65 protein-coding genes and 1 pseudogene are annotated in these 86874 nt (G+C 72.4%); 31 read left to right on the forward strand and 35 right to left on the reverse strand.

From position 1 onward, the window contains the following. Positions 1–122: 122 nt before the first annotated feature. From ACWCP6_RS29310 to ACWCP6_RS29325, 4 genes are all read right to left on the reverse strand, one after another. Positions 123–2843 (reverse strand): cation-translocating P-type ATPase, encoded by a 2721-nt coding sequence (locus ACWCP6_RS29310; protein ID WP_450935583.1) that lies wholly within the window; start codon positions 2841–2843, stop codon positions 123–125. Positions 2844–2979: 136 nt separating this feature from the next. After that, the gene (locus ACWCP6_RS29315; RefSeq protein WP_450935584.1) at positions 2980–3975 is read right to left on the reverse strand and encodes a polyphosphate kinase 2 family protein; all 996 of its coding nucleotides are present in this window, start codon (positions 3973–3975) and stop codon (positions 2980–2982) included. A gap of 518 nt (positions 3976–4493) precedes the next feature. Next, positions 4494–4676: a hypothetical protein gene (locus ACWCP6_RS29320; protein ID WP_450935585.1), complete on the reverse strand. Its 183-nt coding sequence runs from the start codon at positions 4674–4676 to the stop codon at positions 4494–4496. 70 nt (positions 4677–4746) lie between these two features. Beyond that, positions 4747–5304 carry a CBS domain-containing protein gene (locus ACWCP6_RS29325; RefSeq protein WP_450935586.1) on the reverse strand — a complete coding sequence of 186 codons (558 nt, stop codon included), beginning with the start codon at positions 5302–5304 and terminating at the stop codon, positions 4747–4749. Between the two features lie 268 nt (positions 5305–5572). On the opposite strand from ACWCP6_RS29325, the gene acsA reads away from it, so the two are divergent. Together acsA and ACWCP6_RS29335 are read left to right on the forward strand one after the other, a co-directional pair. Further along, positions 5573–7393: an acetate--CoA ligase gene (acsA, locus tag ACWCP6_RS29330; RefSeq protein ID WP_450935587.1), complete on the forward strand. Its 1821-nt coding sequence runs from the start codon at positions 5573–5575 to the stop codon at positions 7391–7393. Positions 7394–7519: 126 nt separating this feature from the next. Then, positions 7520–7765 carry an acyl carrier protein gene (locus ACWCP6_RS29335; RefSeq protein WP_450935588.1) on the forward strand — a complete coding sequence of 82 codons (246 nt, stop codon included), beginning with the start codon at positions 7520–7522 and terminating at the stop codon, positions 7763–7765. A 49-nt stretch (positions 7766–7814) separates the two neighbouring features. On the opposite strand, the gene ACWCP6_RS29340 is transcribed toward ACWCP6_RS29335, so the two are convergent. Then, the gene (locus ACWCP6_RS29340; RefSeq protein ID WP_450935589.1) at positions 7815–8138 is read right to left on the reverse strand and encodes a hypothetical protein; all 324 of its coding nucleotides are present in this window, start codon (positions 8136–8138) and stop codon (positions 7815–7817) included. Between the two features lie 745 nt (positions 8139–8883). On the opposite strand from ACWCP6_RS29340, the gene dnaK reads away from it, so the two are divergent. The 9 genes from dnaK to ACWCP6_RS29385 all read left to right on the forward strand — a co-directional run bounded on the left by dnaK (position 8884) and on the right by ACWCP6_RS29385 (position 19071). Further along, a complete protein-coding gene (gene dnaK, locus ACWCP6_RS29345; protein WP_450935590.1) occupies positions 8884–10794 on the forward strand; it encodes a molecular chaperone DnaK in 1911 nt (636 codons plus the stop codon). A gap of 9 nt (positions 10795–10803) precedes the next feature. Continuing rightward, positions 10804–11319, forward strand: coding sequence for a nucleotide exchange factor GrpE (locus ACWCP6_RS29350; RefSeq protein ID WP_450935591.1), 516 nt, complete (start codon positions 10804–10806; stop codon positions 11317–11319). A gap of 6 nt (positions 11320–11325) precedes the next feature. Next, entirely contained in the window at positions 11326–12288 is a 963-nt protein-coding gene (locus ACWCP6_RS29355) for a DnaJ C-terminal domain-containing protein (RefSeq protein ID WP_450935592.1), read from the forward strand. Then, positions 12285–12692, forward strand: coding sequence for a chaperone modulator CbpM (locus tag ACWCP6_RS29360; RefSeq protein WP_450935593.1), 408 nt, complete (start codon positions 12285–12287; stop codon positions 12690–12692). The genes ACWCP6_RS29355 and ACWCP6_RS29360 overlap by 4 nt, the downstream gene beginning before the upstream one ends. Further along, complete coding sequence (clpB, locus tag ACWCP6_RS29365; protein ID WP_450935594.1) at positions 12683–15325, forward strand: ATP-dependent chaperone ClpB; 2643 nt, start codon at positions 12683–12685, stop codon at positions 15323–15325. Before ACWCP6_RS29360 ends, clpB begins: the two co-directional genes overlap by 10 nt. A gap of 5 nt (positions 15326–15330) precedes the next feature. Beyond that, positions 15331–15777: a thioredoxin gene (trxA, locus tag ACWCP6_RS29370; protein ID WP_450935595.1), complete on the forward strand. Its 447-nt coding sequence runs from the start codon at positions 15331–15333 to the stop codon at positions 15775–15777. A gap of 28 nt (positions 15778–15805) precedes the next feature. Continuing rightward, entirely contained in the window at positions 15806–16066 is a 261-nt protein-coding gene (locus ACWCP6_RS29375; RefSeq protein WP_450935596.1) for a UBP-type zinc finger domain-containing protein, read from the forward strand. Then, positions 16066–17817, forward strand: a complete 1752-nt coding sequence (locus ACWCP6_RS29380; RefSeq protein ID WP_450935597.1) for an FAD-dependent oxidoreductase — start codon at positions 16066–16068, stop codon at positions 17815–17817. Before ACWCP6_RS29375 ends, ACWCP6_RS29380 begins: the two co-directional genes overlap by 1 nt. Before the next feature lie 177 nt (positions 17818–17994). Then, the gene (locus ACWCP6_RS29385) at positions 17995–19071 is read left to right on the forward strand and encodes an NAD(+)/NADH kinase (protein WP_450935598.1); all 1077 of its coding nucleotides are present in this window, start codon (positions 17995–17997) and stop codon (positions 19069–19071) included. Between the two features lie 75 nt (positions 19072–19146). Here ACWCP6_RS29385 and ACWCP6_RS29390 read toward each other — a convergent pair whose 3' ends face one another. After that, a complete protein-coding gene (locus tag ACWCP6_RS29390) occupies positions 19147–20040 on the reverse strand; it encodes a hypothetical protein (RefSeq protein WP_450935599.1) in 894 nt (297 codons plus the stop codon). Between the two features lie 266 nt (positions 20041–20306). Beyond that, positions 20307–20945, reverse strand: coding sequence for a CBS domain-containing protein (locus tag ACWCP6_RS29395; protein WP_450935600.1), 639 nt, complete (start codon positions 20943–20945; stop codon positions 20307–20309). A 276-nt stretch (positions 20946–21221) separates the two neighbouring features. On the opposite strand from ACWCP6_RS29395, the gene ACWCP6_RS29400 reads away from it, so the two are divergent. Further along, the gene (locus tag ACWCP6_RS29400) at positions 21222–22103 is read left to right on the forward strand and encodes a universal stress protein (RefSeq protein WP_450935601.1); all 882 of its coding nucleotides are present in this window, start codon (positions 21222–21224) and stop codon (positions 22101–22103) included. A 151-nt stretch (positions 22104–22254) separates the two neighbouring features. Beyond that, entirely contained in the window at positions 22255–24060 is a 1806-nt protein-coding gene (locus ACWCP6_RS29405) for a GAF domain-containing protein (RefSeq protein WP_450935602.1), read from the forward strand. Here ACWCP6_RS29405 and ACWCP6_RS29410 read toward each other — a convergent pair. Next, positions 23987–24712 carry a response regulator gene (locus tag ACWCP6_RS29410; RefSeq protein WP_450935603.1) on the reverse strand — a complete coding sequence of 242 codons (726 nt, stop codon included), beginning with the start codon at positions 24710–24712 and terminating at the stop codon, positions 23987–23989. The two genes, ACWCP6_RS29405 and ACWCP6_RS29410, sit on opposite strands and share 74 nt — an antisense overlap. A gap of 377 nt (positions 24713–25089) precedes the next feature. Here ACWCP6_RS29410 and ACWCP6_RS29415 point away from each other — a divergent pair, with 377 nt between their 5' ends. From ACWCP6_RS29415 to ACWCP6_RS29430, 4 genes are all read left to right on the forward strand, one after another. Next, on the forward strand, positions 25090–25692 hold the full coding sequence (locus tag ACWCP6_RS29415; protein ID WP_450935604.1) for an Rv1733c family protein: 603 nt from the start codon (positions 25090–25092) through the stop codon (positions 25690–25692). A gap of 126 nt (positions 25693–25818) precedes the next feature. Beyond that, positions 25819–26283 (forward strand): Crp/Fnr family transcriptional regulator, encoded by a 465-nt coding sequence (locus tag ACWCP6_RS29420; protein WP_450935605.1) that lies wholly within the window; start codon positions 25819–25821, stop codon positions 26281–26283. 387 nt (positions 26284–26670) lie between these two features. Beyond that, entirely contained in the window at positions 26671–28017 is a 1347-nt protein-coding gene (locus ACWCP6_RS29425) for an acyl-CoA dehydrogenase family protein (RefSeq protein WP_450935606.1), read from the forward strand. A 49-nt stretch (positions 28018–28066) separates the two neighbouring features. Next, positions 28067–28525, forward strand: coding sequence for an RrF2 family transcriptional regulator (locus ACWCP6_RS29430; protein WP_450935607.1), 459 nt, complete (start codon positions 28067–28069; stop codon positions 28523–28525). Between the two features lie 48 nt (positions 28526–28573). On the opposite strand, the gene ACWCP6_RS29435 is transcribed toward ACWCP6_RS29430, so the two are convergent. After that, positions 28574–29548, reverse strand: a complete 975-nt coding sequence (locus tag ACWCP6_RS29435; RefSeq protein WP_450935608.1) for an alpha/beta hydrolase — start codon at positions 29546–29548, stop codon at positions 28574–28576. Between the two features lie 271 nt (positions 29549–29819). Next, the gene (locus ACWCP6_RS29440) at positions 29820–31052 is read right to left on the reverse strand and encodes a helix-turn-helix domain-containing protein (RefSeq protein ID WP_450935609.1); all 1233 of its coding nucleotides are present in this window, start codon (positions 31050–31052) and stop codon (positions 29820–29822) included. Between the two features lie 473 nt (positions 31053–31525). Here ACWCP6_RS29440 and ACWCP6_RS29445 point away from each other — a divergent pair, with 473 nt between their 5' ends. Further along, on the forward strand, positions 31526–32470 hold the full coding sequence (locus ACWCP6_RS29445; protein WP_450935610.1) for an esterase/lipase family protein: 945 nt from the start codon (positions 31526–31528) through the stop codon (positions 32468–32470). Positions 32471–32513: 43 nt separating this feature from the next. On the opposite strand, the gene ACWCP6_RS29450 is transcribed toward ACWCP6_RS29445, so the two are convergent. From ACWCP6_RS29450 to ACWCP6_RS29480, 7 genes are all read right to left on the reverse strand, one after another. Continuing rightward, positions 32514–33845 (reverse strand): cytochrome P450, encoded by a 1332-nt coding sequence (locus tag ACWCP6_RS29450; protein ID WP_450935611.1) that lies wholly within the window; start codon positions 33843–33845, stop codon positions 32514–32516. 91 nt (positions 33846–33936) lie between these two features. Then, positions 33937–34878, reverse strand: coding sequence for a hypothetical protein (locus ACWCP6_RS29455; protein ID WP_450935612.1), 942 nt, complete (start codon positions 34876–34878; stop codon positions 33937–33939). A gap of 4 nt (positions 34879–34882) precedes the next feature. Beyond that, on the reverse strand, positions 34883–35908 hold the full coding sequence (locus tag ACWCP6_RS29460; protein WP_450935613.1) for a ScbA/BarX family gamma-butyrolactone biosynthesis protein: 1026 nt from the start codon (positions 35906–35908) through the stop codon (positions 34883–34885). After that, a complete protein-coding gene (locus ACWCP6_RS29465) occupies positions 35871–36929 on the reverse strand; it encodes a nucleoside-diphosphate kinase (RefSeq protein ID WP_450935614.1) in 1059 nt (352 codons plus the stop codon). The genes ACWCP6_RS29460 and ACWCP6_RS29465 overlap by 38 nt, the downstream gene beginning before the upstream one ends. After that, positions 36926–38032 carry an SDR family oxidoreductase gene (locus tag ACWCP6_RS29470; RefSeq protein ID WP_450935615.1) on the reverse strand — a complete coding sequence of 369 codons (1107 nt, stop codon included), beginning with the start codon at positions 38030–38032 and terminating at the stop codon, positions 36926–36928. The genes ACWCP6_RS29465 and ACWCP6_RS29470 overlap by 4 nt, the downstream gene beginning before the upstream one ends. Positions 38033–38120: 88 nt before the next feature. After that, a complete protein-coding gene (locus ACWCP6_RS29475) occupies positions 38121–39914 on the reverse strand; it encodes a DUF6001 family protein (protein WP_450935616.1) in 1794 nt (597 codons plus the stop codon). Beyond that, entirely contained in the window at positions 39911–42625 is a 2715-nt protein-coding gene (locus ACWCP6_RS29480; protein WP_450935617.1) for a phosphoenolpyruvate synthase, read from the reverse strand. Before ACWCP6_RS29480 ends, ACWCP6_RS29475 begins: the two co-directional genes overlap by 4 nt. Before the next feature lie 1008 nt (positions 42626–43633). Between ACWCP6_RS29480 and ACWCP6_RS29485 the strand changes: the two genes are divergently transcribed. Then, complete coding sequence (locus tag ACWCP6_RS29485) at positions 43634–45202, forward strand: phosphodiester glycosidase family protein (RefSeq protein ID WP_450935618.1); 1569 nt, start codon at positions 43634–43636, stop codon at positions 45200–45202. Positions 45203–45776: 574 nt separating this feature from the next. Here ACWCP6_RS29485 and sbnA read toward each other — a convergent pair. From sbnA to ACWCP6_RS29510, 5 genes are all read right to left on the reverse strand, one after another. Next, the gene (gene sbnA, locus ACWCP6_RS29490; RefSeq protein ID WP_450935619.1) at positions 45777–46883 is read right to left on the reverse strand and encodes a 2,3-diaminopropionate biosynthesis protein SbnA; all 1107 of its coding nucleotides are present in this window, start codon (positions 46881–46883) and stop codon (positions 45777–45779) included. Between the two features lie 113 nt (positions 46884–46996). After that, positions 46997–48067 carry a 2,3-diaminopropionate biosynthesis protein SbnB gene (gene sbnB / locus ACWCP6_RS29495; RefSeq protein ID WP_450935620.1) on the reverse strand — a complete coding sequence of 357 codons (1071 nt, stop codon included), beginning with the start codon at positions 48065–48067 and terminating at the stop codon, positions 46997–46999. Beyond that, complete coding sequence (locus tag ACWCP6_RS29500) at positions 48064–49068, reverse strand: TauD/TfdA family dioxygenase (protein ID WP_450935621.1); 1005 nt, start codon at positions 49066–49068, stop codon at positions 48064–48066. The genes sbnB and ACWCP6_RS29500 overlap by 4 nt, the downstream gene beginning before the upstream one ends. 56 nt (positions 49069–49124) lie before the next feature. Continuing rightward, complete coding sequence (locus ACWCP6_RS29505) at positions 49125–52415, reverse strand: non-ribosomal peptide synthetase (protein ID WP_450935622.1); 3291 nt, start codon at positions 52413–52415, stop codon at positions 49125–49127. 67 nt (positions 52416–52482) lie between these two features. Further along, positions 52483–55029 (reverse strand): Pls/PosA family non-ribosomal peptide synthetase, encoded by a 2547-nt coding sequence (locus tag ACWCP6_RS29510; RefSeq protein WP_450935623.1) that lies wholly within the window; start codon positions 55027–55029, stop codon positions 52483–52485. A 1104-nt stretch (positions 55030–56133) separates the two neighbouring features. Between ACWCP6_RS29510 and ACWCP6_RS29515 the strand changes: the two genes are divergently transcribed. After that, complete coding sequence (locus ACWCP6_RS29515) at positions 56134–57198, forward strand: alcohol dehydrogenase catalytic domain-containing protein (protein ID WP_450935624.1); 1065 nt, start codon at positions 56134–56136, stop codon at positions 57196–57198. 13 nt (positions 57199–57211) lie between these two features. Then, positions 57212–57982 carry a helix-turn-helix domain-containing protein gene (locus ACWCP6_RS29520; RefSeq protein ID WP_450935625.1) on the forward strand — a complete coding sequence of 257 codons (771 nt, stop codon included), beginning with the start codon at positions 57212–57214 and terminating at the stop codon, positions 57980–57982. A gap of 179 nt (positions 57983–58161) precedes the next feature. On the opposite strand, the gene ACWCP6_RS29525 is transcribed toward ACWCP6_RS29520, so the two are convergent. Beyond that, on the reverse strand, positions 58162–60168 hold the full coding sequence (locus ACWCP6_RS29525; protein WP_450935626.1) for a putative Ig domain-containing protein: 2007 nt from the start codon (positions 60166–60168) through the stop codon (positions 58162–58164). Between the two features lie 330 nt (positions 60169–60498). On the opposite strand from ACWCP6_RS29525, the gene ACWCP6_RS29530 reads away from it, so the two are divergent. Further along, a complete protein-coding gene (locus tag ACWCP6_RS29530; protein ID WP_450935627.1) occupies positions 60499–61347 on the forward strand; it encodes a TrmB family transcriptional regulator in 849 nt (282 codons plus the stop codon). A gap of 107 nt (positions 61348–61454) precedes the next feature. On the opposite strand, the gene ACWCP6_RS29535 is transcribed toward ACWCP6_RS29530, so the two are convergent. From ACWCP6_RS29535 to ACWCP6_RS29550, 4 genes are all read right to left on the reverse strand, one after another. Beyond that, a complete protein-coding gene (locus ACWCP6_RS29535) occupies positions 61455–62135 on the reverse strand; it encodes a DUF6445 family protein (protein ID WP_450935628.1) in 681 nt (226 codons plus the stop codon). Between the two features lie 173 nt (positions 62136–62308). Then, positions 62309–63442 carry a PP2C family protein-serine/threonine phosphatase gene (locus tag ACWCP6_RS29540; protein WP_450935645.1) on the reverse strand — a complete coding sequence of 378 codons (1134 nt, stop codon included), beginning with the start codon at positions 63440–63442 and terminating at the stop codon, positions 62309–62311. Positions 63443–63511: 69 nt separating this feature from the next. Continuing rightward, complete coding sequence (locus ACWCP6_RS29545; RefSeq protein ID WP_450935629.1) at positions 63512–64039, reverse strand: universal stress protein; 528 nt, start codon at positions 64037–64039, stop codon at positions 63512–63514. A 3-nt stretch (positions 64040–64042) separates the two neighbouring features. Further along, a complete protein-coding gene (locus ACWCP6_RS29550) occupies positions 64043–65299 on the reverse strand; it encodes an SLC13 family permease (RefSeq protein ID WP_450935646.1) in 1257 nt (418 codons plus the stop codon). Between the two features lie 173 nt (positions 65300–65472). On the opposite strand from ACWCP6_RS29550, the gene ACWCP6_RS29555 reads away from it, so the two are divergent. Then, positions 65473–66303, forward strand: a complete 831-nt coding sequence (locus ACWCP6_RS29555) for a DUF72 domain-containing protein (protein WP_450935630.1) — start codon at positions 65473–65475, stop codon at positions 66301–66303. 160 nt (positions 66304–66463) lie between these two features. Here ACWCP6_RS29555 and ACWCP6_RS29560 read toward each other — a convergent pair whose 3' ends face one another. Together ACWCP6_RS29560 and ACWCP6_RS29565 are read right to left on the reverse strand one after the other, a co-directional pair. Next, the gene (locus ACWCP6_RS29560) at positions 66464–67075 is read right to left on the reverse strand and encodes a class I SAM-dependent methyltransferase (RefSeq protein WP_450935631.1); all 612 of its coding nucleotides are present in this window, start codon (positions 67073–67075) and stop codon (positions 66464–66466) included. Positions 67076–67186: 111 nt separating this feature from the next. Continuing rightward, positions 67187–68455, reverse strand: coding sequence for a serine hydrolase domain-containing protein (locus ACWCP6_RS29565; protein ID WP_450935632.1), 1269 nt, complete (start codon positions 68453–68455; stop codon positions 67187–67189). A 267-nt stretch (positions 68456–68722) separates the two neighbouring features. Between ACWCP6_RS29565 and ACWCP6_RS29570 the strand changes: the two genes are divergently transcribed. After that, a complete protein-coding gene (locus ACWCP6_RS29570) occupies positions 68723–71080 on the forward strand; it encodes an FHA domain-containing protein (RefSeq protein ID WP_450935633.1) in 2358 nt (785 codons plus the stop codon). Between the two features lie 17 nt (positions 71081–71097). After that, a complete protein-coding gene (locus ACWCP6_RS29575) occupies positions 71098–71763 on the forward strand; it encodes a hypothetical protein (RefSeq protein WP_450935634.1) in 666 nt (221 codons plus the stop codon). An 18-nt stretch (positions 71764–71781) separates the two neighbouring features. On the opposite strand, the gene ACWCP6_RS29580 is transcribed toward ACWCP6_RS29575, so the two are convergent. Continuing rightward, the gene (locus ACWCP6_RS29580) at positions 71782–73104 is read right to left on the reverse strand and encodes a streptophobe family protein (protein WP_450935635.1); all 1323 of its coding nucleotides are present in this window, start codon (positions 73102–73104) and stop codon (positions 71782–71784) included. Between the two features lie 191 nt (positions 73105–73295). On the opposite strand from ACWCP6_RS29580, the pseudogene ACWCP6_RS29585 reads away from it, so the two are divergent. Next, positions 73296–74603 (forward strand): annotated as a pseudogene (locus ACWCP6_RS29585) (DUF6777 domain-containing protein); the annotation flags it as partial. Between the two features lie 227 nt (positions 74604–74830). Here the strand turns inward: ACWCP6_RS29585 and ACWCP6_RS29590 are convergent. Then, on the reverse strand, positions 74831–76270 hold the full coding sequence (locus ACWCP6_RS29590) for a hydrolase (RefSeq protein ID WP_450935636.1): 1440 nt from the start codon (positions 76268–76270) through the stop codon (positions 74831–74833). A 283-nt stretch (positions 76271–76553) separates the two neighbouring features. Here ACWCP6_RS29590 and ACWCP6_RS29595 point away from each other — a divergent pair, with 283 nt between their 5' ends. Continuing rightward, positions 76554–77321: a helix-turn-helix domain-containing protein gene (locus ACWCP6_RS29595; protein ID WP_450935637.1), complete on the forward strand. Its 768-nt coding sequence runs from the start codon at positions 76554–76556 to the stop codon at positions 77319–77321. Between the two features lie 97 nt (positions 77322–77418). Continuing rightward, positions 77419–77718 (forward strand): DUF1876 domain-containing protein, encoded by a 300-nt coding sequence (locus tag ACWCP6_RS29600; protein ID WP_450935638.1) that lies wholly within the window; start codon positions 77419–77421, stop codon positions 77716–77718. A 167-nt stretch (positions 77719–77885) separates the two neighbouring features. Here ACWCP6_RS29600 and ACWCP6_RS29605 read toward each other — a convergent pair whose 3' ends face one another. The 3 genes from ACWCP6_RS29605 to ACWCP6_RS29615 all read right to left on the reverse strand — a co-directional run bounded on the left by ACWCP6_RS29605 (position 77886) and on the right by ACWCP6_RS29615 (position 82230). Then, on the reverse strand, positions 77886–78347 hold the full coding sequence (locus tag ACWCP6_RS29605; RefSeq protein ID WP_450935639.1) for a cyclic nucleotide-binding domain-containing protein: 462 nt from the start codon (positions 78345–78347) through the stop codon (positions 77886–77888). Between the two features lie 267 nt (positions 78348–78614). Next, positions 78615–80591, reverse strand: coding sequence for an amino acid transporter (locus ACWCP6_RS29610; protein WP_450935640.1), 1977 nt, complete (start codon positions 80589–80591; stop codon positions 78615–78617). Between the two features lie 463 nt (positions 80592–81054). Then, positions 81055–82230, reverse strand: coding sequence for a serine hydrolase domain-containing protein (locus ACWCP6_RS29615; protein WP_450935641.1), 1176 nt, complete (start codon positions 82228–82230; stop codon positions 81055–81057). A gap of 276 nt (positions 82231–82506) precedes the next feature. On the opposite strand from ACWCP6_RS29615, the gene ACWCP6_RS29620 reads away from it, so the two are divergent. Then, complete coding sequence (locus ACWCP6_RS29620) at positions 82507–83367, forward strand: SAM-dependent methyltransferase (RefSeq protein WP_450935642.1); 861 nt, start codon at positions 82507–82509, stop codon at positions 83365–83367. A gap of 152 nt (positions 83368–83519) precedes the next feature. Here the strand turns inward: ACWCP6_RS29620 and ACWCP6_RS29625 are convergent, their stop codons facing one another. Continuing rightward, complete coding sequence (locus tag ACWCP6_RS29625) at positions 83520–83909, reverse strand: MarR family winged helix-turn-helix transcriptional regulator (protein WP_450935647.1); 390 nt, start codon at positions 83907–83909, stop codon at positions 83520–83522. A gap of 302 nt (positions 83910–84211) precedes the next feature. On the opposite strand from ACWCP6_RS29625, the gene ACWCP6_RS29630 reads away from it, so the two are divergent. Continuing rightward, positions 84212–86233 carry an FAD-dependent oxidoreductase gene (locus tag ACWCP6_RS29630; protein WP_450935643.1) on the forward strand — a complete coding sequence of 674 codons (2022 nt, stop codon included), beginning with the start codon at positions 84212–84214 and terminating at the stop codon, positions 86231–86233. A 50-nt stretch (positions 86234–86283) separates the two neighbouring features. Further along, on the forward strand, positions 86284–86835 hold the full coding sequence (locus tag ACWCP6_RS29635) for a PadR family transcriptional regulator (protein ID WP_450935644.1): 552 nt from the start codon (positions 86284–86286) through the stop codon (positions 86833–86835). Positions 86836–86874 lie beyond the last annotated feature (39 nt).

The raw sequence follows: 86874 nt of genomic DNA on the forward strand, positions 1-86874 counted from the left end.
GGCGCGCAGGCGCTCGATGTCGGCCGGGGTGCGGCCCAGGGCCGTCAGGATCCGTTCGGTGTGCTCTCCGGCGGCCGGGCCCGGTCCTCGTCACGGGCCTCCCACCGCACCCCGGGGTGTCCTCAGCCGGCGCCCCTCGCCCGCCGGGCCACGAACTTGCCCAGTTCCCACACGAGCAGCAGCGCGACGGCGGAGAGCAACACCCAGCCGAACTGCCGCATACCGATCTCGGTGGTGCCGAGGATGCGCCGGAACCCGTCCATCTGGGTCACCAGCACCGCGAGCACGAACTGCGCCAGCGCCACCCAGTTCATCTGCCTGCTGTCGAACGTGGCCGTCGTCAGCACCGAATCCGTCTCGCTGCGGCACTCGAACGCGGCGACGATCAGACAGAGCGCGAAGGCGGTGAACGCCATGGAACTGCCCGTCTCGACGCTGCCGTACAGCGACTCGCCCAGTTTGATCAGTCCGAGCAGCACGACGGTGATCGCCAGACCGCTCAGCCCCACCGTGACCATCACGGACCGGGTCAGTACCGACTCCCCACGGGGGCGCGGCCTGCGCCGCATGAGTCCGGGGCTCTCCTGGTCGAAGCCGAGCGCGAAGCCGAACGACGCGTTGACGACGAAGTGGATCCACAGCACCTGCGGCGGGGTGAAGGGTTCTCCGGCCGCGATGTTGAAGAGGGTCGCGCCGAGGAACGTCAGCACGAAGGTGACGAGCAGCAGAAGCACGAACCGTATGTACTTGGTGAGGTTGTCGTAGATCTTCCGGCCCTGTTCCACCGCGTAGACGATCGTGGCGAAGTTGTCGTCGGACAGGATCATGCGCCCGGCGTTCTTCGCCACGTCCGTGCCGCTGCCCATGGCGATGCCGATGTCGGCCGCCTTGATGGCCGGTGCGTCGTTGACGCCGTCGCCGGTCATCGCCACGACGTCGCCCTTCTTCTTGAGCGTCGCGGCCAGGAGCACCTTGTGCTCCGGTGCGACGCGCCCGACCACGCCGATGTCGTCGATACGGGCGAGTTGCTCGTCCTCGGACATGGCGGCGAACTCCGCGCCGAGCAGGGCCTCACCGGGGATTCCCAGCTGCCGGGCGATCGCGGCCCCGGTCGTGACGTCGTCCCCGGTCACCATGCGGACACGGATGTGCGCCTCCTGTGCGCTCGCCACGGCGGCCCTGGACTCCTCGCGCGGCGGATCGACCATGCCGACCAGACTCGTCATGCACAGCCCGGTGACCAGGGCGAGCAGGTCGCCGTCCGGGTCGAAGACCGACGGTTCCAGATCCCGCGTGGCCGCGGCCATCACCCGGCGCCCCTCACCGCCCATCCGCGCGATCTGCTGTTCCGCGCGCCGGTTCAGCTCCGCGTCCCACGGGATGCTCCCGCCGGCCGAGAGCGCGGTGGCGGCCCGCGCCATCACCGCCGGAGCGGCGCCCTTGACGAAGCACCGGACGACCGGCCGCCCCGAGTCGTCGACGGCCGGGTGGAAGGTCGCCATCAGCTTGTACGCCGGGTCGAACGGCAGTGTGGCGAGCCGGGGGAACCGCTCCCGGGTGCCGTCGATGTCCAGTCCGGCCTTGTGGCCGAGGACGAGCAGCGCGCCCTCGGTGGGATCGCCCACCACGGTGCCGTCCGCCAGCTGTGCGTCGTTGGCGACCAGGTACGGAAGGATCGCGTCCTCGATGCCGGGGGACGAGCCCGCCGCATGGTGGACCCTGCCCTCCAGGGCGTAGCCCGTACCCGAGACGGTGTACCGGTCGGCGGGGCCGACCACCTCGACGACGGTCATCTGGTTCTTCGTCAGGGTCCCCGTCTTGTCGGAGTTGATGCCGGAGGTGAACGCCAGGGTCTCGACCGACGGCAGCTCCTTCACGATGGCGTTGCGCCGGGCCAGATTGACGCTGCCGACCGAGAGGATCGCCTGGGTGACCGTCGGCAGGGCCTCCGGGATGGCGGCGATGGCGAGGGAGACCGCGCTGACGAACAGCACGTCCCAGGCCTGGCCGCGGGTGCGCCCGAGGGCGAACATCACGACCATGGTCAGACCCGCCGCGGTGATGATCCACAGCGTCAGGGCGTTGAGCTCCTTGGTGAGCGGGGGCTCCTCCTTCTCGGTGGCCGACAACATCCCGGAGATCCTGCCCAGTTCCGTGCCCGCCCCCGTCGCGGTGACGACGAGAACGCCGCTGCCGTGCGTGACGGGGGTGTTCATGAACGCCATGTTGCTCTGGTCGCCGGGGCCGAGCCCACGGCCGGACAGCGCTCCGGTGTCCTTCGCCGCAGGGACGCTCTCGCCGGTGAGCGCCGACTCGTCGATCTGCAGGGCGCTTGCCTCGACGATCCGTCCGTCCGCCGGGACCTGGTCGCCCGCGGCGACGAGCACGACGTCGCCCACGACGAGCTCCTCCGCCGGTATCTCCGACTCGGCTCCGTCCCGCCGCACCCGTGCCGTGGCCTTCAGCATCGACTTGAGCGCGTTCATGGCGCTCTCGGCCTTGCCCTCCTGGCGCAGGCCGACGACCGCGTTCAGCAGGGTCAGCAGGAGGAGCAGGATCGCGGTGCTCCACTGCCGGATGCCGAAGGAGACGCCCGCGGCGGCCAGCAGGACGATCTGCATGTAGCTGCGGTACTGGTCGAGGAACCGCCGCCAGGCCGGGCGCGGCTCCTCCTCGGGCAGCGCGTTGGGGCCGTTGGCGGCCAGGAGCTCGGCCGCCCTCGCCGTACGGAGCCCGACGGCGGGGTCCACGGCGAGGGCCGCCGCCACGTCCTGCGGGGAGCGCGCGTACCAGTGCGCCGACGCGACGGATGGCTGCCCCGGAGGATTCGGCTGCACTGCCATGGTCGGTCTCCGATCCGGATCGGTTCCGCTGCGGACCGCCGCGCGCAAGAGCGCCCGGCCCGTCCACCGGGGCACGGCGGGACGAGCCCTCGCACCGCCGGAGTACGGACCCGTCACGTCGCCGGCGGACGAGCCCTCATCCGGCCGCGCGTCCCTTCCCGCCCTTCCCGCCCTTCCCGCCGGACCCGTCGCCGGGCGAGTGGCGGCCCGCGAACGGATCCGGGGGAGCGCCTTCGGGTGCCTCGGCCTCCAGCTCCCGCTTGGCGGTGAGCAGCTCCTCCCGGGTCTCCTCGCTCACCGTGGGGTAGTGGGGGTCGATGTCGATCAGCGTGTGGGCGAGCACCGCCGCCGTGCAGATGCGCGCGAACCACTTGCGGTCCGCGGGGACCACGTACCAGGGCGCCCACTTGGTGCTGGTGGCCGACAGCATCTCGGAGAACGCGCGTTGGTAGTCGTCCCACCGCCTGCGCTCACGGACGTCGGCGGCGGAGAACTTCCAGTTCTTCTCCGGCAGGTCGATCCGCCTCATGAACCGGGTCCGCTGTTCCTCCTTGGAGAGGTTCAGGAAGACCTTCACGACCCTGAATCCGTTGTCGGTCAGGTAGCGCTCCCAGTTGTTGATCTCCCGGTAGCGATGCTCCCAGAAGTCCGCCCTGCGCACCGAGGCGGGCAGACGCTGACGATCGAGCAGCTCCGGGTGCACCCGTACGACGAGGACCTCCTCGTAGTGCGAGCGGTTGAAGATCGCGATGTCCCCGCGTGCCGGGAGCCTGCGGGCATAGCGCCACAGGTAGTCGTGGTCGAGCTCCTCGGCGGAGGGCACCTTGAAGCTGCTGACCTTCACACCCTGAGGGTTCACCCCGCTCATCACATGACGGATCGTGCCGTCCTTGCCCCCGGCGTCGAGCGCCTGGAGGCAGAGCAGCACCCCGTACGTGTCCTGGGCGGCCAGGCGTTGCTGGTACTCGGAGAGCAGTGCCACGCCGCTGCGCAGCACGTCGGCGCCTCTGCTCTTCTTGAGGTGGGCCTTGTAGCGGGGGTCGTAGTCCTCCGCGAGGTTCACCTTCGATCCCGGCTTCACGCGCAGTGGTTCCACGAGCCGCGCGATGTGTTCGGCCCTGGTGTCCGCCATACCCGACCAGCCCTTCTCCCGGGTCACGGCGAGCGGCGCGCACTCCCGCGCGCCCGCCGCGGTTCACGAGGGGGCAGGCGACGGCCGCCGTACGAGAACCGACGGCGGCGCTGTCCTGCTCCCGCGGCACGTCCCGCGCCCCAAGGACCGGTCCGGGCCACCGGCCGCGCGCCGACTGCGCCGCTGCCGCGGACTGTCACCGCCCACGGCCCGCACGTCCCGGGGGCCCGGGGCAGCCGGTCGTCCGACAGCGGGTTCGCCACGCCCATTCTCCGGCCGACCGGTCAAGATCGCCCCCCGGTCGGCCCGCAGCCCCAGCGCCCGCGCCCGTGCCGACTCGCCCGCCCCAGCGCCCGCGCCCGTGCCGACTTGCCCGCGCCCGTGGCGGCTCGCCCGCGCCGTGCCGCGCCCGCGCCGCCCTCGGCGTTGCGGGCAACGGGCCCCGGCGACGGCGGACCGCGCAGGGCGTCCGTCCCGCATCTGCCGGTGCTCCGGCAGGAGTCATGGCGCCCCCGCCGTCAGCCGAACAGTTCGCGCACCCGGATGGTCCGCACGGCCCGGCCCCGGTGCACGGTGCCGGGCTGCGCCGCCGGGGGCCTCAGGGGCAGGGCGCGCGGAGGCAGCTGACCGCCCGGCCGGTCGTCGTCCGATTCCGGACGCCTCTTCGACGGTTCCGTCCCCGTGTGCGTGCGTTCGGTCATGCTCGCCGTCCTGTCCGGCGCTCCCGCCTCCTCGCGGAGGTCCGGCGGCGCGCCCCGGAATGTGTACCCCTCAGGGGACGGGACTCGTACGCTCGTCGTGCCGCGGTTCGCGTCCCGGGGTCATGCTGAGCGGCGTCACCGGCTGTTCGCCGATGTCCCGCGGGGCGAGAGCCGGAGGATGCCGTACGAACGCGGCCACGACATCGGACGCCGTCAGCAGTCCGACCAGCCGGCCGCTCTCCCCGAGCACGGGAACGGCGTCGCACTCGTTGTCCGTCATGGTGGCCGCGGCCTTGCGGACGCTCATGTCGACCCTGACGGCCGCGGTCCGCCGGCCGGACAGCAGGGTGTGCACGTCCTGCGTCGAGAGCACGGCGGCCGGCGCACAACAGGCGACCGCGACGTCCGACCTGGTCAACAGGCCCGAACAGCGACCGTCCGGCAGCACGACGGGAAGATGCGACACACCGGTTCTCTCCAGCAGCTCCCACGCCACCAGGACGGTCTCCTCTGCGGCGACCGCAGCCACACCGGTCCGCATCACCTCGCCGACGGGCAGCGCCATGACGGCGCGTTCCGTCGCCGGCGGCACACCTCGTGACGGCGCCTGCGTGATCGTCGGTTCCATGGCGGCCTCCCTCGCGCCGCGTCGCGACGCTCTTCCAGGATGGCCCCGTCCGGCACGTCGCGCAGAGGGCCGGTCGGGCACTGCACGGGTCCGTGCGGGCCCGGTCGGCCATCGGACCGCCCCCCGTCCCCCGGTCCCGTCCGCGTGTGCCCCGCCGGGCCGGGGCCGTACGTCCTCGGTGAGGGACCTTCGGCCCCTTAGCCGCCCGGTGACATGCGCTGATCATGAGAAGAAGCGACAGTGGGGAGTCGTCCAGGAGGGAGTCGCCATGACGCAGGACGCCATCGTCAAGCCGGCCCGGCCGCGGGTGGCCCCCGTCCTCACGGACTACGAGCGGGCCCGCGCAGAGTTCAGCTGGTCCGCCGCGCGCGACCGGCTGGCCGGGCTGCCCGGTGGCGGCCTGAACATCGCGTACGAGGCCGTGGACCGCCATGTGGCCGAGGGCTGCGGGAGGCGCGTCGCGCTGCGGTGCGTGCGTGCTGACGGGTCCACCGAGACCGTGTCGTACGCGCGCCTCGCGACGCTGGCGAACCGGTTCGCCCAGGTGCTGGGTTCGCTCGGTGCCGACCGTGGTGACCGGGTGTTCACGCTGCTGGGCCGCTGCCCGGAGCTGTTCGTGGTGGTGCTGGGGGCGCTCAAGCACGCAGGGGTGCTCTGCCCGCTCATCCCCGCCTTCGGGCCGGACCCGGTGGCTCAGCGGATGCGGCTCGGCAACGCCCGCGTCCTGGTCACCACCGAGGAGCTGTACCGGAAGAAGGTCGCCCCGATCAGACCGGGCCTGCCCGAACTCGAACACGTCCTGATCGTCGGTGAACCGCTGCCCGAGGGGACGCTCTCCTACGACGCGCTGATGGCGGACGCCGACGGGGCCTTCACCCAGGCGGCCACCGAGCCCCGCGACACCGCGCTGCTGCACTTCACCAGCGGCACCACGGGCTCACCCAAGGGGGCGGTGCACGTCCACGAGGCCGTCGTCGCGCACCATCTCACCGCGGCGTACGCGCTGGACCTCCACCCGGAGGACGTGTACTGGTGCACCGCCGATCCCGGCTGGGTGACCGGCATGTCGTACGGCATCATCGCCCCGCTCACCCACGGCGTCACGATCGTCGTGGACGAAGGCGACTTCGACGCGAGCCGCTGGTACCGCATCCTCGCCGACGAGCGCGTCTCGGTCTGGTACACGTCCCCCACCGCCCTGCGGATGCTGATGCAGGCCACGGCCCGAGCGGGCCCCGACGGCCTGCCGGGCTCCCACGACCTGTCGGCGCTGCGGTTCATCGCCACCGTCGGCGAGCCGTTGAGCCCCGATGTGGTGCTGTGGGGCCGGGACGTACTGGGACAGCCCGTGCACGACAACTGGTGGCAGACCGAGACCGGGTGCATCGTGATCGCCAATCTCGCGGCCTGTCCGGTCAAGCCCGGATCGATGGGCCGCCCCCTGCCCGGCATGGAGGCGACGGTCCTGGTCCGGGCACCCGACGGCCGGGTCTGGCGCTCGCCGGAAGGGCGCGTCCGTGAGGTCGAGCAGCCGGGCCAGGAGGGCGAGCTGGCCCTGCGGCCGGGCTGGCCGTCGATGTTCCGTGGGTATCTGCACGCCGAGAACCGCTACGAGGCCTGCTTCGTCGACGGCTGGTTCCTGACCGGCGACGTGGTGCGCAGGGACGCCGACGGCTACTACTGGTTCGTGGGGCGCTCGGACGACGTGATCACCTCCGCGGGGCACCTGATCAGCCCGTTCGAGGTGGAGAGCGCCCTGCTGGAGCACCCGCAGGTCGCGGAGGCGGGGGTGATCGGACGTCCCGACCCGACCGTGGGCGCCGTGGTCAAGGCCTATGTCTCCCTGCGCCCGGGTGCCGTCGGGGACGACGCGCTGCGTCGCGAGCTGATCGCCTTCGCCCGCCGCAAGCTCGGCACGGCGCTTGCGCCCGAGGAGATCGCCTTCGACGCGCACCTGCCGCACACCCGGAGCGGAAAGGTGATGCGCCGCCTGTTGCGGGCCCGTGAACTCGGCCTGCCGGAGGGCGACATCTCCACCCTGGACACACCGCATACGCCCAGGTCCCTGCACACCGGGCACACCGACTGACCGCGGAGCGCGCGCCATGAGCACCTGCCGAGGGAAGGCCGCCGGGCTCGAAGGCCGCTGCATGTCCGGCATCGACCCGGCGAGGTGCACGCTGCGGGCGGACCGGCCGCCGCGGGAGGACCGGTGATGGACCACAGCGAGGCGATCGCCGTCGTCAAGGAGGCCCTCACCCGGATCGCCCCCGATGCCGACTTCACCGAGGTGGGTCCGCACGACAGGTTCAGCGACGCGCTGGACCTCGACTCGGTGGACTTCCTCGCTCTGATGGAGATCCTCTCCGCGCGTGCGGGCGTCCGCATCGGGGAGCAGGAGTTCGCGGAGCTGACGACGTTGGCCGACGCCGCCGAGTTCCTGGTCGGACACACGCCGTAGCACCGGCACGGGTCGCGCCCGGCACCGGGCCGGCCGCCGTCCGCCCCGGTCAGGGGGCCGAGGAGCGACGCCGGGTGCCCGGGTGCCGCACCCAGTGCTGGCGCTGCGGCACCGTGGCGCCGCCACCGGCCCGTACGGCCTCGACCACCGCCTGGTGCAGTTCCCGGCTCTCCTGCTCGGAGGGGCACGCCACGGGGCTCCCGGCGAGGGTGAACCACTCGGACGCGCCGCTGTACTGCACCGTGACATCGGCTTCGCTGCCGTCCCAGGTGGTGTGCACGCTCAGGTCGCCGGTCATGATCCCCGCCTCTTCGGTGCGGGCGCCTCCCCGGCCGGCGTAGACCCCCGTTGTCGTCCATGATGCCCAGTGCATGACCATCAGCCTTTCTCCCGCAGACCGGCACCGTCCCTGAGGCTTCCGGATGCCCGCTACTGGACATGGTCCGTCGACCGGGCCCGATCCGCACGGGGCGAACGTCCCCTCCGGCGGGCCGGGAGTCCCCGTCCACCGGAGAGACCGCCGTCCGGGCCGTGCCGCCGGATCCGGTCCCGACGTCCGCAGCCGCACCGGCCACGCCCCGCCGGAACGGCTCCGGCGGCCAACCCGCAGTCGTGGCAGACCGGTTCCGGGTCCGGGCAGGGTGCGGCGCGGACACGGAGTCCGTACTCCGCGGGCGCGGCCCCGGGCAGCCCCGTGTCGGCGCCTGCCGGGCCCCATCTGCACCGCCGCTCCGCCCGGGGGTGTGGGGGCGCCCGACGGGAGCCGCGGAAGCGCATATCCGAAATATCGGTAACCTGGTTACAGAGGACAAGGGGACGGTTCACCGGGAAAGAGCCTGGACGCCCATGGTGTCGGAGTGCTCCTCGGACTGTTCCACAGGGCTCGACCCTGCGCTCCCGTCCTCAGGGGTCATCCGCGCAGCCACGGCCGGCGCACCGCCCGGGCCCCATGAGGCCCGCAGGTGCCCGAGGCGCTGCGACCTTCCGGCCGATGCACACCGGCCTGCGCACGCGGGGCGCAGGGCGCGACGGCACACGGTGCCGCCCCCGCCCGGGCGCCGCCGCCGAGTGGAGCGCGCACACGGGCAGGAGCTTCGACCAGGGAGCGGGAGTACCTCATGGCTAAGGCAGTCGGAATCGACCTCGGGACCACCAACTCGGTGATCGCCGCATGGGAGGGCGGGGAGGCGACGGTCCTGCCCAACTCGGAAGGCAGTCGTACGACCCCGTCGGTCGTCGCGTTCACGGACACCGGCGAGCGGCTCGTGGGCCAGCTCGCCCGCCGCCAGGCGATCCTCAATCCCAAGGGCACCATCTACTCGGCCAAGCGTTTCATCGGCCGCCGCTTCGACGAGATACCCGAAGAGGCCAAGGCCGTCGGCTTCGACGTCGTCCCGGACGAACACGGCAACGCGCGCTTCAAGGTGCGCGACAAGCTCTACGCGCCGGAGGAGATCAGCGCACTCGTCCTGCGCAAGCTCGCCGACGACGCCGCGAAGCAGCTGGGGGAGCGGGTGACGGAGGCGGTCATCACGGTGCCCGCCTACTTCAACGACGCCCAGCGCCAGGCGACCAAGGACGCCGGACGCATCGCGGGCCTGGAAGTCCTGCGCATCATCAACGAGCCGACCGCGGCCGCACTCGCCTACGGCCTGGAGAAGAAGGAACACGAAACGGTTCTCGTGTTCGACCTGGGCGGCGGTACCTTCGACGTCAGCCTGCTCGACGTCGGTGACGGCGTGGTCGAAGTGCGCTCCACCGCGGGTGACAGCCATCTCGGCGGCGACGACTTCGACCGGCGTCTGGTCGACTACCTCGCGGACCGGTTCCAGCAGGAGAACGGAATAGACCTCCGCAAGGACCCGCAGGCGCTGCAACGCCTCTTCGAGGCCGCTGAGAAGGCCAAGACCGAACTGAGCTCCGTGACGCAGACCCAGGTGAGCCTGCCGTTCATCACCGCGGACGCCTCGGGTCCCAAGCATCTGACCGAGACGGTCATGCGCTCCACGTTCGAGCAGATCACCGCTGATCTCGTCGAACGCACCATGGAGCCGGTCAAGCAGGCCATGGCCGATGCGAAGATCAGTGCGAACGACATCGACGAGGTCATCCTGGTGGGCGGCTCCACCCGCATCCCGGCCGTGCAGAACCTCGTCCGCCGGCTCACCGGCGGCAAGGACCCGAACATGAGCGTCAACCCCGACGAGGTCGTCGCGCTGGGCGCCGCGATCCAGGCGGGCGTGCTCAAGGGCGAGGTCAAGGACGTCCTGCTGCTCGACGTCATCCCGCTGTCACTGGGAGTCGAGACCCGTGGCGGCGTCATGACCCGGATCATCGAGCGCAACACCACGATCCCGGTCCGCCGCGCGGAGGTCTTCTCCACCGCGGAGGACAACCAGTCCGCCGTCGACATCGTCGTGCTCCAGGGCGAACGTGAACTGGCGGCCGACAACCGCGTCCTCGGCCGCTTCCAGCTCAAGGACATCCGCCCCGCGCCGCGCGGCGAACCCCAGGTCGAGGTCACCTTCGACGTCGACGCCAACGGCATCCTGAACGTCACCGCACGCGACAAGGACACCGGCGCCGAACAGGGCATCACCATCAGCGAGGGCTCCAACCTCGACCAGGGCGAGGTCGACCGGATGATCCAGGAGGCCGAGCGCCACCGCGGCGAGGACAAGGCGCTGCGCGAGGCCGTGGACGCCCGCAACGAGCTGGACGCCGTGGCCTACCAGGTCGAACGCCGGCTGGACGAGCTGGGCGACGCCGCACCGGCGCACGAGAAGGCGCGGGCCGAGATGCTGGTCACGGACGCCCGGGAGGCCGTGAAGCAGGACGCGCCGCTGGAGCGGGTCAGGCCGCTGATCTCGGACCTCCAGCAGCTCCACGCCTCACTGGCCTCGCACCGTGCGGAGGCGGGTCGGGCCGCACCGGGCGGGCCCGGGGCCGGCGCCGACGCGCACGCCAGGTCGGGAGCCCCCGGAGGGCCCGACGACGATGTGATCGATGCCGAGTTCGACAAGGGCTGATGTGCCGTCATGTCCGGTGTGGAGAAACCGACGACCCCGCAGGACGAGCCGAACGAGTCCCCGCCTCCCGCACTCCCGGTGGTGGACCAGGAGGCCGCCGCGCTCGTCGAGATGGAGGATCGGTGGCGCCGTGCGCTCGCCGACCTCGACAACGTCCGCAAGCGCCATGCGAAGGAGCTGGAGCGGGTGCGCAGCACCGAGCGCGCCCGCACGGCGGCGGCCTTCCTGCCGGTGATCGACAATCTGGAACTCGCCCTGGCCCACGCCGGATCCGACCCGTCCGCCGTCCTGGAAGGCGTCAAGGCCGTCCGCGACCAGGCCGTCGATGTGCTCCGCATGCTCGGCTACCCCCGGTACGAGGACACGGGAGTCCCCTTCGACCCCAGCCGGCACGAGGTCGTCGGCGTGGTCGAGGATCCCGGGGCGGAGCCGAACGCCGTGGTCCAGGTGGTGCGGCCCGGCTACGGCGAGGGCGAGGACCAGCTGCGCCCCGCCTCCGTCATGGTCAGCAAGCGGCAGGAGTGACACTCCATGGCACGGGACTACTACGAGGTGCTCGGGGTGTCGCGCGGCGCGAGCTCCGAGGAGATCCAACAGGCGTTCCGCAAGCTGGCGCGCAAGCACCACCCCGACATCAACAGCAGCCCGGACGCAGAGGAGCGCTTCAAGGAGCTCAACGACGCGTACAGCGTGCTGTCCGACCCCGGGACGCGCCGGCGCTACGACCGTTACGGCGAGAACTTCCGGCAGATCCCGGAGGACTACGACGAGCGGGTGGCCGCCGGTGCGGGTGCCCGTGGCGGCGGTTTCCGGGGATGGCGCAGCGCCGCCCGTGGGGGCGACGACGGCAGTGTCCGCTTCGGGCCGGACTACGGCGAGGGATTCGGGGCCTCCGGCGTCGACTTCGACGACCTGTTCGGCGGCATGTTCGGCCGTGGCTCCGGCAGGGGCCCGATTCCCGGCGCCGACCAGGAGGCCGAGATCGAGCTCGGCGTGCAGGAGGCGTACCACGGAGGCCGGCGCAGCATCACGCTCGCCGGGCCCGAGGGACAGCGCACCTACGAGGTCACCGTCCCCCGCGGGGTGACCGACGGCCAGCGCATCCGGCTGGCCGGACAGGGCGGTCGGGGCAGCGGTGACGCCCCGGCCGGTGACCTGTACCTGCGGGTGAAGATCAAACCCGACCTGCGGTTCCGCCTGGAGGGGCGGAACATCCATGTCGTGCTTCCGGTGACGCCCTGGGAGGCGGCGCTCGGAGCCACGGTGCCGGTGGCCACCCCCGGTGGCACCGCCAAGGTCACCGTGCCGGGTGGCTCCTCCAGCGGCCGGCGGCTGCGGCTGCGCGGTGAGGGCATGCCCAACCCCCGCGGCCCCGACGGGGACCTGTATGCCGAGATCCGCATCATGGTGCCGCCCCAGCTCGGCGACCGGGAGCGCGAGCTGTTCGAGAAGCTCTCCGCCGCTTCCTCCTTCGACCCGCGGAGGCCAGGATGACCACCGACCCACGGCCCGCCGACGGCCCGGCGCCCCGGGGCCGCAGCGCTGCACCGAAGGCGCCCCAGCACGCCCTGAACATCGTCGTGCGCAGCCACTCCCTCGCGCCGGTGCGCGGGCTCGGCCTGGACGCCGTCGCCCGTCGCTCCGGCCTGCACCCCGACCTCGTGCGGCGGCTCGTCGCCCTCGGCCTGGTCGAGGCGACCCGCGACAGCCACGGCCGGCTGCGGTTCGAGCCGAGCGCACCCGCAACCCTCGCCCGTATCCAGCGACTACGGGCCGGACTCTCCCTCAACTACGCCTCCATCGGTGTGGTGCTCGACCTGCTCGACCGGATCAGCGAACTCGAGACCGCCCTGCGGAAGGCGAACGCCGGCTCCAGGAGTGATGAATCGTGGATATGAACCGGCTCACCCAGAAGTCGCAGGAGGCCGTGCAGGAAGCCCAGACCATCGCCGGCCGGCTGCACCACACCGAGGTCGACGGCGAGCATCTGCTGCTCGCCCTCCTCGACCAGCCGGACGGACTCGTCCCGCGACTGTTCGGCCAAGCGGGCGCCGACACCGGGGCGCTGCGTTCCGAGCTGTCGGCCGAGCTGGCGCGCAGGCCGAGGGCGACCGGTCCCGGCGCCGCACCGGGGCAGGTGTACGTCACCCAGCGGCTGGCGAGGCTGCTGGACACGGCCGAGCAGGAGGCCAAGCGGCTCAAGGACGAGTACGTCTCCGTCGAGCACCTCGTCCTCGCCCTGGCAGACGAGGGATCGAGGACCGCATCGGGGCGCGTGCTCAAGGAACACGGAATCACCCGGGAGGCGTTCCTCTCCGCGCTGACCGGGATCCGCGGGCACCAGCGCGTCACGTCGGCGACGCCCGAAGCCGCGTACGAGGCACTGGAGAAGTACGGCCGCGACCTGGTCGCCGAGGCGCGCAGCGGCAGGATGGACCCGGTGATCGGCAGGGACGCGGAGATCCGCCGCGTCATCCAGATCCTGAGCCGCAAGACGAAGAACAACCCGGTCCTGATCGGTGATCCGGGCGTCGGCAAGACCGCCATCGTCGAAGGCCTGGCCCAACGGATCGTCCGGGGCGACGTCCCCGACGGGCTGCGCGACAAGACGATCTTCGGCCTCGACCTGAGCCTGCTGGTGGCGGGCGCCAAGTACCGGGGTGAGTTCGAGGAGCGGCTGCAGGCCGTGCTGAGCGAGGTCAAGGGCGCCGAGGGGCGCATCCTGCTCTTCGTCGACGAGCTGCACACCGTGGTCGGTGCGGGCGGCGCCGAGGGCGCGATGGACGCCGGCAACATGCTCAAGCCGATGCTGGCACGCGGCGAGCTCCATATGATCGGCGCCACCACGCTGGAGGAGTACCGCAAGTACGTGGAGTCCGACGCCGCCCTCGAACGCCGCTTCCAGCAGGTCATGGTGGACGAGCCGAGCGTGGAGGACACCGTGTCCATTCTCCGCGGCCTGCGGGAACGCCTGGAGGTCTACCACGGTGTGAAGATCCAGGACACCGCCCTGGTCGCGGCGGCGACGCTCAGCCACCGCTACATCTCCGACCGGTACCTGCCGGACAAGGCCATCGACCTCGTCGACGAGGCATGCGCACGGCTGCGGACCGAGATCGACTCGATGCCCGCCGAACTCGACGAGACGACCCGCCGGGTGACCCGCCTGGAGATCGAGGAGGCGGCGCTCGCGAAGGAGACCGACCCCGCGAGCCTGCAGCGTCTGGAGGAACTGCGCAGGGAACTGGCCGACCTGCGCACCGAGGCCGATGCCATGAACGCCCAGTGGGAGGCCGAACGCCAGGCCATCCGGCGGGTGCAGGAACTGCGCCAGGAGCTGGAACAGGTCCGGCAGGAGGCCGAGGAGGCCGAACGCAGCTACGACCTCAACCGGGCCGCCGAACTGCGCTACGGCAGGCTCACCGAGCTCGAACGCCGTCTGGAGGCGCAGGAGGAGGCGCTGACCGCCAAGCAGGGCGACAACCGGCTGCTGCGCGAGGTGGTGACGGAGGAGGAGATCGCCGAGATCGTCGCCGCGTGGACGGGCATCCCCGTCGCCCGCCTGCAGGAGGGGGAGCGGGAGAAACTCCTGCGCCTGGACGAGATCCTCACGGAGCGGGTGATCGGCCAGGACGAGGCGGTCGGGCTCGTCACCGACGCCATCATCCGGGCCCGCTCCGGCATCCGCGACCCGCGCCGGCCCATCGGCTCGTTCATCTTCCTCGGCCCCACCGGCGTCGGCAAGACCGAGCTGGCCAAGGCGCTCGCCTCCGCGCTCTTCGACAGCGAGGAGAACATCATCCGCCTCGACATGAGCGAGTACCAGGAGCGGCACACCGTGAGCAGGCTGGTCGGAGCGCCTCCCGGGTACGTCGGCTACGAGGAGGGCGGCCAGCTCACCGAGGCGGTGCGCCGCAAGCCGTACTCCGTGGTCCTCTTCGACGAGATCGAGAAGGCCCACCCCGATGTCTTCAACACGCTGCTGCAGGTGCTGGACGACGGCCGTATCACCGATGCCCAGGGCCGTACCGTCGACTTCCGCAACACCGTCATCATCATGACCTCCAACATCGGCTCCACCTATCTGCTCGACGGCGTGAGCGCCGACGGTGAGATCGAGCCCGAGGCGCGGTCCCTGGTGATGAACGACCTGCAGAGCCACTTCCGCCCCGAGTTCCTGAACCGGGTCGACGACGTGGTCCTGTTCAGGCCGCTGGGCATCCAGCAGATCGAACGCATCGTCGACCTCCAGTTCGACGACCTGCGTCGGCGGCTCGGCGAACGCCGTATCACCGTCGAGCTCACCGACGACGCCCGCGAGCTGATCGCCCAGCACGGCTTCGACCCCGTGTACGGGGCCCGGCCGCTGCGCCGTTACATCTCGCACGAGGTCGAGACCCTCGTCGGCCGGGCCCTGATCCGCGGCGACGTGCAGGACGGCGCGACGATCCGGGTCGGCGCCCGCAACGGTGAACTGGTCGTGACCTACGACGACGCGACCCGGCCGGACGTCTCCCCGCAGGCCGCGTGAGTCCGATGGCCGACACCACCACGGGCATGACGGTCGCCTGCGCGACCTGCGGCCGCAGGAACCGGGTACCGGCCGCCGCGGACGGAAGCCCCCGCTGCGGCAACTGCCGCTCCCCGCTGCCCTGGATCGCGGACGCCTCCGACACCGACTTCGCGGAGGTGGCCGAGGGGGCCGCGCCCGTCGTCCTCGTCGATCTGTGGGCCACCTGGTGCGGCCCGTGCCGCACGGTCGGCCCGGCCTTGGAGCAGGTCGCCCACGACCTCGCGGGGAAGGTCAAGCTGGTCAAGGTCGACGTCGACCGGTCGCCCGCCCTGTCCCAGCGGTTCCAGGTGCAGGCCGTCCCCACCCTGCTGCTGCTCGACAAGGGGAAGGTGATCGACCGGAGGGCCGGCGCGGCACCTGCCCCCGTGCTGCGGCAGTGGGTCGAGGACACCATCGCCGCCCGCACGTGACCCGTCCTCGTAGGAAGGGAGGCCCGCCATGCCGCAGGCCGATCCACACCTCTCCCTCGTCCGCCCGGTGACGCCGCGCACTCCGCAGGGCTGCGAGGAGTGTCTGCTCGCGGGATCACCCTGGGTGCACCTCAGGCTGTGCCTGACCTGCGGGCACGTGGGCTGCTGCGACTCCTCGCCGAACAAGCACGCACGCGGGCACGCGGCGTCCGTCGCCCACCCCATCGTGCAGTCCTTCGAGCCCGGCGAGGACTGGCGCTGGTGCTACGTCCACGAGGCCATGGTCTGATGAACGCCGGCCCTGCGGACCCACGAGGGGCGGCCGTCGAGTCGCCCGACCAGTACGGCGCCTTTTCGCGGCTGGCGCCGACGCAGATCGAGCAGCTGGCTCCGCACGGCGAGCGGCGCCCCATTCGCAGCGGCGAGGTGCTCTTCCGCGAGGGCGAGCCCATCGACGAGTTCGTTGTGGTCATCGGCGGCCTGGTCGAGCTCCTGTACGACCACGGCGGCCCCGACGAGACCACGGTGGCCGTGCACGGCCCAGGCCGTTTCCTCGGGGAACTGGGCCTGCTCGAGGGGCAGACCGCCTTCTACACCGCGGTGGCCCGGGAGCCCGGCGAGATCCTCGCCGTTCCCGTCGAACGCCAACGCGCCCTGGTGGCCCGCGACCCGGTGCTCGGCGATCTGATCCTGCGCGACTACTGGGGCCGTCGCCATCTGCTCATCGGCCTCGGTACGGGCTTTCGGATCCTCGGCTCGCGCTACTCGCCCGACACACGGCGCCTGCGTGAGTTCGCCGCCCGGAACCGGCTGCCGCACCGGTGGATCGACCTGGAGCAGGACCGGAAGGCCGAGGCCGTACTGCGCCGTTTCGGCATCCGCCCGGAGGAAACCCCGGTCGTCGTCTGGAAGGGGCGGCAGGTACTGCGCAACCCGGGAAACGCGGAACTCGCGCGCCTCATCGGGCTGCCCGCCCCCACCCGCGACGTCGCCGCATGCGATCTGCTGGTGATCGGCGCGGGCCCGGCCGGCCTCGCCGGCGCCGTGTACGGCGCGTCCGACGGTCTCGCCACCCTCCTCGTCGACGCGATGGCCACGGGAGGCCAGGCGGGTACCTCGTCGTGTATCGAGAACTACCTGGGCTTCCCCTCGGGAATCTCGGGCGGGGAGTTCATCGAACGATCGGTGCTCCAGGCGAAGAAGTTCGGCGCAGGCATCAACGTGCCCGCGGAGGCCACCTCGATCGTGCCGCGCGACGGCCACTACGTGGTCGGCTTCGCGGACGGCACCGAGACCGAGGCCGGCGCGGTCCTGCTCGCCTCCGGAGTGCACTACCGCCGGCTGGAGGTCCCCGGCGCGGACCGGCTGGAGGGCACCAGCGTCTTCTACGCCGCCACGACGCACGAGGCGAGCCAGTGCCGCACGGACCCGGTGGCGGTGGTCGGCGGGGGCAACTCGGCCGGGCAGAGCGCGCTGTTCCTCGCGGGCACCGTCGCCAGGGTGTACCTGCTCGTTCGCGGCGACGACCTCGGCAAGGACATGTCGCGCTATCTGGTGGACCAGCTGGAACGCCACCCGAGGGTCGAGGTGTTCCTCAACACCGAGGTGCGCGAGGCACGCGGAGAGGGCGTCCTCCAGTCGCTGCTGGCCGAGAACAACGTCACCGGAAAAGTCCGCGAACTCCCGGCACGGGCCCTGTTCGTGTTCATCGGAGCGCGGCCGCACACCGCGTGGCTCAGGGACGTGGTGGGGCTCGACGAGCGGGGATTCGTCCTCACGGGTGCCGATGCCTGGGCCGTGGCCGACCGGGAGCTGTGGGCGCCGCTCGGGCGCGTGCCGCTGCTGCTGGAGACCACGCTGCCGGGCGTCTTCGCTGCGGGCGACGTGCGGAGCGGATCGGTCAAGCGGGTGGCCTCCGCGGCGGGTGAGGGAGCCATCTGCGTCCGGCTGGTGCACGAGCACCGGGCACAGGAGGGCAGTCTCGTCCGCGTGCCGGAACCGGACGATCGTCGGCCGATGCCGGGCCGGTCGGAGTCCTGACACAGGATGTCGAGTCGTCCGCGAGGCGCAGGAAGCGGAAGAATCGGACACGACGGTGGAGGGAGCGGCGGAGGAGGCGGGGAAGCGGCTCGTCGGCACCCACACGGCGAGCGGCGGGCCCGCCGCCGGACCGAGGAATCCGAACGGATGCGCACCCCTGACGACGGGAGACAGAACATGGCCGTGCAACGCGTCGGACTCGTCGTCCACGAGGGGCGGCCCCAGGCCGTCGACGCCGCGCGGGTCGTCCACTCCTGGTGCGACGACCACGGCGTCCGCTGCACGGAGATCGACGTGTGGCACGAGGGCGAACGACGGCACAGCTCGCAGGAGGAGCTCGACGCCGCGGGCGACCCCGACCTCATCGTCACGCTGGGCGGAGACGGCACCTTCCTGCGCGGTGCCAGGCTCGCCGCCGAGAACGACGCCCTCGTACTCGGTGTCGACCTCGGGCGGGTCGGCTTCCTGACCGAGGTGCCCGTGGCGGACGTGCGTCTGGCCCTGGACGCCGTCCACGAGGAGAGCGTCACGATCGAGACCCGCATGCTGCTCACGATGCGCGCATCGCGCCCCCTCGAACTCCCGCAGGGCATGGAGACCCTGCTGCACTACGGCCGTGGTCCGATGCTGCCACCACCCCGGGTGCGCGCCGAGTGCGAAAAGGGCGGCGGCTGGGGCATCGCCCTGCACGCGACCGCCCTCAACGACGTCGTCGTGGAGAAGCTGGCCCGGGACCGTCAGGTCTCGGTGGGGGTCTATCTCGCCGGACGGCTGCTGGCCTCGTACTCCGCCGACGCGCTGATGGTCGCGACCCCCACCGGCTCCACGGCCTACAGCTTCGCCGCCGGCGGACCGGTGATCTCCCCGCGAGCCGAAGCGCTCATCTTCACGCCCGTCGCGCCCCATATGACGTTCAACCGCTCGGTGGTCGCAGCCCCGGACGAACCCGTGGCACTGCGTCTCCTCGAACGATCGGGCCGCGCCGCGGTCAGCGTCGACGGCCAGCTGCGCGGCGTCCTCGACCCCGGGGACTGGATCGGGGTCTACGCCGCACCACGGCCGCTGCGCGCCGTCCGGCTCGGACCGACCGACTTCTACGGCCGGCTGCGTGAGCGGATGAGGCTGACCGACGCCCCCGCGGCCGCCGCGGACGGGGAAGCCGCCCCGCTCTGGCCGCTGACGACCCCGGCGCCCGGCGACCTGGCGCATCTGAGCCTGCCGCCCCTGCAGAGCGACGCCTATCCGCTCAAGTGAGGCGGGGCGCGGGTCCGCCGAGGACGTGCGCGGGCGTCTGCGCCGCCCGGAGCCCGTACTCCGTGGCGACAGGTCCTAGGGGGTGCTTCGGTCACGGGTGAACGACGTGCCGGGCGTCGGGCCGGGACCGGGGCCGACGACGTCGCCCTGACGCTCCACGGCGGCGTCGAGGGTGGCGCCGGCGGCGTGAGCGTCGCCGGGTTCGGCCGGAGCGGCGGTGGATTCGGCGGGAGTGACGGCAGGTTCGGCGGGCGTAACGGCGGAATCGGCGGGGGTGACGGAGGGTTCGGAGGGGGCGACGGCGGAATCGGCAGGCATGACGGTGGATTCGGCGGGGGCGTCCGCAGTGTCCTGGTCACCCTCCGCTTCGGGCGGGGCTTCGGGGGTGCCGCGGGCCTTGTGCCGGCGGCGGTACCGCACGGCCAGCCACCCGAGCAGGGCGCACACCGCGAGCCCCCCGATGAGCATGCCCACGCTGGCCCAGTCGTGGTGACCCGTGCTCACCCTGCCGGCGCCGTACGCCGCCGGCGCCACCGACAGGACGAACGCCAGGCCGGCGAAGAAGTTCCACACCACGAACTGCCGGAACTCCATCCGCAGCGTGCCCGACACGAGGGACGGCGTGAAGAACACCGCAGCGCGGCCCCATTTCCGGTACAGCGCCTCGCCCTTGGTGACGGCCTTCGTGCGCCAGGCCAGGGCGGGACCGGGACGCTCGAGGATCTGGTGCCCCCAACGGTTTCCGATCTTGTATCCCAGGACCCCGCCGATCTCGTTGCCGATGGCCGCGACGATCAGCACCGCGGCGATGTTGAGCCGGCCCTGGGACGCGAAGACGGCGGCAGAGGTGAGCGCGAGGGTGCCGATCAGCGGGACCCCCATGTACCCGGCGGCCGTGCCGGCCAGTACCACCACATAGGCCCAGAATCCGGCCTCACCGGCCGAGCCGGCGGCAGCGAGTGCATCCATGGTCGTCTCTCCCTCGGGCGCGGGCGCGCTTCGGAAGAACAGCAGGGTGCCCAACCGCGCCCTGCACGTGGGCATCCAGTGTAGTGCCGGGAAGATCGAACGGCCCGCGCGAGCAGCATGACCTGGGCCTTTCCCGCCCGGGCGCGCCGGAACGACTCCTCGGCGGGCACCCACCCCCGACCGGGCACCAACAGGACGGGACACGGCAGGCGTTCCCGCAAGGCGGCCGGCCCGGCCGTACCCGGCCCGGCTCCGCCGCGGCCACCTCACGGCAACGGATCGCCGGTCTCCGACGGTGTCGCCTGCGGCGTCGTGTCGTCATCGTCGAAGCCGAGCCGGTCGACCACGTCCACGACGCCGTCGACGCTCTCGCACAGCCGGACCGCGACCGTGACGAGGCTCCTGCGCGGCACGCTGCCGCTCAGCGTGACCCTGCCGTCGGCGACCTCAACGGTCAGGGCCGAGGGCGACAGGCCGAGCGTCCGGGTGAGGACGTCCTCGACGATCTCCTCCTGGATCGCGTGGTCCCTGCGCAGGAACAGCTGGACCAGGTCGCTTCGGCTGATCACCCCGATCAGCCGGCCCGTGTCGTCGACCACGGGCAGGCGCTTGATCCTGCGGTCCTCCATCGTGCGCGCCGCCCGGATCACGCTCCATCCGGGTTCGGCGACGACGGCGGGGCTCGACATCAGCTCCTCGGCGGTGTTCGCACCGGCCCCCGAGGTGTGCCTGCGCAGCAGGTCCGCCTCGGAGACCACGCCCACGGGGTGTCCCGTCCCGTCGACGACCGGCACGGCGGTGATGTCGTACTCGTCGAGCAGACGCGCGATCTCCTTGAACGTGGTGCCCCGCTGGACGCTCACGGCGGTCGGTGTCATCAAGTCGCCGACGCTGCGGTACTTCATCGCCGAACAGCCCCTTCAGGACGGGAGAGGGTGGTCACGGGCGTGTCCGCCGGGACCCTCGCACGGTTGCCGACACGTCCAGTCCACCGCGTCCGGGCCCGCCCCGCGCGGCCAGTGTGCGTCCCCGTCACCGGGCCCCGGACAGCGCCGGTCCGCAGCCTTGGGCTCCCGGGCCGATCGGGCTGCGGACCGGGGACCTTCGGCCCTCTTGCGCCCCGCGCCGGAGTGACACCGTGAGGGTGGTTCCCGCGGGAGGCCGCGGCGAGGGAGGAAGCCATGGAGACCAGCGGACCCGGCGGCCCGCAGCCCGGGCCGGTCGTCGCCGGTGTCGACGGCTCGCGGTACGCGGACGTGGCGGCCCTGTGGGCGGCGGCCGAGGCCGAGCGGCGCCGGGCACCCCTCCGTCTGGTGCACGCCGCGGACACCGACGCCCGCCGTCTGTACCTGCCGCCCGACAGCGTGGCGCGGGCGCGGGCCGAGGGCCACGACCTGCTGCGGCGTACGGCGGACCTGATCGCCGGCCGTCATCCGGAGCTGCCGGTCGCCACGGAGCTGCGCACCGGGGAACCGGTGGCCGCGCTGCTGGCGGCGGCCGGACGGGGCGCGACGCTCGTCGTCGGAGGGCGCGGCGCCGGCGGACTCGGCTGGTTCGGTGCGCGGCTGCTGGGCTCGGTCGGCCCGCGTCTGGCGGCCGAGGCGGGCGGGCCCGTCGTCGTGGTCCGGGAAGTCGGCGACGTCGAGACGGGCATCGTCCTGGCCGCCCTGCGCGACCGGGCGGACCTCGGCGCCGTCCGCGACGCCGCGCGGGAGGCGAAGCTGCGCAAGGCCTCCCTGCGCCTGATGAACGTGTGGCACGTCTTCCGGCGGACGGACGGCGCAGCCGGAGGTCCCGGCACCGCCGGGACGGTGCACGCGCGGGCGCGGAGGATCACCGCCATCGCCGACCGGGTGCGCGAGGAGTTCCCCGAACTCACCGTCACCGAGGAGGTGGACCCGGGTACGTCGGTCGCGGCGCTGCTCGTCGACGCCTCCCGCCACGCCGACCTCGTCGTCATGGGAGGCCGCCGTCCCGAGTCCGCGTTCGCGCCGGCCCTCGGCCGCACCACCCAGGCGGTGCTGCACCACGCGTACTGCCCGGTGCACCTCGTCCCGCACTGACCACGCGTCCCGCACGGGCTCCGGGGCAACCGGGCCTGCCGTGCCGTCCACGGCCCCCGCCACGCCGCCCATCCCGGGACAGGTTCAGGTCCACGCGCTACGGTGAAATCGCCGCAAGGCGCCATGACGGTTCGAACCGCGCGGAGGGCTCATGCGGGAGGACGAGCCAACCGGAGGCCGTGCCCCGAGACTGCGGCTGGACGAGCTGCTCGACGAGTTCCAGGCGCGCATCGAGGAGGTGCGCGGCACCCGGGACCGTCTGAACCGCCTCCTGGAGGCCGTGCTGTCGGTGGGGCGCGGGCTGGACCTGCCGACGGTGCTCCGGGGCATCGTGGAGGCGGCCGTCGTCCTGGTGGACGCCGAATACGGGGCGCTCGGGGTCATCGGCGAGGACGCCGCGCTCGCCCAGTTCGAGCCGGTGGGCATCAACGACGAGGTCCGCGCGCGGATCGGCGACCTCCCGACCGGTCACGGACTGCTCGGCGAGCTGATCCGTCACCCCGAGACACTGCGGCTCCGGGAGCTCTCCGAGCACCCGGCCTCGTCGGGCTTCCCGCAGCACCATCCGCCCATGCACAGCTTCCTCGGCGCCCCCGTCCGGATCCGGGAGGAGGTCTTCGGCAACCTCTATCTGACCGAGAAGCGCGGCGGCGGGGAGTTCGACGCGGAGGACGAGACGGTGCTGTCCACGCTCGCCGTGGCCGCCGGGGTCGCCATCGACAACGCACGGCTCTTCGAGGAGGTCCGCCTCCACGGCCGCTGGCTCGAACTGAGCGCGGACTTCACCGAGGCGCTGCTCTCCGGAGCCTCGGAACGCGAAGTGCTGGACGACATGATCCAGCGGGCCCGGGAGATCAGCTCCTCCGAGACGGGCGTCGTGTACCTCCTCCAGCGGGACGGCACGATGCGCGGGGCCCTGGCGTCGGGCGAGAACGCCGATCGGCACCGCGGCACGCTGCTGCCGCCCAAGGGCACCATGTTCGCGGCCGCCCTGCACACGGGGGGCCTCGTGACCGCGACCGACATCGCGAACGACCCGCGCGTGACCTACGAGCCGGGCCGCTGGAAGGGCTTCGGCCCCGCCGTGGCCATCCCGGTCGGCACCGGGGCGCAGGTGCGGGGCGTGCTGCTGCTGGCCCGCCGTACGGGACGCCCTCCGTTCAGCCCGCCGGAGACCTCCCCGCTGTCCGGGTTCGCCGCGCAGGCGGCACTGGCCCTGGAGCTCGCCGACCACCGCCGGGACACGGAGCAGATGAGTCTGCTCGCGGACCGCGATCGGATCGCCCGTGACCTGCACGACCTCGCCATTCAACGGCTCTTCGCGACCGGTATGACCCTGCAGAGCGCACAGCGCTTCGTGGAACACCCGGAGGCGGCCGAGCGGCTCGGCCGGGCGATCGACGACCTCGACATCACCATCAAGATCATCCGGTCGACCATCTTCGGGCTGCGCGAGCACGAGACCCCGCATCTGCCCGGACTCAGGGTCCGCGCCGTGCGGACCGTCGACGATGCCGCCGGACCGCTCGGTTTCGCGCCCGCACTGCGCATGGAGGGTCTCGTCGAGACCGATGTGTCCCCCGAACTCGCGGACGAGGTGGTCGCCGTGCTGAACGAGGCGCTGAGCAACGTGGCGCGGCACGCCCGCGCCGCACGGGCCGACGTCTCGCTCGTGGCCCGCGACGGCCTGCTGACACTGACCGTGACCGACGACGGCACCGGCACCGACTTCGGCGCGGGCGACCGGGGCACCGGACTGCGCAATCTGGCCGAACGCGCCGAGCGGCAGGGCGGCACACTGAGCGTGGAACGCCGGCCGTCCGGAGGCACGTGCCTGGTATGGCGGGTGCCGCTGGACCGGGGTACGCCGGGCGGCCCCCGGCTCAGCCCTGGCGGATCCGGTCCTGCTCCTGGGGAGGGTGGGGCGCCTCCTGCTCGTGCACCTGCGCCGCGATGACGGCCGCCTGGACGCGCCGCTCGACCCCCAGTTTCGCCAGCAGCCGTGAGATGTGGTTCTTGACGGTCTTCTCCGACAGGTAGAGCTTGCGGCCGATCTCACGGTTGGTCAGCCCGTCGCCGATCAGATCGAGTACGGCGCGTTCCCGCTCGGACAGGGTGGCGAGTCGCTCGTCCTCCGTACGGGCCTCCGGACCGCGCAGCGACCGCATGAGCCGGGCGGTCGTCGCCGGGTCGAGCATGGACTGCCCGGTCGCCACCGTGCGTACGGCGGACAGCAGATCGGAGCCCTTGATCTGCTTGAGCACATAGCCCGAGGCGCCGGCCATGATCGCGTCCAGGAGGGCATCCTCGTCGTCGAAGGACGTCAGCATCAGACAGGCGAGTCCCGGGATGTGCGAGCGCAGTTCCCGGCAGACCGTGATGCCGTCGCCGTCGGGCAGCCGCACATCGAGGACCGCGACGTCGGGGCGCAGCGCCGGTCCGCGGGCCAGGGCCTGTTCGGCCGTACCGGCCTCACCGACCACCTCGATGTCGGGCTCCGCGTCGAGCAGGTCGTGCAGCCCCCGGCGCACCACCTCGTGGTCGTCCAGGACGAAGACCCGGATCGGTGCACCGGACGCGCCGGCCGGAGTCGTGGGTGTCGCTGCCATGTCCACCCCTGAAGGTCGCTGGTACGCACACGACGGTGCGGCCGCCTCTTCCGATGGTGTCCGCCCACCGGACCACCGCAACAGGGCCGAATGGGTCCTCTCGCCCCGCCCGCGCCCGCCGGCGCGTCTGCGCACTCGCGGTCCGGCCCGCCTCCTGCCCGGGGCACGCTCTGCGGCCGGTGTCCGTGGCGGTTCCGCTGAGTGCCCCGCGGCCGGTGTCCGTACCGGAGGGCGACAAGACCGAGGAGGCAGGGGATGAAGCACAGAAGGGGCGGCCCGGTGACGCCCGACGACGGCGCCGGGACGCGGTCGTCGGCACCGTCCGTGAGCGGCTCCGCCGAGGGCGGGTTGCGCCGGCTCCACGGAGGGGACGCCTCATGACGGGGATGACATGGCCTGTGCGCACGCCGGGACGCCGGTGGCGCCGGCGCCACAGCCCGCTGCGACGGCGCTGCGACCGGATTCAGGCGTGGACGGCGCTGTGCGCGGGCGTCGTGCTCCTGCTCGGAGTGCCCCTCGCCGCGTTCGCGGCCGGGCGGGCGGCCGCCGACGACGCCCGTTCGACGGCCAACGCCCAGCGGGCCTCGCGGCACCTTACGGCGGCGCGGCTGACCCGCAACGCGCCGGCCCGCAGCTCCTCGGACTACGGCACCGGCCGGCGATACCCCGTGAAGGTGCGGTGGACCGCGCCCGAGGGCGCCGTCCGCACGGGGGCCGCCCTCGTGCCCGCGGGTGCACGGCGTGGCGAGACCACCCACATCTGGCTGGACGCACGGGGCCGGGTCGCGGCGGCGCCCCTCACGTCCGACCGGATCGTCGCGCGGGTGACGTCCGCCGTCGTCGGCACGGCGGCCGCGATCGCCCTGCCGACGGGGCTGCTGCACCTTCTCGTACGCCGTGCGACCGAGCGCCATCGCATGGCGCGCTGGGAGCGGGAGTGGGAGCGGATCGGGCCCGAGTGGAGCAGCCGTACGGCCTGACCGGCCCACGGCCGGGGTCGAAAGGCCCTGTCGCGGTGACCCGGACTGATCGACGCTGGAGCTGAGGCGAAGGGCGCTGGTGCGAAAGCGGCACCCCATCCCGCGCTCGCAACCGGAGGTGCAGCGATGACCACCACAGCCACTCCCCGCATCGCGCAGGCGCTGCCCACCGAACACCGGGGCAGACTGATGAGCTGCGCCAAGGAGGTCAGCGTCCCGCAGGGCACGCGCCTGTTCGCAGAGGGTGGCCGTGCGGACCGTTTCTGGATCATCCGCACCGGAACCGTCGTTCTCGACATGCACGTCCCCGGCCGCCGCTCACCCGTCATCGAGGCCCTGGGCTTCGGTGAACTCGTCGGCCTGTCGTGGCTCTTCCCGCCGCATGTGTGGCGTCTGGGCGCCGAGGCGATGACCCCGGTGCGGGCCTACGAGTTCGACGCCGCCGCGGTGCGTGAGCTGTGTGCGAGGGACACGGGCTTCGGCCAGTCGGTCGCCCTGTGGGTGGGGCAGGTCCTGGCCCACCGTCTCGACGCGTCCCGCGCCCGCCTCCTCGACCTCTTCGGGCCCTACGGCAGCGGTCGCGCGCTCTGACCCGGCCGGGCTCGGCCCGGGCGCCCGGTGCGCGGCGCCGGGTCCCCGCGAACTCCCCGAGACACTTCGGGCGGGGCCCGAGCTCTGCGCAGGAGCGGGCGAGCGCGGGTCTCCATGAGGGGGGATGCCCCTCCTGCCGGTGCAGGCCGGAGGCGCGCAACGGCCCGCTGTCCTCGGGCGGCAGGGACCGGCCGCGGCCGGATCCGCATGCTCCACGGCCGAATTCCCTATCTTCCCTACCGATTTACTAGGAAAGCATTGACGCCGGTCGACGGGGTGCGTGAGCATGGCAAAAAAGAGCGAGGGCCGCATGCCCCGGGACGGCTCCGCGCCGCGAAGGGCATCCGGCGCCTCGTCCTCGCTTCGACAGCTGGAGGACGACCGCGCATGACCACCGCACTGACGGCCCCGGTCCCCCCGACGACCGTCCGGGAGCGCTGTCCGGGAGAGTCGGGAGCGGTGGCCGGGGAGCGGGAGGAGCCGGCCGACGGCGAGGCCCTGGACGGCGCGGCCGGTCGCGCGCACTGGCTGCAGATAGCCCGCGAGGTGGCCGACGACCTGGCCACGGACGCGGTCGCGCGCGACCGGGCCGGCGCAGTGCCGTCCGACGAGGTCGCCCGGCTCCGTGAAGCGGGCCTGCTGACGCTGCTGGTGCCCGCCGGACACGGCGGCGGGGGCGCCGACTGGCGTACGGGCTACGCCGTCGTGCGGACGGTCGCCGCGGCCGACGGCGCGATCGGCCAACTCCTCGGCAGTCACTACTTCCTGTCGACCAGTGCGCGTTTCTTCGCACGGCCCGCCCTCGCCACGCGCATCGAACGACAGTTCGCAGCGGAGCAGTGGTGCTGGGGAGGCGGGGTCGCAGGGCACGAACCGTCGCTCACCCTGACCCCGGCCAGGGACGGCTACGTGCTGAAGGGCCACCAGGGCCGTGCCGTGGGCGCCGGGGTGGCCGACCGGCTGGTCGTCCGCGCCGCCAGGTCCGGCACCGGAGAGCCCCTGGCCGTCCTGGTCGACCCGGCCCACCCCGGCGTCGTCCGCGGCGGCGACGGGGACACCTTCGGCCAGCGGCTCGTGGCCGGGGACAGCGTGGGTTTCGACTCCGTGCCGGTCGCCGCCGACGACGTGTTCGGATCCCTTTCGCCGGACGTGGGCGTCCTCTCGCCGTTCGCCACCCTGGCAGCCCCGGTGGGCCGCCTCGTCTCCGTGCAGCTCTGCCTCGGTATCGCGGAGGGCGTACTCGCGGAGGCCCGCGAGTACGCGCGGGCGGTGACCCCGCCGTGGGAGCGGTCCTTGCAGCCGTCCTGGCAGCACGGCACGCTCCCGACACAGCCGCCGCTGCAGGGCGGTCCCCGGCAGGACCCGTACGCTCTGACCGCCTACGGGGAGCTCGCCGTGGCCGCACGCTCCGCGTCGGCCCTCGCCGAGCAGGCGCTGGAGGCACTGGAGCGGGGGCTGGCACGCGGGGAGGACCTCGACGACGAGCAGTGCGCCGAGATCGCCGTCCTCGCGGGCGCGGCCGAGGCCGCCGCCTCCCGTGCCGCCCAGGAGATCACCGCGCGCGCCCTGGAGGTCGTCGGCGCCCGTTCCGCCGCCACCCGGTACGGGTTCGACCGCTTCTGGCGCAACGTACGGACCCACACCCTGCTCGAGCCGCCCGTGGCCCACCGGCTGCGCGAGGTCGGGGACTACTTCCTCAACGGTGCCCACCCGCCGTTCGTGCTCCCCTCCTGACGGTCCGGCCGTCGGTGACCGGCGCACGGACGTGACGGATAATCACCCCATGCGGATCTCGGCGAGGGCGGACTATGCGGTGCGGGCGATGCTGGAGCTCGCCGCGGCAGGCGACGACGCGTCCGTCAAGGCGGAGGCGATCGCCGCGGCGCAGGGCATCCCGCACAAGTTCCTCGAGGGCATCCTGGGCGACCTGCGCAGGGGCGGACTGGTGGTCAGCCGGCGCGGCGGGACGGGCGGCTACCGGCTGGCCCGCCCGGCCGCCGAGATCGCCGTCGCCACGGTGATCCGTGTGGCGGACGGACCGCTCGTGTCGGTGCGGGGCATGCGCCCGCCCGAACTCTCCTACGCCGGTCCCGCCCAGTCGCTGCTGCCGCTGTGGATCGCGGTACGCGCCAACGTCCGCAAGATCCTCGACCAGGTCACCCTGGCCGATGTGGCCGCGGCCGCGCTGCCCGACGAGGTCGTGAGCCTCGCCGACGACCCCGCGGCGTGGACCAACCCCTGACGCACCGGACCACGCCGGCCCGGCGTGGTCCGGCGGGCACGTGGGTGCTCAGTCGGTGGGATGCAGCGCGGCCTTCAGCGTCGTCGCCGCCAGCGTGATGGCCGCCTCCGCGGCATGGGTGTCGCGCAGGGCGTCGAGCATGACGAAGTCGTGGATGATGCCCTGGTAGCGCACCGCCGTCACCGGCACCCCGGCCAGGCGCAGTTTGTTCGCGTAGGCCTCGCCCTCGTCGCGCAGCACATCGGCCTCACCGGTGATGACGAGGGCCGGCGGCAGCCCGGACAGCTGCTCGGTGGTGGCGCGCAACGGCGAGGCGGTGATCTCCGCCCGCTGGTCGAGGTCGGTCGTGTACTGGTCCCAGAACCACTGCATGGCGTCGCGGCGCAGGAAGTAGCCCTCGGCGAACCGATGGTAGGAGCCCGTGTCGAAGGAGGCGTCGGTCACCGGGTAGAACAGCACCTGCTGGACGAGCGGAACGTCGCCGCGCTCCTTGGCCATGAGCGTCAGAGCTGCGGCCATGTTCCCGCCGACCGAGTCGCCGGCCACGGCGAGGCGGCTGCCGTCGAGGCCCTGGCCGGCGCCCTGGCCGACGACCCACCGGGCCACCGCGTAGTTCTGCTCGATCGCGGTCGGGTAGGGGGCCTCGGGGGAGAGGCCGTACTCGGGGAAGACCACCGCTGCCTGTGCCCCGACCGCCAGTTCGCGCACGAGCCGGTCATGGGTGCGGGCGTTGCCGAACACCCAGCCCGCGCCGTGGATGTAGAGCACCACGGGCAGTGTTCCGGTGGCTCCCCGTGGGCGCACTATCCGGGCCCGTACCTCCCCGGTCGGAGCGTCCGGGACGGTGATCCACTCCTCGTCCACCGCGGGTCTGTCCACGTCGCCCGACTGCACCTCGTCGACGGCCCTGCGGCCTTCGGTCGGGCCCAGGTCGAACAGGAACGGCGGCTTGGCGGTGGCCGCTGCGAACTCTGCGGCGGCGGGTTCCAGCACGGGCGCCTCGGGGGTGTATTCGTCGGACATGCACTCTCCCTTGAACGGCCGGTCCGTCCGGGCCGGCTCTGTGCTCTCGCTGCCGAGTCTGGGCCCCGGTCGATGCGGGGGCACATCAGAGGCGCCGGTTCCCGCCGTCGCGCCCGCACTCCCCGGCGGGCCCCGGGTGCCGCTCGCCCGCTCCGGGACGGGGCGCCCCGGCCGGGGCCTGCACTCATGGACCCGGTCACCCGAACGGCCCTGGTGCACCTGCTCTCCGGGACCGTCGAGGACGTCCTTCGTGCTCCACTGGAAGGGTGGCTCAGCGTGCGTGACCCACGGCCGGCGGTGCGTCACGCCGCAACGCCCGTGTGCGCAGCGCGAGGAGCGCTTCGAAACGGAAGGACGGGTCGGACAGCCGCTCGCCGAACAGCTCCTCCAGGCGCCGTAATCGGGCGCGTGCCGTCTGGGGGTGGATGCCGAGGGCGTCGGCGACCTCGGGAGCCGTCCGCCCCCAGGACATCAGCAGCGCGTCGAGCGTCTCCGCCAGGCGTGCCGCCTTGCCGTCGGGCAGGTCCCGCAGCGTGTCGAGCACCCGCTCGGCCATCAGGGCGCCGATGTGGGCGCCGTTCAGCAGGTGCACCTCCAGCAGGTGGTCGGTGGCGATCACCAACTGCCGCGCGGACGCGGCGGACGGACGGACGTGGTTGAGGGCGAGACGCGCGCAGTACAGCGACAGCCATCCGTCGTCGACCGGGACGGCCGGGCCCAGCGCGCCGAGGTGGCCGCGGACGGCCCGCCGCAGCCGCGCGGCCCGGGCCCCGTTCTCCGGTTCGGGGACCACCAGATGCACCTCGCCGCCGCGGGGCAGTACCAGGATGTCGTCCTCGAGGCCGGCCACGGCGTGTCCCGCGCCATCGGCGGGGCGCAGCACCAGACACGCCACTGTCGCCGGAAGCGCCCACTTCGCGCGCCCGGCGAGCGTGGCCAGCGATTCCCCCGCCGGGGTGGGCGCCTGCTCCAGGATCCGTGCGGCCAGGGCGCGGCGGCTGCGCTGCACATGCCCCTCGGCCCGGGCCTTGGCCGCGGCGTACCCCTTCACGGACTGCTCGGACAGGGCGTTGATCTGCGCCAGCACGGCCTCGTTCAGGGAGAGGACCACGTCGGTGGGGAGCGAGGCGGCCTGGGCCACCTCGACATAGCGGCGCGAGGCGACGCGTGCGCCGACGCGATAGGCGGCCTGCAGTCCGTCCGTGCTGCGGCCGTTGAGGAACTCGATCCGGCCCAGGCGCCGGAAGTGGTGTTCGTGGTGCCCCTGGGGGCCGTCCGGATCCTCGGTGAGTTCGATGAACTGCTGAACGGCGTGGTGCACCGAGGTGACCAGGTCGCGGCCGACCGGGGAGTCGAGGGGGCGGCGGTAGACCAGCACGTCCTGCTGGATCGCGTGCACCATCTCGGAGGCGATGTCCTCGATCCGGGGTTTCAGCAACTGCGCGACCACCGGGGGCACTTCGCGCCACGCCGAGCGCGGGAAGGTGTCGCCTGTCGGGTGCATCCCGGGCCCCTCCGCGCACGAGAGGGGCTCACCCGCACCAAGCCCCTACTGAACGGTTCTACTTGTCAGTAAGCGTGTGGTGCGACGACGTGTCCGTCCAGTCCTGTGACACGAATTCCCGGGCCGGGCAACCGGAATCAGCGGGAATACGCGGTTTGCTGCACCGTCCTGTCCTGTGCTCCGGCTGTCGTGCCGCGCGGTCCGCCCCGTGCCCCGGCCGCCGCGCGCCGTGACCGGTCCCGTGCCCTCAGCCCTGCCGAGCAACCCGGGTCCGGGGAAGGGGCGTTGGCGCCCGCACCGGACGGGCGTCCGGTTCCGGGCCCCGGACGTATCGGCGGATGAGCGGCGTCCTCGGAGAACTGTCATCGCCGTGACAGTTTTCCCCCGGAGCCGGCACACCCGTCTGGCCGTCCCCGCATCGCCGCTCCCACCTTGTTCTCCGACGGGCACGACCAAGGAGAAGGGTGAAGCGGATGCGCGAAAGAGTGCCTCAGCACAGGGCGGGGCGGCAGCGGCGGTCGTTGGCCACCGTGATGGCCGGGACGGCCGCGGCGATCGGTCTCGCGGTCTCCGGGACGGCCGCGACCAGTGCCTCGGCCGCCGAGGAGACACAGGGACCCCCGCAGCAGGACATCGTCCCCGCGGTCCTGTACTCCGTCGCCCACCCCAACGCGGTGCCGCCGGGCGCCGACGACTGGTCGTGCACCCCCTCAGCCGCCCACCCGCGGCCGGTGATCCTGGTGCACGGGACCTTCGAGAACCGCTACGACAACTGGGCCGGTCTCTCCCCGAAGCTCAAGGACGCCGGCTACTGCGTCTACGCGCTCAACTACGGCGGACAGGACGGTGTGTTCATCCAGGGCAGCGGCGACATGGCCGCATCCGCCCGGCAGCTCGCGGACTTCGTGGACAAGGTGCGGACCGCCACCGGCTCCGCCAAGGTCGACCTGGTCGGGCACTCGCAGGGCGGCACGATGCCGCGGTACTACATCAAGAACCTCGGCGGCGCCGCCAAGGTCGACCACTTCGTCGCCCTCACTCCGATCAACCACGGCACCACTCTGGACGGCCTGGCCCTCCTCGCCAAGTTCATCCCGGGAGCCGAACAGCTCATCGGCAGCGCCTGCCCCTCCTGCCGGCAGCAGATCGTCGGCTCCGACTTCCTCGAGCAGCTCAACGCCGGGGGCGAGACCGACCCCGGCGTCACCTACACCGTCGTCGCCACCACCAGGGACGAGGTGGTGACCCCGTACACCTCGGCCTTCCTGGCCGCCGCGCCGAACGTCACCAACGAGACGCTGCAGGACTACTGCCCGTCCGCCGGTACCGAGCACACGGAGATCAGCTACAGCCGTCCCGCGACCCGGCTCGTCCTCAACGCACTCGATCCGGACCACGCCCGGCAGCCCGACTGCTGACCGCACGACGGACACCGGGCGCCCCGGGCGAGCCGCGCGGCGCCTACCGTGCCCGGACGACCATCGGCAGCCGGTCCGGATGCACGACGACGCTCCTCGTCGCAGGGCGCACGGCGACCCCGGGCACCGGTTCGAGACGCCAGCGCCGTACGACGGTTGCGACCTGGACCGTCATCTCGGTGAGCGCGTACGCGTCGCCCGGACACCTGCGCCCGCCGATCCCGAACGGGATGGCGGGACCGGCGCGCCCAGGCCCGGACCGCTCCTGCGACCAGCGGTCCGGGTCGAACCGCCCGGGCTCCGGGAACAGTCTCGGGTCGTGGTGCAGCATGTGCAGGCTCACGGCCACCGTGCTCCCCGGCGGCAAACGGACCGCACCGAGGTCGACCGGGGTGCGGGCCTGCAGCAGATTGATCCAGGGGGCGTACCGGCGCAGCGTCTCCTGGATCACCTGCCGGGTGTACGTCAGTGCGCGGACATGCCCGGGTGTCACCGGGCCGTCGCCGATCCGCTCCACGACCTCGGCGTGGACCCGCGCGTCGATCCCGGGGGCGCGGCCCAGCTCGTGGAAGACCCAGGCGACGGCCGCCGCCGGGGTGTCGGTGCCCGCCACCAGCAGCCCCATCAGCTCGTCCTCGACGACGTCGTCGGAGAGGGACCGGCCGGTGTCCTGGTCGGTGTGCAGCAGCAGGGCCGACAGCAGGTCGCCCCGGTCGGTCCCGTCACTGCGGTACTCCTCGATCACGTGCCGCAGCAGGGAGCGCATCCGCAGGGCGGAGGCCTCGAACCGGCGGTTGGCCGGCGTCGGCAGCCGCAGGAGGAACGGGGGCTGGAGCACCCGCCGCGGGATCTGCCGCAGGGCGAAGGGCAGCGACCGGCGGATCTCGGCCGCGGCCGCCTCGCCGATCCCACCCGTGAACAGCGTGGCCCAGAGGGTCGCGAGGGCGAGGTCGAAGGCGGCGGAGCCGAAGTCCAGGCGCAGCCCGTCCCGCCAGCTGCGGGTGCGTTCGGCGGCCACCTCCGCCATCAGGGGCACGTGCTCCGCGATCCGCTCGCGCCGGAACGCGGGCGCGAGCAGCCGGCGGCGCTCGCGGTGCTCCGTGCCGCCGAGCGTCGCGACGGCCTGCCCGAACATGATGCCGACCGAACCGGCGACGTCCTCGCGATGGAACGCGCCGGCCTCGCCGAGCAGAACCCTCCGCGCGAGATCCGCACGGGTGACGGCATACGCGGGTGTGCGGCCCATGTGGAAGGCGACGACGTCGCCGTGCCGGCGCAGCGACTCCATGAACGGCAGTGGTCTGTGCAGCAGTTGCAGGCCATGGCCCACGACGGGCAGCCGGTGCGGTGCGGTGACGACCGTGGAAGGAGCCACGACCAGATCCTCTCCCTGTCCTCCGGAATGCGGCCCACCTGCCGGACCTGCCGGACCTGCCGGACCCGCCGGGCCCGCAGGGCTCCGCGGCCTAGGCGATGACGGCCGCCTGCACGACCAGCGCGCCGTAACAGCCCACGACGAATCCCATCGCCGGCACGAGGGGCCAGGACCGCCGGCGCAGCGCCAGGAACTGCCACGCCCCCAGCGCCGGAAGCAGCACCGTGAGGACCGGCAGCACGGTGACCACCGCCGCGCCGCCCGTGTAACGCCACGGCCGTATCAGCACCACGTCGATCGACACGGCGGCGACGCCGCAGGCGAGCGACGTCAGTGCGGCACCCGTACCTCCCAGCACACGGGAGTAGAGACGTTCGTCGGCGCCGGCGTCCCACCGGGTCTTCCGCGCGAACTCCACATGCAGAAAGGCACCGGCGAAGAGGGCCAGCAGCGGCACCACACGCCAGTCGGCGCGCAGCACCCCCGTCGTCGCCGCCGAGACGTAGAGATGGATCCCGATCAGGATCTGCACGGGGTAGCTGACGCACAGGTTCAGCAGGATCCCGTCACGGACCCGCGGAGAAGCCTTCTCCCACCGGGCGAGGAGCAGTCCGTACCCGAGCGCGAGGAAGGCGGGTATCAGCGAAGGGGGCGAGACCACGGCGCCGATCGCCCCGATCACACACACGATGACCGCCATCCCGGCGCGCAGCTCGGTGGCCGTGATCGCGCCCGTGACAAGGGGGCGGTCCGGGTGGTGCACGCGGTCGTAGTCGAGGTCCTTCTGCTCGTCGACCATCCTGAGGTACAGAAGCACCAGGACGACCGTGACCACACGTCCTGCGGTGGCCCAGGACACGGACCAGCCGTGACCGGTCCCGGACAGCACCGCCCCGGTGCCCTCCAGCGCCAGCGCCCACAACACCCCGTACGTGACGTAGACGCGGGGGCGGAACATCACCTTCGTGAACCGTGCGAGCCGGACCGCGCTGTGTCCGGCCGCCCTCACCCGCCCGGGCACCGGGGTCGCCATGGCGTCAACCCCCCAGCGGCAGCACGGAGACGACCGGCCGGGGCGCGGTGACCGACAGGTCCACGGCGGCCTCGGCGGCCGTCTGCCCGCGTTGCAGCAGGGTGCCCGCGCAGCGCATCCGTCGCCGTTCCCCGGAGGGTCCGACGGGCTCGGCACGCACGACGCACTCGGACGGCACATCGAGCTCCACGACGTCGACGAAGCGCGCCGACAGCGCATGGAGGGACACCTGCCCGGCGGCGCCGGCCGCCGCGGTGGACAGCTGTCGGAACGCCTCCAGTTGCAGTACCGCCGGGACGTGGTCGAGCGCATGGTCGAAGAGCGACGGGTGGCCGGTGTCGACGACCAGCCGTGCCCGCGTGCGCCTCTCGCCGTTCGCCGAGGGCGGGCCGATCACGACGTTGAACGGATGCCGTCGGCGCACGACGTCGGGCTCGGCGCGAGGACCCGGGGGAAGCGGCGACGCCCGGGCGTCCAGGCCCAGGCGCGCGCGTCCGGCGTCCCGGCCCCGGGCCCACGCCTCCGGTGCCGTCCACGAGTAGGAGACGTCCGCGCAGACGGCGGCGACCCGCCCGGCCTGGACGACGAACTGCAGTTCGGCGCCGCGCAGGGTGCCCCCGCGGACGTAGCGGCGGGTGATGTCGCAGATGACGCGCACATCGGCCGGCGCGGGCTGCATCGCGAGCGCGGCGTGGTGCAGCACGGTCAGCCGCATCGCGCGCAGCACGAAGCACCGGTCGAACGGGACCGCGAGGTACTGGTGAGCCAGCAGGACGGAGGCTTGTCTGCACACCTCGAACACCAGCAGCGGGTCATGGCCGGGCCGGGAACGGGCCTGCGACCCGGTGCGGGCGGAGAACGGCGAGTGCTCGAAGGAGTCGGAGTGGAATGCGTGGAACCGGGGCAGCTGCGCCCCGAACTCGTAGCGGTCCCTGGTGAGCCGGGCATGGGACGTCACGAACACCTCGGCGACCGATGCGCGGTGCACGAGCTCACGCGGGACGGTGCGGGAGAACTCCGGTCGCTGCATGGTTCACCTCGGCGGGTCGGCGGGACATGGCTGGGGTCGGGCCCGTGCGGTGTGCGGCCTCGGTGTGGCGGCGCCAGCGCTCGGGTGGGACGCCCTCCAGCAGCGCGGTTCCCCCCGGCCGCCTCATCGGCAGCACCCACGCCCCGGCGACCACGACGCTCCAGTCGTCCAGCGGCAGCCGGTGGCGCCAGGCGGTCCGCAGCAGCGCGGCCACGCCGTCGTCGCCCTCGTCGTGGATGCGCCCTCTCGCCTCGGCCAGCGCACGGCGCGCCTCGGCGGGCAGGCCGCCCCGGTCCAGCAGGGCGCCGGCGTCCTGGTCCAGCCGTACGACGGCGTCGCCGAGCGCGAGACTGCGGGCTCCGGCGCCACGGCAGATCCGGTCGGCCAGGGCCCGGGCATCCCCGCCGCGGTCCCGGCCGTCGAGCGCCTCGGCGAAGACGTCGGCACGCTCGTCCTCGGCGAAGTAGACGCCGAGTTCGCGCAGCACATCGGCGGGCTCGTCCGCCGTGTGGACCAGATTGAGCAGATAGGTGTACCGGCCGAGGACGTACCGCAGCTGTCCGGGGGCGCGCCTGCCGGGATCGGTGGGCCCCTTGCGGTGCGTGAGGTCCACCGGGACCGGCACGTCCGGCCGCGCGGCTCCTCGTACGACGAGCACCAGGGAGGGGCAGGAGGTGGTCAGCAGATCCGCGACCCTGCGGCGCTCCGGCGAGGCGATGTTCCACTGGAAGTACCACAGCGCGCGCACCATGTGGCGGTCGAGCAGCACCCGCCGGGCGCACACGATCCGGTAGCCGCCCTGCTCCAGCCAGTCGATCGCGGCCGTGAGCCGCCGGGCGCGCACCGCGTCGGGCTTGAGCAGCAGTACCCCGTGGTCGCGGGCGAAGCCGTCGACGTCACCGGTGAGCCCGGCGAGTTGGCCGGTGCTCTCCTGCACATACGTGTCCTCCGCGTACCGGGTGCGCTTGTCGCGGTCGGCGCTGAGCGACGCGGACAGGGACCGTTCGGTGCCGGGTGTCATGGGGTCCCCCCGACGCCGAGTCCCGCCAGGACCGCGTCGGGCGGCGGCAGCGGGATGCCGAGGAACCCCCGGCGCACCGCGTGGTCCAGCACCCTGCGCAGATAGGCGGGTCCGGTGCGGGCGGGACGGCGGTCCAGGAAGTCGCGGGTCGCCGTCGCGTCGAAGTGCACCCGCCGCTGGAAGTAGCTGGCGTACAGCGCCCCCACCCGGTCGTAGTAGCGGCGCTCCGTCCCCGGCAGGGCGTCGCGGTCGAAGACGGAGGGCGGCACGTACGTGGCCACCCGGAAGGACGGGTACTCCGCCAGGACGTCGGAGATGGTCCGCAGATCGAGCTCGCGGTCGCCCACCGCGTGGAACGTCCCGCCCTCGGCCTCGTCGAAACGCGCCGCGACCTCCGTGACGACATCGGCGACGTAGTCGGCCGGCACCAGGTTCGGGGTGGCGTCGTAGCGGCCGGGAAGGGTGCGCAGCTTGCCCTCCGTCGTCAGCTTCAGCACCACGTAGATGCTCCTGAAGTCGCGGACGACACCGGCGTGTTCGGTGCCGGTGACGATGCCCGGCCGCACGATGGCGGCTGGCAGGCCTGCGGCGCGGGCCCGGTGCACGAGCTGCTCAGCGGCGAACTTGCTGCGCTCGTAGGCGTTCGCGAACCGCTGCCCGGTGTCCAGTTCGTCCTCGAGGACGACACCGGCGCGCCGTCCGCACACATAGGCGGTGCTGACGTGCACGACGGGGGTGCCGGCGCGCCCGGCCAGGTCGAGCACCTGGCCGGTGCCCGCGACGTTGATGCGCTCGTACGCCTCGTCCGCCCTGCCGAAGTCGGTGAGCGCCGCGGTGTGCACGATCAGGTCGAGTCCTTCGGTCACGGCGGCGTCGAGACCGAGGCCGTCCGCGGTGACGTCGCCGTGGACCGTGACGACGTCCCCCGGCCCCGGGGGCCGGTCGTGCGGCCGGGTGGGCAGCGGCCTGCCGTTGTTGCGCACGAGTCGCCCGTTGCGGTGGACGAGGGCGAGCACGGCCCAGCCCGCGGCGGCCAGCCGTGCGGTGACCTCGGCCCCGACGAGCCCCGCCGCGCCGGTGACGAGAACGGTGCGCGTACTCATCGGCCGCCCTCCGTTCGGGGCCGCAGGCTCGTGCGCCGGTCTCCGCCCGTGCCGTCGGCACGGGCCGCTGCGTGCGGTGCGGGGTCGTTCATGGGACCTCCAGGGGTGCGACGTGCGGCTGGTGTCCGCCGCTGGCGAGCAGGTCGCCGGCCTCCTCGATCGGCAGGTCGCAGCCCAGGTGGGAACCGAGCCGGAGCCAGTCGTAGCCGATGGCCAGCGTGCGCCGCCAGGCGGCGCCGGAGTCGAAGGACGCCGGGAAGGTGTCCGAGCCGGTGAAGGCCCGGACGTCCGTCACGAACGCGTCGAGCTCGTCCAGGACGCGGACGCCGGAAGCGTGGGAGTCGATCGCCGGACCGCTCAGGCGCCGCGCCGAGCCACGGAGGGCGGGGGTGCCGAGCCCGTACGCGTCCAGGAACCGTACGAGGTCGGTGTCCGGCGGCAACGGGTGCACCCCGTGCGCGGACAGCACACCCCGGAGCGCGACGAGCAGCATCCGGCGTGCGGCCGACTCGGCCACCTGCCACTGCTGCCCGGCCAGGGCTCCGGTCAGGTCCTCGCGGGCGTTCTCGGTCACCACGTTCGACCACACCAGGGCCAGGGCGGCCTCCGTGAACCGGCGGGCGGGCAGCGGGCTCAGACAGACGGCCCGCCCCTCCGCCGCGACGGCGCCGCCGATCCCGAGCAGCGGCGCGGAGACGGCCGGTGGCGGGGTGACCGGACGCGGCGGCGGGCACAGCGGCAGCACCGGTGCCACCGGGCCGCCGCCGCGCCAGGTCAGCCGGAGCAGTCCCAGACGCAGGAACTCGGCGAGCAGCGTCCCGGCGTGCGGTGACGACGCGGACCGCAGCACGTCCGGCAGCGCACGGCCGAACACCACCGACCGCCAGACGACGGCGGCCTCGGGGGAGAGGACGAACACGTCGGTGTCGCCGCGGACGATGTGCAGGCGTTCGCCCATGGTCCAGTTGGTGACCCGGCGGACCCGGCGCACGACCAGCCTCCCGGGGTCGTCACCGGCCTTGTCCACACCGAGCGCCGCGGCAGTCGCAAGGACGTCGGACACATACGCCTCGGGCCCCTCGCCGGACCGGGCGAGCGTCTCCAGGGACCGGTGGCGGGCGGCCGTCGCGGTGTCGCCGATGCGGCCCAGCTGGAGCGAGAGCCACTTGGTCTCCAGGTAGCACTCGCCGTGGGCCGCTGCCCAGGCCTTCACCGCCTGGAGGAGTCCGTTCTCCGCCCATCCGGCGGCCTCCTCGTGCCTGCCGAGCACCCGCAGCGCGACCGCCTGCCGCAGCGACTGCCGGGCGTGTCCGGTCCACCAGCGGGTCATCAGCTCGGCGAACCGCGGATACGGCAGCAGGCGGCGCAGCCCGTCCACGAGGCCGCCGCCCCGCACCACCCGCGCCCGCAGGAAGCGCTGGCACCGGTTGAGCAGGTCCTCGTCGACGGCCCGCAGCCCGGCCGGGCCTCTGTCCAGCGCGGCGGCGGCCCGTTCCAGCTGCCCGGCGAGCCGGGCCGCGGACCGGGTGCGGATCTCCACCCGCCTGCCGTCCAGGAACAGCACGGACGGCATGGTCGGAAGGTCGTCGGACCCGGGGACGACGACCAGGAAGTCGACGTCCGACGAGGCGTTGCCGAAGCCCTCGGCGAGTGATCCCTCCAGCACCACGGCGGCGTCGTCGGGCAGTTCGACCGCCCCGCGGGCCCGGTCGAACAGGTCGCGCAGGCGGTGTTCCTCCGGCAGGGGAGCGGGAAGTCCGGTGTCCGGGGCGGGCACCCGGGGCCGTTCGCGGCCGACGGCGGGGCGGCCGGGCAGCGGTACACCGTGGTCCGTGCGCCATGGGGACGGCCGGTCGCCTGCCGCGGGCCGGGCCGCGCTCATCGGGCGACCGCCTCCGACCGCGTCGCCGTGTCCGGTTCGCCGGGTCCTGCGAGGACGGTGACCACACCGGTGCCGCCATCGACGCGCACCGTCGAGCCGGCCGGTACCCGCCGGATCAGGTCCTTGATCTGCACCACCGTGGGAATGCCCAACTCCCGTGCCACGACCGCCACATGGGTGAGCGGGCTGCCGCGCTCGATCAGCAGGGCCGACGCGGAGGGCAGCACCGGCACCCAGCCCGGATCGGTGCGGTACGCCAGCAGGATCCCGCCCGCCGCGTCGGCGGGTCCGTCCACCACCACCGCACGGCCCTCGACCACGCCGGGGCAGGAAGGAGTGCCGTGCAGCTCGGTGCCGGCCGCGGCCGCATCGGGACCGCCCTCCTCGCCCCAGCCGCCGCGCCCGAGCGCACCCTGCCAGTAGACGGAGCCCCGGGTGGTGAACCGGGCCGGAGCGGTGAGCCGTTCGTCGGCCGCGCGCAGCGTCTTGCGCAGGGCGACCAGGGGCTTCACCTCGGTGTGCCCGATGGTCCCTTCGTAGCAGCCGCGCAGTTCCTCCAGGCGCAGCTGGAACACGTCGGCGAACTCCTCGATCGCGCCGACGCGTTCGAGGTCCCGCCCCATGGCCCGCAGCATCCGCTTGGCCATGCCGAACGCCCGGGTGCGGCACAACCGCAGCCGCTCCCGGTGGGCGAGCCCGCGGCTCGTCCTGCGCCGCACCTGCTCGTACAGGAAACGCCTCGGGCCGTGCAGCCGGGTGTCCAGGTAGGCGTCGGCGTCGGCGCGCCGGCCCGCGGGCGCCTGCGGCAGCGCGCTGCGCACCATGGCGAACAGGCCCGAGGGGTCCTCGTGCAGATCCGGCACCTCGAGCTTCAACTCGTCCATGCTGCGGTAGCCGTAGCGGGCGAGGTAGTCGTCGACCGCGGCGAGCAGCACGGCGCAGCCGGCCTCCCGGAGCTCCTGGTACACCCGGTCCGGCGGGATCTCGGTGACGATCCTGGTGAGCTCAGCGTCGGAACGTACGAGCGCGGCCAGCTCCGCGAGGGCTCGTGCGGGCTCGGCGGACTCCACGTCCTCGCCGGGGCCGGCGACGGCGGGGGTGAACCACGCGGGCGCGTCCGGCAGCCAGCGCCGCGTCAGCAGGTGCAGCAGGCCGATCTCGGTGAGCAGGATCGCGTCGAGGACCATCATCGGGCCCCAGATCTCGATCAGTTCGTGTTCCATGCGCTGGAAGCGCCGGTACACCTCGTCGCCGGGCAGCGCGTCGTGGTCCACGCCGTCGTACGCCTCGTACGCCGCCGAGAACCGCCGGACGAACCGGTCGGTCAGCGCGTCGATGCGGACGGCCCGCCACAGGAACGCGGCGGCCGACACCGTCCGTGCTGCCCGGCCGCGCAGCACGGACCTGAGCACGTACGGGTGCAGAGCGTCGGCAGTGGCGTCGTCGAGCGGTTCGTCGACGCCGAGGGACGCCTCGAGGACCCTGCGGTTGAGCCGGTAGCCGGGGGCGAGCCGGACCATGCGGTACCAGTGCAGGAGGTTGTAGTACACGCGCCCGTGGAAGTACCCGAGCATCACCGGTAACCAGTCGTCCATCTGCCGTAGCCCCGCGGCGGGCACACGCAGCGAGCGCGCGTAGCCGCGGTAGACACGGCCGTAGACGTCGGCCGCGACGGTGAAGGTCAGCGGGGAGCAGATTCCGCTGAAGCTCTCGACGATGTTGGAGTTGTCCCAGATCCGCAGCTCTCCGCCGGGCGGTGCGTCGGGGCTCGCGGCGGCCCGGCGCGTGGTGACGGGCCTGCTCTGGAGGATCCACAACTGCCGGTCGTCGAAGGCCCATTCGATGTCCTGGGGTCCGCCGAGCGCCGTCGCGATCCGCATGCCGGTCGCGCGCAGTTCCTCGGTCCTGCCGGGGTCGAGGGCGGGGCGCGCCCGGTCCGTGGCGTCGACGGCGTCGACCGTGCAGCCCGCTCCTTCACCGGCGTGGAACCGCTCCTGCTTCTCTCCCACGACGGTCCGCAGCACATCGCCGGTGTGTGCGTCCACGACCATCGTGTCCGCGTCCACCGCCCCCGACACCAGACCCTCGCCGAGCCCGTACACCGCGCTGATCACACACTCGTCGCGGGGTCCGCCGGCCGGGTTCGTGGTGAACAGGACGCCACTGGTCCGCGCGTCCACCAGTGTCTGGACGACCACCGCCATGCCCGTCACCCGCAGGGGGAGTCCGTGCCGGATGCGGTAGTGCAGGGAGCGTTCGGAGAACGCCGAGGCCCAGCAGCGGCGCACCGCGTCGACGACCCGGTCCACTCCGGCCACGTTCAGGCAGGAGTCGAACTGGCCCGCGAAGGAGAACGCCGCCGCGTCCTCCTCGACGCCCGACGACCGCACGGCGACCCTTCCGGCCCCGACGTGCTCGTACGCCTGGGCGACCACCGACCGCACCTGCGCGGGTACCTCCGCCGACTCGATCAGCGCACGTGCCTGCCGCGCCGCCCCGGCGGCCGTGGCCGGCGTGGCCGTGCCGACGATCCCGGCGAGCGTCCCCCGCAGGCCGTGGGCGTCCAGGAACGCGTCGAACGCGTCGACCCCCACGACGGCCCACGCCGGTACGGGAAAGCCGTGCGAGGTCAGCCGGCCCAGTGCTCTTCCCTTGCCGCCGGCGGCAGCGGTGCTGTGCGTCTGCGGATCCGTGCTCGTCAAGGCATGCATGCATTCACCTGTGAAGTCGCCTGCTCGGCCGCGCGGAACGCCGGCTGGGCCCGGTACTGCGGTCGGTCGTCGACCGCCACGTCCGAGCCGGCTGGTGCGCTGCGCCGGGGAAGGGTGGAAGTGCCTGGAAACGCGCGTGACCGGTCGCCGCAGCGCAGGTCGCACGGAGGTGTCGTCGAACGGGAAGCACCGGAAAGCGGCACCACGGTGTGCCGACCGGCCGAGTGCGCGAGGCACTCGCGGCTGCGGACCGCGGGGGATGCCCTGCGATCCGATCGGGCTCACCGGATCCGGTGGCCCTGTCGATGCACGAGATCTTGGTTCCACGTTACCGCCGGGTCAACCTCGCCCGGGTGCGGGTAGCGCTCCTTTCGGCCAGCCGTCCGGCGTCATCCGCGCAGTCCCCGGCCGGCGGCCTGCCCGGGCGGACATCTGACCAGCGGCGCCGTGGCTCCCGGGCGGGACGGGGGATGACCGATTCGATACGTACCGAACGTGATGAGCCGCTCACGGAGAGAGCCGGTCGTGGGGGCGGTGGAGGGCGGCCGGGTCGACCGGGCGGGGGTGCGGCGCGCGACGGGGCGTTCTGCACCTGGTCCGTGCCGGGACGGGGCGGCGGAGCCCGCCGTGTCCGCGAACCGGCGGCGGACGGTGAGGTGTTGGCCGTCGGAGCGTGGCCCGGCAGGGCGGGCGCCGTCGGTGACGGGCCGCGCGTGACGGTTTCGGCCCCGGAGGTGCGCCTTGTCCGCGGTGAGGAGCGGGGGAGTCGGTTGTCGGATCCCGGGCGCGCCCCGGCTCGTGGCCGGGCTTTCCGGGCCAACCGGTGGTCGTGAGCCGACGGTCCGGCATCCGCGGGGCGCGTACGGCCCGTCATGGCCGTGCGGCGGGTGGGTGGTTCCGGAGCCCGGGCGGTTAGCACCCGTCATATTCGGTATGAATAGCAGAAAATAGTACTAATTACGACGAGGTCCCCGGCCCACGACCGGGGCGACACCCGCGAGGAGCGCCATGACCCAGAGCGGGAGGGACGAGGAAGGGCCGACCGGCGCCCGTGGCTCCGGCCCGACCGGACGCAGCGGAAACGGACGGCCCGTCAGAGGACTGCCGCCGACGTGGCGCACCCGGCGCCCGGCGGGCCTCCCGGCCCGGCACGGCCGGCACCTCCGGGATCTGCCGACGCGATACGGGCCGTACTTCGGGGATCTGCCGGCGCACGGCCGTCGCCTGGGAGGCCTGGTGGCGCGGCACGGCCATCACATCGGAGTCCTCGTGGCGCGGCACGGCCATCGCATCGCAGGCCGGACGGCGCAGCACGGCCGGCATCTCGGAGGACTGCCGACGGCACGGCACGGACGACACCCCGGGCGTCTGCTGCCCTCCCAGCAGAGGCGGCGTCCGGGCCCCGTCCGGCGCCGCCCCCTGCTCGTGCGCAGCCTCCTCGGTGTCGCCGCGCTCCTGGTCGGCACCCTCGGCTGGTCCGTCGGAGAGGCGCTGACGTACCCCGGCAAGGACAGCAATCTGGCCCGGCTCGCCGAATGGGCCCGGGACCACGAACTGGGCTTCGCTGTGGACCAGCTGGAGAACCTGGAGTACAGCCTCGATCCGCCGAAGGTGGGCGGCACCCTGTCCGCGAAGGACCTGGCCCGGATAAGGGGCGCCGCGCCCGCGCCTGCAGCGGGTCCGGCGCCCGCCACCGCGTCCGGCCACGGCCGGACGACCTCGGCACACCGGCACACCGCCCCGCGGCAACTGATTCCGCTGCACGCCCCGCTGCGCCCCTTCGTCGGCCCCGCACTTCCCGGGGAGGGCGTCTTCCGCCCCCTCGCGAGCGCCCACGGGGAGCCCGTCGTCCAGGGCACCTATGTGCGCCCGGACAGCGATCACACCTCGTACGCCGCCGCGGTCGCCTGGATCAGTCAGAAGTACGCACGCTTCGAACTGCACCCGGGGTCCCGCGAGCCGGGCGGCAGCTTCTCCGTGCCGCCGACCATCCCCGAGGGGCAGCGCACCGGCCTGCTCGCCACCTGGAACGGTGGCTTCCGGGTTACCGACGGTGACTCCCGGGGCGGCTTCTACCTCGACGGCAAGCAGGTGGGCGAGTTGCGCGACGGCGCCGCTTCCGAGGTCTTCCACCGCGACGGCTCCATTGCCATCGGGGTATGGGGCCGGGACGTGTCGATGACGCCCGACGTCGTCGGGGTCCGCCAGTGCCTGGAGCTGATGGTCGACCACGGAAGCGTCGTCCCCGACATCGACGACGACTCCAAGTGGGGCGCCACCGACCAGAGCCGAATGTACGTGCCGCGCTCCGGGGTCGGCGTCACCGCGGACGGCGACGTCGTCATGGTGGTCGGCCAGGCGCTGTCCGCACACTCCCTCGCCGAGCTGATGCAGCGCGCCGGAGCGGTCCGTGCGATGCCGCTCGACATGAACCGCGCCTGGCCGTCGTTCATGTACTACGACGGCGACCGCCACCCGTCCGACCCGGTCCCCACCAACATCCTCGACTTCGACGACCCGCCGGACCGCTACTACTCACAGGCCACCCGCGACTTCGTGGCGGTCTACGCCCGCTGAGCGGGACCGTCGCGGCCGGGTGGGTCCGCCGGGACGGACGGCATATGCACCGGCTCCGCCCGGCGGAGATCCGGTGCCCCCGCTCCGCCCGGCGGAGTACCGCCCACGGGGGACCACCCGCCCTCACGGGGCGTGGTTGAGCATCGACAGGAGGTTGCCATGACCCTGGTCGTACCGTCACACACGGAGACGGACCGGATGGTGACCGTGCACGTCCGGGCACGCCGGAGGACCCGTGCGGCCCCGTCCCGCCCGCAGAACGGGCCGTCCCGCCGCCCGTCCGCGGCAGGGGTGGTGCTCCCCCCGGGTGCGGGTGCACTCTGGAAGGGCGAGTTGCGTCCTGCGCCGCACAGCATCGCTGGGCGAAGGTCCCCCCGCTCGTCCGGCTTCCTCGGCGTGAGGGTAAGACCCGCGCCCGCCGCCCGACGCCTTCCCCCCCAGGAAGGATCTCCCGGGCGCCTGACGGTGGGGCACGGCCCCCGTTTCGTGCTTGTGACGGGGGCCGTGTACTGCCGATCGTGCGGAACTGCAGGGCGGGGGCGAGCGCGGGCAGACGGCGCCGCGCTGAGACGACCTAGCTCCTGCGGCCCTGCCCCTGATGGCGGCGCTCGAGGTCACGTCCGCCCGTCTCCAGACGCGGACGGCCGTCGGGAGGCCGGGAGGGGCCGTCGGGAGGCCGGGAGGGCTGCGTGGCCGAGGCCGGCCAGGCGTCCATCGCCGGCTCGTCGATGTCCAGCAGCTCCTCGCCGTACAGGTCGAGCAGCCAGTTGGTCTGGTAGATGGTGTCGAGGTAGCGCTCGCCCAGGTCGGGGGCGATGGCCACCGCGGTGAGGCCCTCCGTGTCGTGCGCGGCGAGCCAGCTGCTCGCCCCGCTCACCACGGTGCCGGTGGAGCCGCCGAACAGGAAGCCCCGCCGCGCCAGACGGTGGCACACGCGGATGGTGTCCGCCTCCTCGACGCGTACGACCTCGTCGACGAAGGACTCGTCGAGCAGCGGTGGGCGCATGCTCATCCCGAGTCCCGGGATCATGCGGCGTCCGGGGGCACCACCGAAGATCACGGAGCCGATGGTGTCCACGGCGACGATCCGCACCGGCCGGTGCCATTCGCGGAACCAGCGCGCGCAGCCCATCAGCGTGCCGGTCGTGCCGGCTCCGACGAACAGCACGTCGAGCCGTGGGAACTGACTGGCGATCTCCGGCGCCGTACGCCGGTAGTGCGCCGCCCAGTTGCCCGGGTTGGTGTACTGGCTCAGCCAGACGTACCGGTCGTCGGAGTCGCACAGCGCACGGACGTACTCCAGCCGTGCCCCGAGGAAACCTCCGTTGCCGTCCAGCTCGGAGATCACGTGCACCTGGCTGCCCAGCGCCTCCATGAGCAGTCGGGTGGACAGATTGCAGCGGGCGTCCGTCACGCACAGGAACCGGTAACCCTTGCTCGCCGCGATCATGCTCAGCGCGACGCCGAGGTTGCCGGACGAGGACTCGACCAGTACCGACTCCGGCTTGAGGACTCCGTCCCGCTCGGCGGACTCCACCATCTCGACCGCGGCCTTGAGCTTGATCGAGCCGGCGAAGTTGAAGCCCTCGCACTTCAGGAAGAGCGGATGCCCGATGATCGGCCGGAGGTCGACGAAGAGCTGCTCTTCGTTGAAGGCGTAGGGAGCGGATATGACTGGCACGATGGCCTCCTCATCTGCAGCAGGACTTTTGCAGCGTCCGTCCGACCGTGGCGGAGGGCTTCACCTTCTCCGGTGACGCCCCGCGCCACGGACTTCGAGAGGATGTCGGGCGTTCATCCGTACCGGCGCAGTTCGTGGAAGAAGTCGTCGACGACCTGGAGCTGTCCGGAGCGGACCACTTCGTCGTAGACGTACTTGCCGACGGCGAGGTCGAGCACCCCGAGACCGAAGGGCGAGAACACCACGGGCCGGTCCGACGGAACCGTCACCCGCCCGCTCATCACGTCGTCCAGCGTGCCGAGCAGGAAGTCACGGCTGCCGGTGAGCTGCTCGGCCAGATGCGGCGAGGTGTTGGCCTTCAGACAGTGCTCCACGTCGTCGACGATGTTGGCCGAGGCGAGCAGGATCTCCGGTGCGAGGTCGCGCAGCGACACGTGCAGCACCAGCGGGTTGTGCGTGAACCAGTCCGGGTCGGCGACATGAGGCTCGGCGGCCACCGTCGCAAAGACCACCAGGTCGCTGCAGCGGATCAGTTCCTCTGCGCTCTCGTGCACGGTGACCTGGCCCGAGGTGCCCGACTGCTCCAGGTAGCACCGGAAGCCGGCGGCACTGTCCGCGGACAGGTCGTGCACACCGACACTGTCGAACGACCAGCCGGTGCCCGTCAGGAACGAGTGGATGTACCGGGCGATCAGACCCGTCCCCACGAAGCCGACCCGCGCGGGGCGCCGGCGGTCCCGGCTGAGCCAGTCCGCCGCCAGGGCCGCCGACGCGGCGGTCCGGGTGGCGCTGATGATCGAGCTCTCCATACAGGCGAACGGATAGCCCGTCGTGCGGTCGTTGAGGATCAGCACGGCCGACGCCCGGGGGATTCCGGCCGCCACGTTCTCCGGGAAGCTGGAGATCCACTTCAGTCCGTCCACACCCACCTGACCGCCGACCGAGGCGGGCAGCGCGATGATCCGGGCCGACGGACGGTCCGGGAACCGCAGGAAGTACGACGGCGGGTTCACCGAGTCGCCCGCGCCGTGCAGCCGGTAGGTGCTCTCGACCAGTTCGACGATCTGTTTCTCGCGCCCCTGGAGCACCTGCTTCACCTGGGCGCCGGGGATCACTGCGAACGGAGGTACGGCGACGGACGCGCCCTGCTCGGACGCCGTCGCACCGGAACGGGGTGCACTCATCGGGAGGTCACCTCCACGGTCGGGGAGCAGTCGGCCAGCCGCACCGGGTCGGCCATGGCGACGAGCACCTCGCGCGGACCCTCGTAGGGCTCCCTGCTGTGCGCGGTGCGCAGGTTGTCGACGAGCATCAGATCGCCGGCCTGCCACGGTTCGCGGACGGTGTGGTCCTGGTAGACCTTGTTGAGCAGATCCACGACGTCCTCGCCGATCGGGTCACCGCCGCCGAAGCGCGTGTTGAACGGCAGTCCGTCGGCGCCGTAGACCTCGATGAGGTACTCGCGGACCTCCGGCGCCATCGTCCACTCGTTGAGGAACGCGATCTGGTTGAACCAGCAGCGCCGGCCGGTGACCGGATGACGCACCACGGCGCTGCGGCGCTGCCGGGTGTGGAGGGTCCCGTCGGGCTGCCAGGCGAACTCGATGGCGTTGGCGCGGCAGTAGTTCTCGACGGCGGCACGGTCATCGGTGCCGAACGCCTCGGCGAAGGACGCACCGATCTCGTCGTTGTAGCTGCGGGTGAGCAGCCAGCCCTCCCGCTCGAACCGCTGCACCAGCTCGGGCGGCAGCGCCTCCAGCACGGTGGGTGCGTCGGCGAGCGCGGTGGCCCCGCCGTCGGCGGGCGCGGACAGGCACGCGAACATCATCATGCCGGGGAACTCGAGCGTGTAGCTCAGCTCGTGGTGCATGCACATGGGCTGGTTCGGCGGCCACTTCGTCGAGGAGTACACGCCGTCGGCGTGGACCTCCCGCGGCGCGAAGGCCTCCCGCTCCGTCATCAGACCACCGGCCAGCCCGGAGAAGACGGCACCGACCTGGGCCACGTCGCGCAGCCCGAGGCCGCGGACCAGCACCGAACCGTGCTCGGCGACCACGGCCCGCAGCGCGTCCCTGTGCTCGGCCGCCCAGCCCGGCGCGTCGCCGGTGGCCTCGGCCCGCAGCGTCGGAGGGCTGCCCGGCCGCAGATCCACGTCGAGAAGCGACGTCGGCGATGTGGACGACATCTCAGTTCCTTTCCGTTGTCAGCTGCTCGGCCGTGAGGCCGGTCCAGCTGCTTTCGCTACTCGGCCACTCGGGAGGAGGCCAGCAGTTCGGCGGCGCGCAGCACGGCCGCCGCCGCCTCGTTCGGACGGGTACGAAGGAAGTAGTGGCCGCCCTCGGCGAGCTCGTGCAGTTCGACGTGCTCGGCGAACACGCGCCAGTCCTGGTGCCGGTGCGGGTACTCGGCCGTGTGCGGATCGTCGGCGGCGACGACCACGGTGACCGGCGCGGCCAGCTTCGCCACGGGCGGGTCCTCCAGGGCCGCGGCGACATGGTCGTGGGCGGACACGCAGTCGTGCCGGTAGGCGGCCCCGACATGGGCGGCGCGCTGCGCGTCCAGCTCACCGAGCTCGGTGTAGCCGCTGTCCGCGCTCAGCCCTGCGGCGATCTCGGTGTCGCTGCGTCCGGTCAGTTCGGCGACGGCGGCGCGCCGGTTCGCCGCGTCACCGGCCAGCTGGGCCCCGAGGAACACGCGCCGGACGTCCGTCCCGCGCTCCTCGAGCCGGCGGGCGGTCTCCAGCGCGTAGGCAGCGCCGGAGGAGTGGCCCCACAACAGGACCTGTCCCACGCCGCGCCGGGCGAGCTCCGCCACGACCTGCTCGACCACCTGGTCGAGGGGCGCGAACGGCTCCCGCTCGGCGGCCACGTCATGGCCGGGGAACTCCACGGCGTACACCGCGAGCCCGCTGCCGCGCAGCGCTCTGGCCATCGGCTGGAAGTTCACCGCGTTGCCGCCCGCGTAGGGGAAGCACACCAGGGCGGTGCCCGGTGCGCCGTCCGGTTCCGGCAGCAGCGGCTGGAGCAGTCCGGGGCGCTGCTCGGACCTGCCGTCGACCATGGCCGCGAGGTCGGCCAGCACGGGGTGGCGGGTGATGTCCTTCAGGGACACCGCGCGGTCCAGGGCGATGGCGAGCTTCACGGCCGACAGGGACGTGCCACCGCGGTCGAAGAAGTGGTCGTGTCGGCCGATCCGGTCCGCCTCGATGCCGAGCACCGTCGCCCATGCCGCCGCGAGGCGCTGTTCGGTGGGGGTGCCGGGGGCGTCCCGGGCCGGTTCCTGCCCGGCGCCGTCGAGCTCCGTGGCGAGCGCCGTGAGGGTCTTCTTGTCGGTCTTGCTGTTCGCGGTCAGCGGCAGGCTCTCGCGCCAGTGGAATGCCGAGGGGACCATGTACCCGGGCAGCGACCGGGTGAGGCGCTCCCGCAGCAGGTCGGGCGACAGGGGCCGGGCGCCGGCGTAGAAGGCCACGAGGTGGGCTCCGCGGCCGGCGTGTTCGGCGACCACGACCGCGGCGTCCTGGACACCGGGCACCTTCAGCAGCGTGCTCTCGATCTCGCCGGTCTCGATCCGGAAGCCGCGGATCTTGACCTGGGTGTCGGCGCGGCCGAGGAACTCCAGCTCGCCGCCGGGGCGCCAGCGCCCGCGGTCGCCGCTGCGGTAGAGCCGCTCTCCCGGACGGTGCGGATCGGGGAGGAAGGCCAGGCGGGTGCGGTCCGGGTCGTTGACGTAGCCGCGCCCGACGCAGACACCGGAGAAGACGATCTCCCCGGGGGCGCCCAGCGGCACCGGCGCGAGGTCCTCGTCGACGATGTACACGCGCACGTTGTTGACGGGACGCCCCAGCAGAACCCGATCGGGTGCCCGGTCCATGACCTCGTGGTTGGTGTCGTCGGAGGTCTCCGTCAGGCCGTACGCGTTCACCAGCTTGATGTGCGGCTGCGCGGCGAACCAGCGCTGGGCGAGCTCCGTCTTCAGCGCCTCCCCGGTGACCGACACACAGCGCAGGTCGGGCAGTTCGCGCGGGTGCTGCTCCAGGTACGTGAGCACGGCGTCGAGATACGACGGGACGACCTGGAGGACGGCGACCCGGCCGCGGGCGATGGTGTCGACGAACCGCTCGACGTCCAGGATCACGTCCTGCTCGACCAGCAGGGTCCGCCCTCCGGCCAGCAGCGCGGAGACCAGTTGCCACAGGGAGATGTCGAAGCACTGGGGTGCGGTCTGGGCGACCACGAGTCCCTCGCCGATCCCCAGGTCGTCGATCTTGGCGTGGAGGTGGTTGAGCATTCCGGCGTGCTCGCACATCGCGCCCTTGGGCTCACCCGTGGAGCCCGAGGTGAAGTAGATGTACGCGAGCCGGTCCGCCTCGACGCGGATGCCGGGGTCGTCGTCGCCGTGGTCCTCCCGCAGGGCCTCGGCGACCAGCAGCCGCTGTGCACCGGGCAGCGCGGACAGTGCCTCGTCGAGGGAGTCCGTGCTGCCGGACTCGCTGAGCACGAGGGCGCACTCGGCGCGGGAGAGCATCGTGGCGATCCGGTCCGCGGGGAAGTGCGGCTCGATCGGCAGGTAGACCCCGCCGGCCTTGAAGATGGCCAGGACCGCGGTCATCCAGTCCAGATTGCGTTCGCACGCCACCGCGACGACGCCCTCGGGGCGCAGCCCCCGGGCCAGCAGGGCCCGCGCCAGCCGGTTGGCCCGGGAGTTGAGCTCCCCGTACGTCAGCTGCCGCTCACCGTGCACGGCGGCGACGGTGTCGGGGTGCATCCGGACCCGGTGTTCGAACAGTTCGTGCACCCGGCTGTCCGGCAGCTCGCGGTGCGGTCCGGCCATCCCCTCGAGCTGCAGCCGGACCTCCTCGGCGGACAGCAGGCTCTGCCGCTCGTGCGCGGCGTCGGGAGCCGCGGCGATCAGGGCGAGCGCGGTGAGGTGGTAACCGCCGATCCGGGCGGCGCACTCCGCGTCGACGACGTCGGTGCGGTGGTGCAGCCGCAGGACGAGGCGGCCGGCGGGGCGCGCACAGCCCACCCGCAGCACCGCGTCGCCGGACAGGCTCCGGGCGGCGGCCGGGCCGGGCCGCTCCGGCTCGGCCGGATCGAACAGGGTCTCGAACAATGGACCGCTCAGGCCGAGTTCGCCGCGCAGCTCGCCGATCGGTGCGTGCGGATGCGCGAGCAGCTCCGAGACGGCGCGGTGGGCGTCCGACAGCAGGGCCCGCCAGGGCCCGGGGCCGGTATGCACCCGGCAGGGCAGCGGCTCGTCGGCACCGTCGGCGACGTAGCCGGTCACGACCTCGTGCTCACCCGACAGCGCGGCGAGCGCCTTCAGGTGTGCGGCCAGCACCACCGACTCCAGGGGTACCGACAGCTCGTCGGCCAGCCGGGACAGAGCTTCTGTCACCTCGCCGGGCACCGTCGCCTCGTAGGTGCTCGTACCCGGCATCGGATCGAGCGTCCACCGGGGGACGGCGGTCGGCCCGCCCGCGGTGAGCACACCGCGCCAGAAGTCCCGGTCGGCCTGCACTTGCGTTCCCATCTGTTCGTCCTTCTCCCGTCAGGGTTGCCACGGTGCTGTTCGGTTCCGGCGAGGGCGGTGCTGCCGCCTACCCGCCGCGTCTGGTCAGGGCTGCGGTCTCACGGGGGATCCCCTCCGGCATGTCCACGGCCGGGTTTCCGCCCCACTGTGCGCCGGGCGGCATTTCCTCGCCCTTCATGAGGAAGGAGTCGGGGGCGAGGACCGCCTCGTCGCCCATCGTCACGCCGTAGTGGACATGCGCGGCGACGCCCAGGGTGCAGCCCCTTCCGACCGTGCTGTGGTCGGACTTGAAGGTGCCGTCCTCCTGCGAGTGGCACTGGATCTTGCTGCCCGCGTTGAGCGTGCAGTCGTCCCCGATGGCGCTGAGCGTCCGCTCCGTCATGTAGACGCCGTCGTCGAAGACCCGCTTGCCCAGCCGCACGCCCAGCAGCCGCCAGATCACGTTCTTGAACGGCGTGCCGTTGAAGACGTTGAGGTAGTGGTCGGGCACCTTCCACAGACGCTCGTGCCACCAGAAGTACGGCTCGTAGATCGAGCACAACTGCGGCTTCAGCCTGCCGAACCGCACGATGCACCGTTCGACGAGGACGAAGTAGAGCGCGCTGAACGCGAGGGTGAACGCCGGGTACGCGGCGAGCAGCAGCAGTCCGTAGATGTCGTAGAAGTCCAGCGTCGCCAGGGCCAGGACCGTGAGCACGAAGACGTGCACCCACCGCAGCAGCAGGAACAGTGCCATCGAGCGGAGGTTGTAGCGGTTCTTCGCGGAGAGGTGCTGGTGCAGCTCGTTGCCGGACCGCAGATGGTCGAAGCGGGAGTCGCGCTCCACGGACCGCGGGATCTCGAAGCTGGGCGAGCCCAGCAGTCCTACGCCTTCGCGGACCTCGCCGTCGAGCGGGACCATCACCTTGGTCGCGAGAAGGCAGTTCTCGCCGGTTCTGGCTCCCGCGGGGAAGGCGATGTTGTTGCCGAGGAAATTATGTGCACCGATCACCGCTCGGGACACGCGGAAAGAAGATCCGGAGAAATCGGCATTGATGATCGAGAGGCCGTCGGCGACCATCGTGCCGCTTCCCACGGAGCACTGGAGCGGGGTTTCGTGCTGTACTTCCGTGCCGAAATTCGACCCTGTCTGCTCTACATGGGACAGGTCGTATCCGATGCCGCGCAGGTAATGGACGACATAGGAGCTGTCGCCGAAGAGCCAGGCGAAGAACTTGATGTTGGTCATCCGTGCCACGCCCCGGTGCAGGGAGTACTGCAGCCCGTACAGCGGGTACACCTTGTCCGGCTTGACCAGCAGACTCATCAGGCGCGGAACCGTGCACAGGGCGGCGAGACCCAGGACCAGGAAACCGACGAACAGCACGACGGACAGGTACAGCGAGTCGACGTAGAGACGCGGCGCCGTGAATCCCAGCGAGCCCGGGGCCAGCCGGTCGTGCAGTTCGGGAACCACGGTGAGCAGCATGTAGGCACCACCGACCGTCAACGGCACATAGACCAGGAACACCTGGAGCAGCGTGACCACGGCGTAGCCGGTCCTGCGCAGCGTGCTGCAGGCGGCCGGCGGGACTCTCATGTAGTCGACGTCCGTGGGCTGTGCCGGCGATCCGTGCCAGTGCTCGCCGTCCGGGACCGACTGGCCGCTGTGCAGCGAGGACGTGTGGCCCAGCTGGGTCCCGTCGCCCATCGACGTGTCGATGTCCAGCACGGTCTTCTCGCCGACGTAGGCGTTCCTGCCCAGGGTGACCCGCCCCGTGCGGATCCACCCGGCCTGCGCCCGGTAGCACTGGAAGAACGAGTCCTTGCGGATCACCGTGCCGTCACCGACCGTCAGCAGATCGGTGCAGGCCGGGATGTGGCGCGACAGGATCGTCACGCCCTCCCCGATCCGTGCTCCGAGGGCGCGCAGGTACAGCACGTACAGCGGATTGCCGACGAAGAAGAACATCGGGTTGGCGTGGATCAGCACCTTCACGGTCCAGAACCGCAGATACGTCAGGCCCCAGACCGGGAACTCGCGGGGCTTCCAGCGGCCGACCAGGATCCACTTCGCCGCGATCGGGAAGGCGCACAGGGCGATGAACGCGAGGCCGCCGAAGACCAGCGAGCGCAGATAGATGCCGCCCGGGCCGGAGCCCGCGTTGACCCATGAGTAGCCCCGTGCCGCGACGGCCCCGGATACCGCGGAGTACACCAGGAAGACGAGCACCTGGAGTACTCCGCAGAGCACGAACCGCAGTGTCCGCGCCCGCGGCACCGCCACGGCCCCGGTCATGAGCGGCGTCGGAGCCGGTGCCGCCGTCGGCGCCGCGTCCGCGACGGCGGCGGCCAGGCTGCGGATGGTCGGGTACCGGTAGATGTCCTTCATGGACACCGACGGCAGGTCCTCCCGCTTCCTCACCCGCGCGCAGAACTGCGCCATCACCAAGGAATTGGCTCCGAGGTCGTCGAAATAGTGGCTGTCGACCGACACCTGATCGACGCAAACGACGGCGGCGAGGATTTCGGCGAAGTTCCTCTCGGTGCCCGCTGTCGGGCCGGAGTGCCCATGCTTCGCGAGCGAGGATTCGTCCGGCCCGGAAGTCAGGACCTCGGCAGACTTTTCCACCATGCAAGCTCCTAGAGGAAATTTCGATCGGCATCGACGCGCTGCGGTCGGTGCGCTGCGTCCTCGCGCTCGGCGACATTCGGATCAAGCAATCCGGAAGCCACGAGGTCGTGAGCTTTCTTGCCTGGTCACGAAACCATTGCGCTCCAGTCTCCGTCGTCCGCCGTGGCGTTGCCACTCGACGTGGAGCGCAGCGCCGGGGTGCCGGCGCGCGACGGAAGGGGCGTTCGCAGTGCCGGACAGCCTCGCTGTGGAGCGGAAAACCGGGCGCGCCGAGCAATGCCGCAGACGGATCGCGGAGCGCTCGCCATCGATTCATTTCTCATCCGTAAACCCGCCGAACGGGTTAAATGTTCGACGATTCTGCAATTCGCATTCCGAGGGTGGGATGTCTCCTCGCGGGTGGATGCGGTGAATCCATGAAGGCCGCATCCATTGACCCGTTCGAGGGATATTCACTCGCATGGAGGAATGCCTCTTCTATAGGGGATACGACCGACCGCGCCCCATGGTTTTTTCCTCGATCAGGCGTTCGATGTGACGGTGTGTGGCGGAAAGGGCTGCATCGGTGGCGGGCGGTCCCTGTGCGCGGCGAGGTGTCGGCAGCGGCCCCGGGGCGTCGGAAGGGGTGAGCCGAAGCCCGTGAAAGGCGAACGGGCACGTTCTCCGCCCGGGGCGTCCGGGTGTCGCGATCGGCCCTTATCCATGCCGCAGCAGGATGTGGTCAGTTGAAAAAGAGACAAACGGCACGGGTGGTTGCCCGAAGGTGGCGGGGTACGACCGGCGCCAACATCTTGAAACATCCACACGAGTCGTCAGCCGATCGCTGCTCCGAGCCGTGTGGTGGGTGGACCGCGTCCTGACCTGCGGCCCGCGCCCCACCGGTGAATGGCGACGCGCACACGGAGAGTTGGGCGAGCGGTGACTGCCGCCCCTTCCGCCGGTGCTGCGGGCGCCCGTGACGTTCGTGCCGTGGGGCCCGTGGCCGGCCCGTGGGCGGCGGAGCGGGCGACCCCGCTCCGTGACCGGGCCGCGCCGGCTCCGCCGGTTGCGTTGCGACGGACCGGCGCGACCCTGGTAAGTGTCACGCGGGAGGAGGGCCTCGACATGAAGGCGCTGGTTTTCCACGGTCCGGGAGAGATCTCCTGGAAGGACGTGCCGGATCCGGCCATCAAGGACGCCGCGGATGCGATCATCCGCGTCGACACCGTCACGATCTGCGGCACCGACCTCCATATCGTCGACGGCGACATCCCCGAGGTGAACCCGGGAACGGTCCTGGGGCACGAGGCCGTCGGCGAAGTGGTCGACGTCGGGGGCGACGTCCGCACCGTACGGCCCGGCGACCGCGTCCTGGTGTCCTGCATCAGTGCCTGCGGCCGCTGCCGGTTCTGCCGAGAGAACCGCTACGGCCAGTGCCGGGAGGGCGGCGGATGGGTCCTCGGCCATGCGATCGACGGCACCCAGGCCGAGTATGTCCGCGTGCCCTACGCGGACCTCTCCGTGCACCCGCTGCCCGCATCGATCGACGGCGGCGAGGCCGTCCTCTTCGCCGACGTCTTCCCCACGGCGTACGAAGTGGGTGTCCTGAACGGCCGGGTGAGCCCCGGCGACACCGTCGTCGTGGTCGGCGCGGGCCCCATCGGGCTGGCCGCCATCGCCACGGCGCAGCTGTACAGCCCGAGCCGGATCGTGGCGATCGACCTGGCGGAGTCCCGGCTCCAGGCGGCCCGGGCCATGGGCGCCGCCGCCACGGTGGGTGCCAGGGAAGGTCCGGAGCGCCTCGTCGAGGACCTGACGGACGGCCTCGGCGCCGATGTCGTCATCGAAGCCGTCGGCCAGCCCGCGGCCTTCGAGCTGTGCACCCGCATGGTGCGCCCGGGCGGCCGGGTCGCCAACATCGGCGTCCACGGCAAGCCTGCCGCACTGCATCTGGAGGACCTGTGGATCAAGGACGTGACGATCACGACGGGCCTCGTCGACACGTACTCGACGCCGATGCTGCTGCGCATGATGACCTCCGGACGGCTCCCGGCGCGGTCCCTCGTGACGCACCGCTTCGAGATGGGGCAGATGGAGGAGGCGTACGAGGTCTTCTCGGGCGCGGCCGAGACGGGCGCGGTCAAGGTGGTGCTCGGCGGCCCCCTGCACTCCGAAGTGCTCCCCACGTAGGGGCGTGAGTGCCATGGCCAAGTCGAGACCCGGCCCCGGCCCCGCGGCCCTGCACGGCCCGGCGACCGACCTGGGACGGCGTGCGGCGGCCCGCCGTGAGGAACTGGGGCTGACCCGCGAGGAGGTCGCCGAGCGCTGCGGCGCCGCGCCCTCGTACATCCAGTACATCGAGGAGCACGCGGCGATGCCGGGCATCGGGGTGATCCTGCGGCTCGCGGAGGCGCTGGAGACGACGGTCGGCGAGCTCACCGGGCATGCCGCCGATCTGCCGCCGGGCCGCAGCAGCGCGCCGCGCACCATGGAACTCAGGACGCTCGACGCCGAGGAATGCCGTGCGCTGCTGTCGACGCACGGCGTGGGCAGGGTGGGCGTCACCACGGAGGAGGGGCCGGCCATCGTGCCCGTCAACTACGTGGTGGCGGAAGGGGAGATCGCCTTCCGCACCGCTCCCGACGCCCTGCCGTCCGCGGCCGCGGACGCCCGTGGAGACGTCGCGTTCGAGGTCGACCACATCGACGACGCGTGCAGCCAGGGCTGGAGCGTCCTCGTCGTGGGCCCGGCCCGCGCCGTCACGGACGATGCGACCGTAGGCCGTCTGGAGGCCGAGGCGCCCTCCCTCCCCTGGGCGGGCGGCCGGCGGGGCAGGTGGCTCGCGATCACCCCGGTCCGCATCACGGGCCGGCGCGTCGTCAACCCGCAGAGCGGGCTGTATCCGGACCCCGGGACCACACCGGGCTCGTCCACGCGGCCGGATCCGGGGAGCCGTCACGTGGCCGGTACCTAGGGTCTGTCGTCACCTTCCCGTCGCGGGGCAGACGGGAATGTGACGACAGGCCCCAGTGCTGCGACCTGAGAGGTCCACCGGCTCGCGACGGGTAAGGACCGTTCACGTCGGCCGTGGGACGGCGAGCGGGCCCGGGGCGGGTGCCCCGGGCCCGTGTCACGCGGGTGTTGCGCCGTGCGTCAGCCGGTGGTCAGTGCCGTGTCGTCGACGACGAACGACGTCTGGAGGCTGGAGTCCTCGGTGCCGGAGAAGGTGAGGGTCACCGACTTCCCGGCGAAGGAGGAGAGGTCGAAGGACTTCTTCGCGTAGCCGGACGCGGCGTTGAGGTTGGAGTAGGTGGCCAGGGTCGTCGAACCGGCCTTCACCGTCATCTTGTCGTAGGCGGTGGAGGTGGTGGTCTCGTCGGTGTCGATGTGCAGGTAGAAGGTCAGGGTCGCGGAGCAGCCGGAGGGGACGGTCACCGTCTGGGACAGCGAATCGGTGTGCGTGCTGCCGTAGCCGTCGAGCCATGCCTTCCAGGAGCCGCCGTGCGCGGCCTCGCCGCTGCTGTTGTCGACCACGCCGGAACTTGCCGACCACGGGGCGGCGCTGCCGGACTCGAAGCCGGGGTTGCCGAGCAGCTGGGTTGCGGTGCAGCCCCCACCCGTGGTGGTGACGGTCCAGCCGAAGGAGGCACTGCCGCTCGCGCCGGTGGAGTCCTTGGCGGTCACGGTCACGTTCGAGGTGCCGGCGGTGGTGGGCGTGCCGGAGATCAGGCCGGAGGAGCTGATCGACAGGCCCGCCGGGAGACCGGTCGCGCTGTACGTCAGTGACTGGCTGCTGTCCGAGTCCGTGGCGTGGATCTGCAGCGAAACGGCCGTGCCGACCGCGGTGCTCTGGTTGCCGGGGCTCGTGACCGAGACGGTGTTGCCGCCGGTGGTGCCGCCTGCGAAGGCCGCGGTGCCGTTCGGGGTGCCGAGGCCGGTCGGGCCGTCGTACCCGGAACGCGCGGTGCACAGGTAGGACCCGCCGCAGGAGCCGTTGGCGCCGGAGGTCACGTCGTTGAGGGCCGAGGTGTGGGAGTAGGGGAAGGACGCCGGGTAGCTGGACGAGCCCGGTGTTCCTGCCAGGGCGTAGACGCTCGCGATGATGGGCGCGGACGCGCTGGTTCCGCCGTAGACGTTCCAGCCGCTGGCCTGGTAGCTGTCGTAGACCGCGAGGCCGGTGGCCGGGTCGGCGACCGCGGAGACGTCGGCGACGGTCCGCTTGGTGCAGCCGGAGTCCGTCTGCCAGGTGGGCTTGGCGTCGTAGGCGGAGCAGCCGGAGCCCGCGCCGTCACCGCCGACGCTGGAGCCCCACACCGACTCCGACCAGCCACGGGAGTTGGAGGCGCGGCTCAGTGACGTACCGCCGACGGCGGTCACATAGCGCGAGGAGGCGGGGTACTCGGCGCCGTATCCGCTGTCACCGGAGCTGACGGTGATGGCGACGCCGGGGTGGTCGAAGTAGCTGGAGTCCGACGTCGGGTCGGTGGAGTCCTCGCCGCCGCCGTAGCTGTTGGAGACGTACTTCGCGCCCATGGTGACCGCGCGGTTGACCGCAGCGCCGAGGTCCTCCATCGACGGCTGGGCAGCCTCGACCAGCAGGATGTGGCACTGGGGGCAGACGGCGCTGACCATGTCGAGGTCGAGGGAGATCTCACCGGCCCAGCCGGAGTCCGGCGACGGGTAGTTGGTGCCGCCGTTCTGGTCGACCTTCTTGAAGCAGCCGTTGGCCGTGGTGCAGGCCGGCAGTCCGTACTGCGAGCGGTACGTCGCCAGGTCGGACTCGGCGTTGGGGTCGTCGTTGGCGTCGATGATCGCCACGGTCGCCCCGGCTCCGGCGCCGGACGGGAGCGCATAGGCGCTCTGGAGGTCGGAGGGGCCGTAGCCGGAGGGGACGGCGTCCGGGGCGAGGCTCAGGTGCTGCTTCACATCGGTACGGGCGAGGGCGAGGCAGGACATCCTGCCCGGCTTGGTGGCGTCGGCGCACAGCCGCTTGACGTGCGCGGTCGCCGAGGTCGCCGTGGGGGCGGCGGCGGCGGAGGGGGTGGCGGCGACAAGGCCGCCGGTCACGAGTCCGGTGACGGACAGCACGGCGGTGACGATGCGACCGGCGGCCGGGGATCTCCGGCCGAAGGATCTCTTCTCGGATCTCTTCGTGTGCATGGAACGGCCCTCCATGGGGGGTTGGTTCGCCGGTGACGGCGTAGGCAGGAGCGCACCGTCGTACTTGGGCAGGGTGGAGCTGAACGGCCGCGCTAATGGCGCGGACATGACAAAGTGCGCTCCGAGAAAATGCCACCCGGTGAAGTGGTGGCACACTTCGAAGGTAGAGCGGTAGTCCGGTCCGGACAACCGCCGCAAGGCAAAGCCGAGGGCAAGGCTTCTTCGTCCAACGGCCTTCTGGCGCAACGAAGTCGGGGGATCCGGCGGGCGGCCGGGGAGATCGCGGCGCATACCGGGATCCGCTGCCCGCACGGCCGGGATCATGCGCCGTTGATCCGTATACGGTGGGGCGTCATGGAGTCGGAGCAGGGGTCGGTCAACGACCTGGTCGCACTCGGGCTGTCCCGCTACGAGGCCCGTGTCTATCTCGCGCTGGTCAGGCGGGAGTCGTACACCGCGGCGCAGGTGGCCCGCGAGGCCGATGTGCCGCGGCAGCGGATCTACGACGTGCTGCACGGCCTGGTGCGCGACCGGCTGGCCGTGGCGCACCCCGGCAGGGTGGCCACCTTCAGCGCCATCGCCCCCGAACTCGCACTCGCCCGTCTGATGGCCCGTCAGCGCGAGACCCTGGAACGGCTGGAGCACGTGTCGAGCGCCCTGACCTCGTCACTGCTGCCGCTCTGGTCCGCCGGCCGTGCGCACACCGACCCGCTGGACTACATCGAGGTGCTGCGCGACCCCAGGTCCATAGCCGAGCGCTTCGAGGACATCCAGGACCAGGCCGGCACCGAACTGCTGACCCTGTGTCTGCCGCCGTTCGTCGCACCGGCCGCCAACACCGCCGGAGTACGGGCGGTGCGCAGGCTGCGCCGTGCGGGCGGATCGGTGCGCGCGATCTACACCTACGACGCCCTCGGCGACGACGAGGTCCGCGAGAACGTCCAGCGGTTCGCGGCGGCCGGCGAGGAGGCCCGCTTCACGCACAAGCTGCCGCTGAAACTCGTTCTGGCCGATGCCTCACTCGTGCTCTGCGACATGCCCGACCCGGTTGCGGGCACGGGCGCGACCACGGCCCTGTTCATCGAGCACCCCGCCCTCGCCGCCTGTCTGCGGCTCGCCTTCCAGGCCCTGTGGGACCGGGCGGAGCCGCACGGTTCGGTCGGCGGCGGGGCGGGGTAGGGCGGAAGCGTCGTGCCGCGTCGTACAGCGTCGCCCCGCGTGTCACGCCGCCACGAGTGCCGCACAGCCGGGAGCGTCGCACCTCGGGAAGCATCACGCCTGGGCAGTCACGCCATCCAGAAGAACACCGCGGTCATCCGCTTGTCCTCCATGGTGCTCCCGCTGTAACCGGTCGCGGTGTGCATCAGGTTGGCGTGGTACAGCAGCAGCCGGTTGTAGCGATGCGGCACGCGGACGTCCTCGGTGAACGAGTCCGGCGGCACGAACCGCGTGCCCAGCGCCTCGACCAGGTTGTTGTGCGGCGCCGCGACGAGATTTCCGCCGAGCCGGCCGCCGGGCAGGCTCTGCCGGAAGAAGCTCGTACCACAGTCCTTGGGGACGTTCGGGTTCAGATAGAGCACCGCCGCGTACCGGCACAGCGCACGTGAATCGGTGTGCGGCCGCGGCTCCCCCTCGTCCTTGCCCACGACCTGGATGCAGTTGTGGTTCAGGGTGCCGCCGTCCGGGGTCGCCTGCAGCCACAGCTCGCGCGCACCGGTCGCCTTGCGCACCAGCTTCTCGACATGGGCCAGTTCGTCCGGCTCCAGCCCCGGCATCGTCCGCATGCCCGGCCAGCTCTCCGAGGTGTACGGATGGCCCTTCACCCAGTCGTCCTTGGCGAGACACCGCTCCCTGACCGCATCCGGGTCGGGGAGCACATGGTCGAGAACCCAGTAGTCGCGGTCGCGCGTGGGCTTGCGGTAGGGGAGGACCGGGAGCACCGGGCTTCCCTGGGGACGTGACGGCATGCGGCCGAACATATGTCGCACTGCGTCACCGATCTCCATTGAAAGAGTCAACTCTCCGCTGAGATGGTCAACGTTCCGTCAACTCGCGCGGCGTCGGGGCGACCAGGGCGGCACGCCCCCGGGAGGAGCCCTGCCGGGCATGCCGGGCTCGCGCGGGGCGAGCATGCCCGTCGCTAGGCGTGAAGGAGATGACCGAGGTGGTGTCCGTGCTGCGGCACGGGTGCGCGCTGGATGGCGACGATCGCGGCGTCGTCGCCGAGCCGGCCCCCGCAGTGGTGGAGCAGGTCGCGGCGGACGTGGCGCAACAGCGTCTCGGGACCGCATCTGCTCCACTGTGCGGCGCGCTCCTTGAAGGGGTAGAAGACGCCTCTGCGGTCACGTGCCTCGGTCACCCCGTCGGTGTACAGCAGGAGCGTGTCGCCGGGTTCGAAGCCGAAGGTGTCCGCCGTGTGTCCGCCCCGGCCCATCGCGAGCATGCCCAGCGGGGGCCCCGGACGGGGGCCGCTCACGCTGACCACGCCGTTCCGGCCTAGCAGGATCGGCGGCGGGTGGCCGCAGTTGGTCATCCGCGCGGTGAGGCCGTCGTCCGGTATCTCCAGAAGCAGCGCGGTGATGAAGTGCTCGGCGAGATCCCCGTCGTCCTCCATGAAGTCGGTGAGATAGCGGGACACGCTGTGATCGAGCGCGGCGGCCAGGGCCGGCAGCCCGCGGTGCTTGTCGGCCGCCTCGCGGAAGGCGCCGAGCAGCAGCGCGGACTCGCCGATGGCGGTCAGACCCTTGCCGCGGACGTCGCCGATGAGGACCCGGACCCCGCCGTCGGTGCGCGTCGCGGTGAAGAGGTCGCCACCGATCTCGGCCTCCTCGTCCGCGGCCACGTAGAAGGAGGCCAGCTCGAGACCGCCGATGCGGCGGGGGAGCGGACGCAGCAGGGCCTGCTGTGCGGCCTCGGACACCGAACGGACCCTGGCCAGCTCCCGTCGCCGGCGCTCCCTCACCTTGCAGAAGAACACGATCATGGCCGAGAGCACGGCGAGGGACAGCACCTGCACCATCACGTTGCGCTCCGAGAACAGCACCCCGAAGTGCAGACCGATGTAGGCCTGGGCGAGCACCGCCAGGAGCCCGATCAGACCGGTGAGCCAGGGGCCGGCGAAGGACGCGGTGATCGCGGGCGCGACCACCAGCAGCGGTCCCAGATGGATGTCGGCCGGCACCAGCATGTCGACGGCCGTGATGGCCACGATGAGCAGGATCGGAATCACGATCAGCACATGACTCGACCGCCACGGCTGCCGCACGCCCTCCATGCGCTGCCAGAGGCTCACGCCTTCCACTGTGCACCCTCCGGTGGACGGCGGACTACACGTGGTGGGCGGCTACGGGTGGTGCGGCGGGTGCGGGGGTGGCGGTGGGATCGAGGAGATGCCGGGCGCCGTCTCCGGCCAGACCAGCAGGACCGGACACGGAGCGTGGTCGACGACGAAGCGGCTGGCCGGGCCGAGACTCCTCGGCCCGAGGTGGGAGCGGTCCCCGTCCCGGGCCAGCACGAGCAGATCGGCACCTTCGGCCGCGGCGACGACCTCACGCTCCACGCGCCCGCTGCGCTCCACACGGGCACAGGCACGGCCCAGGCGCTCCGCGGCGAACTGCAGGAGTTCCGCTGCGGACGCGGCGGCCAGTTGCTCCAGCCGGGTGCCCGGGTCGCCTCCCCGGACGTCGTCAGACCGGTGTCCCCAGTGCCGGTCGCGGCCCATCAGCCCGGCGTACGCCCCGTGTGCGGCCTCCGGGACGTCTGGTGCGCTCACGTGGAGCAGCACGATGTCGGTGTCCTCGGGCGTGCGTGCCCGGGCCGCGTCGACGCACGCGGGCCAGGTGCCTTCGACGATCCACACGATGACGGCCATGAGTCAGCCTCCGATCACGGTCAGCGAGACCCACAGTGCCAGGACGGCGAGGAGCAGGCTCGCGGGAGCGGCGATCAGCCCGAGCCGGGTGAACTCGCCGAGATTCACGTCCGTGTCGTGTTCCCGCACGATGCGCCGCCACAGGAGCGTGGCGAGCGACCCGGCGTAGGTGAGGTTCGGGCCGATGTTCACCCCGAGGAGCACCGCGAGCACGGCGCCGGCACCGGCCGGTGCGGTCAGCGGCAGCAGCACCAGCACCGCCGGGAGGTTGTTGATGAGGTTCGCCAGCACCGCGGCCAGCGCGGCGACACCCAGCAGGGCGGGCAGCCCCGTTCCGGCGGGAACCACCCGGCCCAGCACACCGGCGAGACCGTTGTCTACCACCGCCCGGACCACGATCCCCAGCGCCAGGACGAACAGCAGGAAGGCCGGAGCGGCGGAGCGTACGACGTCCCGCGGTGTGGTGCGCCGCCGGGCGAGGGCACGGCCGGCCAGCACCAGGGCGCCCGCGAGTGCCGCCCAGGCGGGGTTCACGCCCAGGGCGGAGGTGAGCACGAAGCCGGCCAGTGTGCAGACCACCGTGACCAATGCGAACAGCGGCAGCTCGGGCGGGTCGGCGGCGGGTGGTGCCTGCGCCCCGGCATCCAGGTCGGTGGCGAAGAACCACCGCAGGACCGCGTACTCGGCGGCGATCGCGACCAGCCACGGCAGCGCCATCAGCGCGGCGAAGCGCGTGAAGCTCAACCCGCTCGCCGCGAACGCCAGCAGGTTGGTCAGGTTCGACACCGGCAGCAGCAGTGACGCCGTGTTCGACAGATGGGTGCAGGCGTACACGTGCGGTTTGGGGCGGGCGCCCAGCCGGGCCGCGGTGGCGAACACGACCGGGGTCAGCAGCACCACCGTGGCGTCCAGGCTGAGCACCGCCGTGATCAGCGACGCGGTCACGAAGACCTGGACGAGCAGGCGCTGCGGTCGGCCCCGGGCCGTGCGGGCCATCCACACCCCGCAGGCGTGGAACAGCCCTTCTTCGTCGCAGAGCTGGGCGAGCACGAGGACCGAGGCAAGGAAGCCGACCACCGGGCCCAGCCGCTCGGCCTCGGCACGCGCATGCTCCAGCGGGATCGCCCCGGTGCCGATCAGCAGGGCCGCGGCGGGCACCGCGACCGCCGCCTCCGGCAGGCCCATCGGGCGTACCACTGCGCAGACCAGCACCAGCAGGAGCAGGGCCGCGGACAGGGCCTCGGCGAACGGCGCGCTCAGGTCGGGCCTCCCTTGTCGATGACGGACCGCGCACCCTTCTTCACCGGTGGGGACGCGGACCCTTCATCGAAGCAGACGGACGGTGCGTGACCTGCGGCGACCCGGTCCGCGTCACCCGGGCGCCGACGGGCCCCGCCGGGCGGCGCCCACGGTGCTCGGGGCATCATCGACGTATGCCCGTCTTGGTCGGAACGTCCGGATGGCAGTACAAGGACTGGCGCGGGACCGTCTACCCTCCGGACCTGCCGCAGCGCCTGTGGCTGGAGGAGTACGCCCGGCTCTTCACCACGGTCGAGAACAACAACGCCTTCTACCGGCTGCCGGCGTACGAGACGTTCGAGGCGTGGCGCGCCCGCACTCCCGCCGGGTTCGTCATGGCGGTCAAGGCCAGCAGGTTCCTCACCCATGTGAAGCGGCTGCGCGATCCCGAGGAGCCGGTCGGACGGCTGATGGACCACGCGGCCGGTCTCGGCGACCGCATGGGCCCCGTCCTGTTGCAGCTCCCGCCCACGCTGCGCGCCGACCCGGTGGTCCTCGACACCTGTCTGGCCTGCTTCCCGCCCGGCACCCGCGTCGCCGTCGAGCCCCGGCACGACTCCTGGTGGACGTCCGAGGTGCGGGCCGTGCTCCGGTCGCGGGGCGCCGCGCTGTGCTGGGCGGACCGCGGATCGCGCCCGGTGACGCCGCTGTGGCGCACGGCGGACTGGGGATACGTACGCTTCCACGCCGGGCGGGGGAGGCCCTGGCCCCGTTACGGCAGGGGCGCCCTGCTGTCCTGGGCCGGACGGATCGCCGACACCTGGCCCGAGGACGCGGATGTCTTCGCCTACTTCAACAACGACCTGGGCGGGGCCGCCGCTCTGGACGCCACCGCCTTCAGGCGGTTCACCGCGCACCCCGGCTGCGCACCGCACCACTCTCCCGCGCCCGATCGACGGGGGCACCCCGCGCCCGACCGGCAGCGGGATCACGCGCACGCGCCGCGCCCGACCTCACCCGCGTGAACCGCGCTCCTCCAACCTTTCCCGCGCGAACCGCGCCAGGCCTTCCTGCGCGCACCCATCGTCGGCAATGTGTTCGACGCGGTGACGGCACTCGGCGACCGGCGGGACTTCCTGCCCGCGCGCGTCCCGTGTCTCCCGCGTTCCGCACCGACCGGACGGCTCACAGCGGGGTGCTCCGCAGGGCGAGTCGGTACCAGTGCGGGCGTGCGTGCCGGACCGGGAACGTCATGGTGCTGCGGTCAGCGATGTCCCGCACGTCCAGCAGGTCCCACGTGGTGCCGAAGAGGCCGAGAACCTCGTCCTCGTCGATGCCGCGGGGCAGCAGCAGCCGGTGTCCGCGTACGAAACCGGTCAGCAGCAGCGTCGCGTCGGGCGCGGCGAGGTGCGTCAACGCCCGGGAAACACGGACGCGTGCGTCGTCGGGCAGGCTGTGCAGGCAGTTGAAGTCGTAGAGCAGGTTGTATCCCGGAGCCAGCCCCAGATCGTCGAGTGCGCCGGCGTCGCCCTCGACCCACTCCACGTCGACGCCCTCCCGGGCCGCCCGCTCCCGTGCCGCGGCCAGCGCCTCGCGCACCAGGTCGACGCCGGTGACCCGCCATCCCCGCTGCGCCAGATGGACGGCATGCCGACCGGTACCGCAGCCGATGTCGAGCGCCCGGCCCGGCGGCAGCGCTTCCGGGGCCCGCAGGGCGTCCCGGAATCCGTGGGCCACCGGTTGGCGCTCCCACGGGGTGAGCCCGAGCCGGTACAGGAGTGTGTAGGGAAGCATCATCCGCGCCTCCGGCCTCCTCCTCATGGTCGCCGTCGCCCGTAACGCGCGCCACCGTGCGGGCCCGCGGGCAGGAGGCACCGCCCCCTCGCGGGGTGCGGGCAGTGCTGTGGCTCAGGACGTGGGCGACGGGGATTGCGTGGATTCCGCGGGAGGCAGGTCGTACACGTTCTTCGGTGTGACGATGCTCGTGATGGCCTTCCCCAAGAGGCTGCTCGGCTCGTTGCCCTTGTACATGATGTCCGTGTTGAGGAGCACCACGAGCGTCGCCCGCTGCTCGGGCAGATAGACCGTCAGGCTCTCGTATCCGGGCAGGGAACCGTTGTGCCCGATCCAGCCGTGGACGTCGAAGACACCGAGACCGTACCCGGCGCCGGGGAAATTGCTGGGCAGAAACTTCATGCGCTGCGCCTGGGTTGCGGGCTTCAGGAGCGTACCGGTCGCGAGAATGCGGGCCCAGGAACGCAGATCCTGGAGATCGGAGATCATGGCACCGGCCGCCCAGGCCCACGACGGATCCCAGTTCGTCGAGTCCGCGACCTCGCCGTTCAAGGTCTGGTTGGTGTAGCCGTGTGCGTGCGGATCCGGGAACTGCGAACCGGTCGGCAGAAGCGTGCGGCCGAGACGGCCCGGCGCCAGGACCTGCTCCGCCAGGAAGTCCCCGAACGGCTTCCCGCTCGCCTTCTCCACCACCAGGCCCAGCAGGATCGCATTGGTGTTGCAGTACTGGAACCGCTCGCCGGGCGGGAAGTTGTTGGGGTGCTTGAAGGCGTAGCCGAGCAGTTCCCGCGGCGTGAACCTGTGGTCGGGGTCCGTGAACAGCGCCTTCTGGAAATCCGGGTCCGAGGTGTAGCAGTACAGCCCGCTGCGCATGTCGGCGAGCCGGCGCAGGGTGATCCGGTCGCCCTCCGGGACGCCGGGCACGTACCGCGAGACCGGGTCGTCGATGCCGACCTTGCCCTGGTCGACCAGGCGCAGGACCGCGGTGACCGTGAAGGTCTTCGTCTCGCTGCCGATCCGCATGTTCAGCCCGTCCGACATCGGCGTCCCGGCGGTCTTGTCGGCGACGCCGAACGAGCGGACGTAGTCGCCCCTGCCGGGCATCCACAGCCCCACGACGACGCCGGGCACACCCGCCTGGCGCATCGTCTGCCGGATCGCCCGGTCCAGCCGTGCGGCGTCGGCGGCGGGCAGCGGCCGGCCGGGCGCAGTGGCCGAGGAGGCCGTCGGCGACCCCGTGGCCGCCGCGGCCGCACCGGACGGGGGTGTCGCGGTGGCGGTGCACGCAGTGAGGGCCAGCAGGCCCGCGGCCGTGAGGACACCCAGGGCGGCCGTGCGGTGCGACCGTGGGGCCGGGCGGCAGCGTTCTGGCGTACGCGACATTGCGGTGCCTCTTTCCAGCGGTGCGGCCGACGGCGGCGGCCGGGACCACCGGACCGCCGCGCGGAGGAGACGTGAGCCGAGCTCAACGTACGTCGCGTCCCCGGGCCCGGCAGCCGGGGCCGGCCCGGCACTGACCCGATCGGCCTGCACCCGCCCCCGGCCCGACCCGTGCCCCCGCGCCCGTCCTTGCCCCAGCCTGTCCCGTGCACTCGGCCAGGCCCCCGAACCCGCCGCGACGAAACGGTGCTGATCGGTACAATTTCGGTCATGGGAGAGCGGTCCGTCGCGCCCACCGCGCCCGAACTCGTGCTGAGAACCGACACGGGGGTCACCGTGATGGACCCGAGCCGGGACTACCACCTGGGGCGCGACCCGTCGAGCGACGTCGTCATCGAGGATGCCCGGGTCTCGTGGCACCACGCCGTCCTGCGCGTCGACGCCGACCACTGGACCCTCGCCGACGAGGGCAGCACGAACGGCACCTACGCCGACGGCCTGCGCATCCACGAACGCGATGTGGGACCGGGCAGCGTCATCAGATTCGGCAGCGCCGACGACGGGCCCAGCGCCGTCATCCTGGACCGGGAGGGCGCACCCCCGACCGCCCGCGCCCCCGACCGCCCCTCCGTCGTCGTCCGGCCTTCCGCCACCGGCGCGTTCCGGCAGCCCACCAGCGTGCGCCCGCTGCCCGCCCGCACCGTCCGCATCGGACGCAGCCGCGACAACGACCTCGTCGTCGACGACCTCACCGTCTCCCGCCTCCACGCCGAACTGTGCGCACGCCCGGACGGGACCTACGAGATCGTCGACCTCGGCAGCCACAACGGCACCTTCCTCAACGGCCGCAGGATCACCCGCGCACAGGTTGCCGACGGAGACCTCGTCGGCATCGGCCACTCGGCGCTCTGCCTGGTGGGCGACCAGCTCCAGCAGTACGTCGACGCCGGTGAGGTACGCCTGGAGGTCCAGGACCTGACGGTCACCGTCGACCGCGACCGCACGACGCTCCTCGACGACGTGTCGTTCCCCGTCGGCGAGAGGTGCCTGCTCGCCGTGGTGGGCCCCAGCGGCGCCGGCAAGTCGACCCTGCTGAACGCGCTCACCGGACTGCGCCCCGCCGACCACGGCACCGTCCTCTACGACGGCCGCGACCTCTACCGCGACTACGCCGAGCTGCGGCTGCGCATCGGCCTCGTCCCTCAGGAGGACATCCTCCACACGCAGCTCACCGTCCGCCGCGCCCTCCGCTACGCCGCCCGGCTGCGCTTCCCGCAGGACACCGCGAGGGCCGAGCGCGAGGCACGGGTCGAGGAGGTGCTGCACGAACTGGGCATGGAGCAGCGCGCGGAGCAGCGCATCCACACGCTCTCCGGCGGCCAGCGCAAGCGCGTCAGCGTCGCGCTGGAGCTGCTGACCAAGCCGTCCCTGCTCTTCCTCGACGAACCGACCTCCGGGCTCGACCCGGGCATGGACCGCTCGGTGATGCACATGCTGCGCGGCCTCGCCCGCGACGGACGCACCGTCGTCGTCGTCACGCACAGCGTGCTCAGCCTCGACCTGTGCGACCGTCTGCTCGTGCTCGCCCCCGGCGGCCGGGTCGCCTACTACGGGCCCCCGGACCGCACGCTCGGCTTCCTCGGATTCAGCCAGTGGCCGCAGGCGTTCGATGCGTTCGAACACGAGCGTGACCGCGACTGGGCGGAGGCCTACCGCAGCTCGTCCTTCCACCAGCAGTACGTCGCCGGCTCCGCGCACCGGCCGTCGGCGCCCCAGACCGCTGCGGCGGCCGTCTCCGGGCCGCCGCCGAAGCCGCAGAGCTGGCTCGCCCAGCTCGGCACGCTGATCCGGCGCTACGCGGCCGTGCTCAGCGCCGACCGGACGTTCATCGCCGTCATGGTCGCCCTGCCGTTCGTCATGGGGGCGATGGCCCGCGCGCTGGCCGGCAGCCGGCTGACCCAGCAGACCGCGCTGAACGCCCTGCTCATCCTCTGTGTCGGAGCCGTGCTGACCGGCGCGGCCAACGGTGTCAGGGAGCTCATGAAGGAGCGCGTGATCTACCGGCGCGAGCGGGCGGTCGGGCTGTCCAGATCCGCGTACCTCATGTCCAAGGTCGTGGTGCTCGGGACCGTCACCGTGCTCCAGGCCGTCGTGCTCACGCTGGTCGCCCTGCTCGGCGTCGACCTGGGCGCGCCCGGCGGGCACGGCGTCCTTCTGCCACCGCTCGTGGAGCTCACCCTCGCCGTCGCCCTGCTGGCGTTCACCGCCCTGATGCTCGGCCTCCTCGTCTCCGCGCTCGTGCGCAAGGAGGAGGTGACGATGCCGCTGCTGGTGTTCCTCGCCATCGTCCAAGTCGTCTTCTGCGGCGCGCTGCTGAAGCTGAACGGCGTGCCCGGCATCGAGCAGCTGGCGTGGCTCGTGCCCTCCCGGTGGGCACTCGGCGCCATGGCCGGGACCATCGGGCTCGCCGGGATCGTGCCCGGCGACCTCACGGCCGACCCGAGGTTCCAGCACGCGACGGGCGTATGGCTGCTCAACATGGGCATGCTCGTCGCCCTTTCCATCGTCTACGGCTACGCGGTCACGGTGCTGCTGCGGCGGCAGGAACCGGCCGTCATGCGGAGGTAGCGGGAGGAGCAGACGCGATGACCACTGTGGAATTCCGTCCCACCCACGTGGTGCCCCAGGGCGGCATGCAGGCCTGGGCGGCACCGGACACGTCCCGGCCCACCGTGCCGCTCGACCCGCTGCTGCCGGTGCGCCTGGTGGACCGCAAAGGGGACTGGGCACTGATCCTGTGCGCCAACGACTGGTCGGCCTGGGTCGATTCCCGGCTCCTCGTCCCCGTCCCGCAGGACCCGCCGCTACCCGGCGCCCCGCCTGAGCACACGGCCGACCCCCTCCCTCTGCTGACGCGGGTCGAGGAGGCACTCGGCCACTACCGCAGCGCCACCGAGGACCTGATGTACGGCCAGGCCGACGGCGAGACCTTCCACCGGCGCACCCAGGGGCTTCGGGTGGGCATGGTCGTCGACGGCGAGTCGCTGTGGCTCTACGACGCCGAGCACGACCGGTGGCTGTACTGCAACGGGACGCGGCTGACCCCGTACGCAGCCCCCCACGAACCGAGCGCTGCCGAAGGCGGGGCGGCTGCGGGAGAAGCCGGAGCGAGCGCCGGCGAGGGCGGGACGGGAGCGGGCGACGAGCCCGGCCCGCCGGGCGCCGCCCCGCGTGATCCGACCCGGGTCGTCGACGTTCCGCGCTCCGGTCCCGAGGGGGAGCAGCCCCCGCCGGAGGCCGCGGGGCCCTGACGTCCGGGGCGGGCCGTCTCACGGCTGTGGCGGACCCGTCTCGGGGACGTCCTGCCCGGCCGTGCCCCGCCGGTGCACCCGCGCCGTGAACAGGCCGCCGAGGAAGCCCGCGACCAGCCCCCACACCACCCCGAGACCGATCGCTCCCCATGTCCGCGGCAGCAGCAGCACCTGCCCGGACAGGCCTCCGCCGAGGTCGCCGATCCCCAGCAGCGACAGGCCGTAGTGCGCGGAGACCCGGCACACCAGGCACACGGTGAGCACCGTCAGACCGAGGGCGACGGCCATGTGCACGGCGTGCCGCCAGGCCGGGATCCGGGCCGGGGTGCGGGCCGCCATCAGGAACGCGGAGAACAGCACCAGGACCGCGGCGACCACCACCAGCCACCAGGCACGCCCGTCCAGTGCGGCGAGCGTGCGCACATTCACGGTGGAGACGTCGGGAGTGCGCAGGACGGCGTCGAGCACCGAGGGCATCGGGAATCCGAGGAGTCCGTCCACCTTGCCGTCCCAGGTCGCACCGAGTCCCAGGGTGAGGGCGGGCCAGGCGAGGTTCGGCAGTCCGAGGAGCACCACGGCGAAGGTCGAGGCGACGTTTCCGCGGGACGCGGCGACCACCAGGGCGATGACGAAGCCCACCACGACGTAGGCGAGGAGCAGCGCCACCATCGCGAACGCGGCAGGACGGACCGCCTGCTGCACGCGCAGCAGACGGTCGGGGAGCGGCGCTGAGCGCGAGACGAGCAGCGCGATCACGAAGACGCCGGCGAGCCACAGCAGCCCGAACAGGACGGTGAGCGGCACATCGGTCTCGAAGCCGACCTTGGGGGAGACGTCCAGCAGTTCGCCGATGTCGCCGATGGTGGAGTTGCCGAGCGAGACGGCGAAGTTCTGGCGGGCGGCGAACCCCAGGCCGACGAGGGCGAGGACCCACAGCACGGCGATCCGGGCGGCCCAGCCGGCGAGTCCGCGGGCACGCGTGACGGCACCGTGCCGCAGGGGCCTCAGGAACGCGACGGCGATCACCAGGACGCCGACCAGGGTGACCGACAGCGGCAGCACGGACACGTCCGCATTGGTCCGGGCGAGGACCCCGGCGTTGCCGGAAACGTCGACGGAGCCGCCGACCGCCATGACGACGACGGCCACGACCACCCGCGGGAAGGCGTTGTCGGGCAGGTCGCCCGCACCGGCGGCCCACAGGCCGAGCGTCGCCACGACCGCCATCGCGACCAGCCCGGCGAGCACGGTCGCGAGGGCCCCGAGCCAGCCGTGCGGCGCACGCCGGTCGCGGAGTCCGCGCTCCGCGCCTGTCCGCTCGGACGGTGGCAGCCGGCTCACGCTGCCACGCTAGGCACGGCTCGGGCCGCCGCGCCTGCCGGGTGGTCCGCTTGCAGGACGGGCGCGAGGGCGGCACACAATGGGGGTGAGGTGCGACCGAGGCGCATGAGGTGAGGGAGCGGCACGGAAGTCCGTGACGATCGCCGCGGCTCCGGGGGACGAAGCCCGCAAGACCGCCGGGGAGAAGACTCGTGAGCGTCGAACCGCCGCCGTCCGAACGCCCGACGGAGCCGGGGTCGGGCCACCCGACCGGGCCGCCGTCGGGACCGCTGTCGGGGACTCCGCCGGGGCCCGGGGGTGTCCCCGAGCGCGGGTCCCGGCCGTCGGGGCCGCCGAGCGGTCCGACGGCCGGGCCGCCGAGAGGGCCGGCGGGTGGGGGCCCACGCGCTCCCGGCGAGGTGCCGGGCGGGGGAGGCCCGGGCGAGGGGCCCGGTGAAGGACGCGGTCCGTCGTGGTGGCAGTCGGTGCCCCGGATGGCGGGGATCGCCGCGCTGGTGGTCGCCGCGGTGGCCCTGGTTCTGGTGTTCACGCGCCCCCAGGGCGGGTCGGGCGGCAGCGGCGAGGTGTTCCTTCAGTCCGCGTCGAGCGCGGGGCCGGATCCGTTCACCACCTCGACCGCGCGCGGGAACGGCCGTCCGCCGTCGCCGCTCGCGCTGCCGAGCGTGTCGGCGTCCGGAGGAGTCAATGTGACGCGCGGCGTGGAGGGTTCGGCACCCGGCCTGTACGCAGGCACGCGTGAGGTGTCCAGCTGTGACGTGGAGCGGCAGATATCCGCGCTGACGGCGACGCGGGCGAGGGCCGGGGCGTTCTCGTCGGCGGTGAAGGTCTCCCCCTCGGCGCTGCCCGGATACCTGCGGTCGCTCACCCCCGCGCAGCTCCGTGTGGACACGCGGGTCACCAGTCACGGCTACCGCGACGGCACCGCCAGGCCCTATCAGGCGGTGCTCCAGGCCGGGACCGCGGTTCTGGTCGACGACCGCGGCGTGCCACGGGTCCGCTGTGTGTGCGGCAACCCGCTGGCCCCTCCGGTCGCGGTCCGGGGAAGACCGCGGTACACGGGGGTCTCCTGGCCGGCGTACGAGCCGTCGAGCGTCGTGGTCGTCTCGCCGGCGCCGCGCCGGGTCGACACCTTCGTCATGTACGACACCCACGGCGACAGCTGGTTCACGCGGCGGACGGGGGACACGACGGCACACGACGAAGGGACGGCGCCGCCGGCCAGGCAGGCGACCCCGTCGTCGGCGGTGTCCCTGCCCGCGTCCAGGACACCGTCCCGGACGTCGGACTCCACGGCTTCGCAGTCGCCGTCGTCGAAGGAGTCCTCGTCGCAGTCGTCGGCAGAGCGATCATCGACGCCGGAGTCGTCCAAGCCGGAGTCGTCCAAACCGGGATCGCCGAAGTCGGAGTCGCCGAAGCCGGAGTCGTCCAAGCCGGGGTCGTCGGCATCGCAGTCGTCGACGTCGCAGTCTCCCGAGTCGAAGTCCCCGACGTCGGCGTCGAACTCCCCGACCTCCCGGTCGCCGGGCTCGACGGCGCCGAAGTCGCCGTCCGGGAAGTCCGAGTCACCGGGACAGAAGACGTCGTCCGCCCCGTCGGCCTCGCAGCAGTCGCAACCCGGCACCGCGACGACGGCCCGGGCTCCGACCTCCGCGTCCCGGGCGTCCGGGGCCCCGAGCTCCGGGGCCCCGGCACCCGGCGGTTCCTGACCGCCAAGAGGGCCTGCGGGTCAGCTCACGTTCAACGACGTGTCGTCGACGACGAACGACGTCGGGAGCGTCGAGCCCTCGGTGCCGGTGAACTTGAGGGTCACCGTCTGCCCGGCGTACGCGCCGAGGTCGAAGCTGCGCTGGGTGTAGCCGGTCCCGGCGTTGAGGTTCGAGTACGTGGCGAGGGTGGACAGGACCGCTCCGCTGCCGTTCACGACCTGCACCTTCAGCGTGTCGTAGGCGGTCGTGGTGGTGGTCTCGTCCGTGTCGACGTGCAGGTAGAAACCGAACCGCGCGGTGGTGCAGCCGGCCGGGACGCCGACCGTCTGGGCGAGCGTGTCGGTGTGCGCGGATCCGTAGCCGTCGAGCCAGGCCTTGTACGAGCCGGTGCGCGCGGACTCGCCCGTGTCATTGGTGATGACGCCCGAGGTGGCGGACCAGCCGGTGCCGCCCGACTCGAATCCGGGGTCGGTGAGCAGCTGGCCCGCGGTGCACGTGCCGCCGCCCCCGCCCCCGGAGCCGCCGGTCCCGCCCGCGAGCCACTCGGTGGCGTTGAGCGCCAGTGCTGCGTCCGTGCCGGCCGGGTCGTTCCAGCCGTCGTACAGCGAGTTCCCCGACTGGCCGGTGCCGTCGTCGACGGGTGAGCTGTCGCCCCAGAACGCGACCCGGCCGCTGCCGAAGGTGCTGGTGGCGAAGAAGGCGCCGGTGTTGCCCGAGTAGCCGGTGCGGTAGACAAGGCCCTTGGCCGCGGGGTTGTCGGCGGGCTTGAGCGTGACGGTGGTGCCGTCGCGGAGGATGCTGCCGGTCACCTTGCCGAACGGGCCGTTCAGGACGGGGTTCGCGGAGTCGCTGACGGCGCGCGGGTTGTCGGTGCTCACATCGAGCGTGTCGACGGAGAATCCGAACGGGTCGGTGCTGTCCACGCTGTTGTCGGACATCAGGTCGTTGATGACCTCGACCGCGTCGTAGCCGTCGTTGTTGCGGTCGGCGCCGGTGTGGTCGGAGATCAGGAAGAGGCCGCCGCCGTTCTTGACGAAGTTCATGACGGCGGTCTTCTCGCTCGCGCTGAGCAGGACGTTCGGCTCGGGCAGCACGAAGGTGTCGAAGTTCTTCAGGTCGAGCGGCGACGACGTCCCGTAGGTGATCGAGTTGCCGGAGGGCAGCGTCTTGAGCGCGTAGTCGCCCGACGTCTGCAGGCGTACGCCCCAGGAGGAGAGCGCCCCGGTCCAGTCCGTCTCGGCGGAGGGCGTCGGGTCCTGCCCGAGCGGGTCCGGCTGACTGGTGCCGATGATCCAGTCGGCGTTGCCCGCGGTCTCGGCCTTCGAGTTGTCGAAGAGCACCCGGTGCGGGGTGGCGGCCGCGGCCGCCGGGGCGGCCTGGACCGTGGTGCCCGCGACGAGCGCGCCGAGGACGGAGAGTGCGCCGACGAAGCGGCGCCTGGTTCTGCCTGATCCGAGCATCCGTCGTACCTCCATGAGGGGTGGGGGAAGGTGGTGCGGAGGGTCGAGTCTGCGCGCGTAGAAACTCGGCCGGGGAGCGCCCGGGCAAGATTGGTTGAACAGTACATGGCAATCGCGTGCAGTGGCAGAGGGTGACGCGGCGAAAACGGAAGGCGCCCGAAGTGCCCGCTCCACGGCGCCGCCCCGTCCAGGGGGTTGCGCCCGGGCCGCTTCGGGTGACAGTGGAAGGGGAGCGGGGGGCGGCCCGGGCCAGCGGGCCGTCACCACGAACGGACTGAGAACCATGCCGCAAGCCACCGAACAACAGCCGGACGCGTCACATCACCCCGCCACAGCTCGTCACACGGTCACCGCCCACGCCCATGTCGCCGGGATCCTGCACCACCCGGCCACCGACATGGGCCGGCGGGCGGCCGCGCGCCGCGAGGAGCTGGGGCTGACCCGCGAGGAGGTGGCCCGGCGCTGCGGCGCGGCCGCCACCTACATCGAATACGTGGAGGAGCACGCGGCGACCCCCGGTATCAGCGTGATGCTCAGGCTCGCCGCCGCCCTCGACACCACCGTCGCCGAGCTGAACGGCGGCACCGCCGACCTGCCGCCCGGGCACGGCATGGTTCCCCGCAACACCGAACTGCGCGAACTCGCCGTGGCGGAGTGCCATGCGCTGCTGTCCACCCACGGAGTGGGCCGCCTGGGGCTCGTCACCCCCGACGGTCCGGCGATCGTGCCCGTGAACTATGTGATGACGGGTGTGGAGCTCGCCTTCCGCACCGCGCCGGGGCCGGTGCTCACCGCGGCCACCGGCGCCGTCGTCGCCTTCGAGGTCGACCACATCGACGACGCCTGCTGTCAGGGCTGGACCGTGCTCGCCGTCGGCCGCGCGAGGGCGGTGACCGACGCGGAGAAGACGCACCGTCTGGAGATCCGGGCCGGCGGGCTGCCCTGGGCGGGCGGCCGGCGCGGTCTGTGGCTCGCCCTCGTCCCCACGCGCATCCGCGGACGCCGCCTCGTCAACCCCCAGTGCGCACACCCCTGCGAGCCCTCCCACTGACCCGCGACGCTGGCAACCGGGCACGGCCGGGTGGATCATTGGAGGTGGGCCGGTCGCCGTGTCGCGTGGCGGCCGGGCGCAGGTGAGGAGGTACGTCATGACTCGGGACCTGGACTGGACGGTAGGCCTGCACCTGAGGGAACAGGAAGGCACCACCAAGGCCAGCGCGACACTCGACACCGGTACCGCCATGCTCACCGGGCACGGCAGCGCGCGGTGCAATCCCCAGGACGTGGACGTCCCGCAGATCGGCGACGAACTGGCGGCGAGCCGCGCGATGAGCGACCTCGCCGGCCAGCTGATGCGGGTCGCGGACCGCGACCTGGCGGCGGCGGGCGCGGGACCGGAGAACGCGCCGACGGGGCGCGGCAGCGGTTGGCCGGGCACGGAGACCTAGGACGTGCCCGGGGCCTGCCGTCGAACTCGCCCCGCCCCTCGGGTGGACGACAGCGTCGACGGCAGGCTCCGGCCGAACCTTCGCCCGGCCGCGGCCCCGCGCACGACGCATCGGGCCCGGGGAATCGTCCCCGGGCCCGACGCATGCGTACCGCTGCGGTGCGACCGTCACGTGCTGCCGCTCCCGTAGGGCGCGTACGTGTCCAGCAGCCGGATCCGGGCCGCGTGCAGCCGGTGCGCCAGCACCCTGCCCACCCAGTGTCCGAACGCCGAGCCGAAGGACGGGTCCGCGTCCATCATCATCCGGACCCGGGCCGCATCGAACTCGTGGGCGCGCACCGGCGTCTCCGCCTCGGCGCCCATCTGCCACACGTACGGCGGGAAGAGCCAGGACCAGCCCACGAGCTCCCCGAAACCGAGGTTCTCGATGACCACCGGCCGGCGACCCGGTACGGCGAAATCCAGTGTCACCGTCCCGGAACGGATGATCCAGAAGTGGTCCGCCACCTGGCCCTCCTCGAAGATCCGCAGACCTTCGGGAAAACTGACCTCCTTGGCGATGGCCATGAGCCGGGCACGGAATTCGGCGGGCAGCGCGGCCGCCATGCGGGTGGGGGAGGGAGTACTCATCGCAGGGCTTCCGTTCTCGGGGGTGCGGATACGGGGGATCTGCGCCGGCCTACGGGTGGGATCCCTCCATTGTCGGCGCGTTGCCCCCTCGGGGCGCCGGGGAAGGGCCGACTGGTCGAACAAACGCCCCGCGAACGTCATGCGTCCTGTCCGCTGCGGTCGCGCGGGCCGCGCGCCGGTGCGGAAACACGCGTGCCGGGCCACGACGTGGGGTCGTGGCCCGGCACGGTGGTGCTGCCCGGTGGCCGGCCCGGCGCGGCCGGGCGTTCAGCCGACGTGGATGCGCGGCCGGCGCGCCAGGTCCGGCTCGGCCCGGCGCAGGACCTCGCGGGTGACCGGTGCGACCTCGCCGTCGCCGAACACGAGGAAGCGCAGCAGATGGCTGACGGGGTGCCCCTCGGTCCAGTTGAAGTAGGCGTGCGGCACCTCCCCGGTGCGGTCGCGCAGCTGCATCAGGATGGCCGCGATCGTGTTGGGCACGACCGGCCCCTCGACGCGCAGCTTGCGCACGCCGTGCTCCTCCACTCCGTGCACGGCCAGATCGGCCGCGAAGTCGGACGAGTCGTGCAGGAACACCTCCAGGAACAGCACAGGACCGCCGTCGGGGATGTGCGCCTGCTCGCGCTGGCTGTACTCCTTGGCGCGGTACTCGGCGGCGCTGTGCTCCTCCGGCTCGTTCGCGATCAGCCGCAGCGGCCCGGCGGCCGCGCAGTCGTCGATCAGCCGCGTCGCGGCCTCGTCGAACGTCACCCGCGCGGCCCGCAGTTCGAAGGCGCGGTGCACGCGCGAGGCGAACGACATCAGCAGGATGCCGAGGATGAACAGCAGGGCGATCTTGATGCCGTCGGGGCGCTCGATGACATTCGCGACCAGGGTGTAGGCGAACACCGCGGTGATCACCGCGAAGCCGTAGGTCGCGGCGCGGTGACCACTGTGCCGGGCGGCGACCGTCGAGGCGAAGGACGCCGACAGCATCAGCACGAGCACGCCGGTCGCGTACGCACCGCTCTGCGCGTCGACGTCCGCGTCGAACCAGATCGTGATGCCGACCGCGATCGTCATGAACAGCAGCACCAGGGGGCGCACGCCCCGCGTCCACTCGGGCGCCATGCCGTAGCGCGGCAGATAGCGCGGTACGAGGTTGAGCAGCCCGGCCAGGGCCGAGGCTCCGGCGAACCAGAGGATCGCGATGGTCGAGACGTCGTACACCGTGCCGAACCCCTCGCCGAGGTTCTGGTGCGCGAGATAGGCGAGCGCGCGGCCGTTGGCCGGGCCGCCCGCCTCGAAGGCGGACTGCGGGATCAGGATCGTCGTCGCGAGGCTGGAGAGCAGCAGGAAGCCACTCATGATCACCGCGGCGGTGGTGAGGAGCTTCCGGGTCTCGCGGATCCGGCCCTTGGGCTCCGCGTGGGTGTCCGAGGCGTCGCCGCGTATCTGCGGCATCACCGCAACACCCGTCTCGAAGCCGGACATGCCGAGCGCCAGCTTGGGGAAGACGAGCAGGGCCACCGCGACCATGGCGAGCGGCGAGGAGTGCTGGGCCGTCATCGCGTGCGTCCAGTCGCCGACCTTGACCGGGTGGCTCAGCACCTGCCACACGGACGTGGCGAGGACGACCAGGTTGAGCACGAGGTAGGTCGCCACCAGCGCCACCGCGACGCCTATCGCCTCACGGAAGCCCTTGAGGAACACCGCGCCGAGCGCGGCCACCAGGAACAGGGTGATCCACATGTTCGCGCCGTGCATCCAGTGCGGCGCGAACGGATTCTCCACGACGTGGGCGGCGGCGTCCGCGGCCGACAGCGTGATGGTGATCATGAAGTCGGTGGCGGCGAAGCCGAGCAGCACCAGGACGAACAGCTTCCCGGCCCACCACGGCAGCAGCCGCTCCAGCATGGCTATGGAGCCCTCGCCGTGCGGACTCTCCTTGGCCACGCGGCGGTACACCGGCAGCGCGCCGAGCAGCGTGAGGGCGATCAGCACCAGCGTGGCCAGCGGTGACAGGAGACCGGCGGCCAGCGCTGCGATGCCCGGCTGGTAGCCCAGCGTGGAGAAGTAGTCGACGCCGGTGAGGCACATGACCCGCCACCAGGCCTGGCCCTTGTGCTCCGCGGGGGGTGTGCCGTGGGGGCCGGGATGGCGGGCCGACTGCTCGCTCAGGCCCTCCAGGAGCCAGGCACGCCAACGGGGCGGAGCCTGTTCGTCAGGCTCCGGGTCGGTCGTGTCGACGGTGGCGGTATCCATCTCTTCTTCCTGTCGTTCTCGTATTGCCGGGTCCAGGCAACGAGCAGCGAGTATTCAGCACGGCGCGTTCGGACCCGCCCCTGGGGGACGCGACCGGGGAGGGTCTTAACGCATCCTTAGCGCTTCTGTCCCGACGGGCGTCGGGTACGCACACTCCGTCGGCCGGGCCGCCGTGCGGAGACCGGTCGCCGCGCTGCGGGGAGCGTGCCGCGGCGCCGTGCGTCGGACGCCGCGTTCCTCGTCTCCGGAGAGGAGTCCGGCGCGGCCTTCGCACGGACCGAGGAGGCCGGGCACCTACCGGGCCGATCCCGCACGCGACTGCCGACGGCCGGCCGGGCCGACCGCACGCGACTGCCGACTGCCGACTGCCGACCGGGCCGGTCCGCACGCGACTGCCGGCCGTGCGCCGCCGGTGCGGACCGGGCAGTGGCCGCGTCCGGCCGGCCTCGGTCGCCGCGGACCGCTACGCCGACAGCGATCCGTACACCGCGTCGATCATCGCCATCTTGCGGGGGTCGTCCGCGATGTGCGGGCCCATGCGGTTCATGACGTAACCGATGCTCACCCCCGCCTCCGGGTCGGCGAGCCCGAAGGAACCGCCGAAGCCGTCGTGGCCGGCGGCACGCGGGTTCGGCCCGTAGGAGCCGTTCGGACCGCTCAGCCACAGCCCGAGGCCGATCTCCAGCTCGTACTCCAGGCCGACGCCGAGCACCAGGTCCCGGCAGCTGCCCTGTCCTTCGCGCACCCGCTCGGTCGCCGACGCCGACATCACCCGCCGGTCGCCGTGCCGCCCCTGCCGCGCGATGATCCCGTACAGTGCGGCCACCGCGCGCGCCGTGCCGTGGCCGTTCGCCGCCGGCAGCTCGGCGGCCCGCCAGGCGGTGCTGTTCGCCTCGACCGGGCCGACCACGGGGTTGGCCAGCGCCGCCAGCGCGACCGGGGCCAACGAGACCAGGGACTCGGCCCTTTCGGCCGTCACCGGGACCGGCGGGCGCACCAGCTCCGCCACCCGGCCCGCCTCCCTGCCCGGCAGTCCGATGGTGAAGTCGATCCCGCACGGCCCGGCGATCTCCTCGAGGAGGAACTCGCCGGGCATCCGGCCCGCGACCCGCCGGATCACCTCACCGACCAGGAAGCCGTACGTCAGCGCGTGATAGCCCGACACCGTGCCGGGCTCCCACCAGGGCTCCATCGCCGCGAGCCGGCCGGTCGTGACCTCCCAGTCGTACAGCTCCCGAAGGGTGTGCCGCCCGCGCACCCCGGCGAGACCCGCCCGGTGCGACAGCAGATGCCGTACGAGGACGCTCTCCTTGCCCGCCTCGGCGAACTCGGGCCAGTAGGACGCCACCGGGGCGTCCGGGTCGAGCAGCCCGCGGTCGATCAGCAGATGGGCGGCCAGCGCGGTCGGCCCCTTGGTCGTGGACCAGACGTTGACCAGTGTGTCCCGTTCCCACGGACGGGTGCGCGCCCCGTCCGCCCAGCCGCCCCACAGGTCCGCGACGGTGTGACCGTCCACCACGACCGTGACGGCCGCGCCCAGTTCGTCGCGGCGGCGGAAGTTCTCCTCGAACGCCTCACGGACCGCCGAGAAGCGCGGGTCGCACTGGCCGTGCACGGGCGTCGACGACGACTGGGGCATGGCACGGACCTCCGTGACTGTGGGGGTGACGGGTACGCCCGTCCCTGACCACGAGGAACGTACGCCGGTTTTCCGGCACCCAGGAACATACCGACTGGTCGGACTGCGGGGAAGGGGCCGGAGGGCCCGGTGCACCGCCCGGCCCCGCGGGCCGGCCCCAGTTCCGGGCCCCGCCCGCGTGCTCCCCGGCGTCCGGTAGCCAACTTCCCTCCCGTGTACGGTGGTTCGCAGTCGAAGTGATCGAGAACGAGCAACAGCGAGGACGGGGAGAGCGTCGTGGCCGACGACAGGACGGGCGACACGCCCATGCGGATGGAGATCCCGTACGACGTGCCGACGTCGGCGCGCGCCTACGGCTGGATGCTGGGCGGCAAGGACAACTACCAGATAGACCGGGACTTCCTGCTCGGCACCCTGCCGTCGTTCCCCGAGTGCGTCGACATCGCCCGGCAGAACCGGCAGTTCCTCTACCGGGCGGTCCGCCATCTCACCCAGGAGGCGGGTATCCGTCAGTTCCTCGACATGGGCTGCGGGCTTCCCTCCGACGACAACGTCCACCAGGTCGCCCAGCGCTTCGCACCGGACAGCCGCGTCGTCTACGTCGACATCGACCCGATCGTGCTCGCGCACGGCAGGGCACTCCTCGCAGACGACGCCACCACGACCGTGATCACCGCCGACATGCGCGACCAGCAGTCCGTTCTCGACGACCCCGAAGTGCAGCGGCTCATCGACTTCGACGAACCCGTCGCCGTGCTGTTCCTCTCGGTCGTGCACCACCTGGTCGACGCCGACGACCCTCGCCGCATCCTGCGCACCATCCTCGACCGTGCGGCGCCCGGCAGTCATGTGGGCCTGTCCCAGGTGGTCTCCGACGACCCCGCGCGCGGCGCGGCGATGTCCGCCCACATCTCGGGCGGCGGCATCCCCTGGCAGACCCGTACGCCGGACGAGGTCGACGCCCTGCTCGACGGGCTCCGCCCGGTGGAACCCGGCCTGGTGAACCTCGTCGACTGGCGCCCGGACCCGGACCAGCCCGCGCTGCCCCCGGTCGACCCGGAGCTCGCCCCGTACCTCGGCGCGACCGCGTCCAACAAGGGGATCTACGAATACGGCGGGCTGCTGCGCAAGGACTGACCTGCGTGCCCGTCGGCGCACGCTGCGCCGTCCGCCGAGGGCGCGGCGGCGTGGGGGCGGCCGGCGGCCCCGTCCCTGCCGCGGCAGGTCGCCCGTGCGCCCGGCCGCGGGGGCCCGTGCGGCGCCGGCGGTTCGCCTGGGGGCTGCGGGCCTCACTCGCCCTGGGCGATCCGGTTGTAGCGCAGCAGGTAGTCCGCGAACCGGTCGAGATCGTCCCCGGGCCAGTCCGCGAGGCGTTCGCGGAACACCTCCCTGCGGGCGGCGGTCACCTGCGCGAGGATCTGCGCCCCGGCCGCCGTCGTACCGAGCACCTGGACCCGGTGGTCCTCCGGGTCCGGCCGCCGCTCGACGAGTCCCGCCCGCTCCAGTGCCGCGACCTGCCTGCTCACGGTCGACTTGTCCAGCGCGTAGTGCGCGGCCAGATCCGTGGCCCGGCAGCTCCCGCGTTCCTGCAGATGGCTCAGCAGGGTGAACGACACCAGTGAGAGCTCAGGGTGCATCCGCGCCGCCGTGGCCCTGGCCCGGCGGGCGAACGCCGTCATCTCCCGCTGGATGATCTCGACCGCGTGCTCGCGGGCCGTCCCCGGCCGGGGCGCCCCGGTGGCGGTTGTCTCTTCGGCGTCTGCGGCGGGCTCCACTGCGTTGCCTCCTCCCATTGGTTGCACGGTACAACTTCTCGGGCGCGTGCGACCGAGGGTGCCGGGGTGTCCGGGTTCTCCGCGTCCGACGCCCCGGCGCACGGCCGCCGGGTCCGGGTGTGACGCCCGCCGCTTGTGCAACTAGTTGCATAAGCGGCGGGCCGTCGTCTACAACTGTCGGAACGACACCGCGCACGGAGGGCCCCATGAGCCGCTACCCCCATCTGCTCACCCCGCTCGACCTGGGCTTCACGACGCTCCCCAACCGGGTGCTCATGGGCTCCATGCATGTCGGTCTGGAGGAGGCCGAGCGCGGCTTCGAGCGCATGGCCGAGTTCTACGCCGCCCGGGCCCGCGGTGGTGTCGGCCTCATCGTCACCGGAGGCATCGCACCCAATGACGCCGGGCGCCCCTATCCGGGCGGCGCGAAGATGACCACCGAGGCGGAGGCCGACCAGCACCGGCAGATCACGGATGCCGTGCACCGCGAAGGCGGCCGCATCGCGATGCAGATCCTGCACTTCGGCCGGTACGCCTACCACCAGGACCTGGTCGCGCCGAGCGCCCTCCAGGCGCCCATCAGCCCCTTCACGCCGCACGCCCTGACCGACGACGAGATCGAGCGGACCGTCGACGACTTCGCGCGCGCCGCCGAACTCGCCCGGCGCGCCGGATACGACGGCGTCGAGATCATGGGCTCCGAGGGCTACCTCATCAACGAGTTCATCGCCGCGGCGACCAACCACCGCGACGACCGCTGGGGCGGCTCCTACGAGAACCGCATCCGCTTCCCCGTCGAGATCGTCCGCCGTGTGCGCGAGCGCGTCGGCACCGACTTCATCATCATCTACCGGCTGTCCATGCTGGACCTGGTGCCCGGTGGCTCCACCCTCGACGAGGTCATCACGCTCGCCCGCGCCGTGGAGCAGGCCGGCGCGACCATCATCAACACCGGCATCGGCTGGCACGAGGCCCGCATCCCCACCATCGCGACCTCGGTGCCGCGCGGCGCGTACACCTTCGTCACCAAGAAGGTGATGGGCGCCGTCTCCATCCCGCTCGTCACCACCAACCGCATCAACACCCCGGAGCTGGCCGAGCAGTTGCTCGCCGACGGCTACGCCGACATGGTGTCGCTGGCCCGCCCGATGCTCGCCGACCCGGACTTCGTCGCCAAGGCCCGCGACGGGCGCCCCGAGGCCATCAACACCTGCATCGGCTGCAACCAGGCCTGCCTCGACCACACCTTCAGCGGCAAGATCACCTCCTGCCTGGTCAACCCCCGCGCCTGCCACGAGACCGAGCTCGTGCTGTCCCCGACCCGGCTCCGCAAGCGCGTCGCCGTCGTCGGCGCCGGCCCGGCCGGCCTCGCCTGCGCGGTCACCGCCGCCGAACGCGGCCACGCGGTCACCCTGTTCGACGCCGCCGACGAGATCGGCGGTCAGCTGAACGTCGCCCGCAAGGTCCCCGGCAAGCAGGAGTTCGACGAGACGCTGCGCTACTTCCGCACCCGTCTGGCCGACCTCGACGTGGAGGTGCGCCTCGGCACCCCCGTCACCGCCGCCGACCTCACCGCCTACGCGTACGAAGAGATCGTCGTCGCCACCGGTGTCAGCCCCCGCACCCCGGCCATCCCGGGGACCGATCACCCGAGCGTCGTCGGCTACCTCGACGTGCTGCGCGACGGCGCGCACGTCGGCGACCGGGTCGCCATCGTCGGTGCGGGCGGCATCGGCTTCGACGTCGCCGAGTACCTCACCGACGGCGGGGAGAAGGCCGGCGAGGACCCGGCGACGTACTTCCGGCAGTGGGGCGTCGACATGGACTACCGCGGGCCGGGTGGGCTCACCGCGCCCGAGCGGCCCGCGCCGCCGCGCCAGGTCCACCTGCTGCAGCGCAAGGCCTCCAAGGTGGGAGCCGGACTCGGCAAGACCACCGGCTGGATCCACCGCACGGAACTGCGCCACCGTGGCGTCACGATGGTTGCGGGCGTCCAGTACGACCGGATCGACGACGCCGGACTGCACATCACCGTCGACGGCCGCAGCGACGTGCTCGAGGTCGACACGATCGTGCTGTGCGCCGGACAGGAGCCTCGCCGCGGTCTGTACGAGGAGCTGCTCGCCGCGGGCCGCAGCGTCCAGGTGATCGGTGGTGCGGACGTGGCCGCCGAGCTGGACGCGAAGCGGGCGATCCGGCAGGGCACCGAGGTCGCGGCGGCGCTGTGACCCGGCGGTGCTGTGACCCGACGGCCCGCATCCGTCCCTAGGATGCGGGCATGTCCCTCCCGCACGCGATCCTCACCGCCCTGCTCGAAAAGCCGTCCTCAGGTCTGGAACTGACGCGGCGGTTCGACAGGTCGATCGGCTACTTCTGGTCGGCCACGCATCAGCAGATCTATCGCGAGCTGGGGAGGCTGGAGCGGGACGGCTACATCCGTGCGCTGCCCTCTGTGCAGCCGTCCCGTGGGCAGAAGAAGGAGTACGAGGTCCTGCCCGCGGGCCGCGCCGAACTCACCCGCTGGACCGGCGAACCCCAGGACCCGAAGGCACTGCGCGACCCGCTGTTGCTGCGGCTGCGGGCCTCGGCCGTCGTCGGCACCGCCGGCATCGCCGACGACCTGCGCCGCCATCTCGACCTGCACCGGCGCCAGCTCGCGGAGTACGAGGCCATCGAGCGGCGCGACTTCCCACCGGAACGCACCAGTGCGCAGGACCGCATCCAGCATCTGGTCCTGCGTGCCGGTATCGACCTGGAGACCTTCTGGATCCACTGGCTCACCCACGCCCTCGCGGAGCTGCCCGCCGACCACGGCGGACCGCAGTCCTGACCCGGCCGCCGGGCCCCCCCGCGGCCCCGGCGGCGGCGC

It is taken from the genome of Streptomyces sp. NPDC002004 (genome assembly GCF_053593975.1).

Excerpts from the sequence above, each read along its gene's own strand:
- ACWCP6_RS29425 (WP_450935606.1), top strand. The coding sequence starts at position 26,671 with ATGACCACCGCACTGACGGCCCCGGTCCCCCCGACGACCGTCCGGGAG.
- ACWCP6_RS29545 (WP_450935629.1), bottom strand. The coding sequence starts at position 64,039 with ATGGCCGTCATCGTGTGGATCGTCGAAGGCACCTGGCCCGCGTGCGTC.
- ACWCP6_RS29460 (WP_450935613.1), bottom strand. The coding sequence starts at position 35,908 with ATGCAGCGACCGGAGTTCTCCCGCACCGTCCCGCGTGAGCTCGTGCAC.
- ACWCP6_RS29350 (WP_450935591.1), top strand. The coding sequence starts at position 10,804 with ATGTCCGGTGTGGAGAAACCGACGACCCCGCAGGACGAGCCGAACGAG.
- ACWCP6_RS29435 (WP_450935608.1), bottom strand. The coding sequence starts at position 29,548 with ATGTCCGACGAATACACCCCCGAGGCGCCCGTGCTGGAACCCGCCGCC.
- ACWCP6_RS29455 (WP_450935612.1), bottom strand. The coding sequence starts at position 34,878 with ATGGCGACCCCGGTGCCCGGGCGGGTGAGGGCGGCCGGACACAGCGCG.
- ACWCP6_RS29525 (WP_450935626.1), bottom strand. The coding sequence starts at position 60,168 with ATGCACACGAAGAGATCCGAGAAGAGATCCTTCGGCCGGAGATCCCCG.
- ACWCP6_RS29600 (WP_450935638.1), top strand. The coding sequence starts at position 77,419 with ATGACTCGGGACCTGGACTGGACGGTAGGCCTGCACCTGAGGGAACAG.
- ACWCP6_RS29385 (WP_450935598.1), top strand. The coding sequence starts at position 17,995 with ATGGCCGTGCAACGCGTCGGACTCGTCGTCCACGAGGGGCGGCCCCAG.
- trxA (WP_450935595.1), top strand. The coding sequence starts at position 15,331 with ATGGCCGACACCACCACGGGCATGACGGTCGCCTGCGCGACCTGCGGC.
- ACWCP6_RS29480 (WP_450935617.1), bottom strand. The coding sequence starts at position 42,625 with ATGCATGCCTTGACGAGCACGGATCCGCAGACGCACAGCACCGCTGCC.
- ACWCP6_RS29570 (WP_450935633.1), top strand. The coding sequence starts at position 68,723 with ATGGGAGAGCGGTCCGTCGCGCCCACCGCGCCCGAACTCGTGCTGAGA.
- ACWCP6_RS29635 (WP_450935644.1), top strand. The coding sequence starts at position 86,284 with ATGTCCCTCCCGCACGCGATCCTCACCGCCCTGCTCGAAAAGCCGTCC.
- sbnB (WP_450935620.1), bottom strand. The coding sequence starts at position 48,067 with ATGAGTGCACCCCGTTCCGGTGCGACGGCGTCCGAGCAGGGCGCGTCC.
- ACWCP6_RS29475 (WP_450935616.1), bottom strand. The coding sequence starts at position 39,914 with ATGAGCGCGGCCCGGCCCGCGGCAGGCGACCGGCCGTCCCCATGGCGC.
- ACWCP6_RS29315 (WP_450935584.1), bottom strand. The coding sequence starts at position 3,975 with ATGGCGGACACCAGGGCCGAACACATCGCGCGGCTCGTGGAACCACTG.
- ACWCP6_RS29380 (WP_450935597.1), top strand. The coding sequence starts at position 16,066 with ATGAACGCCGGCCCTGCGGACCCACGAGGGGCGGCCGTCGAGTCGCCC.
- ACWCP6_RS29485 (WP_450935618.1), top strand. The coding sequence starts at position 43,634 with ATGACCCAGAGCGGGAGGGACGAGGAAGGGCCGACCGGCGCCCGTGGC.
- ACWCP6_RS29400 (WP_450935601.1), top strand. The coding sequence starts at position 21,222 with ATGGAGACCAGCGGACCCGGCGGCCCGCAGCCCGGGCCGGTCGTCGCC.
- ACWCP6_RS29465 (WP_450935614.1), bottom strand. The coding sequence starts at position 36,929 with ATGACACCCGGCACCGAACGGTCCCTGTCCGCGTCGCTCAGCGCCGAC.
- ACWCP6_RS29575 (WP_450935634.1), top strand. The coding sequence starts at position 71,098 with ATGACCACTGTGGAATTCCGTCCCACCCACGTGGTGCCCCAGGGCGGC.
- ACWCP6_RS29395 (WP_450935600.1), bottom strand. The coding sequence starts at position 20,945 with ATGAAGTACCGCAGCGTCGGCGACTTGATGACACCGACCGCCGTGAGC.
- ACWCP6_RS29515 (WP_450935624.1), top strand. The coding sequence starts at position 56,134 with ATGAAGGCGCTGGTTTTCCACGGTCCGGGAGAGATCTCCTGGAAGGAC.
- ACWCP6_RS29320 (WP_450935585.1), bottom strand. The coding sequence starts at position 4,676 with ATGACCGAACGCACGCACACGGGGACGGAACCGTCGAAGAGGCGTCCG.
- ACWCP6_RS29415 (WP_450935604.1), top strand. The coding sequence starts at position 25,090 with ATGACGGGGATGACATGGCCTGTGCGCACGCCGGGACGCCGGTGGCGC.
- ACWCP6_RS29505 (WP_450935622.1), bottom strand. The coding sequence starts at position 52,415 with ATGGGAACGCAAGTGCAGGCCGACCGGGACTTCTGGCGCGGTGTGCTC.
- ACWCP6_RS29470 (WP_450935615.1), bottom strand. The coding sequence starts at position 38,032 with ATGAGTACGCGCACCGTTCTCGTCACCGGCGCGGCGGGGCTCGTCGGG.
- ACWCP6_RS29630 (WP_450935643.1), top strand. The coding sequence starts at position 84,212 with ATGAGCCGCTACCCCCATCTGCTCACCCCGCTCGACCTGGGCTTCACG.
- ACWCP6_RS29560 (WP_450935631.1), bottom strand. The coding sequence starts at position 67,075 with ATGATGCTTCCCTACACACTCCTGTACCGGCTCGGGCTCACCCCGTGG.
- ACWCP6_RS29440 (WP_450935609.1), bottom strand. The coding sequence starts at position 31,052 with ATGCACCCGACAGGCGACACCTTCCCGCGCTCGGCGTGGCGCGAAGTG.
- ACWCP6_RS29340 (WP_450935589.1), bottom strand. The coding sequence starts at position 8,138 with ATGCACTGGGCATCATGGACGACAACGGGGGTCTACGCCGGCCGGGGA.
- ACWCP6_RS29590 (WP_450935636.1), bottom strand. The coding sequence starts at position 76,270 with ATGCTCGGATCAGGCAGAACCAGGCGCCGCTTCGTCGGCGCACTCTCC.
- acsA (WP_450935587.1), top strand. The coding sequence starts at position 5,573 with ATGACGCAGGACGCCATCGTCAAGCCGGCCCGGCCGCGGGTGGCCCCC.
- ACWCP6_RS29310 (WP_450935583.1), bottom strand. The coding sequence starts at position 2,843 with ATGGCAGTGCAGCCGAATCCTCCGGGGCAGCCATCCGTCGCGTCGGCG.
- ACWCP6_RS29555 (WP_450935630.1), top strand. The coding sequence starts at position 65,473 with ATGCCCGTCTTGGTCGGAACGTCCGGATGGCAGTACAAGGACTGGCGC.
- ACWCP6_RS29360 (WP_450935593.1), top strand. The coding sequence starts at position 12,285 with ATGACCACCGACCCACGGCCCGCCGACGGCCCGGCGCCCCGGGGCCGC.
- ACWCP6_RS29355 (WP_450935592.1), top strand. The coding sequence starts at position 11,326 with ATGGCACGGGACTACTACGAGGTGCTCGGGGTGTCGCGCGGCGCGAGC.
- ACWCP6_RS29610 (WP_450935640.1), bottom strand. The coding sequence starts at position 80,591 with ATGGATACCGCCACCGTCGACACGACCGACCCGGAGCCTGACGAACAG.
- ACWCP6_RS29445 (WP_450935610.1), top strand. The coding sequence starts at position 31,526 with ATGCGCGAAAGAGTGCCTCAGCACAGGGCGGGGCGGCAGCGGCGGTCG.
- ACWCP6_RS29520 (WP_450935625.1), top strand. The coding sequence starts at position 57,212 with ATGGCCAAGTCGAGACCCGGCCCCGGCCCCGCGGCCCTGCACGGCCCG.
- ACWCP6_RS29565 (WP_450935632.1), bottom strand. The coding sequence starts at position 68,455 with ATGTCGCGTACGCCAGAACGCTGCCGCCCGGCCCCACGGTCGCACCGC.
- ACWCP6_RS29405 (WP_450935602.1), top strand. The coding sequence starts at position 22,255 with ATGCGGGAGGACGAGCCAACCGGAGGCCGTGCCCCGAGACTGCGGCTG.
- ACWCP6_RS29510 (WP_450935623.1), bottom strand. The coding sequence starts at position 55,029 with ATGGTGGAAAAGTCTGCCGAGGTCCTGACTTCCGGGCCGGACGAATCC.
- ACWCP6_RS29605 (WP_450935639.1), bottom strand. The coding sequence starts at position 78,347 with ATGAGTACTCCCTCCCCCACCCGCATGGCGGCCGCGCTGCCCGCCGAA.
- ACWCP6_RS29500 (WP_450935621.1), bottom strand. The coding sequence starts at position 49,068 with ATGTCGTCCACATCGCCGACGTCGCTTCTCGACGTGGATCTGCGGCCG.
- ACWCP6_RS29595 (WP_450935637.1), top strand. The coding sequence starts at position 76,554 with ATGCCGCAAGCCACCGAACAACAGCCGGACGCGTCACATCACCCCGCC.
- ACWCP6_RS29410 (WP_450935603.1), bottom strand. The coding sequence starts at position 24,712 with ATGGCAGCGACACCCACGACTCCGGCCGGCGCGTCCGGTGCACCGATC.
- ACWCP6_RS29540 (WP_450935645.1), bottom strand. The coding sequence starts at position 63,442 with ATGGAGGGCGTGCGGCAGCCGTGGCGGTCGAGTCATGTGCTGATCGTG.
- ACWCP6_RS29615 (WP_450935641.1), bottom strand. The coding sequence starts at position 82,230 with ATGCCCCAGTCGTCGTCGACGCCCGTGCACGGCCAGTGCGACCCGCGC.
- ACWCP6_RS29430 (WP_450935607.1), top strand. The coding sequence starts at position 28,067 with ATGCGGATCTCGGCGAGGGCGGACTATGCGGTGCGGGCGATGCTGGAG.
- ACWCP6_RS29625 (WP_450935647.1), bottom strand. The coding sequence starts at position 83,909 with ATGACGGCGTTCGCCCGCCGGGCCAGGGCCACGGCGGCGCGGATGCAC.
- ACWCP6_RS29325 (WP_450935586.1), bottom strand. The coding sequence starts at position 5,304 with ATGGAACCGACGATCACGCAGGCGCCGTCACGAGGTGTGCCGCCGGCG.
- ACWCP6_RS29335 (WP_450935588.1), top strand. The coding sequence starts at position 7,520 with ATGGACCACAGCGAGGCGATCGCCGTCGTCAAGGAGGCCCTCACCCGG.
- dnaK (WP_450935590.1), top strand. The coding sequence starts at position 8,884 with ATGGCTAAGGCAGTCGGAATCGACCTCGGGACCACCAACTCGGTGATC.
- ACWCP6_RS29375 (WP_450935596.1), top strand. The coding sequence starts at position 15,806 with ATGCCGCAGGCCGATCCACACCTCTCCCTCGTCCGCCCGGTGACGCCG.
- ACWCP6_RS29535 (WP_450935628.1), bottom strand. The coding sequence starts at position 62,135 with ATGCCGTCACGTCCCCAGGGAAGCCCGGTGCTCCCGGTCCTCCCCTAC.
- ACWCP6_RS29420 (WP_450935605.1), top strand. The coding sequence starts at position 25,819 with ATGACCACCACAGCCACTCCCCGCATCGCGCAGGCGCTGCCCACCGAA.
- ACWCP6_RS29390 (WP_450935599.1), bottom strand. The coding sequence starts at position 20,040 with ATGGATGCACTCGCTGCCGCCGGCTCGGCCGGTGAGGCCGGATTCTGG.